The organism is Chryseobacterium sp. Mn2064, from assembly GCF_049319685.1.
Taxonomy (GTDB): Bacteria; Bacteroidota; Bacteroidia; order Flavobacteriales; family Weeksellaceae; genus Chryseobacterium.
Window position 1 is genome coordinate 173,014 of record NZ_JBMOUE010000005.1, and the last position, 115,343, is coordinate 288,356.

Below are 115,343 nucleotides of genomic sequence, written 5' to 3' on the forward strand. Positions count from 1 at the left end.
AGAGATTGATATTCTTAAACAAATCTTTATTATCCGGAAGCGGAAGTCCAAATCCGTTATGTACTGTAAAAAGTTTTGTAGACTGGTTATATTTTGCATTGGCTAACTCTAATAACCTTGTATTAAAAAACTCATCACTATTGGCTTCTCTGATAGATTCTATTGAAGTAGCAGTAGGCTGTTCGTTATTTTTGGTGTAGTTATACAGTGAACTTAATAAAATATCATCATTACTACGCAAATACATCACACTGAATGGTCGATGATTAAACTGTGTGGTAAATGCATACGAAGAACGTCCAAAAGAATCAGGTCTGGTTGCATACTTTGAACCTGATGGCTGCTGCGGAGTGGCAGGAGCTTCAATTCTTCGGCCGAACATCATCGTAGGAATAGAGATTCTTGAGCTATATCCTGCATAAATATTGCTGATACTTCTTGTTCCGAAAATACTGTATTTCTCCAAAACATCAGGGTCTTGTGGAACAACATAAGCATCTGTCAGACGAGAAGGTACATTCTGGAAAAGATACACTCTGTACCCAGGATAGAAATTCACTTCTTCTGTTCTCGGAACGTCAGGTTGAAGAGGATTGGTAGCACTGTGGGATTCATCCAAAGCATATACTCTTAAGTTACCCGTCCCGATATTATCAATACGGATTACTTTTAGGATTCTTTTCTCTGCTCCAGCCTGTCCTACAACCGATACACGCACGCTTCCTCTATACCATTGTACACTGTCTTTTCCAGGAACATCCGTAAATTGAGGGTGGTTGCCCAACGTATACCCTGGGAAATTAATTTCATACAAACCAGCGAAAGGAACTCCAGCCTCATTGACTCTCTCAATGGTAGCAGTCTTATTAATCCCTCTGTATTTTCTAAAATAGGTATTGTAGGTAATATCCGGAGCCTGTCCTGATTCTATAGTTATTTCTTCCGTACGAATTGGCCAGTTATTCCCAATCTGAACTTTAAACGAATGTGGATTTACAGATCCCCAGGAAACCGGGTTTTGTAAATTTTCACTTACCATGAAGGATCCATTCACAGCCGGTACTGAAAAATTCGCAGGATCAAAAGGAATCGGAGCATTTTGCCCAAAAGCATTTCCAATCTGCATTTTCATTACATGGAAAATTGGAAAGTTTGGATTGGATCCCTGAACAATATTATGGATAATATAGTCATCTGCTCCTACTGTAAAGACTCCTCCGATGTAATTAGGGAAAGATGCCGGTAAAATTGTTGGCGTCATATTCTGACTCGCTCCGTTACTGCTTAGTGGAAGGGCTTTGGTGGTAATTACAGAAACCAACGGATTTCCAGGTAAATCTGTGACGGTATCAACCATTCCAAAGACCTGTTTTATGGTTTCAGGGCGGTAAAATACTTCTATTTTATCGGCAAATAATTCTTCATTATCCGGTAAAGGTTTAAAAGTAGACAATTCTTGTCCATTGATTGCCTTTTGATAAGAAATCATATCCTGAGAAGCATCATACTCCATGGTAAGTCTTACCAACGTTTTATCTGCATTAGTATTATTCTCATACATTTGCTGTTCTTTGTCGGACGTCAGCAACAATGGTTTTTCTTTCTGAACTAAAAACGCACTGACACTTGATGGTGGCAACAGCGTATTGGCCGGCTTGATGGTTGATTCAATTTGCAGGGTAATAGGTGCAGAGGTTGCTCTTGAGAACCAGTTGACTCCATAAGAACCATATATATGAATTCCCGATCTTGTTTCTTTATGTACAAATGCAGGGTTTCCGTAATCAGGAATTGCAATGGCTACGGTTTCGTTGTGAGATTCACTACCGTCTGTATGTATATTTTGAAAACCAGGATCGTTAGGTAATTCCGGTAAGGTCCATTGGCTATCTTCTTTACTTCTATATTCGATACCTACAGAAACCGGATATGTAAATTTAGACATATCAAATTCCTGGCTTGTGTAATAGAATGGGCTATTGGCAGGTTCATCCGGCGTTATTTCCTCAGTCATTAAGCTTAAATATCTTCCTGTACCATCATGGGTATATCCCTCAGCATCGGTAAGGCCACTCATGGTAGTTTGTGCCGTTGGATCTGCTGAAACCATTCCAGGAACAATTTTTTTCAATTTTACCGGAAGAGATAGACGCTCATCTTCTAAGGAAGTTGGCAGAGATATAGAAAGGTGATCAATCTTGCTTCCGGGCTTTTGATCTTTTAGATCCACCAAAGTAACATAATGAGCAGCATACATATATTGGCTGCCATCATCAACCTCATCGGTCAAATCCAAATGTCCCAACCCAAGCATTCTTGCTACATGATAATCAATAGCAGCCATCTGAAGGTTGTTGAAGTGTGAGAACTCCAATGGATTGGAATCGTTGGTATCATCATTAAGATAATAATTCTCAATGGCCAGCGGGTTCGATGGATCACTACTTAATCCTAAATAAGACTTAACGGAATGCCTGATTGTATTTTCATCCTTCGGCATATCACCCCATTTTCTCATGTAGTTTTTGATGTTTACAAACTCATCATCATTATATCTTGCCCATCTTGCATTCACCGGCTTATCCGGTCTAGGCTCCAATCTGCGATACAGTACTTCATCATCATCTGTGGAAAGACCAAAATCTCCGATAAACTCCCAGTTTCTTTTGTAAGCAACATCTTCATAGAATTCAAACTCGATTTGACTAACCATCAATCCGTTAGGAATAAAACGAATACTTCTTCCGTTTTCAGCAAAGATTTTCTGTGAAAAATTTGAGAGCTGCTTTCTGAAAGTAACATTTTTAGGAAGTCCTGCCTGATTGGTTTCTACTGAAAGAACTTCTGTTTTTGCAGATCCGGTCCCTTTTACCAAAAGCTTTGCTGCAAAAAACAGTTTTTGGCTGGATTCTACCTCAATAAGGTTATTGCCATACATTTCGAAAAACTGCTTAGGATCCGCAGAACTGCCAATCTGCTTTACTATTTCATTATATTTATTTTTATTTCTGAAATATACACGGAACATTCCCTGTTCCCCATTTCCATACAACCATAATCCTTCTGAATCTACAACAGTAGTAGGCGGATCTATAAGATAAAGGCTTCGAACGATAGGTTCATATCGGGTTCTGTAGATGGAGATAAAGTCATTCTCTTTATTAAACCCTTTGGGCTGGCCATCATAGTTTTTTCCTTTTGGTAAATGTTCTGCAAGAGGTCCTTTTAAAGTCCATCTCAAATGAATACCTGAAGTACTTTCTTTTCCTTTAGATCCAGCCGCCTGTAGATACAGGCAGTTGGATTGTAATAGAGGATTAGTCACAGGAATAATTCCTGAAGATGCTTTCGCATTATTATTTATATTAAAAGACATTTCTATTAGTTTATTTTGATATTTTCTACTCTAACTCTATCTGACATTTTATAGTCAGCACCATTCCATGTTACGTAGGTAAACTGGAACTTCATATTCGCTTCTCCAATCATGAGATCTTTATTCATAATAAGGGCCTGCGAATAATCTTTTGAATACATCACTGAATAATCCAAATTCGGTGATGGTTTTAAGATTCCTCTATCTTTAAGAACTTCAATCATTCCATCCTGGCCGATAACTGTATTTCTGCTAACAGCTTCAATAGGAATTCTTGGATGGTTGAATGGTTCCGGGTTTCTCAGAAGGATTGCAACGACATTTCCTGTTGTGGTATCAATAATTTTATTGAATTCTGTAGTAGGCGCATCTTCCTGTGGAATAATTCCGAATAACCCATGAACAACTCTGTCAAAAGGATGTTGATATTGCATAGCAATAGCCTTACTTAAAGCATTATCACTCTCTTTTTTAGGATCTGTAGAGATCACCTTCCATGCTGCCTGAATAATCTCCGGCGTCAAGGCTTTTTGAATACTGTACACTGCCTGTTTGGTTTGAGCAGCACCATTTTCATCATTATAATTGATGAAACAGCTATTCACCTGTTCTGCAAAATCTGCATAACGCGAAGTCTGGAAGACGAACTTATGGACTTCTTTTGCATAATCGGTCTTTATTTGCTGTGTCATATTGGTAACATCAACATTGTTATTTTTCCCCCAATAGAAGTTCATTACCTGAGCCGTGTAAAGTTTTTGAGGTTTTAGGCCTTTAAACTTAATGGTACGGTAAACGGATTTTGGTTTTTCAAGGTTCACAATACCTGTACAGTTCTGCCCATTATTCAACATATTGAAATACTGCTGCATCACTGGTGGAATTGCCGGATTTGGATCTGTTGCCCATTCTTCAATTGTCTGAGCCATCTGTACAGGGCCTGTAACTACGGTTGTCTCATCAGAGAACAATCTTGGCGGATTGATAATAGTCACATCTTCTACAGGATCCTTGATAAGAATCTTCATAGAGCCTCCCAGTTTTTTCATTCCGTTATACTCATCCCATCCGTCCATTAGTTTGGAAACATAGCTCGATGTAAAGTACATGGATATTTCCGTTGTTTTATCATTGTAGAATAGCGGTTTGGCATTCACAATGTTTCCATCTGCATTTGGATACGAACGCTGATAATCGATGTATGCTCTCAATGAAGTATGGGGATATAAGTCCGGATGCGGAGTCATTTCCTGACCAGGTACTACAGGAAGAAGGTTTCCGTCTTTATCGCGGATTCTTCCGATCGTATCTTCTATGACATTCGTAGAGTCTTTAATGGCAATTTCTCCATAAGTGGAATCTTTATCCAGGTGGAAGAATCCTAAAGGTCCTGCTGTACGGAATTTATAAGCATAGCTATTGGTTCCTGAAGGGGCCTGACCATTGTCTACAGTATCCTTTAATGTAAATTTCACATAGTAAGCGGTATCCGGTCTCCAGATAGGCTGAATGGATCTTGTTATAGCGTTCACAGTAGCCATTGTTTCTGCATAAACAGCTGCCTGGTTAGGAATACTCACATTATAATAATGATCTTCTACTGATAGCCACTCTACTTCATGGAATAGTGTAAAGCATTTTTTCTGGCTTGAACAGTTTCCTAAGTTCTTTATAATCGAAATAATATCTTTACAAGCATTATTGAATTCTTCTCTGTACTTAACATACCCAGACCATCCCTTAAATATAATGGCTGAAATTGTATTGATCTGTCTGTCTAAAATTTCATTTAGATATTCATAAGACGGATTATTATTGATAAACTCATTATACGCATTGAATAAAGGAGTTTCACTACGAGGTGGTTTGTCGTTAAATGATCCAAAGTCCTGTAAAGCAAGATATGCACTCAGATCACATAATACAGGATCTTCACACATGTTCATTTGTAGCAACAGATCATTAATCTGCTTCAGTTTGTTTTTCAAAAGCTCGAAACGGGCAATAACTTCCTGCTGATTAGGATTATTGGCACCACTACTAGCAATAAGATCTTCTAACAAAGCTCCATATTGTTCAACATTCAGTTCGTACACAAGATTCGGAATCCAAGTTTCTCTTAATGTCTGCAATATTGACTGATAAATACCCAGCTCCAGATTTCTTCGGACAAAACCTAGGTCTATCGTTCCAAAACCTCCTCTTAAATCAAATAATGGGAAGAAGTGATTATTATATAAGCTAACCATTTGTGGATAAAGCTTACAAACAACTTCATATTTTTCTTTCACTCTTCCTTCACAACCTACAGATTGTAATCTTGCCAGCTGTTTTTCCAGTGCAGCATATAACTCAGGATTACTTGGTGTTACGGTTCCTACCGATCCTCCATGTTGTAAAGCTTCCTGATAGCCCTGATCCATAAGATCTGCCATTTGCTGCTGGATAATATTCGCTTCTGCGCTGTCTATCGTATCAGGAATAATGACAATCTTCGTAATTCCTCCTTTTGGTATATGGGTAGGAGAAATTGTGCTTTCAAGATCCTGTTTAGAATAATGCTCGTCCTGTACGTCATATTGTACAAATGTCTGCGTATTGGTAAGGTCAATGAGCGGACTAAAATAACGTACTGTAACTCCTGTACTGTATGTACTTAATTTCAGCTTAATATCGGCTGCCGGGTCAGGTAGCATGATTGTAAGCGGAGAATGGTTTTTAAATAGTAAAGATTTGGCAAAACCATGAGCATTAATTTCATCTGAAACCATCGCATAATCTCCTTGCATTACAGGATTTCCATTAGCATCTACAGTATATTGTACATCTCCTTCTACCTGATAGGAAGCTCCTTTACTCTGGAAGAAGTTAGAAGACGAAGCATAATACTGCGTATTCAATGGTTTATCCAGGAAGTCTGAAACAGAATTCTTGATTTTTTGTTCTTCACAGAATAATGTTGATGGCAATACTCCATACTGCTCAGGAATAAACCATCCCGGATTTCCTTGTTCTGTATAAGAGAATGGCGTCATTCCTAATAATCTGATCGCATTGTACTGATTATCTTTTTTCTGCCACTGCCCTACTTTCAGATTGTTTAAGGATTGGTTTCCAGGTTCCATAGCTTTGTATGGATCATATTTTTTCCAACCTGATACTCCATCATTAGCCATAATTTCAATGGACTCTAATGAGTACTGGTGTTTTACCTGTCTCAACTCCAGACCTTTCATTACTTTATCTGGCGGAATCATATCTGTAGAATTGGCAGCACCACTTGTATAACCACCGATTACAGAACTCACTCCTGATCCAGGCAGCAATCCTTTGGTTGTTTTGATATCAATATAGGTATCCAGAGGAACAACCTTATGGATGGAATCTATCGTTGGATATCCAGATGTTTCGGCTTTCTGAAGATCAAATGTTTCATTGGTCAACATACTGACTCCTTTTACAAGGCTGTCTTCCTGGCCTGGAATTTCTGTAAATGGATTGACAGGTTTTCGGTCTACTTCCTTATTAAATTCCCACTTCAGTTCCAGTTTTGCAGAGAAGCTGATCTTAAAGAATAAGATTTTCAACTTAAATGCTACTGTAAATGCTCCATAGATAAGGAACGGCTTCGGAGATTCTACTGCAAGAAGGATGGATACCGCAGCATAAATACGGAAGATCTTCACGTTAATATCAATCACTAATCCAGCTTCAAAGTAGGCTCCCATTTGAGGCTTCTGGAAACTGATTTTTCCACCTAATTCAAGGTATGCAAGCACAAAAATACTCACTGGTCCGAATTTTCGGTCAAATCTGAATTCTCCTCTTGCTCCGGCCTGAATTCCTTTTCCGGAAATCATCAGGAATGCTTTCAGCGTAAAGAGGTCTTTTAATAGTTTGGCCTGAATTGGTTTTTGCTGAGTTCCGAAATTAATATACCACGCTGATGGATTATTAAAGAAGAAACCTGCTTGGATCTCTGCATAGAGTTTGATAATATCTCCTGAACTTTCAGGGAATTTATAGTCTGCACCAAATCCAAATTCTAATGAGCTGTCTCCAAAAATAAAGAACGCGAAGAATGGTGGATCATCCTGGAAATTCACTCTTTTTGCCAGAAGTTTCATTCTAGCATCAACCATCACCATAGATGGAAGAGATAATAGCAACATGGCATTGGCAGAAATAATATTTCCGTTAGCCATTGTATCTCCAAGCAATGCTCCTACTCCTAAAGAGAATGGGAAATTGTACTTCTCCGTTTTATCCGGACCGCTAAACTTATCTACTCCTACCCCTCTGTCCGGAGCGGTATAATATTCGTACCAAGTATTTTGAGAGGTCATATTAATCGCCTCTTTCTCGGCAACGTAGCGATATCCTAATAGTCCTCGGAATCCATAAATAGATACCGGTCCTAAAGCAATTGGATTCGGAAGTTCAATATTGGCATCAATAAGGAATGCAGGGTACTTCGGAGCTAAACGCATATTCACACCTCCTGCAATTCTTGGGTTTTTAACTTTAAGGCTTACTCCTCCTTTATATTCTTGGAATGCTCCTGGTTCCGGAATGGATAACCATCCTTTAATGGATACATTCGGATCGCTTGAATTGGCTGGAATCACCATATCTATGTGGATAGTCTGGATATGAAGATATGAATCCGGATCTTTTTTAGGATCATTCTCATTATCATCAACAGAGTAATAATATTTAATTCCGTCTCCACGGGCATCAATTCCTGCCACTCCTATACTTACTCCACCGTCGAAACCGAAGTAATTGTACTTACGCATTACTCCTTTTCTTTCTCTTTCATGAGAACCGAAGTGGATTGCTGTAACTGAAATCTCAGTTGGCCCAAGTGGAATTTTAATGGGTTTCGGAAGAACCATGTTTCCTCCGTTGACACGGAAATCGATATGGCCGTCGCTATAGATTCTTAATGCAGAGATGCTTAGTTTCTGTCCTTTCAACAGTTCACCGAAAGTACCCAGGAATTCAATATCCGCAGCAGCACCAATGTAGAATTTATTGTCTTCTTTCCCAAGTTCAACAGAACTTAGATGCAACTTCATAATATTTCCTAATTGAATAGGGAAAGGCGGAGCTGCAGCAGCGGTTAGACGGAAATCTCCATTGGCTTCGAGATGACCTGCAACGTCAAGCTGAACGGGTTGTCCGCCAACAACAGGCATATCTGTTGGATAGGTGAATTTAGGGATAATCAACCCTCCTTTTATATTGGACGAAACAACTGAATTTTTGTTCAAGGTAACATCAAAAGACTTGAAGCCTACTTTGAAACCGTTATCACCTCCAAGTTTTTTCCACATCATGGCATTATTGCCATTCACTGTAGATAAATAGTTCTGGTAGTTGGCCGCTTTGTCAAAAACAATAGAATCTGTCTGCCCAACTGGAGTTAGAGAAAGCGGAAACTGGAATGCAAATGGAGCATCTGAAGCTGCTTTTAAACCTTGTAAAATGGTCTTCAATTCTGCATAATTATTAGCAGTTACGAGTCCTATTTCTCCTGTAGTTGGATTCTTTTTATATAATGACACCGGGTAATTGAAGGCAAATTTATCATTATAATACTCAAAACCGCTTCCCTGATTCGCTACAGGTACAGATTCCAGCATAATGGTTCCGGAAACGCCTCCGGTTCCTACCAGCATGTCATAACCTCCTAATCTCAGTGTTGTACTTGCACCACTTGGCGGGTTTGTTTCATCCTTAAACCATTTTGGTGGTAATGTTACGGAGATTGCTCTGGCATACACTCCAGTAAAATCTGGAGAATATCCGTAAGCATCTGCTTCAGGGATGTTTTTTGTCTTACTTAGATCCAGCTTCAATCTGTCGAGCTGAACCAGTAATCCTGTATTTCCAATTTCTGAATAGTTGCTTGGTCCTAAGGATCCTGCAATATCCAAATCATATCCAATCCCTGAAACCGTATCTGCGTACAGCACTGCTTTAGCAAAATCGAAATACGTTTTAGCGTCTGGGTTTGGATCTGGCATTAACTCCCCGCTTGAATTAGTAATCCAAGGTTTCAGAATATTTCTAGGAAACTCGATGGATGCGGAGGTTTCTAAGGTTATCTTGGCATTAGGAGTAATAATACTTTTAATATATTCATCAATATCCTGAGGTAAAATATTTTGGAAAAATAATTTTAGTTTTTCCTTTGGGTTGGAGGGATTTAGATTACTTGCAATATATGTTGCAAAAGCTGCTAAAACCGCACCTCGTCCGTATGCCGAACTAATGGAATCAATTAGTTCTCCAATTCTATTTCCAGAACTCGGATATGGAATTGGTGATGGAAATGAATACCCCAATTCAGCATTTATATCATCTACAAACTTATTAATTGGATCTCCTGTTGTAGTAACGAATACGTTAATAAACTCATTAATTATGGTAGTCTGACTAAGGTTTAAAGTAGCTAAAGCTACGTTAAAAATTTCTTCAACAGAGAATGAAAAATTATCTATGTTGAATTTAGAAATATATCCAATAATTGGCCAGTTATATTGAACTGTTATTGGGAAAGAAGAGATTTGCCCATTTTGAGCATCTCTATTAAGGACAAATTTAAGACCATAAACGAGGTCAAAATTTATCTTTTCTTTAGCTACAACGCTTAAACTATAGAACGCACTATCTCCTGAGGAGCTTACACTGGCCTGAAAGTCCTTATAGTAAACTCGACTAAAAACTTGCTGGGAAATATTCTTTACAAATCCTAGAGAAGATGGTATGTTGTTTAGAGTAATTAAGTTGGATAGCTTAGGATAATATGGTAATAATTGTGTATTTGGCATAATATCTTAAAAATTTGATGTGTTGATTTTATGATTAAATAATCATAAAATGATTATTTAAAATACCCTAATCATATCCTTGATAAGTCAACATCTAAAAGTTCTTTTTTTCATTTTGGGGATTTATTTCTATCTTCCAATTGGATATTGCAATGTCCATGATGATTTTATAGAGAGCTTATATCCCGTCCATATTTCTATAATCTTTATAGAGAAATTAGTTTTAAATAATTCAAAAGATTATTACTGAAAGGTTTATGAAGGTCTTTCTAAAAAAACTTTATCTGATAGAGTGAAATCTTTTTAAAATTGAAAATTTTGATGTTTTCATTTTGAGATATAACTTTTTATCAGTTAAATCTATTAAAGAATTGAAGGTATTTTGATTGAATTTTTCATATTGATATAAAAAAGAATACTGCTCTTTTCCAAAATAACAACTTTCAGAAGTTAAGATTTATAATATGTTTTATTATAAATATCATTAGGGATTTCCTGTAGTATTATCTTGTTCTTATAATGGATGAAATATTCTGTTTTTAAATCAATGTTATTGTTTGTAATATAAAATCCTTTATCCGCTTACTATAAATAGTATTATTTTTAATAATACCGGAGAAATATACTTTTTGATCTAAGTGCATAATAGTTTTCCTTTCCATTTTTACTCTATAATGAAAGTACTGACTATGTTTATTTACTTCTTAATAATAGTATTGCGTATGTTTTTTTATATTACATTTTTTTATGTATTCTTTTTGGAATATTTATTGGCAATAGCCCACTGCCAGAAGAATGAATTCTGTATAAATTTAAATGTTACAGAATCAGATTCATCATTATTATAATCCATTACGTTATTAGTAGTTCCTCCCGCAAACGTCAGTAAAGCATCAGGTGTTCCTGGCTCCAAACCGGAAAAAGAATGTGATACACCTTGACTATGCAGATATTCATGTGCTAATGCATAAAAATAACTTGTGGTATAAGATGATGTATATTTATTATTATTCTTATTATTAAACATACAAATTATTCCATTATCTACATATGTATGCCCCAATACTCCATTCTCGATTGCTTTAAGACTAAAATAAAATGCAACAACGTCATTTTCATATCCAGCAGGAACTTGGCTCTTTAAGAATTCAGAAAATGTTTGATTATCTTGTTTATTATTATAATCAATCATGGCTCCAGTTGAATCTTTGAACTTATTGAATGTAGAATTATTATAGAATTTCAATTCATCAGTATGAATAGTTGCATCAAGCAGAATATTGGATTGTAAGGCAAACTTTTTCATAATCTCTATTTCATTATTATCATAAGTCCCTTTAACAGTTTCACTAACATCTTTTACTTTTATAATAAGTACTTTCTTTTTAGTCAGGTTTTGATTAGGCACCACATACATTTTTCCAGCTAGTTTATCATTGGACCAAACACTTATGATGCTCAACTGTGTTATGGGAGCTATGTTTTCTAATTCGAGATCCATCCAGGTCATATTAGAAGGAGATGCTGTAGTTCCTGTAGGTAAATCATTAGGTTTAAATTTCACCACTCCTATTTCGTCATCCATAGATGTTCCCCGCCCCACATTTACCGAACTTAGTTTCTCTTTAGAAGTATTTGCAGCAAGCGCTGTTCCTGTTAAACTTCCTAAGGTTTTAATTTTAAAAAGTTTTTGATCAAAGCATAATTTTAAATCTGTTTTTGGACGAGAACTCTTTAATCTTACCTTGAGTCTAAGTGCTATACTTGGATTAGTACTTCCTTGTCTGGGTATGTTCAACCAGCTTGGTGCATAATCTTTATCATAATTATTACCAGGTTCTGTTTGAGTGGTATTAAAGCCAGAAAATAATGGTCCTTCTTTCAGTTTCCATTTTACCGGAATCACCCTATACATTCCTTTTACATTCACGTATAAATCTTTCTGCGGAACAGCGGTATAAGGTCCCTCTCCCGAAGCATTATAAGAAACAGTCTCAAAGAAATTATTAACTACCTGATTGTATATGGGAGATGGAGAAGCATCCACTTTAAATTCTTCTGCTACTCTATAACGTAAATTATTAGTTGCAGGATCCACCGTATCTCCTGGTTTTCCTCTTCTTTCGCTATCTCCTTTTCTCAGCCAATCTAAACCATAGAATACGGAAGGTAGCCCTAATACTGTTTTAGTAGACTGCAAGGGATAATTAAAGTATTGCATCCATCTGTTTTGTGGCCTGAAATCTACTGTCACATCAGCAAATTCACTGCAAAATTCATTTGGAAAATTAGTCGAATACAGCTTAGTAAAAAAAGTATGATTATCAACGGAGTAAAATACTACAGTTCCAGAATTATCTGTTCTGATTCCTGACGAATCATCATATGATAACACAGCATTATATTTAGCAAACTGTAAGCTTTCATTAGCTCCTGCCACATTTGGTCCTAGTTTTATAAAAACATTAGTAGCATCCGCTGGTAAAGAAACTTTTAAGGTGGCAAAATCCTGATCTGTTAATCCTAACATAAATACAGGGTGATTATCTATATTTTCCTCCTTTCTAAAAACCAGCGAGTCAATAGACGCAGCGGTTCCGTCTTTTATTTCTCCTCTCCATATTTCTCCATTCTCCTGTCCCAATACTTTTTTACAAAAATCTGAAGAACTTCCGACAGCCTCCTTTAGATATCCTGAGGTCATATATTTCGTATCTATTTTCTCAGTAAATGAAGCGTTGCTTTGAATAGAAGAATCAACAGGAGCCACAAGAAAAGTCCTTAATTTCTTATCAGCAGCTATACCGCTTGTAGAATCTAAAATAACTTTTGTATTATATACTGCTAGCTCGCTGCCTTTTCTTACCAGTAAGTTTCTAAGATGGTTTACCCATCCAAATTTATATTTACCACCACTAAAATCGGCTTCTTCAAATATTGTATCTAATGTTGCAGGTCCAAAAACACGGTCCAGATCATAATCATTACTATCCTGAGTTATATAAATCAGACTTGTGAAGATTTTGTTAGTAGTTGTATCTTTTTTGGGTAAAACCATATTATAAACCGATATCGAATCAGATATAATATTAGTATTAATTCTAGGAGTATCCGACTTAAATGTAAGATTGCTATAGATATTACTTTTGAGACCGTATCTTATTTGCAAAGTAATACTCATTTTATCTTCATAGATTATAATCGGCCATCCTTTTGATTTATTTTCTGAAGTAGGAGTTGTTAAACTTTCTGCTACCGCATTTATTCTAATTTCATTATTACCATTATAAAACTGAATATTTCTATTAAGGCTATTTTTTATATAAAAATATATTTTATCCTTATTTGTAAATTTGCTGATTATATTTGAATATATCTCGGTACTAAGGCTGAATTTATTTCCTGTACTCGTTCTAATCCCAGTTTCAACAGAAGAGCTATCATCATAATAAATATCTTTAGAATGTATTCCATAAAAAGCAGCAGGGTCAATAAATTTGTAAATATTTTCCTTAAAAACTTTAGCATTTATCCCCGTTGCATTCCCACCAAAGATATAATTCGAATTAGCTCCATTTACTTTTAAAATACATTCTTCTGCTTCAGCAAACTCCTTATCAAAAATAAGTCCAGCATCTGGAGTTGCCTGGATAAAATCTCCTTCATCCAAAACAATTTCGAAGCCGCCTGCACCTGTTAAAAATTTCCCGATCTGCTTTCCTCCATCAATGTATAATAAGTTATAACTATCTTTAGAGTAAAACATCTTTAGAATATCTTGTGTAGGAACCCCCGAAACATCGAGCCCTAGCTTACTTGCTTTAAAGTCATCTGAAGATCCATAAAACTCTACATAAGAGTCCCATGCTTTGCTAACAAACGGTAATGGGCTGGAAGGGTTTACAATATCTACTCCTCCTACTTTAGTAAAGAAGTCTCTTTTATCAATTCCTCTGTAAACAAAGTATTTGATTTTAAAGCCTAAACCTACATCCTTGGTTGGCTTTAGTAAAATATTAATCTTATTTGGGTCACTATCTCCACATTTAGCAAAAAACAAAAGACCATCGGTAACAGCATATGCCGGCAAAGCTCCTCCAAATTTTGTTGTAATTTGAAACTTATTGGCGTCTTGCGGCCCAAAAGCTTTATCGCTGGAATTTTGATTAAATAATGATAAGTCTGTAAAAAAATAAGAATATGGTTTCTTTGTATTTTCTGACATTTGTTCTAGACTTTTAAATTTAAAAAATTGTGTTTATTCAATAAATTCCTAGTTCTGAAATTCATTGAAGCGTGTTTTTGTAATAACTTCATTGTGTTATTATCAAAATTTACATGTAATCTCTGCAAGAAAGGCAGGTACATGGTAGGGTTAAAAATTGAGTGTTTGTGTGTTGTTTCATATTTTTTGATTGTTTTTGGTTATTTTAAATACACTGGTATTCATGTAGTGAAGAGAATCACTTTAGATCATGAACGTGATTTAAAAAAATGGTTAAAAATTAGTTTATGGATCTTTGTAAATAATGTTTTTTTCTTCTTAACGAAGCAATCGAGTGTTTGAAAAAATGTGATCATGATGTTTGTATTTTTATTACATCACAAAAGTATTTCTGGACAACGTCAAAACTCGTCGTATTATAAAATATGATTGAAAAATCAAGAATGACAAGGACAATACAGGTAAATAATCAACAGATAAATGGTTTTACCTTAAAAATATTTGAACACTTTTTATAAAAGATCTCCACATTTATCACAAAATTTCTCAGGCATTTATTTATAATATGGTATATTATTCTTAGCAAAGCTAATCCTACAAAGCGTCAAAACATGACACCATAAAAAAAGGGCCAGCTCCGAAGAGCCAACCCTCAAAACATTAACTGTTTATTGATTGAATTATGATATTTCTTTATTTCCAGCCGCCGCCTAAACTCTTATAGATATCGACTACTGTACTTAGCTGTTTCTGCTTTGCTTCTATCAGTTCCAGTTTAGCATCCAGGGCATCTCTCTGGTTCAAAAGAACTTCAAGATAATCGGCTCTGGAGTTTCGGAACAACTGATTGGCAATATCAATTGACTGATCCAGAGCTTTTGTTTCCTGAGATTTCAATTGATAATACTGATCTATGTTTTTAACTTTAGACATCAGATTCGCAACATCCAGATAGGCATTTAAAATGGTTTTATCATACTCGTACAAAGCCTGGATCTGCTTGGCATCTGCCGTTTGGAAATTAGCTTTTATAGCACTTTTATTAATCAGTGGTCCTGCCAACTCTCCTGCTAAATTATAAGCGATAGATTCAGGCATTTTTACCAGATAGGAAGGTTTAAAAGCTTCCAGTCCCAATGTTGCAGATATTTCAAGAGAAGGATAAAACTCTTTTCTTGCCGCTTCCACATCAAGCTTTGAGGATTTTAACTCCAGTTCTGCCTGCTTGATATCGGGACGGTTAGCCAGCAATTGTGAAGGAATTCCTGTATATACCGTTTGCGGAATTGTTGACATAAAGTTTTCCTTTGTTCTGACAATTGGCTGCGGATATCTTCCCAACAAAGCATTGATTTCGTTTTCCTTCTCAGTAATCTGCTGACGGATCGTGTATTCTGATGCTTTAGATTTTGCCAGTTCTGCTTCAAACTTCTTTACAGCTAATTCTGTGGCAGCAGCCGCTTCTTTCTGAATTTTGGAAATTTCCAGTGCTTTTTGCTGAAGCTTAATATATTGCTGTATAATATCTAGTTGATTATCAAGTGCCAGTAATTCATAATAATTATCTGCAACTTCTTCAATCAGGTTAGACAGTACAAAGTTTTTCCCTTCCACCGTTGATAAGTAATGAGCGACTGCCGATTCCTTTTCGGTTCTGAGCTTTTTCCAGATATCAATTTCCCAGCTGGCATTTAACCCTGCTTCAAAATTTCCAAGTGGATCAGGCATTGCTTTTCCTGGTTCTATATCTGTAGTGGCATCACCGGCACCTTCACTGGTATAACGGCCTGCTTTTCTAAGACCTGCTCCAACTCCTGCAGAAACGGTAGGTGTCAGTCTTCCTTTTTTAGCTAAGACACCACTTTTGGCAATTTCAATCTCCTGAAGAGTGATTAAAAGTTCCTGATTATTCTTTAAAGCTGTTTCAATCAGGCTTACCAGATTAGGATCAGTAAAAAACTGTCTCCAGGGAGTTGTTCCGCTATTATTGTTAGCGTCTTGTTGTTCTTCCTGATTGAAATTTTGAGGTATATTTTCTTTTACCTCGTCTTTTATGACGGTCGCCATTGGTGCCTTACAACTTGCGAGAACAAGTGATAAGGCAATGGCTACGATTATATTTTTAGTCTTCGAATTTTCCATCGTGTTCATAAGGTTCAGTTTGTTCTGTTAAAGGATTTTCTTCTTCATATTTTGCCAATTTAGATTTATCAGCAATGGTTCCGAAGATGTAATATAGTCCCGGAATAACCATCAATCCGAAGATTGTTCCTATCAGCATTCCCCCTGCTGCAGCTGTTCCGATAGTTCTGTTTCCTACGGCTCCCGGTCCTGTAGCTACAACTAAAGGAATCAACCCGGCGATGAATGCGAAAGAAGTCATCAAAATCGGTCGGAAACGGATTGCCGCTCCTTCAATGGCTGCCTGTCTAACAGGGATACCTTCTTCTGCTTTCTTCTGAACAGCAAATTCCACAATCAATACGGCATTTTTACCTAAAAGCCCGATAAGCATTACCATGGCAACCTGTGCGTAAATGTTATTTTCCAATCCTAAAAGTTTCAGGCATAAGAATGCTCCGAAAATACCTACCGGAAGTGATAAAATAACCGGAAGCGGAAGGATGAAACTTTCATACTGCGCGGAAAGAATCAGATATACAAATCCTAAACACACCAGGAAAATAAATACAGCTTCATTTCCACGGCTTACTTCGTCTTTGGAAATACCTGCCCAGTCGATACCGAATCCTCTTGGAAGGGTTTTATCTGCCACTTCCTGAATAGCTTTAATGGCCTGTCCGCTACTGTAACCCGGTGCCGGAGTTCCACTCACCTGGGCAGAGTTGTACATATTATGTCTCGTCATCTCTGATAAACCGTATACTTTTTCAAGTCTCATGAAGTCAGAATACGGAACCATCTGATCTTTGTCGTTTTTAACATATAGTTTCAACAGATCGCTTGGGAGTGCACGGTATTGTGGCCCCGCCTGAACGATTACTTTATAAGGTCTGTCGAAACGGATGAAACTCGTCTCATAGTTGGAACCAATTAATGTTGAAAGGTTATCCATCGCTTTTTCAATGGTTACTCCTTTCTGTTCAGCCAGATCGTTATCGATTCTAAGCATATATTGTGGGAAACTCGCAGAATAGAATGTAAATGCAGACCCAAGTTCCGGACGTTTTTTCAGTTCCTTCACGAAATCGTTACTTACTTTTTCCATTTTGTGATAATCACCAGTCCCTGCTTTATCCAGCAAACGAAGTTCGAAACCTCCGGCAGCTCCATATCCAGGAACGGAAGGTGGTTGGAAGAATTCAATATTAGCTCCTGGAATATTCTTGGCTTTTTCTTCCAGCTTTTCAATAATTTCTCCTGCAGATTCTTTACGTTCATCCCAGCTTTTAAGGTTGATCAGACAGGTTCCCGAGTTGGATCCTGTACCTTCTGTAAGAATTTCATATCCTGCCAGTGAAGAAACGGACTGTACTCCATCAATTCCTTCAGATTCTCTTAAAAGTTCTCTGGCAATCTGGTTGGTTCTTTCAAGGGTAGATCCCGGTGGAGTCTGAATGATCGCATAGATCATCCCCTGGTCTTCTGCAGGGATAAATCCTGATGGAAGAGAGTTACTCAAGAAGTAGGTACATGCACAGAAAGCTAATAGTAACGGTAATGTAATTGTCTTTTTAGTGACCGTCTTATTCAGCATTTTCTCATACTTCCCTGCCCCTTTTGTAAATACATTGTTGAATTTATCAAGGAAAATAGTAACCGGAGTTTTCTTTTTAGCTTTTCCGTGATTATTTTTTAGGATTAAAGCACATAATGCCGGCGTTAATGTAAGTGCTACAACCCCCGAAAGGATGATGGACGAAGCCATTGTAATAGAGAACTGACGGTAGAAAACCCCAACAGGACCTGACATAAAGGCAATCGGAATAAATACAGAAGCCATTACAAGGGTAATTGCGATAATCGCTCCACTGATCTCATGCATCGCTTCTTCCGTTGCTTTAAGTGGGGAAAGCTGTTTTTCTTCCATCTTAGCGTGAACGGCCTCAATTACTACAATCGCGTCATCTACTACCACCCCGATCGCCATTACGAGAGCAAAAAGTGAGATCATATTCAAGGTAATTCCAAATGCGGACATTACGGCAAAAGTACCTACTAATGATACTGGAACCGCTAATGCAGGAATTAAGGTAGAACGCCAGTCTCCAAGGAAAAGGAATACTACGATCGCTACCAATACAAATGCCTCAAATAAGGTATGTATTACTTTCTCCATAGATGCATCCAGGAATCGGGAAACGTCGTAACTGATCTCGTAATGCATTCCTTTAGGGAAGTTATTTTTTTCCAGAGTTGACATTAACTCTTTTACATTCTTAATAACATCGCTTGCATTGGATCCGTAAGATTGTTTTACAGTAATCGCCGCAGAAGGTTTTCCATTCAACGTAGAATAGATATCATACATTGAGCTTCCGAATTCTATATCTGCAACATCTTTCAATCTTACGGATTCTCCATTAGGCTTTGCTTTCAGGATAATGTTTCCGTAATCTTTTTCATTATTATAACGTCCCGGATATTTTAATACATATTCGAATGACTGTGCTCTTTTTCCGGAACTTTCTCCTGTTTTACCCGGAGAAGCTTCCAAACTCTGCTCGTTAAGAGCTTCCATTACTTCATCAGCTGAAATACTGTAAGCAGTAAGTCGGTCCGGTTTAAGCCAGATACGCATTGCATATTCTCTGGTTCCTAGGATATCGGCAAAACCTACTCCACTTACCCTTCTCAATTCAGACATTACGTTGATATCTGCATAGTTGAAAAGGAATTTCTGATCAGCTTTAGGATCGTCACTGTATAAGTTAATATACATCAACATGTTAGGCTCTTCACGGGTAATTTTCACCCCTTCACGTACAACCAGTGGCGGAAGTTTATTCACTACCGAAGATACACGGTTCTGAACGTTTACGGCTGCAACGTTAGGATCCGTACCAAGGTCGAATACTACCTGAATAGCGGCTTCCCCGTCGTTACCTGCGTTGGAGGTCATATATTTCATCCCTGGAACTCCATTAAGCCCTCTTTCTAATGGAATGACCACAGATTTGATTAACAGTTCGTTATTAGCTCCCGGATATTCTGCCGTAATGTTTACTTTAGGCGGAGAAATGGATGGGAATTGCGTCACCGGAAGTTTTACCAATGACAATACTCCCATAAATACAATAATCAATGAGATTACTATGGACAGAACTGGTCTGCGAATGAATTTTTTAAACATATTTCTTCACTTTAGAGGCCACTACTCTGCTTTTAATTTCAATGATTGAAGAACTTTTTTAGGGTCCTGGAATTTTGTTTTGATCGTCTGATCGTCTTTCACTTTCTGAACTCCTTCCAGAAGAATCTGATCTCCTTTCGTGATTCCTGATCCTACCACATATAGATCGGGAAGTTCGTAAGCTACTTTAATGTTTCTTGACTTAATTTTTCCGGATTTATCAACAACAAACACATATTTCTGATCCTGGATTTCATATGTCGCTTTTTGTGGAATAATCAATGCATTATGCACCGGTATTGCCATTTGTACTTTTCCTGTTTCTCCGTTTCTAAGAATTTTATCCGGATTGGGGAATTTAGCACGGAAAGCAATGTTTCCTGTTTCATTGTCAAATTCTCCTTCTATCGTCTGTACTTCACCTTTCTGATTATACATTTCAGCATTGGCAGTGATCAAAGAAACCTGATTGCTTCCTCTGTCGGCCACATGAGTCTGATAGCTTAGATATTCAGGTTCAGAAACATTAAAGTACGTATAGATACTTGTGTTATCCGACAATGAAGTCAATAGATCACCTTCGTCAATAAGACTTCCCAGTTTCAAAGGAATTCTATTGATAATTCCTGAGAAAGGGGCTTTAATATCTGTAAAAGATAAGTGAATCTGAGCCAGTTTCATTTCTGCATTGGCAGCATCCAGCTTAGCTTTTGCCATTGCTCGTTCATTTTTAGAAACAATATTGTTTCCTGCCAACGTACTGGCATTTTTAAGCTCAATAGAGGCCTGCTCTACTTCAGCTTTTGCTTTTAATAATTCTGCCTGATATAGTTTAGGCATAATTCTGAATAAGGTCTGACCTGCATGTACATACTGACCTTCATCTACAAAGATTTTTTCAAGGAACCCTTTTTCCTGGGCCCTTAGTTCAATGTTTTTTACAGATTGAATCTGAGCAACATATTCTTTGTTGATGACGGTATCCATCACCACAGGAGACGTCACCGGGTACACGGTAACTTCTTCTTTTTCTTCTTTTTTCTGGTTACAACTAACTGCCAATAAAAGGGCACTTAGTGCAATTCCCGAAGCAACTCTCTTTATCATAATTCTAGAGTTTTTATAAATCGTTAATGTTTTGAATAGGAATATTTGGTAATGAAGAGGTTTGTGATGTGACGATTACCAACATACACAACACAGGATATTTCTACCTGAAAAGATCAGACAGAAAATCAATCAAAAAGTAAATTCTTAAATTCTAATGGAACGGATCAGAATAAATCTTTTGGCTATATAGCCTAAAACAAAACCGCGGATATCGGGTCTGAAACGTTTATTATTTTTGAGCCCGAAGATATAGACCAGACTGAAAACACCAGCAAAAACGGCAATCGTCTGAATAATGTCAGACAACTGAAAATCATCTTCTGCAAGTTCTAAGGTGGAATTGTCTACGTTATCCGCCATTTGCTGAACCGAAAGCTTTTCAAAAGTCTGATTCAGGCGGTTGGCTCTTTTGGGCATATTGTGAGAAACACGACCGGTATAGTCATTACGAAGTGTTTTAACGTTGAGTCTGCTTTCTACTACAAACAGCAGAAAAAGACCAGTTAAAAAGTATACTATAAAGTTTCTCATTTTGAAGTCGCAAATGTACGCCCAGTTTATGATATTATCATAGTAGATTAACAAAATTTAACTATTCTTTAAATTACCTGAATAAAGAAACATTGCGGATATTGAAATTCCCCTGTATTAAAAGGACTTAAGAGAAATTCCGATAATGTAGAAATTTATTGATTATATAAAAAACAGACTCAAATTCGGAGATTGAGAGGCAAACTACTCTTCAGCGTGTTGCTTTTTTGGACATTCTTGATGCCTATTTTTGAAATTTTATTTGGAAATAATTCTTCTTTAGGAGAAAATTTAAATGATAAAAACTAAACTTTATCATGATTTCAAATTATTAACATAGGCGTATTGGTATTGTCCTATTTTAAAATTATTTTTGCAGGGAAATACACAACACATGAAAAAAGAAAAAAATTCTATTGATTCTATTGAGAATAAGAAGGTTAAAAAAACACTATTAGCGTTCTCTATCACAAATTCCTCACTTTAATTATACTTTTCGTTTCCGTGAAAAATGGTTTCTAAAAACGGCCTGCCATAGCCAGTTTTAGCACAAATACTATTATTTTATGTAAAATTAACATATATTTATTAAAAATATTCGTAAATTTATATAGTATTAACACCACATTTCATGAAACACTTTAAAATCACTTATCACTATGAAAAAATTATTAACACCAGTTCTTTTGGGGCTGACCATTCTTTCCTTAACAGCGTGTAAACATCCCGGAAAAGAAGCAGAAGTAATTACAGCAGCTGCTCCTGAAAACACTGATGATATTTCTAAAAACATCTATGTAGATAGCTATGGAGAAAAGATAGAAGTTATCATCAACAATACCAAAAACACGGCAACGGTACATTTAAACGGCAAAACTTATGACCTCAAAAAAAGCGATGCTTTACCTGAATATACAGCCTCTAATGAAGAGTATCAATACTCTGAAATTAAGGGAAATATCAGCTTCTTAAAGAAAAATGTAGACATGGTGCTCTTTCACCTTAAACAGGCGAAAAAAGAGTCTGGGCCTGCTAAAATGGCATCATATTAGCATATCGTACGCCAATATTCATTTTTTAAAATAACATGTATGAAAAGCTTTTATTATTATTTATCAGCACTTGTTCTCGCTACATTTCTTGTAGTTTCTTGTAAACCTCAAGCTACTGCACCAAAAGCAACAACAGATACAGATATTACAGGAAAAACCTGGAAACTCACTGAACTTTATGGAAAGCCTGTCCATGCAAAAAACCCTAAGGGCAATCCTTATTTTAAATTAGATATGAAAGAAATGAGATATCAGGGGAATGCAGGATGTAATGGCTTAGGAGGAACTTTTGAGATTAAACCTGAAGTGATGAGAATTAAATTCAATCAGGGAATGTCTACGATGATGGCTTGTGAGGATCTGGATATTGAAAACCAGTTTACCAAAGCAATTCTTGCTGCAGATAATTATTCTGTAAATGGGAATACATTAACTTTAAATAAAGCAAAAATGGCTCCTTTAGCTAAATTTGTTCTTGAATAATATTTATTGTCCTAAAATATAAAGACGCCTTATCAATAAGGCGTCTTTTTTTATCTGATGATGATCATTTTTTATGGTAAATCATATAGCACGTCAGCAAACTTAGATTGACAAGAACAGCAAATGCATTCGACAATATAATGGGAAGTTCGTCTTTTTCAAAGCCATACCATACCCAAAGCGATAATCCTGAAATAAGAACAAGAAGCATTAATAGTGAAATATCTTTCACATCTTTCTCTCTAATCACCTTTATCAGCTGCGGGATCATAGAAACAGAAGTAAGAATCCCGGCTATAATTCCCAAAATATTCACATCCATAGATTATTTGTTTTTCAAAATTGAATGTCTGAGTATACTATTACTGAAATCTACTCAATGAAACTTCTTCATGCAAAGGAAGCCCATCTTCTATAAATCGGTACAGATCTCGTGCAAAATAGCAGCCATTAAGGATTCCACGGGCACCCATTCCGTTAAAAACATATAGATTTTCAAATTCCTGATGTCTTCCCATAATCGGTCTTCTGTCTTTTACGGTAGGTCTGAAACCAAAATGCACTTCTTCTACCTCAAAGCCGTAAGGATAAAATTCGGAAAGTCCTTTGACCAATTGCGCTACTGCCGATTCATCAATATGATGATGAAGCTGCTCTCTATCATAGGTTCCACCATAGAAATAAAGTCCGTTTCCGGTCGGAAATAAGAAATGCTTCTTTTTAATGGTTATATTTTCAGGAATCGGTTCCGAAAGTCTTACTTTGATATGATGACCTTTGTTAGGATTTACCATCACTTCCGAAAAGTAAGGATTATCTTTCACAGCCATTCCCTCACAGAAAATAATATTTTTGAATACAAAATCTTTGTAAGATGATTCTGATGAGTTCAATTGTGTATAATCAAACTTTTCTTTTACCAAATGATCGTTTTTTTCAAAAAAACTAAATAGACCTGCAAAAAATCCATTAACATTAAGTCTGGCAGACTGATTCACCTTTCCTGTAAGATAATCGTTTTTTACTATATTCAAGCGATCAAAATTTTTATCGAGAAAGTTAGAAAGATCATCATTTCCTGATTTCTTCAACCAAAGATTCTGTTCATTCTCGTCGTGAAAAATTCTATGGATAGGTGCATTAATCAAATAATTTTCTCCTGTATAATATTCTATTTCCTTCAAACTGTCTTTCAGTAAATCAATTTGTTCCTGTGCTTTCCAAAATGTGGTAAATTTTTTAAGCACAACCGGATTGATGATTCCCGCAGAAATCTGTGAAGCACTTTTTCTTCCTTCGGAAAAAATCACAAACGATTTATTATTTTTAATGAGCTGGTGGGCTAGAAAAAGCCCTGCATATCCATCTCCTACAATTATATAATCTACATTTTTCATAATAAAAAAACCTGAGTAAAAATACTCAGGTTTTGTATAAATATCAAGTGAAATTTAGTAATTCCACATATCATTTTCCATATCAAGGATCAAACCTTTGATTCTGTTGCTTTCTTCTAACTGATCGTCAGCATCTTTAGGAACGTAATCTTTGATTGTACCGTCTCCTAAGCCGCTTGAAGATTTATAGATAACAGAAGAGAATCTTCTCGCATTGATAATATCATCAAAAGATAAGTCAGCAGAAGAATTTTTTCTATTGAAAACATAATTGTTTGCCAAAATATCTCTCGCATTCGGATAGAAAATCCAGAATAGATCGATCAATTCATCATTACTAGCGATAGGTTTCCCATCTGGACCGATAACACCTTGTACTGCAGGATCTGGTCCCATTGCAGCAAGACCAAGAGGTCTGTATTTCATCTGTCCATCTCTCTTATCAATGAACCACATACCCATTATTTTAAGAACTTTTACTTTATCAGTAGTCGTCTTAAATACATCGGTATATTGCTTTTTTTCTGCATCAGTAAGCTGTCTTCCTGAGTTTAAGATATCAATAGCAGCATCATTGATGATCACTTTTTCCAATCTCTTCTGAATTCCTTCAGGAGAAAGTTTTACAGTAAAGTTTTCATCATCATACACCTGCTCTATCTTACCCGTTAAAGCAGCATCTAATAATAATTGATATAGAGATCTTGTAGGACTAGAAAGAAGACCATCCGGGTTGTCATAATAGAATGGCTGGTTGATCTTATCATTCATATCAATGATTTCCCAAACAAACATACTCTTAAGGATGTCTTTATCTTCAACAAATCCGTATTCAAGAGGCTTTACTGTTTTATCTATAATAGTATCACCAACTTTTTGTTTGTTGTCCGCTCTCATCTGTCTAAACTCTTCCGGAGAAGAAGCGTTTAGAATAGTCTGGGAAAAGGCAAATCCCGAAACTAATACTAAAAGGGTGCTAATATATTTTTTCATAATAACTTACAATTTTTAGTCCTATTGAACATTAATAATTATAGGAGTAATGTTTTTCAGTGTTTGTCCTTCCAGACCCTGAGCTGTAGCTTTAATATCAAAGATAGAAACTACATCTCCTGTTCTAAGATTTTTCACTAATCCTGCTGCGTCATCCAGTGAACTACCGTGGATAAGCAATGCTGCTCTACCAGGTACTCTTACCATGAACTGAGTTACAGTAAATGATACCGGGAAGTCGAAATCAGGGATAGCTGCCTGTACAGTCTGATTAGGAATAGAAGTTGCCGGCATCGACAATACATTCTGTCCTCTCATCTGACCTTGTGGTGGCGGAACATTCTTGATTCTATATTCAAATACCTGAGATACTGATTTTCCATAAGGATCAATTCCAGATAATGTCAATTTAACTGTTGAACCTGTTGAAGGTTTTACACTCCATTTTCCTGCGCCAAGGCTCTTTACAGAAGCTCCAGGAGCGGATAGAGACAGCTTAGAGTTATCTGCACCCAGGATAGATCCTGATACAGGGTTCTCAAGTCCTCTATACATTACATTCATCTTATCAGCAGAAAGCAATAATCCTTTTTCAAGTTTTACTTCTCTAGGTCCTGCAATTACATTGTAAGTATGCGTCCAAGGGAAAGGTTGAGATTTACCTGTAGCATCTGTTAATGTAATAGTACCTCCCAGCTTATGTTCTCCGATACCAGCACCAGAAATTGCAATGATACCTTTACCATTTTCCTGCTTGCTTACTCCAGAAATATTAATTTTATTACTGTTAGAGTAAGTACCCAGCATTACTTTTATTTCAGCCTGCTTACCAACTTGAATATCTGTAGGTCCAGAAACAATTGGCTCGTAGCTTGTAAATTTGATACTTGCATCCACTTTTTCCTGAAGTAATAATGCCAATGCATCAGATTGTACATTTCTGGCATCATTTTGGATGATCTCTAAATTAGAGATCGCAGCAATAAGTGGCTGGTGATAAAATTTATTTTGGAACCAAGTCTTTTCGTTTGGAGATTTTCCTTTAGGATATTCTGCAATTAGAGACTTATTAGCTCTTTCAACTAAATCTTTAAGTTGGTCGTTTGAACCAAAAGTAGCATTGATATAGTTTCTAACATCATCAATTTTAGCTTTTAGATCAAGCGCATTTTTCGAAGGGGTGTTTTCATCTCCTTCTTTAAAGAAATACTCAGTGGTAGCTTCGTTATTGTTAAGTGCAGCAAAATTCTCACTTACGTCAATATCTTTACCATCTTTGTCTTTGTCATGAAACTCAGATTGTTTCTTTAACAAATCTTTGATGTCCTGAGCAGATTTCACCAATGCATCAATTTTGGTTTTTAGTACTTTATACTGTTCCCAAGGTTGAGCATAGGTATCCGGAACCTGTTGAGCTTTCGCTTCCAGTGTTCTTTCAAAAATCTTTTCGTTCTTTTTTTCTGTTAAAGTTCTTGTTTCATTTAACGCTCTTGTAGAATCATAATATGATCTGATGATCTCTGCATCAATATTTAGGGCCATCATCGCGATGAACACCAAATACATTAGGTTGATCATCTTCTGACGAGGGGTCTGTTTTCCTTGTGCCATTCTCTTTTCTTTGTTTTTTGATTAAGTAGTTAAATTTAGAAATGGTTAGGAATTAAGACTTCATAGCAGTTAGCATACCACCATAAACTCTATTTAAGTTATTCAGATTAGATGTTAAACCTTGTAGTTCTTGGTTGAATTTTTCAGACTGTTCTGCAGATTTCTGCATATCAGCTACATACTTATTAGCAAATTCAGATTGTTTTTTACCATTTTCAAGTTGCATTGCATATAAAGCATTCATACTTTCCATATGCTGAGCAGCTTTGTTTAGCTGATCGTTATATTTGTGTGTAGAAGCAGAAACGTCAACAGTTTGGTTGATTTGGTCTACAGAATTTGAGAATTTATCAATTCCTGTTCTTAATCTGTCGAATAGTTGAACGTCTAATTTAGCATCCTGAAGCATTTTGTCCAATTTGTTAGAAAGAGAGTTTTCTAATTCAGCAAACTGAGCATTTGTATTTTTAGTTGTTACATTAGAATGTAATGGATTTGGGTGAGCGTGTTTATCCAACAATTCAGGATACACATTTTCCCAAGCATAAGACTCTTCAGTTTTTGGAGGGTCAAATGCGAAAATGATAAAGATAATCGCCTCAGTAATAAGTCCTACGGTAAGAGCAATGTTACCGTTAATAGGTCCCAAGGTAATGTGAGTAATTTTAAGCCAAGCTCCAAGAATTACAATTGCAGCCCCGAATGAATAGAAGAAATTCATCCAAGCATCTTTAGTCTTAAACATATTGAGTTAGTTTTTTTAATGTTAAATAAAATTGTATTGAAAAATAATTGTCCTAGATTATCTGTTAACTCTTCTTGGCTTAACTGCTGCTTCAGGAATATCCTGTACAGTTCTGAATCCGATATAGCTTCTTGCTGAATCTTTTCTTTCCCAGTCTCTAGCACCTGTCATTAGGGCATATCCTATATCTTTCCAAGATCCACCTCTCACAGATTTCTTCGTATCCTTTTTATCTTTAGTAGAAGGATTTAATGTAGAAGAGAATCCGTATGAAGAGTTGTTATATGAAGATAATGTCCATTCAGAAACGTTTCCAGCCATATCAAATAACCCATACCCATTTTTCTTAAATTTCTTAACTGGAGCTGTATATGTATAAGTACCTTTTTTCTCGTCTTCCATATAGTTACCTCTCTTAGGCTTGAAATTCGCTAAGTAGCAACCTCTGTCATCCATTAAATATGGACCACCCCAAGGGTAAGTAGCATTTTGCATACCTCCTCTTGCAGCATATTCCCATTCAGTTTCTGTTGGAAGACGGAACACTAATGGTTTTTGTTTTTTTCTTTTTAAACTTTCGTTGTAATCTGTTTTCAATTTAGATCTGAAGTTACAATAAGCCCTTGCCTGATCCCAGGTAACACCTACTACAGGATAGTTTTTGTAAGCTTTGTGCCAGAAATACTGTTCAAACAATGGCTCATTGTAAGCAAAGTGGAAATCTTTTACCCAAACAGTTGTATCAGGATAAATCGCGATACTTTCGCTTTTCAGGTAGTTAGCTCCTCTTTCGTTATCTGCTACAGCAGCATCCATATCTCCCCAACGGTATGTATATTTCAGCTTACTTACATCTAAAATTCTTTCGTTTCCGATTCTTGAAGAAGAAGGCAGATACATAGATTCTAAAACTTCTGCGTATTCTACATCTGGATATTTCGTCGTACTCCAGTGTAAAGGAATTTTCCAATCTAATCTTTTGCTTGCATCATATCCTCCGTCTTCTCGGCCCCCCTGGCCTTCCATATATTCTTGATAAGGTGTTAAATTTTCTTCTTTTTTAGCAAGGTATGCATAGTCACCTATAGCTGCTCCTTTACGTCCGCCTTCGTCACCACCTTCTCCGGCAGCTTCAGCAAGTAAAGTTCTAGCGATAGAATCTCTTACATAGTTGATAAATAATCTGTATTCTGCATTGGTAGTTTCTGCTTCATCCATGAAGAAAGAAGAAACAGTTACGGTCTTCAATGATGCTTTTTCAGGAGTATTTGTAGGATCCTGGTCTGCTAAACCAGCTACAAATGAACCTGCAGGAATTGCGACCATTCCGTATGGTCTTTCCGCAACAAATGATTTCGTTTTTTCTCTTGGTATCAATTCTCCTTTTGTTCCAGGCTTCCCTACAGAAGAGCTGCCACCACCTGAACAAGATACCGATGCTACTGACGCAGACAATAATAAAAGAAATATCCTTTTCATGTTAATTTTTATAATTAAGCCGTAAATATATAATTTTTTTAAGAAACTTTTAAGATTTTTTTTGAAATAACGGAAGAAATCTAAATTTATTTTATTTACAACACTTTTTTATTCCACAGTAACAGATTTTGCAAGGTTTCTCGGCTGATCTACGTTGGCTCCTCTATATACTGCAATGTAGTAAGCAAGCAGTTGTAGAGGTACGGAAGCAACGATTGGAGAGAAACATTCTGACGTTTCAGGAATTTCAATAACATAATCTGCCATTTCACTTACCTGACGGTCACCTTTATTAACAACAGCGATAATTTTACCTTTTCTTGCTTTAATTTCCTGAACGTTACTCACAATTTTATCATAGTGTCCTTTTTTCGGAGCTATAATTACAATTGGCATATTTTCATCAATCAAAGCAATAGGACCATGTTTCATTTCTGCTGCCGGATATCCTTCTGCGTGGATATAGGAAATTTCTTTTAATTTAAGAGCTCCTTCAAGAGCTGCAGGATAGTTGTATCCTCTTCCTAAATAAAGGAAATTGGTTGCTTTTACAAAGTCTTTAGCAATATTCTGAGTAAGCTCATGCGTTGAATTAAGAACTTCTTCAATCTTTTTAGGGATTGCATCAAGCTCAGAAATTAAGCTCATAAATTCAGCATTACCCAAGTTACCGTTATGTTTTCCTAGTTTGAAAGCGATCAAAGTAAGAATCGTAAGCTGAGCTGTAAATGCTTTTGTAGAAGCTACTCCAATCTCAGGACCAGCGTGAGTATATGAACCTGCATCTGTAATTCTGGCAATTGAAGAATCTACTACATTACATATACCATATATAAATGCACCTTTTTCTTTCGCCAACTTTAAGGCAGCCATTGTATCTGCTGTTTCTCCTGACTGAGAAATTGCAATAACAACATCTTTATCCGTGATAATTGGGTTTCTGTATCTGAATTCGGAGGCATATTCTACTTCCACAGGAATTCTCGCATACTCTTCAATCAGATACTCTCCGATAAGACCTGCGTGCCATGATGTACCACAAGCAATAATGATAATCCTGTTAGCATTTTTGAACTTTTCAACATGATCCCAGATTCCAGCCATCTTAATGACACCTTCATCTACAAGAAGTCTACCTCTCATAGTATCGTGTACTGATTTAGGCTGTTCGAAAATTTCTTTAAGCATGAAATGTTCAAAACCTCCTTTTTCGATTTGCTCTAAGCTAAGTTTAAGCTGTTGAATTTCCGGCTCAATCTTAGAGTTTTCATTGATGGTTCTGATATCTACTCCATTTTCAAGAGAGATGGTTGCCATATGACCTTCTTCAAGATAGATGGCTTCTTTTGTAAATTCTACGAAAGGAGAAGCATCAGAAGCGATAAAGTATTCTTTATCACCAATTCCAATTGCTAAAGGAGATCCCAATCTTCCTACCACCAATACTCCAGGATAATCTTCATGAAGTACTGTAATAGCGTACGCTCCGTATACTTCATTCAAAGCGTATCTTACTGCTGTAGGGAAATCAATCTCAGGATTAAGATCCATAAAATATTGAATAAGGTTTACCAGTACTTCAGTATCAGTTTCTGATTTGAAGGTAAATCCTTTTTCTGTAAGCATGGTCTTAATGGTATCATAGTTTTCGATGATACCATTATGAACGATTGCTATTTTTCCATTGTTTGACAAATGCGGGTGTGAATTTCTGTCACTCGGAACTCCATGGGTAGCCCAACGTGTGTGCCCCATCCCAATTTTGGAAGTTCCTTTTAAGTTTTTAGAGATATTCACCAAATCCTCTACTTTCCCTTTTGTTTTTTCTACTTCAAATGTATTTTCTGAACCTTCTAAAACAATTCCGGCACTGTCATATCCTCTATATTCCAGTCTTCTAAGACCATTGATTACTATTTCGTAAGCGTCTTGAAAACCTGTATATCCTACTATTCCGCACATATTGTATTTTGTCTTGTGTTTATTGTGTTTTATTATTTTGTAGCGTAAGTTACTTTCAACTGAACACTATTAGCATTCGAGCTCTCTGTTCCGATAAGAACAACTCTGTTCATATCAAACGCTCTTGTATTTCTAAGAGCTCCAAGTGGAGTTCCTGCTGCATTTCCGATGAAAGATCCTAAACTGATATAGAAAGGTCTGTTCGGAATTGGCACATCATTATTATTAGCGTCTTTTTCTGATTTGCTCTCAACAAGATCCTTAAGTGTTTTGGTTACTACAAAATCGTAGTACTCAGGAGTCTTATTATAATAATATAAAGAAAGGCCAACTTTTGTATCGCTTGAGAAAGAAGAGAAGTCAAGTATTGATGGGTTATCCACTTTCTGTTTAATCGGTATAATGGTAAATCTGCGATCCTCTGTTGAGTTTTTATTTACCCAGCTTAAAGAAGGATCTACATAGAACCTGATCGTAGCAGAAAGAATACCTATTTTCTTATCCTGGAATGTAGTTTTAAGACTTTGAATAAGTGGATCTGGAATTTTCACTCCTACAGAAGGTCCACCCATCCCTTGAACAAAAATTCTAGCATCACCATCAGTCTTATTACTCATTGAAAGCGCTTTTTCCGCAGGGCTTCCTGATCTGTTATATTCATATTGTCCAATATGAGCATTAGCAGAACCTAAGTTGAACTTAAGTGTTGTTTGTGGTCTTGTTACCGTACCATTATCATTTTTATCATATTTATAATACATGATCAGCTCCAAATCATTAGGAGAGAACTGGAAAAGGTAACGGTCTGTTTCGTCCACGGAAATTTTGATTCCTTTGAAATATCTGATAAAGTTGGAAGCATCCTGAAGTTCAGGTTTTCCTTTTTTATCTAAAATATGAGTCTGGAAGAAATCCTTATTGCTTAATGGTATTCTAAATCCAAGATTTCCTGTGAATACGCTTGATCCGTCTGATTTTTTTGTAATATTTAAAGCACTAACGTCTCCGTTGAATACTCCTGACCCTAGTAATTCACCAGTACTTACATTTACGTTAGAACGGTTGAATACATCATTGGTTGGATCTATGAAGGTCGTCACTTCCTGAACGTTGATCTTCATGGCTTTGGAGATTCCTCCAATTTTACCATACTTACGAACCGGATACGTTTTCTTCTCAATAGAAACAGCAATATTTTCACCATTTACAGGAAAATCACTTTTCTCATATGTAGTTGTTTTTAATGAATCCTGTTCAAAAAAGTAAGTATTCGTAGTAGTATTCGCAGGTGGTCTTAGGACCAAAACAACAGAGTCTACTTTTGGATTCGCTCCGTTAAAATCGTAATTGTCTACCGGCATTCTTAACTGGGTAACGTAAGAAGCTCTCTGCATTCCAAATTGGGTTTCAGTGAAAGCACCCAGAACACCTGTTGATAAAATTCCTCCACTAGCATCATATCCGCTAATAAGTCTTGATGCATCACTTCTGATAGAGTCATTATTATTGTAGTTATACGCAACAATAGGATAAGAAACCATAGTTCCTTGCGCAGCATCATTATCAAATAGCTGCTGTCCTAGAGAATCTGCATCAGGTTCACAGTTATAAAGGATTGTACTTCCGAAAATCGCCAATAAAAGCATGGCGAATGTCCTTTTAAGAGTATGAGTCATTAAAAATGTGTTTTTTAATAAAGTTGATTTATAGAATCTATGTCCAGATATTCTGATTTCTGGGTAGCTGTTTCGTTGAAAGCTTTATCAAGATCTTCATCCAGAAATTCGTCTCCTTTTACTACCATATCTACATAGTTCATACTTTCGATAACAAAACTTTTGATTGTCGGGTTATCTAACGCTTTTAATCCTGAAATATTATCAAACTGCAGCTTTTCATCAATCTTTTTATCCAGATCAGCATCTTTCTCGTTGTATAGAGAAAGTACAATTTTAGCGTCTTTGAAATAAGTATCTGATTCGTAATACGTTTTAAGGTAAATTGGAACGAAAGAAGCCATCCATCCGTTCAAGTGGATCACATCCGGAACCCAATTCAGCTTCTTAATAGTCTCTATTACTCCTCTTGCAAAGAAAATCGCTCTTTCGTCGTTGTCATCGAAAGGTGTTCCTTCATCATCGAAATAATATTGTTTTCTTTTGAAGTATTCTTCGTTGTCTATAAAGTAAACCTGAAGTCTTTCCCCCGGAAGCGACGCTACTTTAATGATTAGAGGCTGATCCAGATCATTGATGATAATATTCATTCCTGAAAGGCGAATAACCTCATGAAGCTGGAACTTTCTCTCACTTATTTGTCCAAATCTTGGCATAAAAACTCTTACATCATTGCCTTCATTGTGCATCTTAAGTGCCATTTTGTTTACCACTGCAGCCATATTTGTATCTTCCTGATATGGATACATCTCTGTAGTAATGTACAGTATTTTTTGATTCGGCATAAACTTTCTATCTAATTTTTGTAAAAATGCTTTAATGTGCAAAATTACAAAAAAACATCCAACATTATTTTAATTAACATTTTTTTACGAAAATTCCCTTTTCCAAATTATTAAAAACACATATTATTATGTGATATTTTTAGTATTTTTGAATTAGTATTAAAATAAACTATGGAAGTTATAAGAAACAGGAAAGTCCTTCAGGATTTCATTGAAAGACAGAAAGAAATGGGGAAAAGAATTGGTTTCGCCCCTACCATGGGTGCTTTACACAAAGGCCATCTTTCTCTGTATGAAGAAGCAAAAAAGGAGAATGACCTTGTTATTTCTTCAATTTTTGTAAATCCCACTCAGTTCAATAATGCTGAAGATCTCGAAAAATATCCAAGAGACATCAACAGGGATATTATGATCTTAGAAAACTCAGGATTGGTAGACGCTGTTTATATTCCTGAGGTCGCAGACATTTATCCTGAAAAAGCGGAAAGCAAAGCCTATGATTTTGAAGGGTTAGAAAATGAAATGGAGGGAAAATCAAGACCGGGGCATTTTGATGGAGTTGGAACTGTGGTAGAGGAGCTTTTCAGGCAAGTACAGCCCGACCATGCTTATTTTGGTGAAAAAGATTTCCAACAACTTGCCATTATCAGAAAAATGGTTGATAAAAAACATCTTCCTGTAAAAGTAATAGGAGTTCCTATTTACAGAGCTGAAAACGGACTTGCATTAAGTTCGAGAAATCAAAGACTTCATGAAGACCGAAAAGAAGCTTCTAAAATTATTTTTGAAACATTACAGAAAGTAAACGATTGGTTCCGCACCGTTACCATCCCGGAAATTAAAGATAGAGTGACTGATATTTTTGACGATCAGCCAGGAATGCAGCTTGAATATTTCTTAATTGCTGACGAAAACACATTACAGGAAACAGATTTCTTCTACAAAGACAGAAATTTCAGAGCCTTTATTGTCGTTGTTGTAGATGGTGTGAGATTAATTGACAATATGCATTTAGATTAAAAATTAAAATATATCCTTATACAAACTCTGATGGCAACGTCAGAGTTTTTTTTTAAAATCTCTTATACAAGTCAGATAATTTTCAATAATATAAAAAATCAAAGGCCTCCTGAAGGAAGCCTTTGAAACACCAAATCACAAAATATTAATATGAAAAAAATTTACTTTTCAGTAAACTTGTGACCCGGCTGGGATTCGAACCCAGGACCCATACATTAAAAGTGTATTGCTCTACCAGCTGAGCTACCGAGTCGGCCACAATTAAAATGAAATAAATTCCAATATTAATTATAAAATTTTTCTTTGCAGTGCCTGCGACTGGACTCGAACCAGCACATCCTTAGGAAACCACCCCCTCAAGATGGCGTGTCTACCAATTTCACCACGCAGGCAATAAAACTACATTATCGTAATTTTTATTGCTAGTGACCCGGCTGGGATTCGAACCCAGGACCCATACATTAAAAGTGTATTGCTCTACCAGCTGAGCTACCGAGTCGGCCACTTACACAACAAGTTTTCATTTAAGTAATGTCCCTTGTTTTAAGTGGTGCAAAGATATGACTTTTTTCTTTATCTCAAAACTTTTTCGCAAATTTGTTTAAAAAAAATTCATGGTAATTTCATTGATCGGATACATGGGAAGTGGCAAATCTCACATTTCCAAAATATTAAGCGAAAAAATCAATTTCAGACTCATAGATCTTGATAAAGAGATTTCCAGACGAAATAAATTAACCATTCCTGAAATTTTCGAAAAAAAGGGAGAAATTTACTTTAGAAAGCTGGAAAGAGAAGCATTGGAAGAAATATTGGCTTCCGAAGAGAACGTTGTTTTAAGTCTTGGTGGCGGTACTCCTGTTTATTATAATAATATGGAGATCATCAATCATAGTTCAAGAAGTATTTTTCTTAGAGCTTCTGTAGGTACTTTAGCGGAAAGACTTTCTAAACAGAAAGAAAAAAGACCGTTGATTGCCAATATATCGGAGGAAGATCTTCCGGAATTTATTGCGAAACATCTGTTTGAAAGAAATCAGTTTTACAGCAAAGCACAGTTCAGTGTGGGGACAGATTCCAGAGAACCGGAAGACATTGTGAACGAAATAATAGAAAAGCTCTATCTCTAGAGCTTTTCTACTTTCTTTTTAATCTTCGTTTTCCTCTTCACCTTCTGTTTCTCCAAAGAAATCATCCCAATCTGTAAAATCGGCATCTACATCATTTCCGACATATTCGTCCATTTCTCGTCTGTCTTTTTTGGTTGGTCTTCCCTCTCCTTTATTTCTATAATAATCTTGTGACATTTTGCGAAGTTTCAGCAATTCGTACTGCTCTTTATCTGTCACATCCTGTATATGAAGAGAGACCAATTTGGCTCCTATTCTACTTTTTGGGATCTGAATGACTTTTATTTTATAATCAATCTGATTCTTTCGAATTTTAATAACATCCCCTTCTTTTACCTCCTTAGACGACTTTACGGCAGACGTTCCTATAGAAACTCTATTCTTTTTAATTTCCTCTGCTGCAATATTTCTTGTCTTATAAAAACGAATGCTCCATAAAAATTTATCTATTCTCATATTTTTTTATACTTTTGCCGTTATATTATTTGTAAAGTAATTAAAGTTTTTTGAAATGAAAAAAATATTTTTATATATCCTTGTAGGATCTTTGTCGTTTTCTGCATGTAAAAAAGATGATGATACACAAACGTACAAGGAGCCTGACGATATTGCAACGCAGAATTCCTATGATGATCAGGCTATTAAGAAGTATATGGATGAGAATTATCTGGATGCACAGGGGAATATAAAAGCTTTCAGCTCTACAGATACTTCTGATGATAATGAGAAAAAATTATCTCAACTGGATTATAAAACATTGCCTTCCGGTACGATTTATATCATCAGAGACGGAGCACAGCCAACGACTAATCCTCAAACTATCGGTCCATCGGATGTTATTAAAATTATGGGAAGAAGCTATGCTTGCCTTGCCGGTGATAATAATGGAACGATATCATTCATTGATACCTTTACTTTTTTAAATACAATTAGCGGAAATGGAGTTCCACTTAATGATCCTACCTATTATTACGTAAAACAGCCTATCCTAACTGCTGCTACAACAGACGCTGCTAAACAACCAAGTTATTATCAAATACCTGGTTTTAGAGAAGCTCTTCAAAAATTCCAGGCTTTTGATAACATTGACAATTCAACACCTTATAATCTTCAAGGGGTAATTATTGTTCCTTCAAGAGCTGCTTTTGCAAGAAATGCATTTTATCCTTACTTTAATGCTTCTTACAGAAACAGAACATTTATCTTCAACTTCCAGATTTATGGAAGATCAGACAGACCTGCTGGAGAAGTACAACAATAAGAAAAATACCATAAAATAATAAAACCGCCTTATAAAAGGCGGTTTTATTATTTTCAAACGACTGTATTAAGATTTTAAGATCTTGCTTTCTGTTTTACATTTCCTAAAATATCCGGGAAATAAAGGTCTGCAAGATGATCAAATTCATCTCCTCTCATAAACATGGTAGCGTCCACTTCTTCATAAGAACTTCTTCCCGCAGCTGCAATAAGCTCATTACAGGTATGAAGTGTATTTTTATGGAAGTGATATACTCTTTCTGCCTTATCAGTTACATCAAGTCCTTTAATGAGCATTTTATCCTGTGTAGCTACTCCTGTAGGGCAATTGTTGGTATTACATCTCAATGCCTGAATACATCCTAAAGAGAACATAAATCCTCGTGCATTGTTACACATATCAGCTCCCATTGAAATTGCTCTGAGAATATCAAGACTGGTAAGAACTTTTCCACTCGCAATTACTCTTAATTTGTTTCTTACATTATAATTGTTCAGGGTTCTGTTTACGAATATCAAAGCGGGCTCTAGTGGCATCCCTACTCCATCTGAGAATTCTGGTGGTGCTGCTCCTGTTCCTCCTTCTGCTCCATCAATGGTAATAAAATCCGGGTAGATTTTCAATACATTCATCTGTACGCAGATATCTTCAAATTCTTTGGTATCCCCTATACAAAGCTTAAATCCTATGGGCTTCCCTCCTGAAAGTTCTCTTAACTGTTGTACGAACCTCAGCAAACCTGCTGCATCAGAGAAAGACGTATGTGATGGCGGAGAAATAACCGTCATTCCTGGGGTGACGTGACGAATAGCCGCAATTTCCGGAGTATTTTTCACTCCCGGTAATACTCCTCCGTGGCCAGGTTTTGCTCCTTGAGATAACTTGATCTCTATCATCTTCACATTAGGAAGATTTGAATATTTTGTAAATAATTCAGGGTTGAATTTTCCTTCTTCATCACGGCATCCGAAATAACCTGTACCAATCTGCCAGCAAAGGTCTCCACCTTCCATATGGTGAGGTGAAATTCCCCCTTCTCCGGTATTATGATAAAAGTTTCCTTTTTTGGCTCCTCTGTTCAATGAGATCTGAGCACGGTCACTTAATGCTCCAAAACTCATTGCTGAGATATTAAATAATGAAGCATGATAAGGCTGAGTACACTGTTCTCCTCCTACCCATACTCTCGGAAGTTCTTCTGAAGGTGATTTTGCATAAATGGAATGCTTTATTCCTTCATATTTTCTATGATTCACTTCAAGCTGTGTTCCAAATGCTACCGTATCGCTTAGATTTTTGGCTCTTCTATATACTGCAGAACGTTGATTTCTGGGAAATGGTTTCCCATCAGTCTCCCTTTCGATGAAATATTGCTGCATTTCCGGTGAAATACTTTCGAAAAAGTATCTGAAGTAACCCAATACCGGGAAATTCCTCAAAATAGCATGTTTCGATTGGTAAGCATTGTACACACCCAATGCATAAATTGCGGATAACAGTGTAGGTATCCAGTAATGCGCTCTGATCAGCAGTGCTACAATCCACGTAGCAGCTACTAATACAATTCCCCAAGATAAAAACTTATCTCTCATGAATGTAGTATTTAAAAGTTTAAAAATAAAATTAGTGGAAATTTTGCAAAGAGCCTATGCTTTTGCTAAAAAATTTTGGTAAGAAGATTGCACTGAAACCGTGCCATCTGACAGGATTTTTTCTAAATTTAGAAATTCTATCTGGTTAACGGATGCCGCGTCAAAGTCTTTTTGAACTCTCACATAGTTTTCTGTGAAGCCGAACATTTTTCCGTCTTTATTTTCGTGCTCCCAAAGAACAGGAAGCGTTTTCCCAAGCTGGGTCTGATAAAATGCCATTTTCTTCTTTTCAGAAAGAATTCTCAGCATTTTATTTCTTTTCTTTCTTTCCGCTACAGGAACAACTCCTTCCATACCCACAGCTTCTGTATTTTCTCTTTCAGAATAAGTAAATACGTGAAGATAAGTGATAGGAAGCTCATTAAGGAAATTATAAGTTTCCATGAACTTTTCTTCTGTTTCTCCCGGAAATCCTACAATAACGTCTACACCAATAGCCGCATCAGGCATAACCTCACGGATCTTGTTCACTCTGTCATTGTACAGTTTTGTCAGATAACGACGTTTCATTTTTTTCAACAAATCATCGCATCCGGATTGTAAAGGGATATGGAAATGCGGAACAAAGCTTCTGCTTTTAGAAACCAGTTCAATACTTTCGTCTTTAAGAAGGTTGGGCTCAATAGAAGAGATACGGATTCTTTCGATACCCTCTACTTTATCAAGTTCTGAGATCAGATCCAGAAAAGTATGTTCGTGTCTTTTATTTCCGAATTCTCCTTTTCCATAGTCTCCGATATTAACCCCGGTAAGGACAATTTCTTTGATATCTCTAGCTGCAATTTCGGTGGCATTTCTAAGAACATTTTCAATGGTATCTGAACGAGAGATTCCTCTTGCCAATGGGATGGTACAGTAAGTACATTTATAATCACAACCATCCTGTACTTTCAGGAAAGCTCGGGTTCTGTCTCCGATGGAATAACTTCCGATAAAGAAATCCGTTTCTTCAATTTCACAAGAATGAACAATTCCTTCACTCTCGGATTTTTCCAAATCGTCCAGGTAGCTTAGAATATTGAATTTTTCTTTAGCTCCCAAAACAAGATCTACTCCGTCAATCTGTGAAATTTCTTCAGGTTTAAGCTGAGCATAGCATCCTACGATAACTACCAGTCCTTCCGGATTGGCTTTCATTGCTCTTTTCACGTGAAGTTTACATTCACGGTCAGCGTTTTCAGTAACTGAACATGTATTAATGACATACACATTCGCCTTCTCATCAAAGCTTACCTTATCATAACCTGCATCTGTCAATTGACGGGCAATAGTAGATGTTTCCGCAAAATTTAATTTGCAGCCAAGGGTATGAAACGCGGCAGTTCTATGAAAAGTAGACATGTTGTTACTCCTGAATTTTATGGGTGCAAAGATAGTAATTTTAATAAGAACTCAATATTGATTCAATCTATTGTTTATATTCATCCTTAATTTCAGGGCTATTTTGAAAGCAAACCGGTGATGAAGGCTCTTCGGATTCTTCTAAACTCGGGAATTTATTTTTCATTTCATTATTGAATTCCTGAGACTTATTTCTGGCAATAGAAAGAGTGTTCCAATCTTCATTTTTCATCATCTTAGCGATATAAATAATTTGACCAACGTGATATGGATAATGAGCCAGTTGTCTGAAAACGGCATCAATCACAGAATGCGCTTCTCCCCTAATATAAATGGTAGCATACAAATTTTCATCAGTGATCTGATCAAGAGCTTCGAAAAGACACTTCCAGCCTTTCTCCCAATAATCAACAACTTCTTCTTTCGTACTGAATGTATTTACAAATTCCTCATCGCGATTACGCCACGATTTTTCTCCGTCTTCTGTCAGAAAATTCGTCCATCTTGAAAGCATATTTCCCGCGACATGCTTTACAATAATGGCAATGGAGTTACTTTCTTCATTGTACTGCCAAAAGATTTGCTCATTTGTCAGCTGACCAAAAGTCTTATCTCCTAGAGATTTATAATATTCAAAACGTTTCACAAAGAGGTCTTTCATTTTTTTCTATTTTGCTAACTAATGTAAAAAAATTTCAAAACAAAACCACTTCGTTTGAAGTGGTTTTATCTATCCATTATATTTAGATATTATTCTCTGTTTTTCACTAGTACCCAACCTGTAAATTTGATTGGAGTATTCTTTTTATCGTTTTCATTCCATGTTACAGAATACCAATAGGTTCCGGTAGGCACTCTTCTTCCTGCCTGAGTTCCGTCCCATTTGTACCCATTAAGTTTATCGGCCTGGAAAATTTTGCTCCCGTATCTGTCGTAGATATTCATGATCAGATTTTGTTTGTTCCCTAATGCGGAATAATCAATCACATCATTGATGCCGTCTGCATTTGGAGTAATAACATTCACCAGATTAGGAACCACAACTACCACTTCAATAGGATCGCAATCATAAGCATCTTTTACCATTACTTTATGATCTCCTCTTGCAAGATTCTTGAAAACATTGGAATCCTGCCAAATAATATTATCCATTGAGTATTTATAAGGTGGCGTTCCTCCTATTACTGATACTGTAATCGTATTGCTGGCAATATCTATTCCTGAAACAACCGGCTGTTCAGAAGGAAGAACTTTTACAGCCTGGGTTGTAATACAATCTCCGGTTTTCAGTTTTACCCAGTACACACCGATGCCTGCTTTGATGGTTTGGGTCGTTGCCCCTGTACTCCATTCATAGCTTTTAAATCCTGGACCTGCATCTAATATCGTTTGATCTTCAGCACAGATGGTCTGATCTTTAAGAATACTTGAATATACTGGCTGAATCACGATTAAAGTAATTTTAGCGATACTGTAACATCCCTGAGCATTGGAAACTCTTACATATACGACTCCATTAGGAGCGATATAGTTGCTTGCATTTAAAATTTCATTGGTCTGACTAATTGCATCTGCTACAGAAGGATAGTATTTTTTTATCGGAAGTGGCGTCTGCTGTGTAGTAACAGCAGCATTTGTCAGATTAAATAATGCTGTAGATGGATTGGTTTCAATAAAGCATGATCTTAAAGTCACTTCGTTTACCGGAACTACAGGATAGAATTTTAAAGTAATCTGAGCTATTGCACTACATCCGAATTCAGAAATAACTTTTACATAAATAACTCCTTCTGCAGATACAAATGAAAGCGGATTTGTAATTTCATTAATACCGGCGTTCAGGTCAGACATGGTATGGTAATACTTCTTCGTTACTACATTTGTCCCGCCAAATACATCTGCTGTAGTAAGGTCAAACAATGCTGTACCAGCATTATTATTGTTGCATTGCGTTAATGTTGCATTCTTTACGGTAATAGTACCATCTTTAAATTTGAATTTCCCCACCTGCTTACATTTATTGAGAGGATTGGTTGGGCTGGTCGGATCCGTATAATTGATACTGTAATAGTAAGTTGTAGTAGTGTTTACCGTTCTAGGAGCTGTAATAGGGTTAATTCCTGCCAGCGCATCATTTTGACTAAGGTGATAGCTTACACTGAAATTTTGGTTTCCATTTACAATTCCTCCTGATAGAATAGAGAAATCAAATAATGCTGTAGGAGAACATATTACCACTTCTCTTGGATCTGCTGGATTTGCAGCGGCTACTCCCGGCGGAATGAAAGGATAAATCTGAATAGTAGGATCTGTAAATGGAGAAGCCAATGTTGCGGTTCCTCCCCAAGTCAGTGAAAATGGAGCTGTTGTACTGCTTGTACTGCTTACCCAGTTGTCTATGAATAAATAATAACTCTGTCCCGGTAATACATCCAGATATCGGCAATAAGGAGTGCTTGAACCTCCCGCAGCACTTAAAAGCGTACTCGTCATATTCAGTCCGGTTGCTGGCCCTGGACCAATAACCGTTGCTGCATTACAGCGAATTGGAGCGCCTAAGCTTCCACAATTAACATTTGGACCGAAAATAGCCCAGTCGTAATCGGCATCTGGATTGGTTGGGAGAAGATCGAAGGTAAGGGTTCCACCTGTAGCAATCGTAATTTTATACCAAATTGAATTATGCTCACCACTCGAATCTATACAGCTTCCCGAGTTAACCATTTCTTTAACATCTCCATATCCGATAGGATTATAGGTAATATTTGAATTTCCACATACTGCAAGAGCCGTAGCACAATCTGCCTGAGAATAATAAGTATGAAATATGCACAGAAGAAATAATAGTAAAAGTTTTCTCATAGATCATATGTTTTTATGGTTATATCAGTTATAAATATGTTGATAATCAACATACATCAAATATACCTATATTTTAATTACAAACAACAAAATCTATATAATTTTAAATTATTTCAAATTAAATAACAAAATGATTCAAAATATAACAACAATTAACACTATTTTATACTTGTGATGTTCCCGCAGAGATTTTCGAGGTGAAATATTTTATGAAAAGGACTTTTTACTTCCTTCAGATGTTCTTTATCCTGAATAAATGTATATCTGGAAGCGATAGAATTCATGTCTGAAACGATTACCAGCCAGCATTCATCAACAGAAGTATCATAATAGGGAAATTTCTCGTTTTTCTTTTCAATAAGCTCCAGAATTTTCTCAGAGCAAAGTTCATCAAAGAGATTCATACTGTATTCATGAGTGATAAAAACATTTCTTCGATGGAAAGATTTCCTTACACTCTTTACACATCCTACCGCTTTATTTTTTTTGATGCTTTTATAAATACTGATAATATTCTCCTGCTGTACTTCTAGGTTATCGAACTTGGTGTCCGGATAGAATTCTAAAAAATAAACACCACGATATTTCGTAGTGTCTTCCTGTTCTAATAATATTTCTGCCTGACGGAACATTTTATTCAAAGTACTTTCTACTTTTTTCATTTCCAGATGGTTGATCACCTCGGTAAGTTCTATTCCGATTTTTTTGTCGTTAAGCTTTGCGATGAAGTCCGGACTTTCGCAGGTAAGATTTTCGAATTTCACTTCGGGGAAGTGATGCATAAAAGAGTTGAGAAGCAGGATCTCCGATTTCTTTCTGTACTTTTCACGGTCATGAAGAGGAGATTCGTCTATGGTACGGTGATATTTTTCTATAGGCTTTTTTTTCAAATGCCTGTTGAGGTAGTATAAACTCAGATTTTTAATCAGATCTTCATCGGAAAACGTCTTTTTCATGTGTGATTTTTTTATGAGATTAAAGAACACATGTAGCCATTGGCTTTCATCGTTAAAAGTTTTTGATTATCAAAAATTTACATACTTAAAGATAAGTAAAAAAACTATTCAATACCTACTTTTAAAATTAATTTATTGATTAATTAATGTAGAGTTTATTTTCATTATTAATACCTTTGCTTCTTCTAACACAAATTAGCATCTATGGATTTTAGGAATTTCAAAATACCCTACAACATCAATCCCCAATATTCTAAAAAAACTGCCTATTTTTCGATGGAATTCGCCCTTGAGCAGGTACTTAAAATATACTCCGGCGGACTAGGCTTCCTGGCAGGCTCTCATATGAGAAGTGCTTACAATCTGAAGCAGGATCTTATCGGAATTGGTATTTTATGGAAGTTCGGTTACTATGACCAGGCAAGAAATCACGACCAGACCTTACAACCGGTATGGACCAGAAAATTATACAGCTTTCTTGAAGATACTGGAATAAAATTTCAGATCGAAATCCACAGTGCTCCGGTATGGGTAAAAGTATGGTATCTTGATCCTGAGATTTTCAATACAGCCCCAATGTTCTTTCTTTCTACAGACGTTCCTGAAAATGACCATGTCTCAAAAACCATCTGCCACAAGCTATATGATGCCAATGAGTCAACCAAACTTGCCCAATATATTTTATTAGGAAAAGGAGGCGCAAAATTATTAGATGAAATGAATATTGAGAGAGATGTTTATCATCTTAACGAAGCTCACGGACTTCCAGCAGCATTTTATCTGCTGAAAAAATACAATGGTGACCTGAATAAAGTAAGAGAAAAACTGGTCTTCACTACCCATACCCCGGAAGAAGCAGGAAATGAAAAACATAGTTTCAGATTATGCTATGATATGTCGTACTTCTCCGGCTATAACATGGAAGAAGTAAAAAGCATTGAAGGAACAAACGACGACCGCTTCAACCATTCACTCTGCGCTTTGAAAATGGCAAGAATAGCCAACGGAGTTTCTCAGCTGCACGGTGTCGTTTCCAGAACGATGTGGAACAAATATCCGGGAATCTGCGAAATCACTTCTATTACCAACGCTCAGGAATTTAAATATTGGGCAGACAAACCTTTATACAATGCAAAAGACGAGAATAATGAAACGGTTTTCGACTATCGTAAGAAGCATTTAAAGAAAAAACTGTTCAGTATTGTAGCAGACCAGACAGGAAATCTTTTCAACCCTAATGTTTTCACCATTGTATGGGCCAGAAGATTCGCCGGTTACAAACGTGCAGACCTTCTTCTCCATGACAAAGAAAGATTCTACAGACTTTTGAACAATCCAAAATATCCGGTACAGATCATCTGGGCAGGAAAGCCCTATCCAATGGACTATTCTGCTATTTCCACGTTCAATACTCTGGTTGAAGAAAGCAAGAATAATAAAAATATGGCGGTTCTTACAGGCTATGAACTTTCATTAAGTAAATCATTAAAACAAGGCTCAGATGTATGGCTGAACAATCCGAGAGTTCCAAGAGAAGCTTCCGGAACTTCCGGAATGACTGCAGCTATGAACGGTTCTGTAAACCTATCTACAGATGATGGATGGATTCCTGAGTTTGCCAAATCCGGAGAAAACTCTTTCGTGGTTCCCAAGGCAGATTATCTGAATATGAGCATCTACGAACAGGATAATTATGACCTGAATAAGCTATACGAGCTTCTTGAAAATGAAATTCTTCCAATGTATTATGATCACCCGGATCAATGGAGAAAAATTCAATATACGGCTATGGATGATGTGAAACATCAGTTCAACAGCGACAGAATGGCGGATGAGTACTACAAAGTTCTTTACAATGAGAAAAATTAAAAAGTAAAATAGATTTGTAAATAATCATGAAGGAATATTAAAATTCATTACCATTATTTGCCTTTTCTTTCAACATACGAATGCCCGGAAATTTCCGGGCATTCGTATGTTGATTTATTTACTTTTTTTCTTTGGCGGTACCTTCAAGCCTTCTTCTCTTGCTTCAGAAATTCCGATAGCAATAGCTTGTTTTCTGCTTGTCACTTTCTGTCCGGAAGAAGATTTCAGTTTTCCTTCCTTGAATTCATGCATCACTTTTCCTACTTTGTCCTGAGCTTTTTCTGAATATTTAGTTTTGCTCATGATAAATTTTTTTAAGATTTTGGCAGGGATACCCCTAGTTCATATACGCAGGCATGCTTCAAATATTTTGAACGCTCTCTTGAAGTTACCGATTCCAGATGATCATTTTTAATCACTATAATCGGGTCTTCAATATTTTCAATCTCGAAATTGGCAAAATATCTTTCATCCGGACTGGTTTTATCATTTCTTGCTTTTATTTTCTGCAATTCTTCGGCATATTTTCTAAACCCGGGATCGGAAGAATGGATAAATTTATATTCATCACCCGCAGATACATAGTAATGAAGTTTTTTCTCTATTAAGCCAGCCTCGTCAGTAATTTCGGGATTATCGTTTCCATCCTTAAACCCCACTTCTACCAATGTGCCACCTTTTTTATGAGCACATTCATCCGCATCTTTAAAACTGGAAAAACCTGTATAAACAATCTTATCGTTCATTACATAACGGTTCAGTTTCTGGTTGAATGCATTCGTTTCCATAATTATTATTTGGTTTGATTATACTTTATGTTATTCAATTTTTTTGCCAAAAATCGTATTTGAAAAGCTTTTTAATACATTTTAATAAAATTATTATCTTTGAATTCCATTAAAGTTAGAAATGAAAAAACTACTCTTAACTCTTACTGTAGCCGCAGTATTCCAAAATCTGTCAGCACAGGAAATCACTTTAGATAAAATATATTCAGGATATTACCGTGGAAAGGGCATCGCAGGAATCTCTTCTATGAAAAACGGAGAAAACTATCTTGTAATAGAACCCACAGGAATTGCAAAATATTCTTATAAAACCTCCCAAAAAGAAGGAAACCTTGTAGACGGAAGATTTGAAAGCTATATATTTTCCGATGACGAATCCAAAATTCTTTTACAAACGGGAAGCCAGCCTATTTACAGACATTCTTTCCTGGGTAAATTTGATGTAAAGGATTTAAAATCCGGAAAGACGATCAGCCTTAATGAAGGAAAAACAGTTCAGGAACCTTCTTTCTCCCCTGATGCTACCAAAGTAGCCTTCATTTCAGACAATAATTTATTCTACCAGGATCTTACCTCTGGAAAAATTACGCAGATTACCAATGACGGGAAAAAGAATTCCATCCTGAATGGCTTGGCAGATTGGGTATATGAAGAAGAATTTGGACATGCCAAACAGTATGAATGGACTAAGAATTCCGACGCTCTTGTATTTGTAAAATCAGATGAAAGCCAGGTTCCGGAAATCTACATTCCGATCTATGGAAAAAATCTTTATCCGGCAGAGATGCGTTACAAATATCCGAAAGCTGGTGAGAAAAACTCGATAGTTTCTGCACAGTTATATCGTCTTGATACAGGAAAAACAATACAGCTGAATCTGGGTTCTTTCAAGAATTATTACATTCCAAATGTATTTCAGACTGCAAAAGCGGACGAAATTGTCCTGATTACTTCTGAAAGAGTACAAAATGCTTCAGATATTTTAAAAGTAAACACCAAAACCGGTGCTGTTCAGAAATTATTCACAGAAACTGATGACAAGTGGATTGATACAGACAGTCCGACTTTAGAATTCCTTGAGGATGATTCTTTCCTTTGGGCTTCTGAAAGAGACGGAAACCGTCACCTTTACTGGTATGATAAAGATGGTAAACTGAAAAAACAGATCACAAAAGGAAATTGGGAAGTAACCGATTATTATGGTTTCAATCCAAAATCTAAAGAAATCTATGTTCAGACTACTGAAAAAGGAAGCATTAATAAGGTTGTTTCCAAAGTGAATATCGAAAACGGAAAATCTCAGCTAATCTCAAATGCGGAAGGAAACAATTCTGCTAACTTCAGCAAAAACTATAATTATTTCATTGAAACCTCTTCATCTGCCGTAAAACCGTATACTTATGTATTGAAAGACGGAAACGGAAAGACAGTTAAAGAACTTCAGAACAATAATGAGCAGCTACAAAAATTAAAGGCGGATAATTTTGCGGAAAAAGAATTCATTACCATTCCGAATGCGGTAGGTGATCAGATGAATGCATGGATCATGAAGCCCAAAAATTTTGATCCTAATAAAAAATATCCATTATTCATGTTCCAATATTCCGGGCCGGGATCTCAACAGGTTGCCAATTCATGGGATAACGGAAATGCCATGTGGTTCAACCACCTTGTACAGAAAGGATATATCGTTGCTTGCGTAGATGGTCGTGGTACCGGTTATAAAGGAGCGAAATACAAAAAAGTGACCTATATGAATTTAGGAAAATATGAGATTGAAGATCAGATCACTGCAGCAAAGTGGTTAGGAAACCAATCTTATATTGATAAAAGTAGAATCGGAATGTTCGGTTGGAGCTTCGGTGGTTATATGACCAGCCTTGCAATGACAAAAGGAGCAGATGTTTTCAAAGTGGGAATTGCTGTAGCACCAGTAACCAACTGGAGATATTATGATTCTGTATACACAGAAAGATTTATGAGAACTCCACAGGAAAATCCTGATGGATACGACAAAAATTCTCCTACAGAATATGCGAACTTGTTGAAAGGAAAGTTCTTATTAATCCACGGAACGGCTGATGACAATGTTCATTTCCAAAACTCTATGGAATTCTCTGAAGCTTTGATTCAAAACAAAAAACAGTTTGATTTCATGGCTTATCCGGACAAAAACCACGGAATTTATGGTGGACAAACAAGACCGCAGCTTTACCAGAAAATGACGGACTTCATTCTGAATAATTTATAATATTTACAATGAAAAAAATCATTTTATCCGCTTTCATACTTTTTTCACTTTCTGTTCAGTCTCAAATAAAAGCCATAACAGAAGACGGAAAAGAAGTGGTTCTTTTAGATGATAAAACCTGGAAATTTGTTAACGAAAGTGATGAAAAAACACTGGAAACAATTACCTCCAATGAACAATTATTTGAGAAAACAAAAGAATCCACATTTTTGGTAAGAAGTAAAAATATGGATTGCGGTTTCTATTACAATCCGAAAAACTGGAAAATTGTAAAGGCTCCTATCAGTACAACCTTTGTAGAATATGCATTCACTAACAATTCTAATTCAAATGTATATGCAATATTTGGTAGTGAAATAATGCCGGTTCAAAGCCTGAAGAATTTGAAGGATATTCTGCTTCCCATGATCCAAAGAAATTCTGATTATTTTAAATTAAAAAAATCAGAATACAGGACAATTAATGGTATTAAAGTTCTTCATATAGAATACAGCGCCAATACAAAAGGTATTGACTTTGAATATATGAGCAATCTTTACCTTACTAACGGAGGGTATTGTAGTATATCCTGCTATACGTATGCCAATCAATTTGAAGCCCTGAAGAGCGAAATGGAAAATTTTATCAATGGTATTGTAAAAACCGAAAAAGGAGGAACTTCAACTGTTGAAGTTTTTACAAATCCTCCCCCGCCAATGGCTCCTAAGAAATCAAAATAATAAAAAATACCTTTCAATATTTGAAAGGTATTTTTTATTTCCAATAGCCTATTTTAAGGATACCTGACCGCTTTATCAATTTCTATAGGATTATTTAAGGCTTTTAATTTTTTTCTTTCGTTAGCTTCCGCAGGTTTCAGTTCTTCTTTGGTAAGAATAGTCCCATCATCAAGCTGCAACTTTTTTCCTTCGGGTAAGTTGAGTCTTCCATTCATGATATATTTGAAAGGATTATCATACAATTCTAATCTCAATTTATTCAATTTGGTATAGTCTACAGAAATTGCTCTGGAGATAGAATTTTCTAATGAAACCCTTTTATATTCCTCAGTAATTTTCTCACTTTTGATCACTTTAAAATAATAATCTTTTTTTGTATCATAAAGCTCCATGATCAATCCAGGCAATCCATTAAATTTATAGGGTCCATAAGGAATCGGGATGTCTTTGGAAAACCATGCTACCCAGCTTCTTCCTCCAAACTCTGTTACAGCTTTTTGAACCGAATAACCTCCCAATACTTTGGTACTGTCTGAAATTTTCCAGTTCTGCTCTGCTTTTTCGTTAATTTTATAAAAATTCACATCTCCAATATATTCATAGCTCTGATAATCATTACTATTCTTTTTTTTAATCAGAAATGAGGTCAGTTTATAACCTTTATATCCGTACTGATTTTGAGTTGAAAATATTGAATCATTCACATAATAAAGTCTATTGTAATAGGCGATATCATTAGATGTGATATCAAGATTAAAATTTTCTTTTATTGTATTTCCAGAGGTAGAATCCTTTTTAGAAACTACTTCATATACAAATCTGTTACTTTGTGAAAAACAAATAAATGTTCCTAGTAATAAAAATAATAGCTTTTTCATAATTCAATTCTGTTAATTTAAAAAACTTATGGTACTAGTCAAAATGATTTCCTATTTATTTCATTAATCAATTACCGCGGTATTATTTATTTTATCAATTGAAATTAAAAACTTATTTTTGGGAAATTTGAAAATTGAATATATGAAGACTAAACATCCTAAAGGGCTACCTTTTCTCTTTTTTACAGAAATGTGGGAGCGTTTCGGGTACTACCTGATTCTCGGAATCTTTGTTCTATATGTTATTGAGCCTACGGGTATGAAAGGCGGACTTGGACTTCCTGATAAAACTGCTGATGATATTTTCGGAACCTACATAGCATTAACCTATCTAACTCCTTTCATTGGCGGATTTTTAGCAGACAGAGTTTTAGGATATATCAGATCTATTTATATCGGAGGTTTTCTGATGGCTGCAGGATACATAGGAATGGGTGTTTTCAAAGACTTGCCTTTATTCTATGCTTCCCTGGCATTAATTATTATCGGAAACGGTTTCTTCAAGCCAACTATATCAACATTGCTGGGAAACCTTTATTCTGAAGAACCTTATAAAGCCAATAAGGATTCCGGATATAATATTTTTTATATGGGAATCAATATCGGAGCATTTATCTGCAACATTATCGCAGCCTTTATGCGTAATAAATTCGGTTGGGGTGAAGCCTTCATCACTGCCGGTGTCGGGATGCTGATCGGGATGGTTATCTTTACTATCGGAAGAAAACATTACATCCATGCAGCACAAATGAAACCTGTACAGGAAGGCGATACCAAACTTTCTGAGATTATGCTTAAAGTATTCCTTCCAGCGATAGGTGCTGGTGCCATTGGTTGGTTTATGGGTGATATTTTTGGAAGCAGTCTTTTTGGAAGTGCAAGTACAGACGCCTTTATCTTCGCCTGTATTCCTGTTATTTATTTCTATGCCTCACTTTACTTTAAAGCAAAACCGGAAGAGAAAGCTTCCATCGGAGCATTACTTTCTGTGTTTTTAATCAGTATGTTTTTCTGGGCGGTATTTAAACAGAATGGAACTGCATTGACAAGATGGGCCAATTACTACACAGACCGAAGTGTTCCTGCTTCTTTAGAGAAACCTTTAGAAGGAATCTATATGGTAGACGGAAAGAGCTATGAGGATAAAGAAGTTCCTGTTTACGACAACCAGTTCAGATCTCAAAAGGATGCCAAAGGAGACACTCAAAAAGAAACCGGTAAAGACGTTTATTTTAAAAATATTTCTCCTGAACAACGTGCTGCTTTAGAAAAGAATCCAGAAAATAAAGTTTACCTATATAATACTGAACTGTTCCAGTCTATTAATCCATTCTGGGTAATTGCTTTAACGCCTGTTGTCGTAGGATTCTGGGCTTTATTAAGAAGAAAAGGGAAAGAGCCTTTAACTCCTACAAAAATTGTATTGGGATTATTCATTTCAGGTTTATCATGTCTGGTGATGGTTTTGGCTGTGATGGCCGGAGACAACGGAGCGGTAAAAGTTTCTCCTTTATGGCTAGTAGCCAGTTATGGAGTTATTACTGTTGGTGAACTCTGTTTATCTCCCATGGGACTTTCTTTCGTTTCCAAGCTTTCTCCTGCAAGAATTACGGCATTGATGATGGGAGGTTTCTTCCTTGCCAACTCTGTAGGAAACAAACTTTCCGGGATCCTGGCAAGTACATGGTATAGCTATGAAAACAAAACCAACTACTTCTTAGTGAACTTTGCTTTGTTAATATTTGCGACACTTTTGGGCCTTTCTATGTTGAAAAGACTGAACAAAATCATGAAAGAAAAAGGGCATTAAGCCTTGATATTATAACGATTAGCAAGCTGTGGAACTACTCCACAGCTTTTTTATTTAAAAATAAAATTAAAACCTTGCCAAAAACCTAAAATAAACTATATTTGTCAGTCTTAACAAAAATTAACAATAGAATGGATAATATTGAAGCATTAAGTCCGAAGCCGGATGAATTTGTAGAGAATAAGGGTTCCAGACATCCAAAGGGATTATGGGTTCTATTCGGAACTGAAATGTGGGAACGTTTCAACTTTTATGGGATGAGAGCATTGCTTACCTTATTTATGGTAAACTCGCTCTTGATGAAGGAGGCAGATGCGTCAATTATTTATGGAGGTTTCCTTGCTCTTTGTTATCTTACTCCGATGTTAGGAGGTTTTATTGCTGACAGATTCTTAGGAAACAGATATTGTATCCTTGTTGGAGGTACTTTAATGGCTATTGGTCAGTTCTTACTTTTCATCAGTGCCAGTACTTTTGGTGCCAGCTTAGGAAGTGCAACCATGATTATGTGGGTGGCATTAGGAGTGATCATTTTCGGTAATGGTTTCTTCAAACCCAACATTTCTTCAATGGTGGGAAGTCTTTATCCAAAACAGGAAAAATCAAAATTAGACTCTGCATTTACGATTTTCTATATGGGGATCAACCTTGGAGCATTCTTAGGACAGCTGATCTGCCCAATCATCGGAGATGTAAAATCTGTTGATGGGATCAGAGATATCCATGCATTCAAATGGGGATTCTTAGCAGCTTCTATTGCTATGATGGTAGGAACACTTACGTTCTTATTCCTTAAAAATAAATATGTAGTAACACCTAGCGGAAGACCTATTGGAGGGCTTCCAAAGAACAATACCGCTGAAGATTTTGAAGAAGGTGAAGCACAATCTGCTAAATTCTCAGGGGCATCAGTAGGGATTTCTGTTGTTATCTTCGCAGTATTAGGAGCCCTTTTCCACTTTGCTGCAGGACAGAACATCATCTACTCTCTGGTATACGCAAGTGGTATTGCATTAGCATTCCTAATCATGTCCGATACTTCTCTTACTAAAATTGAAAGAGACAGAATTTGGGTCATTTATATCGTTTCATTCTTCGTAATTTTCTTCTGGGCTGCATTTGAGCAGGCAGGTTCATCATTAACGTTCATTGCAGATAACCAGACAGACAGACATTTCTTCGGATGGAATATGCCTCCATCCATGGTACAGATCTTCAACGGAATCTTCGTAGTTGCATTAGCAGTACCATTCAGTATCCTTTGGGATAAATTGAGAAGCAGAGGAAAAGAGCCTGTATCTCCATTCAAACAAGCGATGGGATTAGCTTTAATTGCTCTTTCTTATTTCATTATTGCACACAACGTAAAAGATCTTGGCAGCCATGGGCTTTTAGCTGTTAAATGGTTAATTTTACTATATTTCATCCAAACTTGTGGTGAGCTTTGTCTTTCTCCAATCGGACTTTCTCTGGTAGGTAAACTAGCTCCAAAAAGATTTGCTTCATTATTATATGGAGTATTCTTTATCGCAAACGCTGCTGGTTATGCATTAGCAGGAACGTTGGGATCTATCTTACCGGCAACCGGTGATAAATTTGAAGCAGCACAAAAAATAGGTGTAAGTCTTCAGGATGTTTTAGATAAAAAAGTAACGCTGACAGCAGATCAGGTTGCGGCTTTTGAAAAAGCTCAGCTACCGTTACACAATCCTACTTTTGCAGGATTTGAAATCCATAACCTATTCGAATTCTTCATGGTATTCGTTGTACTTTGTGGAATTGCTTCTGTAATTTTAGCTTTAATCTCTCCAATCTTAAAGAAGATGATGCACGGTGTAAACTAATTGTATCAACAAAATATAATAAAACCTCTGCCAAGTCAGAGGTTTTTTTTATTTTCGTACGATGGAAATCTCTGAAGATTCTTTGTTCCAGTCCATAAAGGAAATCATTAGGCAGTCGCACGAAAAAGTTTTTCGAATGGCGAATTCTACCGATCAACTATCTCCCAAAAGAAGAAGAATTAAAACAAATCATTGATCAGGACAGAATGCGTTTTGAACTGGATCAGGAAAATAAAACCCCTTAATTAAAATTTAATCATATATCATTATGAGCTTAACTTTAGATGAAATACAAGATTTCAAAGGAAAATACCCGAGGCAGATCTGGAGCCTTTTTTTCTCTGAAATGTGGGAACGTTTCTGTTTCTACGGAATGCGTGGAATGCTGGTTTTCTTTATGATCTCACAGCTTAATTTCCATGAAAAAGAAGCTAACCTTCAGTACGGAGCTACTCAAGCTTTTGTATATGCATTCACCTTTATAGGTGGCCTTTTTGCTGACAAAATCTTAGGATTCAGAAAATCTCTTTTTTGGGGAGGTCTTCTAATGATCGTAGGAAGTTTAATTCTTGCGACAGACCCTCACAAGTTCTTTTTTTTAGGAATAGCTTTCACTGTAGTGGGTACAGGTTTCTTCAAACCTAATATTTCGTCAATGGTAGGTCAGCTTTACAAACCTAATGATTCCAGAGCTGATGCTGGGTTTTCACTTTTCTACGCGGGAATTAACCTGGGAGCTTTATTAGGTGGTTACCTTTGTATTGCAATTGGTAAGGGTGAATTTTTGGGCAACATCATTGCAGAAGAAATGAGATGGCATATTGCCTTTGGACTTGCAGCGATTGTAATGGTAGTAAGTTTAATCAATTTTGTATTTACCCAAAGAACTCTCGGAACTATTGGTTTGCAGCCGGGGCATCCTTTAGCAGAAGTAAAAACAGCTCCCATTCCAAAATGGAAAGAATACGGAGTATATGTTTTGTCATTGGTGTTCGTCCCAATCATTATGACGATGGTTGCGAAGACAGAATATACAGATTATTTTATGTGGACCATCGGGCCATTGACCTTAATCTATTTATTCTATGAAATGTCTAAAGTAACAGCTTCAGAACGTAAAAAACTTTGGGCGGCTTTAGTTTTCATTATATTTTCAATCATATTCTGGGGAATCTACGAACAAAGCGGAGGCTCTTTGAGTATTTTTGCAGCTAAGAATCTCAACAAAGATCTTTTGGGGTTAGACCCGAATGGTGTGAATAACTCAGGAGGAGCTTTCTTCATTATTTTCCTTGCTCCATTGATTGGACTTCTTTGGATCTGGTTGAATAAAAGAAAAATTGAACCCAATACAATTATCAAGTTCGGATTAGGATTTATTTTCCTAGGACTGGGATATTATGTTTTATTTGCTACCCGTTTGTTTGCAGATCTTCAGGGAATTACTTCACTGAACTTTTTCACTCTTGCACTCTTGATCATTACTCTAGGTGAGCTATGCCTCTCTCCTATCGGATTATCAATCATGACTAAGCTTTCTACTAAAAACCTTCAGGGAATGATGATGGGGATGTGGTTCCTTGCTTCAGCCTACGGACAATATGTTGCCGGAATTATTGGAGCCAGTCTTGCCACCTCAAAAGAAGGTTCTACCAACTATGATGCTTTGATCACTTACACCGATGGATATAAACAATTAGGTTTATATGCGGTAATTGCCGGAGTTGTATTAATTTTGATATCTCCTTTCGTGAAAAAATTAATGCAGGATGTAAAATAGAAATAAGTAATAATAATGCTTATTTTTACATAAATATCACAATATGAAAAAAATTTTAAGCATAGTATTCTTATTATCCCTATTCAATTTCAGTTTTGCTCAGGTAAAATGGATGACTATTGAAGAAGCTTTAAAAGCGCAGAAAGAAAATCCAAAAAAGATTCTTATCGATTTTTATGCTGATTGGTGTGGACCCTGTAAGATCATGGAGAAAAAAACCTACGGACATGCTGTAATAGCACAGATTTTAAATGAGAATTACTATCCTGTAAAATTTAATGCTGAAGAAAAAAAAGATATTGAAATTTTTGGAAGAACATTTTCCAATCCTAATACAGAACATAAAAAAGGAAGAAACTCATTACATGAATTCACTCAATACATGAATGTAGGTGCAGTACCCAGTACTGTTTTTCTGGATGAAAATGGAGGTCCAATCACCATTTTACAAGGGGAACTTTCCGCAAAAGAACTGGAACCTTATCTGGAACTGATCTCAAAAGATTTGTTTAAAAAGATTAAGTCCAGAGAGCAATGGGAAGATTATCAGAAAAAATTCAAATCTAAAATTAAAGAGTAATTAAATTTCAAAATCCCGGTTTCCGGATAGAATTCTGAAATTTTACCATACAGACTTCCAATTTTTTTGGAAGTCTTTTTTATTTTACCGAAATTCGAACCTTTGTTTTTTCATTCAAAACCCGGATTTGCAAAACTCGGGAGATTACACCAAAAATGACTTTAGAAACCTCCATAGAATACGTAAAAGGAATAGGCCCGGAAAGAGCCAAACTCATTAAAAGTGTGTTGGGTTTATCCACTGTAGAAGATATGCTGAACTTCTACCCTCTCCGCTATCTGGATAAGAGTAAAATTTATACTGTTTCTCAGCTTAAAGAAGAAAGTAACCAAGAAATACAGCTAAAAGGGAGAATTACCCAGGTACAGGAAATCCAGACTGGAAAAACCAAGAGATTATCAGCCAAATTCCATGACGAAACCGGAAGCATGGAGCTTGTATGGTTTCAATATTCTAAATGGCTGAAAGAGCAGCTTCCTATCAATAAAGACGTTTATATTTTTGGTAAAATCAATGTTTTCAACCAGAAGTTTTCGATGCCTCATCCTGAAATTGAAGCAGAGGAAAAAAAAGAAGGGGATACCCGCCTGAAACCTATCTATCCAAGTTCTGAAAAGCTTACTAAAAGAGGTCTTGGGCAACGGTTTTTTCAAAATGCATTACGAAATATCTGCAAGGAGATTCCTAATCTTATAGAAGAAAATTTTCCAGAGTATCTGATGAAGACATTCAAGTTTATGTCCAGACAACATGCCTTCCTGAATGTACACTTTCCAAAAGATACGGAACATTTTGATAAAGCTGATTTCCGTTTAAAATTTGAAGAATCTTTCTTTTTTCAATTGGGATTTGGCTTAAAAAAACTTCATCATAAAACGCAGTCTTACGGCAATCCTTTTCCTATTATCGGGGATCATTTCAATGATTTTTATGAAAATCACCTTCCCTTTGATCTTACCAATGCTCAGAAAAGAGTTTTAAAGGAAATCCGGATGGATATGAAAAGGCCAATCCAGATGAACAGACTTCTGCAGGGAGATGTAGGTTCCGGAAAAACAATGGTTGCCTTGCTTACCATGCTTATTGCAATGGACAACGATTTCCAAAGCTGCCTGATGGCTCCTACAGAAATTCTTGCTCAGCAACATTATAATGGAATTAAAGAGTTGCTGGAAAAAACAGGAATCAATATCCGTCTGCTGACAGGTTCTACAAAAGCTGCAGAAAGAAGGATCATTCACGAAGAACTCGAAAACGGTACCTTATCATTTTTGGTAGGAACGCATGCCGTACTGGAAGATAAAGTAAAGTTTAAAAACCTTGGTCTGGCCATTATTGATGAGCAACATCGTTTTGGGGTAGCACAACGGGCCAAACTTTGGGCTAAGAATAAAATACCTCCTCATATTCTTGTTATGACGGCAACTCCTATCCCAAGAACACTGGCGATGAGTTTTTATTCAGATCTTGATGTTTCTGTGATCGATGAAATGCCTGTAGGAAGAAAACCTATCATTACTGCTCACAGACGTGAAAAAGACAGAGTAGATGTTTACAATTTCTGTCGGGACGAAATAAAAAAAGGAAGGCAGATTTATTTCGTATACCCTCTTATTGAAGAGTCCGAAACATTAGATTACAAAAATCTTGTGGAAGGCCTGGAACACGTGATGGATTATTTTTCAGATTATAACGTAACAATGCTCCACGGAAAAATGAAGCCGGATGAAAAAGATGCTGCAATGGCCTATTTCGCTTCAGGAAAAGCAGAAATTATGGTTGCCACAACGGTGATTGAAGTGGGGGTAAATGTTCCCAATGCTTCTGTAATGGTGATTGAAAGTTCTGAAAGATTTGGTCTTTCACAGCTTCACCAGCTTAGAGGACGTGTTGGAAGAGGGGCTGAACAAAGCTACTGTATCCTGATGACTTCAGACAAGCTATCCAAAGAAAGCAGAACCCGTATCAAAACAATGACGGAAACCAATGACGGTTTTAAAATTTCTGAAGTTGATATGCAGCTCCGTGGTCCCGGTGATATTCTGGGAACGCAGCAAAGTGGTGTTGTAGATTTCAAAAGGTTGGATCTCGTAAACGATTCGGCGATCATTAAAACGACCAAAAATACCGTTGAAAAAATTCTGGAAGCCGATCCTATGTTATCAAGACCGGATAATATGATCATCAAAAATTACTATATACGATACTATAAAGGAAAAAATAAGTGGAGTAAAATTTCATAAAAAAACCGCAGAAAAAAAAATTTCCTGCGGCCCCCTTATAAAACTGTTATTTAGAAGAAATTACTTTTGGTCTGTTTAAAAAATTTATTTTAATAGTTCAGGCTTAATATTTTGTGATGTGGTGTGAAAATATTTATCTATTATTTGAATAAGCTAAACCCTAACTATTAAAATAAATTATAAAAAACAAAATGAATTATTTTTCCAACTTGCTTATTATAAAAACTAACTGTGGTCAGGTGGAGATGAGGGAATGAAACGAATAAAAATACCTCCAACTGCTTTGAGTTTTCATGATTGTACCGTTTTGTTTAAAGATCTTCTATGCTTTATAATTGGAAATAGTATAATTCATTTTGTTAACTAACATCGTGATTTATATAATATTTTATTTTCTAGAAATAATACCTTTCATTCATCTGTATCTTTTCTATATAGTCAAATTTGTGTCACTGATTTTACTTTTACAAATGTCAGAATATTAATTGAAACCTATTTTATATTATTTTAATTATTAGTTATAAAATTTTCACCCATTTGTGAATAGTATGTTACAAATAGAACTTTTCTTTTGTTCCTTACAAACAAAAGAAGTCTTTATTCATCATACTTTCAGGATAAAATTCTCTTTATTCAATCCTGAGGTATAATACTGCCAGTTTATTGTAATAATTTCCGAAAGCACTTTTTTTAAGGTCTCAAAAGACTCAGGTTTTCTCATGTAGATATTGGCACCTCTCACAAAAATATCTTCAATCTCACTTTCAGGAATAGGGTCGGAAAAAATGGCCGTTACCATCTTGCTGAATTTTAAATTGGACTGTATTTCGTCCAGGCACTCCATGCTATCTTTCCCAGGAATGGTATATCGAATAAAAACAAGTTCTGGAACTACTGCATCATCATTATTCAGATATTCCATAAGACCTTTTCCGTTACTGAAACATTGAACTTTGATAGAGATTTTAAGCTCTTTTAGTATATTTTTAAAAAAAATCAAGGTGTTCTCATCGTTATCTGCTACTATTACGTTCAAAAATTCTTTATTCATACTGCATTTTAGGGTTTATAGCCGTGCTTTGGGCTTTTCGTCTTCTTCCTATGATTTTTTGGAACTGAGAGGGAGTAATACCTGTTGTATTTTTAAATTGTGTACTCAGATGGGCTACACTGGAATAGTTTAGTTTATGGGCAATTTCAGTAAGGCTCTGCTTGTTTCTTATAATTAATGCTTTCGCATGTTCTATTTTCTGAAGAATGATAAAATTCTCAATAGAGGTATAAGCAACTTCTGAAAACAGATTGGAAAGGTATCCATAGCTGTGATTCAGTTTTTCAGAAATATAAATAGACGCTTTCACAGGAATAATCTCATCGGAAAAGACGAGCTCTACAATGGCATCTTTTATTTTCTGTACCAAAGCGGTTTTTTGGCTTTCTATGATTTCGATCCCATAATCTTCAAGATTTTTCTTGAAAAGTTTATGTTGTTCCTGGGTAAAAGGTTCATAGAATTCCACTTCGCCAAAATTGAGCAACCGGTACTTTAACCCGTGCTCTTTAAGCTTTTCGTCCAATACTTTTTTACAAAGAGCATTGAAATCAAATTTAACATACATTTTCATCCTAGTATAAATAAGCCAAATTATTTAGTAAATATAATGATTTATTTCATTTAAAAGTGAAATAGGATTATTTTTTTTAACATTTCTTTAATACAAAAAAACTCCTGTATTGAAGAATACAGGAATTTAAACACTAAGGATGAAAAAAATATACTGATAAAAAGCTGAATCAGCTCAAAACCAAGCATATGAATGTATTATTATAAGTGATTTGGTTCTGAAGCAAAGATGGATCAAAAAAAGAAATCACTTGTTATAGAATTACAGGATAAAGTTACAAAATTTTAAGTCAATTATATGTGAATTAGAAATTCCATTAGGTAATCATCCATCACATAACCTCCTCCAATATCAAAGACTCCTTCGTCATAAACCTTGTAACCTTGGGACTCGTAGAAGTTTCTGGCTGCATTATATTTATTCACATTCAGAATAATTCTTCTGTTTCCATTTTCAGAGACGAAAGTATCCAAAAACTGAAGAGCACTTTTTCCAAATCCTTTTCCTTTGCTTTCCGGTACAAGATAGATACGATGCAGCTTGGTCGTTTTTTCTTCATAATTAAGTTCAAAACCCATAAACCCTTCGTAAGAATTATTATTTTCATCCTGAACTAAGTAATAATGATAATCCGGATTTTGAAAATGAGTCATAATTTCTTTTTCAGAATACATTTCTGAAAGCATATACTCCATCTGTTCTACAGAAAGTATTTCTGCGTATGCTTTTTCCCAGGATCTTCTTGCCAGATTCTGAATTAAAGGAATATCCTTTTCTGTCGCTTTTACTAATTTCATTTTTGTATGTGATTATGATTAAAAAAAGTGAAAAGCCTAAGCTTTTCACTCTCAATATTTTAAATAAATGTCAATGTATTTGACCTTCTATTATTAGATGTTAACCATTTCAGCCTTAATTTTAGCATACAGACCTTCTGAAGCTTTTACTAAAGGAAGTCTCAAATAGTTTTTAACAATCCCTTTTTCAGCCAAAATGACTTTGATCCCACAAGGGTTACCTTCTGCAAAAATCAGACGGGTAATTTCAACCAGTTTGTTGTGGATCTCATAAGCTTCTTTCACTTTCCCTTCAAAAGCAAGCTGTACCATGGTAGAGAATTCTTTTGGGTAAGCCTGTCCTATTACGGAAATTACTCCGTTTCCACCTGCTAATGTTACTGGAAGTGTATACTCATCATCTCCAGAAACTAAAGAAAATCCTTCCGGTTTTTTTCTAAGAATATCAAAGTACTGTAAAATACTTGGCGCTGCTTCTTTAATCATGAAAAGGTTCGGAAATTCTTTAGCAAGACGAATGGTTGTATCTGCCTCAATATTCTGACCCGTTCTTGAAGGAACATTATAAATAATAATATTCTTACCTGTAGAAGCTAATGCTTTATAATGTTGGTAAAGCCCTTCCTGGTTAGGTTTGTTGTAATATGGAGAAACGGAAAGTACTGCTTCAAACGCCGAAAGATCTTCTTCTTCAATCTGTTTCTTTACTTCAAGAGTATTGTTGCCGCCAATTCCTAATACTAAAGGAAGACGTTTATTATTCACCTTAATGATATGCTCAATTACCTGTTTCTTCTCCTCAGCAGAAAGCGTAGCGGCTTCTGCCGTAGTTCCCAACACTACCAAATAATTGGTTCCGTTTTCAATATTATACTCCACCAGTTTTGTTAAACTTTCGAAGTCAACGGATAAATCTTCATTAAAGGGCGTTACCAATGCAACACCTACTCCTTTTAAAATGCTCATCTGTTCGAATTATTTTTGCCAAATTTAGTCATTTACAGTAAGAATTTGTAATAAATAATAATGTTTTATTATACATATAGTTATATTTGCATATACTAAAAGATATTATGAAAAATAAATTCTTGTTAATAGGAATTGCTCTGGCATCTCTTACAGCTTGCAAAACGGCTTCCACGCCGCAAATTGTGAATGTAAGGACCCAGAAAAATATCTCTATTAATAATGAGCTAAAGAATGATGAGGAGTTTGTAAAATTTATTGAACCTTATAAGCAGAAACTGGATAAAGAAATGAACCAGAAGATCTCTCACACCAGTGTAGATCTTACCAAGCAGGGTGATAACAGCAATCTGGGAAATCTTTTAGCCGATTACACCTTTGAAGGAGGAGACCAATGGATCAAGACTCATCTTAAACAAAACGTGGATGCAGCTCTTATCAACATAGGAGGAATTCGTACTACGATCGGAAAAGGCGATATTATGCTGAAAAATGTATTTGAGGTAATGCCTTTCGAAAATGAACTGATCATTGTGAAAATGAAAGGGACAGATCTACCGGCTCTTTTTGACTATTATGCGAAAAAAGAAGTTAATAACCCGGTTTCTCATTTATACATTGAAACAAAGAACGGACAACTATCAAAATCTTTAATTAACGGAAAAACAATAGATCCTAACAAAGACTATTATATTGCCACTTCAGACTATCTTGCTCTTGGAGGTGATGATATGAAATTCTTTTCCAAAGGAGAATCTATTCCTACAGGAGTAAAACTGAGAGATTTATATATTGAAATTTTCAAAAAAAATCCTGAAATAGTTCCCCCAACAGATGTTCGTTTAAATTTTATCGGTAAGAAGTAATGGATAGAAAAAGTTTTTTAAAAGCAATAGGTGGCGGAACTTTAGCAGCAGCTTTAGCTCCCAATATGATGATGGCGGAAGAGTTAAAAATCTTTAATTCAAAATCTGCAAACAAACTGACTATTCTTCATACCAATGATCAGCATAGCAGAATTGAGCCTTTTGATGCCAGCTACACAAAAAATCCTAATCAGGGAGGTTTTGCTAGAAGAGCAAGCTTAATACAACAAATCCGAACTCAGGAAAGCAATGTACTGCTTCTTGATTCAGGAGATATTTTCCAGGGAACTCCGTATTTTAATTTCTTCGGAGGGGAACTGGAGTTCAAACTAATGTCCATGATGAAGTATGATGCTTCTACTATGGGAAATCATGATTTTGATAACGGATTGGAAGGTTTTCTAAAGGTACTTCCCAATGCAAAATTTCCGTTCATCTGTTCCAATTATGATTTTAAAAACACCATTCTGGATGGGAATACTTCTCCTTATAAAATCTTCGAAAAGAATGGTATAAAAGTGGGAATTTTCGGTGTCGGAATTCAGTTGGATGGTCTTGTCGGTAAAAAGCAATATGCAGAAACCGTTTATTCCAATCCTATTGATGTAGCACAGCATTATTCAAACTTTTTGAAAAAAGATGAGAAATGTGATCTTGTAATTTGTCTTTCACACATAGGTTATGATTATAAAGATGAACCTACTAAAATAAGTGACAAAATTTTGGCTGCCAATACAGAGAATATTGATATTATCTTAGGCGGTCATACTCATACATTTCTTCCGGAACCTCAATCTTTCACCAACAGACAGGGCAAAAACGTTCTTGTGAACCAGGTGGGATGGGCAGGATTGCTTTTAGGAAGAATAGATTTTTATTTTGATATCAACAAAAACGTACAGCATATATCCTGGAACAATCAGGTAATAGACAGCGGCATAACAGCATAATATGAAAAAACTCTCTTTAATTTCTCTTGGTATTTTAGCATCTCTGCAGTTTACTAAAGCACAGGTCATTTCATCAAAAAAATGGGCGGATCTTTTTTCCTACAACAACGTCATCGCAATGAAAGAAGACAATGGAAAAATAATCGCTGCCACCGAAAACGGGATATTCTACTATACAATATCAACTGGAGAAATTACGAAGTTGTCTAAAGCCAACGGTTTACATAACATCGGAATTACCGCTTTCGACTACAACCCACAGACCAAAACTGGGCTTATTGGCTATAGCAATGGTTCTATGGATATTATTACGCCACAGGAAATAAAATATGTTGTTGATATTCCTATAGCAGCAGGCTATAACGGAGATAAAAAGATCAATCATATCTCTATTAATGGAGACAAGGCGGTTATTTCTGTCGGCTACGGACTTTCCATATTTGATTTAAAAAAGAAAGAATTTGGAGATTCTTCATTCTTTATCACAGGCGGTGTTTACCAGCCAAGTAATGAAGCCACTATCTTCGGTAATAAAGTCTATTCTGTCACCAACAATGGTTTGAAAAGTCATGAAATGAATACGACCTTCCCGGTATATTCAACATGGACTACAGAAATGCCAGGAGCATTCAAACATATTGATTCAAAATCTGAATTGATTTTCTCCACTGCTACGGCTGCATATGTTTATAATAACGGTACCCCGATACAGCTTCCTACTGCCTTCGGAAATATCCGAGATATTATGGTATCATCCAATAATATTGTCGTAACGGACAGTAAGGTATATACTTATAGTATAAATGGAATATCACAAAACCAGGTAGATCTTGGTGAAGAATGCAATACTGCGATCACTGCTGGCGGAAAAATATTAGGAGGAACTGTTTTATCAGGAATAAAAGATGAAAGCAGTAATAGTTATAAACCTTCAGGCCCACAGTTCAATTTTGCTTATAATGTAAACCTTTTCGATAATAATCAGCTCCTTGTTTCCAGTGGAGGAAGAATAGATAACTATAATGGTGCTATTGTAAATCCTCAAAAACCCGGCTTTTATTATTTTAACGGTAATGAATGGATTTACCCTTCGTTTTTTAAGAACAATGTAAGGTCTATTAACGTATTGGATGCCATCCTCAACCCTCTTGACAACAACGAGGTTCTTTTTACCAATTATGCAATGCATGATCAGGGAATTTACAGGATGAAATATAATGCGACCAATAAAGATTTTGATCTGGTAAAATATTATGACCTGCAGGCACAGCCTTATTTGAGACGTCCCGTAGGTTTTGCAACAGATCCTCAAAACAATATTTTTGTTTCCTTCGGATTTATTGAAGGAGGAAACCCATCCATAGCAATCTATGATAAACCTTCTGATAATTTCATTATAAAAAAGCTGGTTCTTTCCAGTGAAACAACACAGAAACCAGTCTTCTATGAAAACATGTTATGGATTCCATTACCACGTTCCAATAACTTCTGGACGTATGACTACAAAAACGCCACCAATCTTTCTGATGATGCAGATTACATCATGGGAGATTCCAACGGTTTTGTAGACGGAACTTTATCGGTAGCATTTGACAAATCGGGAGACGCATGGATCGGGTCATATGCAGGATTAAAAGTGTTATCGAATGCTGCAAGTGAAATAAAAACCGCTCATCCTAAGCCGGAACCTATTATTATTGAACAAAATGGTTTGGGAGAAGAGCTTTTCAGAGATGCTTCTATACTTTCTATTGCTGTAGATCAGGGAGATCATAAATGGGTCTCAGTAGATGGTGGTGGTGTATATTATCTATCTTCTGACGGCCAGAAAACCATCAGACATTTTACAAAAGAAAACTCTCCGCTTCCAACCAATACGGTTACAGATATCAAAATAGATAAAAAAACAGGAAAAGTATACTTTGTAAGTTACAATGGTATTGTAACTTACCAGGGAGATGTTGCCGATGTAACGTCTAACTTTGGAGATGTTTTGGTGTATCCTAACCCGGTTGTTTATTCTAATTTTAAAGGAAAAGTAACCATTAAAGGGCTGGCGGAAAAAACCAATATCAGAATTGTGGATGCTGCAGGAAACGTTGTACATTCTGCGGTAGCAAGAGGAGGATATTATGAATGGGATCTAAACAATCAGAAAGGGACACGAGTAGCTTCAGGAATTTACTTTGTACTAATGACCAATGAAGATGGTTCTGATAAAGCTACCGCCAAAATAGGAGTCGTTAATTAATGAATTCACAAAACGGTTTTTTACTTTCATTTATCAAATACGGAGAAAATGATGCAGTTTTGCATTGTTTTACGGAAGAAGAGGGTTTTCAGAGCTATTTTTTAAAAGGAATTTATTCTAAAAAGAATAAAAAGAAAGCCCTGCTACAACCGCTGAATAAACTTAATTTTTCCATCAGTCCTCTTAGAGGAAATGGAATTGCTTCTGTTTCCAAATTTGAGCTGGTAAAAAATACCGACATCTATACGGATATAAAAATTAATACCGTCATATTTTTTATCTCAGATTTTCTAAGTCAGATTTTAAAATATGAAAATAAAAACATCCAGATTTATTATAGCATTGATGAATTGATCAACGAATTGATCAATAGAAATTATCAGGCACATCTTCTTTTTTTACTCGCTGTTTTAAAAATCCAGGGTGTTGCTCCACTACTGGGAAACGGTAATTTTCTAGATCCGGAAACTGGAACTTTTTCTTATCAATCTAGCCATCAGCTGTTCAGTGAAGAGATCTCGGTTTTATGGAAGAATGCTCTTTGCGCAGAAAATTTGTATACGACCAAAATTCATAGCTCTTTAAGAAAAAATTTCCTGGACAGTATTCTGGTTTATTATCATTATCATATTACAGACTTCAAAACACCGACTTCATTGGAGATCATCCAACAGATATTTGAATAAGAAATAAAGAAACCCTTTTACCTTCTCTTTTTATTTTCTTTTGTGTCAGCATCTTCCGGCATTTCGGTTTCAGATTCTGCGATTTCTTTTTTGGAAAACCTTGGCTGTAAAATTTTTGCAATAAGCCCCGTCCATCCTGTCTGATGTGAAGCTCCTACTCCACGGCCATTATCTCCGTGAAAATATTCATAAAAGAGGATATAATCTTTAAAATCCGGATCAGTTTGAAATCTTTCATATTGACCATTCACTGGACGTTTTCCGGTTTCATCTTTCAGAAATATTTTCGTTAACCTTTTATTCAAAGAATCAGCAATCTGATCCAGGTTGGAGTAATTTCCACTTCCGGTAGGATATTCAACTAAAAAATCGGGGCTGTAATAAAAGAAAAACCGTTGAAGACTATCAACAATCAAGAAATTAATCGGAAACCATATAGGTCCTCTCCAATTGCTATTACCCCCAAAAAGGCCACTGTCACTTTCTGCAGGGGTATATTTTACACAATAATCTGTTTCATTAAGGTTTAGGGTATATATGTTCTTTTCATACTCTTTAGAAAGCGCCCTTACTCCGTATTCACTTAGGAATTCTTCTGGATTCAGCATTCTTTTCAATAATCTTTTTAAACGATGCCCTCGAAGCAATGATAAAAGGTGCTTGGAGTCCTGTCCTTTATCTTCCCATCTTGACACAAGTGAAGCCAATTCAGGTTTGTTATCCAATACCCATTTCATTCTTTTCTTAAAATTGGGAAGGTTTTCAATCATTTCGTCATCAATTACCTCAACAGCAAACATGGGAATCAAACCTACAATTGTTCTTAATTTCAGATACATGTGAGTGCCGTCGCTGGAAGCAATCGCATCATAGAAAAACTCATCTTCTTCATCCCAAAGGCTGAAGTTTTCATCTCCCATATTATCCAACGAATGGGCAATAGCTAGGAAATGCTCAAAAAACTTCATCGCCATTTCTTCGTAAACATTGTTATAAAGAGCCAGTTCTAATGCAATTCTCATCATATTCAGGGCAAACATGGCCATCCAGCTTGTCCCATCTGCCTGTTCCAGATGTTCACCATTCGGAAGAGAGGTATTTCGGTCGAATACTCCAATATTATCAAGTCCTAAAAAACCGCCTTCAAAGATATTATTTCCATTAAGGTCTTTTTTGTTGACCCACCAGGTAAAATTCATCAACAGCTTTTGAAAAGCACTTTCAAGGAATTCCAGGTCGGGTTTATCCTTCAGATATTCATCAATTTTGAAAACTCTGAAAACGGCCCAAGCATGAACGGGAGGATTTACATCACTTAAATTCCATTCATAAGCTGGGAGCTGTCCGTTAGGATGCATATACCATTCGAAGAGGAAAAGTTTCAATTGATGTTTGGCAAAATCCGGATCGATGAGGGAAAAACTGATGGTATGGAATGCCAGGTCCCAGGTAGCATACCAAGGATATTCCCACTTATCGGGCATGGAAATAATATGCTCATTGTTGAGGTGCTTCCAGTCGTAATTTCTGATTTTCTCTCGGGACTTTGGAGGGCGCAGCTCTGCAGGATCTCCTTTGAGCCATTTCTCAACATTGTAGTGGTAATACATTTTATTCCACAGCATACCCGCAAATGCCTGTCTTTGTATCAGCTTTTCATCTTCGGAGGGAATTCCTTTCTGAACTTCAGCATAAAATTCATCGGCTTCATGATGTCTGCTTTTAAAAATTTCATCAAAATCAGCAAAGGGTTCCTTTAAATCCTGGTCTGAAATTCTAAATTCAAATATTTTAGATTCTTTTCCTTTAAAATTTTCTTCAATCAAAAAAGAAGCTTTTGTGCCTTTGTTTTCAGGATTTACTGATTGAGAATTACCTGTTATCACGAATTGGTTTATTCCATCCTTACAATATACGGATGAATTGGAAGACTGATAAAGCCTTTCGTTATTGGTTTCATTGTCGCAGAACAGAACTTTCGAAGATTGTTTTGCATAGATATTTTTTGTTTCCAGATCTTTATGATCGATCGTGATCTGGTCTTTTTTTTCAGCGGAAAGTTTAGGTTTATAATCATCGTAACCCCAGTTCCAGGTATTTCGGAACCAAATTGTAGGCAAAATAACAAGAGAAGCTTCCTGCTCGGATTTATTGACAATGGTTAACCGGACAAGCAGATCATTTTGGGCTGCTTTGGCATATTCAATAAAAATATCAAAGTATTCATTCTGATCAAAAATTCCGGTATCGATCAGTTCATATTCCGGTTCGGTTTTATTTCTTTCCGCATTTACTTTTATCAGATCTTTATAAGGAAAATAGTTTTGAGGATATTTGTACAGCATCTTCATATAAGAATGCGTAGGTGTGGAATCCAGATAATAGAAATATTCCTTTACATCCTCACCGTGATTTCCCTGTCCGTTGGTAAGGCCAAAGAAACGTTCTTTTACCATTTTATCTTTTTTGTTCCAAAATCCTAAGGAAAACACAAGCTTCTGAAGATCGTCACAAATTCCTGCAATTCCTTCTTCGCCCCAGCGATAGGTTTTGGCTTCTGCTGTATCATGGTTGGTGTAGTTCCACGCGTCTCCATTTTCACTGTAGTCTTCGCGCACAAGTCCCCATTCCCGATTGCTTACATAAGGGCCCCATTTCTTCCATGAAATATCTGAAATTCTTTCTTTTTCCGACATAAGCAGATCATATTACGTGGTTTATATTACGGTAAAATATACTGATGGCTAAAAGCTTTACATCTTTAGGTTTTCCAACAACTCTATCCTCCTGTAGAAAAGCTTTCAAATGTTGTCATTCCTCCATCAACGAAAATACTTGTACCACTGATATAGTCGGCTAAATCACTGGCCAGAAATGCGGCCATATTTCCGATATCCTGAGGTTGTCCTATTCTGTTGTAAGGGATCAGATTAAGGAGAGAGTTGAGTGCTTGCGAAGTACTCCAAGCATCTTTGTTAATGGGTGTCTGAATGGCTCCCGGACAAATAGAATTAACCCGGATTTTATCTGCTCCATATTCCTGAGCAAGCGTTTGCATCAGCATTCTTACAGCACCTTTGCTGGCGGCATAATTAGCATGCCCTGCCCAAGGGATTATTTCGTGAACTGAACTGATATGAATAATTTTTCCACAAGCTACAGAGCGTGAAGGATCTATACCCCGGCGAAGAAATTCTTTAATAGCTTCTCTGGCACATAAAAACTGTCCTGTGAGATTGACTCCAATCACAGCATTCCACTGATCGAGTGTCATATCGGTAAATTTAGCGTCTTTTTGAATTCCTGCATTGTTGATCAGAATATCTACTGTTTGAAATTCGGATACAACGTCCTGAAACATTTTGATGACCTGATCTTCTTTAGAAACATCGCACTGATAGGTTATTCCGCTGCCGCCTGCATCTGTAATTTCCTTCAGCACCGCTTTTGCTTCTTCTGTTGATCGTTCTGAAGAGTGATTAACAACTACTGTTGCTCCTGCTGCGGCCAAGGATTTAGCGATCCCCGAGCCTATTCCACTGGAAGCTCCTGTAACGACTGCAACCTGATTATGAAGTGATATTTCCATATTTTGAATTTGATGTTACTCAAAGTTATGGAAAGAAATCAGCAGAGAAAAGATTATACTTTTAAAATTTTATTAAAGTTTTTTGTACATCAGATATTGAGGCCCACTTCTTCCGATTCTGGTTTTCCCATCGTAAATATACCCTGCTTCAAGATAAATATGATAGGCTGAGTTATTTTTTTGATTGACTGCCAATACAATTTCAGTACAGTTTTTGAAATTTTCTTTTACGAAAACATCTACTTTCAGCATTGCTTTTTTTCCAATTCCTTTGCCCTGCATTTGAGGATTTACAGAAAGAGATCGTAGCAAAACTGCATTTTTATTGTCAGTAAGTTCAAATTTATCATGTCCGAAATCGAGTAAGAAAAACCCCGCGGGGGAATCATTTTCAAAAATAGTTATAGGAAAAGCATCCGAATCTTCTCTCTTCTCAATATTGTACAGAGCCTGTACTGCACTGGCTGTAAACCTCAGCTGGCTTTCGTCCAAAGTATAGCTTACCGCAACAAGATCTTCTGGGTTAAAAAATGCTAAGGTGACCATTATTAATGATGATAAATATCTTCATACATCACACCAGCACGAATTTCCACAGGAAGTTTATTTTCCTCCGGAACCACTGGACAATTGTAATCGTAGGCGTTATAAGCACAGAAAGGATGATAGGATTTATTAAAATCCAGTACAATAGTATTTCCTTTTGGAATTTTCAGATCCATGTATTTTCCTCCTCCGTACGTTTCTTTTTCATTGGTAGCATCACGGAAAGGAAGAAAAAGATAGTCTTTATATTTTTCCTGCTTAATTAATGCTAAACTTTGGTATAAAGTAACGGTATAAGGTTTTCCATCTAACGTAAAAGTAGCTTTACCGTATTCCTGATAGGTTTTTGTTTTTCCTGAAGAGGTAGGAAGCTCAAATGGTTTTGTATCAGTAGATTTCACAAAATCAGCCGTTACACGATATTTCATATCTATAGGAAAGAAAGGATGTTTTTTAAAGTTTTTAAAATTGTCTCCTCTCAGCGGTGTTTCCTTTGGATTCAGATATTCAGCATTGAGTTCTTTTTGAAATTTCTGAACTTCTTTTTCTTCTTTTGAAATTCCTTTTTGTGAAAATACAAACAAAGGAAGCATTAAAAACAACACAATATATCTTTTCATGAATCTAAAATTATAAGTAAAGCTAAGAATTTTCATAACAACAAAGGTGAAAATTTCTATAAAACATATGATCTGTTTCTCATTAGTAAATAACAGTATATATCTTTTCTTCTTTACTATCTTTAATAAGATTCTGATATTTTCACACGATAAACATCGGAAGAATTTCTTTTGATAGATTCTACAAAAAAACCTCCTTCCTCCGGGATCACTTCTTTCAGATCGAAACTTTTACAATCTTTTGGCAATCCTGAAAATATAAGAGTAAACCAAAAATCTTTCATAAAAGGAACTGGCGTCCAGTAAGGTGAAATTGAAATATTCTCAGCATGAATCATTTTACTTCGATGCTCAGACTGATTATCAAACAAATACGTTGAATGCCAGATTCTGATGAGGTTTCCTAAAAATGGGGATGCGGGAAAGCAACAGTGTACAATGACCTGTTTCTCTTCATCTATTTTAGTCTGCAGAGATTCCAGGAGTTCTTTTGCAATAACTGGTTTTACAACTACTTCTTCCACGTTCTATAAGTAATAAGAATGAGCAATGGACATTGCTTTTATACTATTATCCATTGCTCATGATTGGTTTTAATATTCTAATTCTAATTTTTCTTTGGTATAATTTCTTACTTCTTTAGTAAGTTCCGGATGTTCTGCAAGTTTCTTTCCGTAAGAAGGAACCATTTCAAGAAGTTTCTCTTTCCATTCTCCTTCCAGTTTTTCAGGGAAACATTTTTCAAGAACATTCAACATTGCGTATACAGCGGTAGATGCACCAGGGGATGCTCCTAATAATGAAGCAATTGTACCTGCTTTATTAACAACCACTTCGGTTCCAAATTCCAGCTTACCTCCCTCTTTTTCATCTTTTTTAATAATTTGAACCCTCTGTCCTGCGACTTTAAGTTCCCAGTCTTCTTCTTTGGCATCTTTGATGAATTCTCTCAAATGCTGCATTCTCTGAGATTTAGTCATTGCAACCTGCTGGATAAGGTATTTCGTTAACGGAAGATTGTGCCACCATGCACCGAATAATGATTTCAGGTTTTTCGTATTAACACTTTCAGGAAGATCAAGATAGCTTCCTTCTTTTAAGAATTTTGTTGAGAATCCTGCAAAAGGGCCAAAAAGAAGTGCTTTTTCTCCGTCAATAATTCTAAGATCAAGGTGAGGAACAGACATAGGCGGTGCATCTACAGTAGCCTGGGTATATACTTTAGCCTGATGTTTTTCTACCAATTCCTGATTATGGGTTACCAACCACTGTCCGGAAACAGGGAAACCTCCATATCCTGCACTTTCTTTGATATCTGAGCTGTCTAATAACGGAAGCGCATATCCTCCTGCTCCAATGAATACAAAATCGGCAACCACTTGTTGTTTGTGACTGTGGATTCTGTCTTTCACCTTCATTTCCCACTTTCCGTTGCTTCTTGGGTTGATATCTTTTACTTCGTGATACAAAAACACATCTACATTAGAATCTTCAAGCAGGTGTCTTCCCATTTTTCTGGTTAATGTTCCGAAGTTTACATCTGTTCCCATATCCATCTTCGTTGCCGCCATTACTTCGGTTTTATTTCTCTTGCTCATCACCAATGGAATCCATTCTTTCAGCTTCTCGTGGTCTGTAGAAAACTCCATTCCCTGGAAAAGAGAAGATTCTGTCATTTTATCATGACGCTTTCTAAGATATTCGGCATCTTTTTCTCCGAATACAAGACTCATATGCGGGCATGAGTTGATAAAATCTTTAGGATCCTGAATATATCCTTTAGAAACAAGATAAGCCCAGAACTGTTTTGAGATCTCAAACTGCTCTGCAATGCTTTCTGCTTTTTTGATATCGATAGTTCCGTCTGACTTTTCAGGCGTATAGTTTAGCTCACAAAAAGCGGAGTGGCCGGTTCCGGCATTGTTCCATGCTGCTGTACTTTCTTTGGCAAATCTTCCAAGTCTTTCGAAGATAGCGATTTCTAGATTGGGATCAAATTCATGGAGCAATGTTGCTAAAGTAGCGCTCATGATTCCGCCTCCTATCAGTACAACGTCATATTTAGGTTTCGGTGTTCTGCTTGTAAGCGATTGTGACATAATTTTAAAATTTTACCTCAAATTTCGGGAAAAGTTTTAAAAATAAGAGTGCGTTTGAGGATTTTAACACGTTAATTTTTGATGAAAAAGCACTTCTTTAGCTGACAACAAAAAGCAATGGAAAATATCAATGGTTTTTCATTGAAATGATTGATAATTGAAGGAATATTAACCAAAAAAACTCAACAAAATATTAAAATCACCTTAAATTTTAATTCACCAAAAGGGAAGTAATCATAGTGTTTTAGAGACTCTTTATTTTATGGCTTTTTAAGTTAATTTAAGTTTATTACTCAAATTACTTTAGTAATAAGTATTTACGACCCTATCATTAATCAACGAAAAGTGAAAAATGGTTAAATGATACCTATATAAATTCACTTTTTATTGACAAATCCTCAATTTTATAGAATTATTTCTATAAATAAATCACAAAATAAATGTTTTTTTTACGTAACTTTCAATTAAAATAATACAATAGATATAGAAATTTAACAAAATTATTTCGTAAACATAGTACAGATGAAAATTATTAATTTCGTTAGTACACTTTTCGCAACATTGGCATTTGCCCAAAGCGGAAGTGTAGGAATCAACACGTCCACACCGGACCAGAGTGCAATTCTGCACATTGAAAACTTCAATGGAGTTCCTGCTACTGCTACAGCCACCATATCGGGAGGTTCTGTAACGGGAATTACCATTAATAATGGAGGAAGTGGCTATACAACTGTTCCCACAATCAATTTCTACGGAGGCGGATCCATTGTGAATGGAGGGATAAAAGCCCGTGCCACTGCAACGCTTACCAATGGCGCGGTAACCGGAATTGCCATTAATAATGGAGGAAGCGGTTATACCACCGCTCCTACTGTAACCATTTCCGGAGGTAATAAGGGGCTTCTATTTCCCAATCTTAATATTACCAATCTAAGCAGTACAACTACACCGGTAGCTTCACCTGCTAATGGTTTAATTGCTTTTAATGGAGGCACCAACAGTAATAATAAAACCCTACATTCTTTTAATTCCGCTACAAGCAAATGGCAAAGTTCTATTGATGCTGAAAATACACCTAAAGTAGCTTATCTGGATTTCACTGGATCTTTATCCGCACTGGACAATGCGGTGGCAGGAGCGAATACTCTTCTAATCGTTAATCCCCCGGCGATTTCCGGTGTATCCAATATTAATGGATTCAAAGTAGTTCAGAATACTACCTTAGGAGGGTATTCTTTAGTTTTGCCACAGGGAAATTATCTGGTGGAAGTGAATCTTAATTTAAATTCACCACCTGAAAACCCTTCAGGACAGGGAGGTACAACACCACTTACAGGAAGTACTTATTATTTAATGGGTTATTTCATAGATTTCACGAACGATATTTACAATAACTCTACCAATACATTTACAGCAGGCACCAATACCAGAAAAGAGGTTCCTATTGTTTCTAAGGTAAATACCAATCACCTGGCAACATGGTCTTATTACTATAGTGTTCCGACAAATGCCAATGCTAATATTATTGGTGGATTAAGATTACGATTAGGCAGAATGCAGAACAGTACTTTCTATGATCTTGTGAATGTAATCCCAACCGGATCTTATATCAAAATATCCCAACTTTAAAAACAACAACATATGAAAAGAAGTTATATCCTGCTATTATTAATTATAGCTCAGATAACATATGCCCAAGTAGCGATTGGAAAAACAACAGTAGCTCCATCTGCCGTTTTGGAAGTATCTGAATCTACCAATAAAGGAGTTCTTCTTCCTAGAGTAGATATTGTAGATATACTCAACAATACTTCACCGGTAAATAATCCTGTAGAAGGGCTTGTAGTATATAACAAAGGAAATTCAATCAGTCCCGGTGTTTATATTTGGAAAAACAACCGATGGACACAAATGGCTGATACTTATAATTTAGTAAGCTACATGATCCTACAAAGAACAACGGATTATGCTATTCTTGGTAATTTAGCAAACGGAACTTATAAAAACTTTACAGACGCTGCATTTACTGTTCTTTCAAATGATATTGGAGCTTCTTACAACAGTGGTACTGGAGGTATTACTCTTCCTGGAAACAGCGGTTATCTGGTAAATGTATGTCTGAATATCAAAACAAATCTTGAAAGTACATCTTTAGGAATTGGCGGAACTCCTCTTCACCTTCACCAATATTTGGTAAGACTCGTAGATCCTGTAAGCGGAACACAATATGGTAAAACCATCAGTATCAATGCACAGTCTATAGCCAGTAACAAGACTCATACATTAAACCTGAGTTTTTCTTTTGTAGCAACTTCTACTACTCCTATTACTTTAGTTCCGTCTATTGCGCACGATGCTGGAGGAACATATCAGTTAAATTCCGGAGGTACGAGTCCTAATAATGGAGAAATAATTGTTACCAACGCAAAAGTAGACATCCAAAGATCAGCTCTTAACCAATAATCTGTAATACAATGAAAACATATATTTATATTGTTTGTATGGCGATCTTCCTGTTTGGCTCTAATACTAAAGCACAGGTGGGCATTAATACAAACACCCCCAACACAAGCAGTGTTCTTGACATTAACTCTTCTAATAAAGGAGTCCTTTTCCCTCAGTATGACCTTACTGTACTGAACAGCACTTCTACTCCTATCGCCAATCCCGCAGATGGATTAATGATCTACAACAAAGGAGGAGCTTCTACTTTCCCTAAGGGATATTATGTATGGATACGCAATCAGTGGCAGCGTGCTATTCTTTCCGGAGATGAGCCTCAAACAATGTCCCTTATTATCAATCCTAGTGTTTTAATTCCCACGGGTAGTACCAATAATACTTTAACGAGCTTTACATTAGCTTCCAATAAAATCACAGGAGCATCTTTGGGAGCAGATACTTCTACAATCACCTTACCTGCAGGCACATATATTGTAAGATATTCGGTGGACAGCAGTAATGCCAATAACAATACCGGCACGGCTAACACACAATATCTTTCTCAAAATTTCACATGTACCAGGTCATACCTGATCAATGCGTCAACCAGTGCAACTATAAGTGAAACCAACCGAATGTGTCAGCTATCAAGTTCTTTTACTTTTTTCCAGGGAACTTACTTTCTTACACTGACGGCACCTACAACCATTCGTCAGAAATTTGAATTTGACACAGGAAACGGATTTACTGCCAGCAACCTGAATGTAAGATCGTCATTGGCACTTGTGATCACTAAAATGGGACAATAAATATTGAACCGGAAATATAAAAATGAAGGCTATCTCATCATCGAGATAGCCTTATTTATACTAGCATCAATTAATAAATAATTGATATTTTACTTTCTAATTCAGTTTTGCAGTCAGTTTTTTAAACTGTTTTTCAGCATTTTTTCCTTCATAAAGAATCGCATATACGGTATCAATAATTGGAAGTTTAAGATTTTTCTGTTTGGCTGTCTTATAGATAGAATCTGCCGCATAATATCCTTCAGCCACCATATTCATAGACTGGATTGCTGATTTTACAGTATATCCTTTTCCAATAAGATTTCCCAGATTTCTGTTTCTGGAGAAAAGTGAATAAGCCGTTACCAGAAGATCTCCCAGATAAGCACTTTCATTTACATCTCTTGGGGCTTCATAAATAGCTTCCAGGAAAGTCTCCATTTCTCGGATGGCATTGGAAACAAAAACGGCGGTAAAGTTATCACCATATCCTAATCCGCTTGCAATTCCTGCTCCAATGGCAAAGATATTTTTAAGGATTGCACTGTACTCATTTCCCAGAATATCTTTACTCGTCTGAACCTTAATAAAATCTGAGCTGAAGATCTCTTCCAGTTTCCCTGCTATTTCATCTTCTACTGTTGCAATGGTAAGGTAAGACAGTCTTTCCATCGCTACTTCTTCAGCATGACAAGGACCAGCTATGACAGCCTGATTTCTGAAACCGATTTTAAATTCGTCGCGCAGATAATGAGCCACAACATCATTTACTCTAGGAATAATTCCTTTAATTGCAGAAACAAAAATCTTATCTGAATAATCGCAGGTCATTTTATCCAACGTATCAGAAAGGTAAATGGATGGAGTTGCCAAAACAATTACGTCACAGGCAGTAACCAGTTCATTAATATCTGTAGTAAGCTTTAAACTTTTAAGATTAAAATGAGCGGCTGTAAGATAATTGGGATTATGTCCACGAAGCTCAATAGCTCCTTTTACAAACTCACTTCTTACGCACCAGTGTACTACTTTACAGTTTTCAACAAGCATTTTTACGATAGCGGTTGCAAAACTTCCGCTTCCTACTACCCCTACAGAAACATCCTTTTTAGTCTTTTTCGGATTCGAAGATTCTGAAATTGTTTTCTTTTTAGCCATAATTGGAATGTGAACTGCAAAGATATTAAACAAAGATTTAACAGAAGAGTTGAAAGCATGATAAAAACCATATTCTGAGAAAATTAACACATCAACACAATTAAATACTTAATTCCACGTTAGATACAGAAAAAACTGAACTTTTATTAAGAATAACTCCGATTATTTATTTTTAATTAAATTTGCAGTCCAAAACCGTTTTAAAACTTACTAAGAGAGGAAATATGAAAAAATTTCTAAACAGCAAGAAGAACGTAAACATTCTCCTCGGAGGGCTTTTACTAGTAGTTTTTGCACAGGGTGTATTGATTGCCAAACTCTTTTCTGAAAGAGATGACAAAACATATGAAGTAAACCTTGTAAAAATAAACACTGAAAAAGACAGTGTAGATTATTTAAAAATGAAAACAGACCTCACATTGGTAGATCAGACCGTAGGTCAGCTGAATTCTTTCCTTAAATCTAAGGATATTACCAATGAAAAACTGATGATGCTTGATCAGGACAGCATTTCCAATTCTATTTATCTTTCCAAACAAGCCAACCGATACAGCCAATACCTGATGGATCTTCAGAAAAAACTGATGCAGGTTCCCTTGGGAATGCCTACCGACGGTTATATTTCTTCCAATTTTGGAATCAGAAAAAATCCTATACCATTTAAAACAGTGTATGCTTCGGTAAAAACCAATATAGCAACAGAATCCAAATCTGTGGCTGCAGCAGCTCCAAAGCCAGAAGTAAAAGCAGAACCTGTTGAAAAAATAATTGAACTTACCGACAGCTACGGAAATAAAAGAGAAGTAAAAGTAATGGTAACTCCAAAAGCAACGCCAGTAGCTTCAGCACCGGCAGCCACTACTACTTCTTCTAAAGCGGTTGCAGCAAATAGTACAGCCAAAGCAGCTCCGGTTGAGAAAAACAATCCCCCTGCAGAGGCAGATCAGATGCAGTTTCATAAAGGACTGGATATCGCCGTTGCTTTCGGGTCTGATGTAAGAGCGGCAGCAGCAGGAACGGTGATCTTTTCAGGACAGAAAGGCGGATATGGAAACTGTGTAATTGTTTCTCACGGAAACGGCCTAGCTACTCTTTACGGACATTTATCTCAGCTTGTTTCGAAAATGAATGATAAAGTAAAGGTAGGACAGGTTATTGCAAAATCCGGAAACTCTGGACGTTCTACAGGACCTCACCTTCATTATGAAGTACATAAAAACAATACACCGGTAAATCCGAGATTGTTTATGAATCTATAAAAGAAAAGCCACCTCAATCGGGTGGCTTTTTATTTTTGAAAAAGAAATTCTATTTTACAATGGTAAGAGTCCCTTTTCGGTGGGTGAATGTTCCTTTTGCATCTGCAATATTAGAATACACTATATTTTTGTTGTAATCCTGGATTTGAGAGACATTGAAACCCAGATGAGGTTCATGCCAATATACCATAAAAACATTTTTAGCCACTTCTACAGCTGTATATTCTACTGTATCTGTTGTATTCTTAGAACTTCCGGCCGTTCCAATGAAAGTCATTGTTTTGTTATCTTTAAAATCTAAAATAAATTTTACCGAACCAAACTCAACCTCCACTTTTCTGCCAATTGCAGGATAAGGTGATTTTAAATCCCAATCCATTTCTCCAAGAAATACTTTCACTCCCATTTCAAGTTCTTCTTTTCCGGGAAGGTCAGGATATTTCTTAACTATAGATTCTACTATAGAAGAAGTTGTTTTGTTTTCTGTCACTGCCTTTTTATAATCTTCAAGATAATTTTTAACAAAATCCAGAGATTGAGGAGACAGCGACTGCTTTGCAAAATGGGAAGGAATCACCTGTTGCGGGTTTAAAGACTTCATACTATCAATCTGCCCTATCCATTGATCAATTGCTTTCAAATTCTGAGTGTCGGCCATCCAAAGATGTGAATCTGTAGACACTGAAATTCCTCCTACAATGGTTTTAATGGAAGGAATCCAAAGAAAACTATGAGCCGGATCATCCCTATTCTGTTTTATTTCTATGGAATTTCCTTCAAGATTAGGAACTGTAGCTACAGCTTCCGGGATAATGACTTCCGAAGGAGCATCATCTTTCAGCTGAGGTTTCCAGACTCCTAATTTATCATCTTTCGATGCAGCGATAAGATAGGCCGTCTGAGCCGTTGAAATAATTCTGGCCTTGGGAAACGCTTTTTTGATGACATCCAGTCCAAAATAAAAATCAGGATCACTATGGGAAATAAAAACTGTTGTAAGGTTTTTACCTGTCGCTTTTATCTCTTTAACCAACTGCTCTGCATATTGTTTCTGAAATTGGGCGTCGACAAGTATAGCATCTTTATCTCCATAAATAATGGTTGACGTCACTGAAAAGATAGCTTTCGAGCCAGGATTATAAACTTTTACTTTTAGGTTTCCCGCCCATAAAAGACTCATGAACCCCAACAGGGAAGCCAATGATAATAATTTCTTTTTTAACATCTTTGTTCTTTTAAATTAGTAAGCTGCTGTAAAACGTTCGCGGATGTGGTTGTTTTGTTCCAATTCGTCCACTAAAGCTACTGCTACATCTTCTACAGACAGACGGCTTCTTCCGTTTTCGTCAAATACAGGAGTTTCTAATGATGTTCTGTATTTTCCTGTTCTTTCTCCTACATTAGCCTGGTTCATTTCAATAGCAGGGCTGAAGAAAGTCCAATCCAATGTATTATTTTCTTTGATTTTGTTCAGATAATCTCTTGCTGCTGTTGCACCTGGTTTGTAAGCTTCAGGGAAATCCGGTGTATCTACGATTTGTACGTTGTCCGGTGTATAAAGGCTTCCTGCCCCACCTACTACAATCAGTCTTTTTACGCCTGCTTCTTCTGTTGCTTTCTCGATGTTTTCAGATCCATTAAGGAAATCATTGTAAAGATTTGGGTTCGTCCATCCAGCGTTGAATGCACTGATAACCGCATCACTTCCTTTTAATGCTTCTGCCAATTCATTCACATTATTTACGTCAACACTTTTTGCCGTTACGTTGTCCTGTGTTTCTACCTTTGAAGCATCTCTTACCAAAGCTTCTACTGCATATCCCCTTTCTTTTAATTCGTTTACGATGTGTACTCCTACAAATCCTGTTGCGCCAATTACTGTTACTTTTTTCATAATGTTTTATTTTAAAAATTAAATTGTAATAAATTTTGTTACATTTATAGCTAAAAAATTTTACTCGAACTGATCGACGAATTCTTTCAACGACTTATCTCCTAAAAAGTTAACTACCAATTGATCTGTTTCTTCAAATAATGTATTTAAATGAATATTGATTTCTTTACCAACGCTACAGGCAGGATTAGGATTTTGGTTCTTTTTGCCTAATACTTCCGTATTTTTCACTGCTTTATAGATCTCAGATATTGTGATCGTTTCAGCATCTTTTGCAAGGTGACTTCCTCCTTCTTTCCCCTGTCTGCTGATAATAAGGCCTGCTTCTCTCAACACGCTGATCTCCTTTCGTACAATCACCGGGTTTACATTGATACTACCAGCTACCCACTCTGAAGTGAGCCACTCCTGTGGACTTTTCGCCAATAATGTCATTATATGTACTGCCGTAGCAAATCTTGTATTATTCATTGTAATTACATTGCAAAGGTAAACTTTTTTTTAAATGTAACAAATTTTATTACAGTTAATTTTTTCTTAAAGAATCAATTTGTCCAGATCTAACAATAAATAATTGATATTCTGATTGATGGTTCTTGTAGCAGACTGCATCTGATTGAGCATTGCAGCGCGGTTATGAAGATCATCGGCCCGATAAAATCCGCCATCACTGAAAATGACAGACTGATCTGCAGCAGTCTTATTATCATCAAACTGATAGTGAAGCCATCGTGTTTTCATATTTCCAATGATGGAATGCTCTTCTCTATTGGAAAATTTTTTCTCAGTATACATATACCAGATAAAAGGTGGAAAGTTGGGGGATTCCAGTTTTTCTTTCCAGATATCTCTCAAGAGATTCCTCTGATGGATAAATTCAACCTTTTTACCTTTTGGATTAAGGGTTGCCAATCCGAACCCTGCTCCTAAAATACCTCCTCCAATACCGATTGCATTATCCCAGCCGTCACTTTTTACAATTCCTCCGGCAATAGAGGATGCTGCCCCTGCAATAATGGAATACAGAATCAGTTTATTATTTCTGGATGAGTTGAGATTATCTACGTAATTTCCGATCTGAGCTACTCTTTCTCCTTCACAATCGAATTCTGCAGCTACGGCGTCAAGCTCCGTTAAGGCGATAGTAACCCGGCTGTTGATTTTCGTTTTAAGCTGTAAGATCTTAACCTGAGAAGCCAATGATGAATCTTTCTTAAGTTCCATAATATCATGTACTTCATCCAGGTTTTCTAATGCGTTCAGAATTAAAATACTTTGATCAGAGAATATACCCTTCAGATCTTTATTAGCTGTAAGGATAGAATCCGAGTTATGAGAAGGGAGCTTATTGTTATAATTGTACTGAAAAGGAGCTTTACAGTAGCTGTCTTTAAGGGTAAGTATATTTTGCTGAATAGCCTGATTCTTCTTGGAAACACAAGAAATCAACAAGCTGACAAAAGCTAAAAGGTAAAAAAGTTTTTTCATTCAGTCAAAGTTTGTGTTAAATGGAATCTATTATGATATTCCTACTTCCTTCATCAAAACTGATGGCTCAGTTTTACAATTCATCTACACGAATATAAAACAAATAAAAAAAATTTACCTGAATTCAGGTAAATTTTTAATCTATTTTTAAGGCAGTTTATTTAATACCCAACAATTCTACTTCGAAAACCAATGTACTGTTTGGCCCGATTTCTTTGCTAATTTCCTGATCTCCATAAGCTAAGTGCGGAGGAATAATCAGTCTCCATTTACTTCCTACAGGCATTAACTGAAGAGCTTCTGTCCATCCTGAAATTACTCTGTTCAATGGAAAAGATGCAGGCGTTCCTCTTTTTACGGAGCTGTCAAAAACTTTACCGGAAATGGTAGTTCCGTGATAGTGGCATTTTACGGTAGACTTAGGTCCTGGTTTTGCCCCATCCCCTTCTGTGATGATCTCATACTGTAAGCCGCTTGGTAACTGCACTACGCTTTCTCTTTTACCATACTCTTCCATATATTCTTTACCATCTTTCAGGTTCTTTTCTGCCAATTCTTTTTTACGCTTAAATAACAAATCTGCTACTCCCATATTATAATTTTTGACAAAGATAAGGCTTTTTAGGGTTGAAAGATAAAACGCAAAAACCGGAATCTTAAAATTGGCTCCTTCAAATCTCCAAAAATCCGTCTATCAAAAGCGTTACGTTCTATTTTAACAAAGCTGCAAATCAACACTACAAATCAACATGTTACATTCTAAATTAGCTACCTACCCATCCTTTAAGCCTTTGTCTTACTCAAAATTCAAATAATTGTAATACTCGCTTAACACAAATTCCGAAACTTGGCGTTATAATTGGATTTAAAAACTAAATGCCAGATCCATTAAAATATAATAAGAAGTTTGATGAACTGAATGAAGAGGAAAAAAAACTTCTGCAAATCAATAAAAAGACCATTGCAGATTTTGTAGAGCAATCTTCTTCCATCAGCGATGTCAACTATGCAACCCGGAATGCTCATGCCAAAACCTATGCGGTGGCCAAAGGCACTTTCTGGATTGATCCCAATATCCCTGAATCTTTACATCCTTTTTTTGATAAAGAAAAATTTGATCTTACCATACGATTTTCCAATGCACAGTTGAAAATAAAGAATTCTAAAAAAGATATTCCAGCATATGGATTCGCGGTACAGATCAAAGATGATAACGGAGGGTTGCTTGCCAATTATCCATTGGTAAATTTCCCATTGTTTCCAGTGAATTCGGTTTCTACTTTCTTGAAACTGTTTACGGCGGTGAATAAGTTTTATATCAAAAAATGGAGTAGCTTAATGCCTATGATAATTCAGTTCGTTAAGATGATTCCTTCTGTTCTCACTGGTGATATGATCCGGAATGTGGTAAAATTGATGGGCAAAAGAAATGACTTCATTCTCTCTTTTGACTATTACTCGATAGGCGCTTATCGCCTTGGAGATCAAATGATCAAAATAAAACTTCGTCCCCAATCTGTGGATAAAAGTATTGGTAGAAAACAAAAGATTAAAGATTCTTTAAAAAGTTACTTCAAGTCTAATGATTTTACAGCGGACGTTTTGATCCAGATTTGTTATGACCTCAAAAATCAGCCTATCAATACACTGAATGTAGAGTGGAAAAACTCTCCTTTCCTTAAAATCGGTGAAGTAAAAATAGATAAAGATTCCCTGCTCGACTCCCGGAATTGCAATACTGAACTGCTGTCCTTCAATCCGTTTGAAAGTAAAATATTTTTCCAGCCTGTCGGAAAGATTCAGAAGCTACGTGATGAAACGTATAAGGTTTCTATACAGACCAGGAGGAAAATTAATAAACTGCTGCATGGAAAGGGAGCTTAATGGAACTTTTGAGACATTTCCATGTTCGCATTGAGTCTGAAAAAAGATTAGTTTGCTTCAATAAAAAGTAAAAGACTGCTAATATAACAGTCTTTTTTAAATTTATCTGAATTTACGATCTTCTTCTTTTATGGCTAAATCGTTGATGCTTGCATACCTTTTGGCCATCAATCCGTTTTCATCAAACTCCCAGTTTTCATTTCCGTAGGCTCTGAACCAGTTGCCCTCTTTTGTCTGGTATTCGTATTCAAAACGAACCGCAATTCGGTTGTCTGTGTGAGCCCAATATTCTTTTTTGAGTTTATAATTGAATTCTTTTTCCCATTTCTTCTGTAGAAAAGCGACAATATCTTCTCTTCCATTCACGAAGGTATCTCTATTCCTCCATTCGCTATCGAGGGTATATGCTTTGGAAACCTTTTCAGGATTCTGACTGTTCCATGCATCTTCTGCTAATTGGATTTTTTCTTTTGCCGTTTCAAGGGTGAAAGGCGGAAGCGGATGTTTCTGTTCCATAAGTTATTGTATTAAATTGGCGACTATTTTTTTTGATTTTTCAATCAGTTCGTTCGATTTAAAAACCTGACTTTCAATGATACTGCTTTCAAAAAGCATATAAATATGATCCGAAAGGATATCTTCTTTAATCAGTTCTGAAAAAAAAGTTCTGAGATCTGCTTTATGTGATTGAATAACACTTAATATTTTGATATTATCCAGTTGGATTTCCGATAGAATATTCAGGAAACTACAGCCTCGGAAATTTTCTTTTTCGTTCATATAGATCAAAAAATCGAAAGCGTTGATAATCTTGGATTTTGAATCTTTTTCTTTGGACAAAAAGCTGTTGAGCTCACCAAACCAATACTCATGTCTTACGTTCAGAAATTCTACACACAGATCTTCTTTCGACTTGAAATATTGATAAAAGCTTGCTCTGGCAACATTGGATTCGGAAATAATCTGGTTGATTCCGGTAGAATTGTATCCTTGCTGTGCAAATAATTCAAAAGTGGTTTCTATAATTCTGTCTCTTGGAGATTTCATATTCTTTTTTTGATGAAACAAATGTAAGAAAAAAGCAAATGAACAGACCGATCTGTCTGTTAGATTTTATAAATAACTTTTATAGGATTATAAAAAAACCTCCAGAAACGACTCCAGAGGTTTGATATTTAATTTTAAATGTAATTATTTATCTTCTAATTCTTTCTTTTCTTCCTCTTTGTCCGGGAAAATGATAGATAGAATTACCGAGATCACCAATACACCGCCTACAATTCCTAATGAAACCGGAGACGAAATATGATACCAAGGGGCAATTAACATTTTAACTCCGATAAATGAAAGGATAATAGCCAATCCATATGGAAGTTTGCTGAACATATGAATAAAATTTGCTAATAGGAAATACAATGATCTTAATCCTAAAATCGCAAATATATTGGAGGTATAAAGGATAAACGGATCATCTGAAATAGCAAAAATTGCCGGAATAGAATCTACAGCGAAAAGAACGTCTGTGAATTCGATAACTCCTACTACCACTAAAAGCGGCGTAGCCATTTTGATCCCGTTCTGAATGGTAAAGAACTTATCACCATCATAATTATCGGAAACTTTCCAGAAACTTTTGATTAGCTTTGCTCCTGCCGTATTGCTATAATCTTCGTCATCGTCATCATCTCCGTCACCCCATGATTTAATCCCCGCATATACCAGGAATAAACCGAACAACGTCATTACAATATTGATTTTCACTGCTTCTCCGAAAATATTCATTTCAGGTAAGTAAGTAAGATTAATTAAGCCTACACCGGCAAAGATAAATATCGCCCTGAAGATCAAAGCTCCTATAATCCCCCAGAAAAGAACCTTATGATGAAGGAATTTCGGGACCTTAAAGAATCCGAAAACAAGAATGAATACGAATAAATTATCTACAGAAAGCGCTTTTTCAATCCAATAAGCTGCCTGATATTGTGTGAATTTTTCAACGGCTAGTGCATGACTTTCAGGGGATCCGTCTGTATTGAAAACCCAATATACCACTCCCGAGAAGATCATGGAAAGTGAAATCCACACCACTGTCCAGATGGTAGCTTCTTTGGAAGATACTTCATGACTTTTCTTATTGAAAACTCCTAAATCGAGGAGCAGCATGATAACGACTGTTACCGCAAATCCCCACACCAGGCCCGGGTGAAGATCTAAAATACTTTGATGTTTTTCCACTTGAGTAAAGTTATTATATGATAAAAGCAATATGTGCACAAAGTACAAATATTGCTATTTTATTGATCGTTTGATTTACAATAGATTATAAGTAATTCATCTGAACCGTCTGAATCGTCTGCTCCAGCTTTTTATCTGCAGTAGGATCTCCGATTGCATTGAATTTCCACTCTCCGTTTCTCTTATAGAAAACTCCCATTACCATGGCAACGTGCCCTTTGAAAGAAGCATCATTGGCAATATCATATTTAGCGAAAACCTCTCTAACGTTAGTAGGTGATCCTTCATAGATACGGATAGAAGCAAAAGGAATCGTTCCGAAATCCTGTCCTCTGTAGCTGTTCAGCACCATTGCAACGTGCTCCACATTAGGCTCCAGCTTGCTGAAATCTACTGTAATTACTTCGTTATCCAATCCGTCATCTCCATCTACGTCTCCTGTAAGGTCGTCACCGCTGTGTCTTACAGAACCATTGTTAGATTTAAGGTTTCCAAAATAGATCACTTCAGTAACATTTTTGTTTGAATCATATAAAATACAGCTTCCATCTAAGTCTACTGCTTCTTTTTTAGTTCCGAAAAATCCTTTTTTTTCAATTGCTCCCCAGTTGATTCCTACACACGCTTGGGAAAGCTCAGCTCCGTTTTCTTTTTTAAGGTTAATTCTCTGACCTTTTTGTAAGTTGATAGCCATCTTTTTATGTTTAGTTGTTATTTACTATTTTGCAAAAAAGTGAATCTTCTTTGCTTTTCAAATTTCGTTTTAGTTATTATTCAAATTCAAATTAAGCATTGCACGCAGAATATTCGTTTCTTCATCAAAGTCAAATATTTTGCTCATAATATCTATATTTTCCAGGTTTCTGATATAATCTTTCAGAACGCCTTCCACTTCTACAGGAAGGGTACGTTTTCTTTCGTTCATACTGTTTTCAAGCTGTTCATTCTTTCTTTTCAGCTGATCGATGATCGTTCCCTGGTTAGACTGATTTTCTGATATATCAAGCTTATCCAATTCTTTGTCAAAAAGATACAGCTTTTTATCATCTACGCTGAAGATAAAGTGATCATCAGACTGAAAGATCTTGAAAAGCTCATATTCATGAGTGCCAAGAAGGTAACCGCAGACAAAGCGAACTTTAAATCCCTGTATATTCAATCTTCCCAAAAGTTTCCTTTCTATGGAATACTCTCTATACTGATAGGCTGGAAACGTTCCGGATTTCAGCAAAGCTTCGTCTGCTTCTGTCCTGTAAAATTCCTGAGCATATTTTTTATGAAAATAAAGAACATTGTCCCAGTTGGCGGTAAAAATATCTTCTGTAAGATCTTTATACAGTGTTTTCAGATGTTGGGAAAATACACCGCTGTACATTTTCCTGTCTGTCTGAAAGCTGTCTACCCGTCTTTCTTCAAAGCCTGAAATATATTTACTGTTGATGTCAATTTCATTGATAACAGCCAGCATATCATTTTCTTTCTGCCTTTTAATCTTAGTCAGAAGTTCAATGAGACTGTCGGTATACTGCAGATGGAAAAGTTCCAGTTTATTGTAATCTAAAGCCGTATTTTCCTGGAACAGATTGTGGATAATATCAGTTTTGATGTAAATTGATATTATGTCAATATGTTCAAAAAAATTCGCAAGAAGTTTAAGCTTGGTTAATCTTCTTTTGCTCTGCGACAATATGGTTGCTGCATCATCCCCCACCTTGATATCCTAAAAATTAACCTCTGACATTTGCTTTAAGCTCATGCTCCAATGTCTGAAGATCCTGATCCAGCTTTCTTCTATTATCTGCTCCCTGTTTCTGGATTTGTTTCACTTCATTCAATGTATTGATAAGCATGGATGTTGTTTCTCTTAACGTTTCTACAGATACGATAGTCTGCTCGTTCGCTCTGGCAACATTCACTGAATTCTGACCAAGACGTTCTGCATTCTTTCTTAAGATTTCTTCTGTAGTAGCCGATACTTTCTGCTGAATTTCAATATTCTGCTGTTGTCTGTACATCGCTACAGCCAGTGAAAGCTGGTTCTTCCAAACAGGAAGTGTAGTGGTAAGAATAGTCTGTGCTTTTTCCGCAATGGAAACGTTGTTATTCTGTACCAGTCTGATCTGTGGAAGCGACTGCATCATGATGACACGTACTACTTTAAGATCGGCCATTCTTCGGTCTAGCCTTGCAATGAAGTCTCTTTTATCTGCAATCTGATAATCCTGGAAATTCTGAGGAGCTGTTTCCATCTGAGCAAGTTCAACAGCCGCTCTTTCCATTCTGATATTTCCTGCGATCACAAGATCTTCAATCTGCTTAATGGAGTTTACATTACTTTCAAAAATTGTCTGAAGTACCGCATTATCTTTTGTGGAAGTGATGATTCCAGCATTTACTTTGTAAGAGATCTGCTCAATATTATTGATAATTTTATCGTATTTTGCAAACAAGTTTTCTACCTGAGTCATTACCTTTTTCATAAATGGTAATTTACTCAGGAAACTTTTCACTTTATTTCCGTTCAGCTCTTCTACATCAACATAGTTGAGTTCTACCAACAGATCATTGATCAACCCTCCTACTTCTCCTGAGTTTGATCTTCTTACATTTCCTAAGAAACTATCACTCTGATTGGTTAATGTTTTTTGAAGTTCTGCTCCAAAATTCACGATAGAACCAGGATTGGCTTCATCAATTGAATTGGCAAGTACTTCATATTTCTGACGTTCTTCTGACTGCAGCTGAGTCAGATTTACGTTTCCTTCTCTATCAACCAAAACGGCAGGAGCTGCATTCTGTACAGGCTGAGCTGGTGTTGGCGGAACCATTGGAGTAGGTTCAAATGTTTTTAAAGGTTCTATTGATCCAAGCGGATCTAATGATTGATTTTCCTGATTGTCCATGATTACTTCTGATAAATTGATACAAATTTCTCAAGGCCCTCTCTTTGTCCTGCACCTACAGCCTCAAATTTCCATTCTCCGTTTCTGTTGTAGATTCTTCCGAATTCTACAGCGGTTTCGATTGAGAAATCTTCGTCTAATTCATATTTTAAGATTTCTTCATTCGTATCTGTATTGAAAATTCTAATGAAAGAATTTCTTACCTGTCCAAAATTCTGTTTTCTTGAATCTGCTTCGTGAATGGTTACAACCACCGTGATTTCTTTGATTGCACTGTCAATTCTAGTAAGATCAATTTTGATCTGCTCATCATCACCTGCGCCTTCTCCTGTAAGGTTATCTCCTGTGTGGATTACAGATTTGTCTGGAGACTCAAGATTGTTATAGAAAATAAAGTGATTATCTGAAACCAATTTTTTGTCGTCCCCAAGCAAAAATAAAGAGGCATCAAGGTCGAATCCTGTTCCTGTAGAAGTATTATTGATATCCCATCCTAAACCTACAGTAAATTTAGGTGCGTTAATGTTTTCTCTTTGTCCTTTTTGTAAGTTAATAGCCATAATATAATTCCGTTTGTGTTAAAGTATTGATGTTGTTTTCGTATTCTTTTATTAAATGATAATTGTTACTGATGGCCAGCTCCAAAAGCAAATCCATCTGTTCTCTTTTTACTTTAGACGTAAGATAATCAAAATTACTTGAATCCAGACCTAAAATATACTTTACAATCCTTGTATTGAACTGAAAACTTTCTTTATTCATCACTTCTGCAACATCATTTACCTTTTTTACTGCATAATAGTTGAAAAAGTTTTCAATCTTCGGATCAAGGTTAAAGTTCATCAGTTCTGCATAGTACAGGAACATAAAATCGGCTTCTACGCTATGTTCATCCAGGATTCTGTTGACGGTATATTCATGACTTCCGGTAATTTTAATATCGTCTATAAAAATACAAAGTTTTCCTCTTAAAAAATCCTTATCGATATAATAAGTATCATTCGCAATCAGATTTTTACGATCTTCAAAATTGAGATTTCCATAATCTGTAATGTAGGTATGATTTCTATTGATCTTAGACAAAATACTGGATTTTTTCCCTTTTTGAAACAAATAAAAATCCAAATGCTTTTTAAAGTAAAAACATAAAAAGTTGGATGCTGTAGGAATCGCCATATAAGGGCTTGGTAATACTACAATTTCTTTATCAGTATCTAAAAGGGTTTCATTTTCGGACAGAAATCCGTCGAATAATTCTTTTGCAAATTTCTCAGCATACGACTTATCGCCATACTTGAAATAGCTATACTCCGCAGGTGAGAAGCTGAACTCATCCGCCGAATGAATGTGGTGTAAGCTGTATCTTTTATTCATGTTTATTTAGTGTTTAAGTAAGTGTGCATTGAAACCGAAATCTTTAGCTCCCTGATAATCTGCTACCGGATTGTCTCCAATATGCAGAATCTTATACAGCGGTAAAGCCTGATCCTGAATCTTATTCTTCACTTCCTGAAAAATAAGCGGGTTCGGTTTGGAACAGTTTATTTCATCAGAATAGATATGAAAATCAATATACTGATCCAGATTTTCCTGAATCAGAAACTTTCTCATCGTAGTTCCCTTTATAAATCCTGTATTACTCAGAATATTGATTGTTTTTCCTTGATTTTTAATTTCTTCAAAAAAACCATGAATATTTTCAAAAATCACAACCGGCTTATATTCTAAAAACAGTTCTTCACTCTTTATATAAAATTGATTGAGTTTTTCTCTATTCAAAAGCTTAACATCAACATCCAATGAACCCAAAATCATCAAATAGATCTCAAAAGTATCGATATTCCCCCCTGTAACTTCATTGATCGTATTGCAAAGATCATCATAATATTTTACAGTTTTCACAACTTCCTCTATCGGTTTTTCTACCTTGAAAAATGAGGAGAACAGCTCAACTCTTTTTCTTTTAAATTCAGGATGAGATTTGATTAAAGTAAGCCACAGGTCAAAAGAAAAATGACAGTGGTTGTGAATGTCGATATCTGTTTTCAATAGGTTTTAAGTTAAAAGTTTTATTCAGCTTCTTGAAAAAGATTTACAATTTTCATTCATCAAAAAGTGTTTATAAGACTATTCTTCCCAAAGATAAAATTTTTATCATAAAAGCATCACTATACTACTCTGTTTTAAGATATTTTTATGAATTTACAGAAATATAGCCCTCTTATAAATCTGATTAAAAATTGTTTTTGAAAAATATGATTTTGAAAAAAAATTAAAAAATTCTTTGAAAATGAAAAAAAAATGATAATTTCGCAACCGATTAACAATCAACAATGTCAACAAAAATGATAAATATTATAACTTTAAGTAACCCTGTCAGAGCTGTGTTCTTTGGCAGTACTCAATATTTATCTGAATAGTTCTATAGATCTTTTTCCAAAAAATATATAAAAGACCTGTCTATTCGGATAGGTCTTTTTTGCTGCCCTACTTTCAGACTTTAACAATTCGAAGAATTCTGTTCTCTGTTAGGATCTGCTCTGAAAATTTCATTACCGCAAAACATTAGCATTTCTGCTGGCTTTACATCATAAGCCGGGGTATTCTCTGCGTCTGTTATTTTCAGAATCTTTTCAAGACAGAATCGTAAAAATCAACAATTTAAATCAAACAAAATGAAAAACAACACACGAAATATAGGGATCATAGCACACGTAGATGCAGGAAAAACAACTTTATCAGAAAGACTTCTGTATTATACGGGACTTATTCATAAAATTGGAAATGTAGATGACGGAAATACCACGATGGATAAAGATATTCAGGAAAGAAACAGAGGAATTACCATTTCGTCGGCAGCCGTTTCTACACAATGGAAAAAAGATCATGAAGTCTATAATATCAACATTATTGATACTCCCGGCCATATTGATTTTGCAGTGGAAGTGGAACGTTCTCTTAGGGTTTTAGACAGTGTTGTTGCTGTTTTCTGTGCTTCATCAGGAGTACAGCCCCAAACGGAAAATGTATGGTTCCAGGCAGAAAAACACGGAGCGTCCAAGATTTGTTTCATCAATAAAATGGATAGAATCGGGGCCGACTTTTTTGCAGTTCTGAACGAGATAAAAACGAAATTGAATGCAGTTCCTCTTGCCTTACAGATTCCGATAGGAGCAGAAGCGAGCTTTGAAGGAGTCATTGATCTGATCAAAATGAAAGCAATATACTGGACGGATGAAAATGGAGAAACGATGATCGAGAAGGAAATCCCTACAGATTATCATACTGAAGCTAATGAATACAGAGTACAGCTTCTGGAAACCTTAGCTGAAAATGATGAGATTTTCTTTGATATGTTTATGAACAACGAGCACAGCATCACTCATGAAATGATCATTGAAGCAATACAAAGAGTTTGCTTATCACGCGCTGCGGTTCCTGTTCTATGTGGTTCTGCCTTCAAAAATAAAGGGATACAGCCTTTACTGAATGCAATTGTTACCTATCTTCCTGCTCCGGATCAGATTTCTGATATTCTTGGAAAAGATCCTCAAACGGAAGAAAATGTACAATTAAAGAGAGATGAAGCAGAATCTTTTTCGGGACTTATCTTTAAAGTAGCGATTGATAAACATATGGGTAAACTTGCCATGCTCCGAATTTATTCAGGAAAGATAAAATCGGGTGACACTGTTTTGAATGTCAGAACGGGTGAAAGTTTCAGGATTTCCAGGATCTTACAAATGCAGTCAGACAAAACGTTATCTGTAGAAGAAGGAAAAGCGGGTGATATTGTAGCTTTAACAGGAATAAAAGATGCTAAAACCGGAGATTCTTTATCTTCTGTGGAACATCCTGTATTACTGGAAGCCATTACAATCCCTGCTCCTGTTATCAGAGTTTCCATTGAGCCGAAAACGAACGGTGATGAAAAGTTTTTCGGGTTGGTTTTAGCTAAAATTCAGGAAGAAGACCCTTCTTTAGTAGTGGAAAAAGACCGTCAGACCGGAGAAACTCTATTAAGTGGGTTGGGAGAGCTTCATCTTGAGGTAACGTTAGAAAAAATCCGTCTGAATCATGGTATTGAGATCAACCAGGGGAAACCTAAAGTTTCTTACCGTGAGATTTTAACCGGAACTAAAGTTCACAGAGAAAAACTTTCCAAACAAAATGGAGGAAGCGGCCAATTCGCTGATATCAGTTTTGAAATGGGACCTAGAAATGATCATGAACACGGGCTGGAATTTGTCAATATGATTAAAGGAGGTGTTATTCCCACCGAGTTTATTCCTTCTGTGGAAAAAGGATTCAGGGAAGCTATGGAAAACGGACCTTTGAAAGGTTATCCTCTGGAAAGTATGAAAGTTACTCTCTTGGATGGTTCTTTCCATGCTCAGGATTCTGCGGCTTTTGATTTTGAAATTGCAGCAAGAGAAGGGTTCAAAGCGGCCTCGAAAGCATGCAGCCCTAAACTGATGGAACCCATTATGCAGGTGGAAATTCAAAGTATTGAGGAGTACACTGGCTCTGTAACTGCGGATATCAACAGAAGAAGAGGGATCATCACTTCTATTGATGAAAAATCTGGAAGAAAGATTTTTGCAGCGGAAATTCCGTTAGCCTCAACTTTCGGATATATTTCGGATTTGAGAACTCTTACCAGTGGTAGAGCTTCCATCAGCATGAAATTATCACACTATGCTTTAGTACCTGATTTCATCGCTAATACATTAATGACTTAAACAAGCAAGGACTGTAGATTTTTCTTACAGTCCTTGTGTTGTTTATGGGAGTTGAATTGTGAAAAGTCAAGCGTCAAAAGTCAATTCGCTGCGCTTGTCAATTTTTCTATATTATAAAATTCACTATTCACTTGTGAAGCAAAATTCACTTATTGATAGAAAAATTGTGAAAAGTTAATCGTCAATTCGCTATGCTTGTCAATTTTTCTATATTATAAAATTCACTATTCACTTGCAAAGCAAAATTCACTTATTCACCGCCCACTATTTTTCCTGCATCACCTTATAAGTAGGGTCTTCCTGAATATTAACCTCTACAACAGCTTCAGCATTTTTCAGCATTTTGCGGCAGTCTTCACTCAGATGTCGGAGATATACTGTTTTCCCTTGTTGTTTATAACGTTTTGAAAGTTTATCTAAAGCGTCTATTGCACTCATATCGACAATCCTGCTATCTTTAAAGTCTATAATAACCTCATCAGGATCATTCATTGGATCAAATTTATCTGAAAACGAAGTGGCCGAACCAAAGAATAAGGGTCCTTCTATTTCATAATGCTGTATTCCGCTTTTTATATATTTCTTTGCCCGAATCCTTTTCGCATTATCCCAAGCAAAAACCAAGGCAGAAATAATCACTCCTACCAGAACAGCTAAGGCCAGATTATGCAAAACAATCGTGATCAAAGCAACAGTAATCCCTACGAATATATCAGACTTAGGCATTTTGTTGACAATTCTGATAGAAACCCACTGGAAAGTACTTATTGCGACCATCATCATAACACCTACCAATGCAGCCATCGGAATTTTCTCAATAACCGGAGCTCCGAAGAGGATAATCAGTAAAATCATGATGGAAGCTATTATTCCTGAAAGTCTTGCTCTTGAACCGGCATTTAGGTTTACTAAAGTCTGTGCTACCATGGCACATCCTCCCATTCCTCCAAAAAAACCATTGGTGATATTAGCCAGTCCTTGTGCCACGGACTCTTTATTGGCACTTCCTTTGGAATTGGTGATCTCGTCCACCATAGATAAGGTAAGTAGAGACTCAATCAAACCTACCCCAGCCATAATCATGGCATAAGGAAAGATAATCTGTAATGTTTCAAGGGAAAAGGGAATTTGAGGAATATGAAAACTGGGAAGACTTCCACTAATATGAGCAATATCTGCTACTGTTTTCGTAGGAATATTAAGACCCAAAACAACTGCAAATACAACGATAATAGCCGCCAGTGAAGCAGGAACAGCTTTTGTTATCTTTGGAAAAAAATAGACTACAGCAATGGTAAGAGCTGTTAATCCCGCCATTATATATAAAGGAACTCCCTGGAGCCAGCTTACTGAGCCATTCTCTGTAATTTTAAACTGTTCGATTTGCGCCATAAAAATAATGACCGCCAAACCGTTTAGAAAACCATACATAACGGGCTGTGGAATAAGTCGTACAAATTTTCCTAATTTAAAAACTCCAACAAGCATCTGAAGAATTCCTGCCAAAACTACTGTCGCAAACAGGTATTCTACCCCATGCGATTGTATGAGAGCAATCAGAACAACAATAGTAGCTCCTGCCCCACCGGAAACCATTCCCGGGCGACCTCCCAAAATTGCGGTTACAAGCCCCATCATGAAAGCTGCATACAAACCTGTAAGTGGTGAAAGACCTGCCAGAATAGCAAAGGAAAGCGACTCCGGAATCATAGTCATGGCTACGGTAAAACCTGCCAGCAGTTCGTTTTTATAATTTATTTTCTTCGAAAAATCGAATAAGCTAATAGTATTTTTCATTGAATGGCAAAGGTATGGAGTTGTATGTTGTTATACAATTTTTCTTTTTTAGGCTTTTTAATATTAATGCAATTTTATTTAAGATAATTCACACATCCGTTTACATATTATGTTAATTTTAATTAAAATCTGATCATAAATAGACTTTTCTATATTTCCCCCTGTTTTTGTTTTTAATTTTGTTTAAATTTGGAAACAGATAAGCAATTATCAGGTACTAATCAAAACATTCAAAACTTAAGCAGTTGTATACCAGTATATAGCTGAGAATAAATAGCGTTGTATGGAGAAACTTTAATAGGCTATATATTATTTACACAAATGGCAAAAAAAAGAAGTTTGAAAAAAGAAGAGGAGAAATAAACCCATTGAAAATAAGGAATATATCCCAAAGGTGCATTAAAGTGACAATCAATATACCCTTTTATTATATCAGATCTGTTCTGAACTCATTTTCGACGTTTTTACCTTTATAAGGAGCATTTTTAGGCTTATGACTATTGGCTTCAATTTTTTCCGATTTCTATTTTAAGTGAATTATATTCTGCATTACATAATAATATATATCGTCTATTTCCGTTTTTTGATGCATAATTTTTAAAACAAAAGATAATATTTAATAAAATGTTATATAAAGAGATCCATATTGGAAAATTTATCAAGGAAAGAGTAGATGAAAGTGAAATAACCTTGGAGCGAATCTGCAAATTCCTGGGCAAAGACGAAGAGTCTGTTGAAAAGATGTACCACAGCAAATCTATAGATGCTGAACTTCTTCTAAGATGGAGCAAATTATTGGAATATGATTTTTTCAGACTTTACAGTTCTCACCTGATTTTATATGCTCCGCCGTCCGCCGTTAATAAAAATCAGCAGAAATCTGATAAAATTCCTTATTTCAGAAAAAATATTTATACCCAGGAGATCAAAGATTTCATCATGAAAAGGATTCTATCCGGAGAAATGACACAAAGTGATGTGATTAAAGAATATTCGATCCCCAAAAGTACACTCCACAGATGGCTTCAAAAGAGTGATACGATTAACGGATAAACAGAAATAAGATGCGTCCTAACTACAAAAAAATTTATCAGGATATGCTCCGTCTGGAATATCCTGAGAAGCTGAAAGAACCAAAAATCCAGGAACTTATTGAAAAGCTCCATACCACAGAAGATGTTCTTAAGTTCAATGACAGGCTTTTTAAACAATCCAGAGAAAATCAAAAGCTCAAGACTTACGATAAAAAAACCATGCTCAAGCTTCTCCAGTATCAGAAGAAGCATGGTCATTCTACCAGCTATATGTCCAGAAAATACAAAATAAGCAGAACCACTTTATCAAAATGGAAACAGATGTTTGAGGAAGAGCTTGATCATACAACAAAAAATGCCGGTAAATAAGCGACCAGCATTTGTTTGTTATGAAAAAGTAGATAAATTTTTCTTTAGCTACCCTTCATAACAGTATAAAGAAGCAAAAAGTGAGAAGAAGGAAGACATTAAAGTCCGAAAAAATCTGACTTTATAGAAAATTATGATACAAAGAGATCTTCCAGCGCCCCACCTTTTGCTTCTTATTTGATACAACAAGGCAAAAAGCGAAAAGTGATGTCGTGCTCTAACCAACTGAGCTACTCTTCCTATATCGACTGTGTTTTTTTGTTTGTGGAAGAGACGGGGCTCGAACCCGTGACCCCGTCGTGATGAGCGAAGTAGCACTGTTTCTACGGCACTTGTTGGTTTTATTTTTCTTCTTCAGCTATATATGTTTTGACAATAGGATGAATTCTGGCATTCTTCGAATAATAATTTAAACCAAATCCTTTCCATCCGGAAGACCAATAAAGAATCATTTCTTTCAGATATGGAATATCTTTGGTTTCATCATACATAAAGTTCTCATCATTAATTTTTTGCACTTCATCAATAAGTTCAGCGTAAAACCTTTGGTCTTCTTCATCATATACATCTGTATAGATATCGAGATGCTCTCTTAATGCATATAACAAATAAGTTCTAAAATCCCAACCCAGGATAACAAAATCTGAACCACTAGCGCCTACTACAGGATTCCATTTTAAATTTGTGTTATCTACAACATATGATGAATCTCTAACAGGTAATAATTGGGGAAGCTTTGAAAACCACTCGTCAAAAATTTCTTTTTTTCTTTCCAAAGATTTAGGTTTTATTCCCCAAGATTTCAACCAAACATGGTTGACACTAGTAATATCATTCCACATCCCTTTATAAAAATATTTTATTTGGCTTGTAATCTCTTCTTCATTCTCAAGCCAGTTATAAAAAAAGGTACACTCTTCTGCAATCAGTTCTCCCTCATCTTCGTATTCAACAATTTCTTTTTTGTCAATTGCGTGAAGGATTTTTAGAAATTCTTTATGTTCGGATGTAAAACTGACTTTGTATTTTCTCTCAATCTGGTCAATCTGGTCCTCAGATAGCCCTTGCCATTTGGCACCATAAAATCCTTTAGGACAGTTTTCATTATTTACAGACCATAATTTTTCTGTGCGTTCTTTGGCCCAATATAAAAATTCAGTCAGATTACTTGGTATATTCATGGTTATTCATTTTAAAATAAAAAGAGGCTAAGTTCAAAAAGACTTTTACAAGATCGTTTTCACGATCTGTTATGGAGTCGAACCAATATTATACCGAAGTAAGCCTTCTTTACGGCACTCTTTTTATGTAAATCAAGGTAATATTTTTCAGAATCTTCCGTGCATTTGCTCTACCTGCTGAGCTACTTCTCCTTTTCTAGGGAAAAGGCAGGATTCGAACCTGCGACCCAATGTTTATTCAATCTCGAAGTATGATTCTAAGACGACACTTGATTTTAATTATTCATGGTTATTAGTTTTCTTTTTACAAATTTATATCCTTACTGCGCATTCCATCTACGCAGTTGTTTTTTTATTAAAAACCAAGCAATAAATCATAAGAGTAATTGATGCTCAATTGGAAGTTGACGATGAAACTCTTATTAACGGCATTGGTTTGCTATCGGGCAATCTGTTGAAAGACTCTTTCAGTTTGGAATCGAAGTAGGTCTTTCCAACGGCACCAATAATATTAACACTGCAAAATTATATTGTGAATACGCAATCTTTTTACGTAGTTTGATTTTATTAGGATAATAATGATGAAATCATTTCAAAAAGTTTAAAAATTCCCAATAAAGGAAGCGATATAATAAATCCTACAATTAAACAAATTCCGATTTTACTTAAAAAATCTGTTTTGTTTTCTGAGTAGTTTCCTTTTTCTCTTATTTTGGTTTTAAAGACAGGAATATGTTTTGTAGCTGCAAGACTACTCTTTTCAAGTTCAGTGATTATTTTCATTGCATATTCATCAAGCAGATTTTTATTTCCTCTGAAAATAATGTCTTTTAAAATAGCATTTCCTGAATTGCTTAAAGAGTTTCTGTAAATCTCTACTGCATTTTCCATTTCATTATTCTCCGGTGTAGACAGGATCCAGAACTTACCTACTTCATCAAGAAATCCTGCTTCAAAATAAATCTGTCCTAACTTTTTTCTCAGGGAAAGATCGTTAGGAAACTGATTGATCATATTTCTTAATCTGTCGCATGCTTTTTTCTTTCTACCTGTTTTAAGATCATGTTCAATCCTGCAAAATAAATTCCCCATTGTTTTTAAACAGTTTTATTTAAATATTTGTTTACTTTACTTTGAAGCAAAAGAACCAAAAGTTCAAGACTTGGAAACTCCGGTTAAAAATAACCTACACTCTCTAAAAATTCTAAAACTTGCGCAAATTTGCTATTACTTCATCGTTTCGCTTTCTGTGTCACGCTTCAAACAATAAAGTTTTCTTAATGTTCACATAGCTTATTTTATTAACGCCTCCATTTCCTATGTCATATTTCTACAGTTGTCATCACTGGAAATTTTGATCTTTTTATTACTATTTTTTCATTGAGATGATTTAAAATAAAAGAGGCTATACTCGAAAACACTTTTACAAGATCACTTTCATGATCTGTTCTGGAGTTGAACCAAATTATACCGAAGTAAGTCTTCTCTACGGCACTCTTTTAGAGATCAGGGTAAAAGCGGCGGAATCTTTCTATGCCATCTATTCTTTCTTTTGAACTACATTCCGTTTACAACAGGAACGACAGGAATTGAACCTGCATCTGATGGGGGACTCGAAGTATGATTCCAAAACGACACCTGATTTTAATTTTTCCATTGGGTTTTTCTGTACTTTTTCCAGCATCGCTGAAATTTATAGTATGTTGCGTTCTCCACTTCAATTCCGTGAGGAAAGCAGAAGGAACATCCCAATTCATTTCCGTACTTGGGCCTTGAAATTCTTGTTCCGGAAATTTTCTTTGGAAAATCAATAAGATTGTGTTCATTGATTCCAAAGGTTTGTTTTAGTTTTTTGGATTTTTTCATGAGTATTGAGAATTAAACTCAATACACAGCTTCTTTAAGATCAGGTTTATTATTATTCATGGTTATTAGTTATTTTCTTCTGCAAATTTATTTACATACTGCGCATTCTTTTTACGCAGATTTATTTTTTATTAAAAAACCAAGCAATGAGTAATAAGAGTAAATGATATTCAATTGGAAGTTGACGATGTAACTCTTAAAAGACGGCATTGGTTTATTCAAATCAGGCAATTTTATGAAAGGCTCTGGTCAATTGAAAGTCGAAGAAATCCTTTCTTACGGCACTGATTTTTATTAACACTGCAAAATTATAAGGTAAGTACGCATTGTTTTTACGCAGCTTATTTATTTTTACATTCCTGATAACATTTTGGAAATGTTTTCTGCATTTTCGATCCTCATTCCCGTTAGCATCATTAATAATCTGTTTTTAAAATCGAACTGTCGCTGAATTGCAGTATCCAATTGGGTCCTTAATTCAGTTTCTTCAATTTCAACAGTGATTTTTATATCTTTAAGATCCTCGGCATTTGACTCTGTATACTCAGAAAAACTGATGATCCCGTTTTCTCTTTTATATAAAACCCAGGGATGTCCAATCCACAATAAGGCCCACTCAGAAGTTTTATTTTCAAAGATATTTTTCCAGTTTTGAATATCAGACATATCTCCGCAGCAATTGGGATGAATATGTACTTGATTATCCTGTTTTAATACGAGCCCTCCATCGAAGGCAAGCATAAATTCTCCACCATCCGGATCATCCGGATCTCTATCAGCCAGTCTGCCTTCTATGATCATCTGTAAATTTCCGTCATCAATGTTTTCAATATCGACCAGCGGTGATCCTTTTTCAATTGGTTTAAAGTTAAAATTCAGCTTAGAAGCAGACTCTTCCCATTTTTCATGCCATTCTTCAGGATCAGGATACTCTTCAGCTGAAGGAAGTTCATAGTCTTCTGGAGGATATTTAGCATAAGCCAGCGGACTGACTTCAATCGCATTAATAAGTGTGATCATAAGTTATATCGTTTTTTACATTTTAATTTCCTCGCTGACGTGATATTTTTTTGAAAAGGAGTGCCTTTTACAGCACTACTTTTTTTATCATTTCAACAGCAGATTTCTGGTCTTCCATTGCATTCAGCACATCAAAAATCTTGTCGGACCATCCTGCAATAAGGTATACATCATTTTTTCTGATATCTAATGGTTGTTTTCCGTAGCCTGCGAGATCAAAAATATACAATTTTGCATTGGGAGCCAACTGCTTATATCTGTTCCATAAGCTTTCAAAAGTAGCCGTTGTTCCCTGACTGTTCCACATTTGGGTATCGGTGAACAACATTACTTTATCCACACATTCTCTTCTATTCAACAAATCCTCGATAACAAGGTAACCGTTGGTAGAATATCCTACTTTTCCTTCGCTTTTATAGAGTTCATTCACATTTCTCAAAATACCGCTTTTAGGCATTGCGAAACGCATCCAACGATCTCCAAACATCCCTGTGACAACATTTTTACATTGCGATTGTAAAATCATAGACATCAGCAAACCGATATCATAAAGTAATACTTTACTTTTTGGAGAGACAGGCTGTTGCATGGAGCCTGAAACATCGGAAGCAATCACTACTGAAGTTTCAAAACCGAATCCTTTAATATTTTTAGCACTTACCACCACTCCAGCTTCCAATGCTTCCAAAACAGAGGACACGTAAGGAGAGTCAACTGTACTAAGTTCCCTATAAGCCGACAAAAACCTGAATGGCAACTGCTTTGAATTTACCACTGCTCTTTCGTCTGACAGATAACGGCATACTTTACCCATTGCTTCCGGAGATACTCCTATCAACAAAATGTTTCTGAGGTTTCTTAAAGTAGCCATATATCCTAATTTGTTGCTGAAGATCAATTCTTCCCATTTTCTTTTGAAGGCTAGCTGCTTTTCAGTATCATCTGTAAATTTTTCCTGTCCCAGAACGGAAAGTTCAACTTCCCATGTATAAGGTGCTTCCAATTTATCATTTACAATTTTGTTGAAGACCTCCTGCTGATTCTCATCTTTTGCTTTTGGATGAACCAAAAACAGAGCGTCTTTCAACGTTACCTCTCCTTTTCTGTTGTATTTGGCAAACTGGTATTCATCAAATTTGTTGAAGGATTTCATCAAACCTTTCTGAATCTGTTTTGATAATCTGTTCAGTTTTTTTGTCTCCGTTCTTTTATTCGAAATCTGGTAATATGCGAGTATTTCTGTAATTTCATCTGCTCTCTGAACAACTCCCTCTACCGCACGGCTCACAAGATCTGTACCGGAGGTCTGCTTGGCCAATTCTGCCGTCAAAACCAATGGAATGGATCGTAAGTACATCTCTTTTCTTGCGTATACGGCAAGTTTTGCAACAAACTCAGGGTCATTTTTTTTAATCAAAGACTGAATTCTTTTTAATCTGTCATTCTCTTTTTCATAGTTCATATTAGACAGCCCTGTTGTAACAACAGCACTATATAATTCTTCTGCAGGTGTCATCTCATAGGATTTTGCACCTTCGTAGTTGTAGACTACTTTATTTTCTTTTCTTAAAAAATTAAATTTCATGGTTACTGTTTTTTGTTAAACATGGAAGAATATATATTTCCTCTCTGATTTCTGATGCAAAGTAAAAACAGAATTACGCAGTCATTTTGCGCAGATATTTTTATTTAAAAAATTTTCCTTATCAAACATTATAAAAATCTTCTATCATTCATTTTAAATAAAGAAATCATGATTTAATCGTATTTCTCAGGCTATTTTTTAGCTTTGGGGTATTAAAATTAGAACTATGATTAAAGGATTATATGAAACCCACGTACAGGTGAGTGATTTGGAAAAAGGCATTCAATTTTATACAGAAGTATTGGGACTGCGATTAGCTCATAGGGATGAAACCCGCCCTATTGCCTTTTTATGGGTTGGTGAAGGAAAGGAATTTATGTTGGGGCTTTGGGAGCAGAAGGAAAATTTGCAGACCAGACATTTTGCTTTTTCGAGCAGTAAAGAAGATATTCTCAACTATTCTATAGAGTTTTTACAAAAAAAAGATTTGAAACCGTATAATTTTCTGAAAAACGGAAGCCTTGAACCGATGGTTTTTGCATGGATGCCAGCTTTGGCAATTTATTTTAATGATCCTGATGGAAACCAACTTGAGTTTATTTCAGTTCTTGAAGGCGAAGCAAAACCGGAATTGGGAGTTCTGTCCTATGAAGAATGGACAGAGCAATCAAAGAATTAATAATATCCTATTATTTTGAGAGCAAATTGTGTTCAGCCACGAATGTATCATTAGCCTATGATAACATTCGTGGTCGGAATACAATATGTGAGTATCCTAAGTAAATTTTTTACTCATTACTGATCACTTTTTTTACAGCCAGCATATGCTTACAAGGACCTCTTTCACCTTGGTATTTGCTGAACCATTCGCAGGTACAACGTTCCTTTCCATCTTCAATAATGATGGTATGGTGAACTCCAGTTCCGGCGACTCTGGCTTCTATTCTTTCTTTACTATTGTTGAGGATCTCTACTTTCCTTTCATTAATAAGCTTTTCAGCATTTTTCATTCTGGGATTAAGTTCCAGAATACGGCTAATTTTAAATGGTAATCTACGGTAGAAAAATTCATTTTCATCGAGATCATATCCCAGCAATCCCATCGCTGCAAGTCTTCCGGTAAGATTTTCTACTTTTTGAAGACCTATATTTTCTTCCAAAGCCAGTATCGTCCTATTAAAAGACTGGTTAGCGTATGCATACTTATCTAAAGCATCGATCCACTCATCAGAAACATCAGAAATCAGACTGTCCAATAGGGCTCCTTCTCCTGAAAAACCTCTCCAACATTCTCTGGATAAAGAAAAGATAAATCTTATATTTCCCATATGCAGCTGCCATGTGGTAGACTGCATGTTAGACTGTGAGAAAATCTGCATAGAATCTATATATGGAAGTAATGGTTCAAGCAATCTCAGTCTGTGCAGACCGCCTATACAGACCGCATCTGCCGATTTCACCGGTGAGAACATCGGTTTATTTCCTCTTACAATCAGGTAGTAATCTGACTTTACTATTCCTTTCGGTATCCCTCTGAACAGCTGTTGGGTTTGAATTTTATTAAAGGTATACTGCTTTTCAGATTCTGATAAAAAGACTTGTACAGTTCCCAGTCCTTTAATCCATTTTATAGGTAAAGGGACTTTTCTTTCCACGATCTTTTTTTCTTCCTGATACAATCCGACCTCCTTTTCCCCTACAGAAAGCATGATTTTTTCATTGGGACGAATACTTCCCAAAGCAGCCAACATCGGCTGATTAAAGTCTACATTGGTTGTCCCGTTTTCTAAAAATTCTCCATCCAACCCGTCAGGCAATACATCCACTCTGGCGTATACTCCTGCACAGTGAGAAAATCCTTCAAAACGGAGTTTCTCGTTCCCGGCTGTTACAATTGGATCTTTGAGAAGAGCCATCTGAAACGGAGACAGATTAAAACTTGATTTTACAATATTGGAAAGTGCAATCAGGCATCTTGCCAGTATAAAAGGTTGTCCTACATTTCCCCAGAAAAAACAGGGAACGTCGGTATTTTTTTGTATCTCGCTGTATTTGGCGAGAAACAGCTCTTCAAGGCCGTCCTTTTTTGCTAAGGATGATGACCTTGAATAGTTGTAAATAAGCGTATCTTCCATAAATTATTTTTTAAGAAGAAGATTGCAGATTTTTTTCAGGCTCGAGTTTTCTTTCCAGTCGTTCAATTTTATGATTAATTCCGCATTTGCTTCAGACTGGTTTAAAGCTAATACTTCATGATATACTTCCAGTAATTTCTTAAGGTTTGTAACAGGTTCTCCCATCTGCAGCAATATGCTGGAAATAAGCTCCTCCAATGCGATATTATGATTTTTACTCACATTCAGCATATGATTCTGCATAAGATCTGTTAATCTTTTTACAGGCGCCCATTCCAGTTTTTCGTGAAGTCCTATTACTCTTCCCAGTTCCACATTATCCATCATTTGGCAGGAAACATGTTCCAGCCATATTTCGGCAGCGGTTCCACGAATTGTTTTATCACTATCAAGGAAAATTGTTCCTAAAAACAGATTTCCCATCTTATCTAAAGGTTTTTTGATTTGATAGAGAGCTTGTGACGTATTCAAAACAAGATTTCTTTCGTAAACTTCGGCAATTCCAGAATAGAAAAGACAATGCTTGATTACTTTTGCTAACGCATTGGCAGGCGTATTCGGGAAGCACCACATCAATGCAGGAATTTCAGAAAGTTCTTTCTGCCCAGCAACAAAATATTCCACAAATAAAGGTTCCTTTCTTTTTTCAAGATGATATTTCGGAATCACAATATTGAGTTCTACAGGATAGTATGAATTTTTCTTGTTATCAATTGTTTTCCACTTATAGTCTCCGGACAAAAATTCTTCAGGAATACTGTCATATCCAAATCCACCGAAGTCTTTAAATACAGTTTCTGATGAGCGTGTAATTCCCGCAGTCATCCACCATGACGGGTGGTCAAATTTTCCTTTTGGATTGGTATTTTTACCAAAAAAGAAAAGCAGTAAGTCTTTGTATTCTCCTTTTAATTTTTCCTGAGCAAGTTTTAGAGCCTCCGAAGTCTTATCTAAAGCACAGCGCTGCAATGCCAGCTGCAAATCCAAGTGATGAGGTTCTATATTTTTGTTTTGATAAATCTCCAGTTTTTCAACCAAAGTCACAGGAGAGATCCAACAAGGGGAATGCGTAATAGTAAACAACAATGGGATACTATCCCCTAATTTTATTTTCTGATCAATAAATATCGCAATTTCCTTGAAAGCCTTCATTGCAGGAGAATCTGCCCCTACTTGATCCATAGGTCCCAGTTTCTTCTGGTAAGTGGAATAGGCTTCTCTTGCCTCTTCTTCTTCTCGTGTTTTCTGATAAATTTTCTCAAGATTTTTAAGTTGAACTGGATACTTTTCCAGTAGACTCAATCCGTAATTAATGATTAGATTACACAGTAAAACATTCAGATAAGGAACTTCCCATTTTGCAATCGTTTTACAGGCTTTCAGGAATACAGGCTCTATCAGTTTTACAGATTCTGCATCTACTTCATTAGCAAAACGGATAAATCCATCTAAAGCAATATCACAATTGTGGCTGTAAGGATCATCCATTGCTAAAGGCAGAAAGAACATCAAATCTTCAAAACTATCTAATACTTTTACTTTATTTTCTTCTGTTGTCAGAAATAGTTTTTCGGAAGAAATTGCTTCCAGTTCATGTTGTTTTTCTACGATATATTTTTCAAGAAGAGGACGTACATTGGTCAGAATATTGTCTGAATAATGAGACAGAGCTTCTTTTATATTTTCGGAAGGTGGAATATATTTTAGAATAATTTTTGCAGCTTTTGTCTGGATGCCGTCATCTTTGCTTACAAATGCTGTACTCAATGCCATTCCCAGCATTTCAGGATCAAGTCTTTTTCTCTGAAAGATCTTTTCCGTTAATGACAGGCCAGAAATAACCACCGTTTTAACTTCCGAGCTCAGTAAGTTAGGAAGATAGTGGGAAAGTTCCTCTGTCTTAATATTTCCTCCTGCAATTTTCTTTAGATGGGTCAGAATGGTATTCACAGCTTTTGACTGTACCGAAGCGAGCCCGGCAAGTAATTCATCCTGCAGTTCAAGCAATTCAGATTCTGTGGGTTTCAATGCAGTAAATGCGTCCATGAACCAACCTGTAACGTTTTTATTGAAATTTCTATTGGAGGCAAGCAGACATTCTCTTAAAAATCTTTTTCTTTCTATTTTACCTTCAGCTACCAGTTTTTGCACCAAAGGAAACCACTCTTTACGGAAGGGTAAAGATTTGGAAGGAAACTCACATAAATACCAGAAATGGGTGGTAAGTGTTTCCGGATATTCATCCAGATCCGACGGATAATTGCTCAGATGATGCCCAAGCAGCTCCGGTCTGGGTTCAATATATCCTTTCTCAGTCCATCCTAAGATATCTTGATAATTGAATGCCGTAAATTCAGCTTCTACAGATTCATTGATAAAGTCCGAAAACCAATCTGGGCACCCCCACTCCAAAATTTGTTCTGTTTGTTCCGCATTACGGAAAAGGCTCCAGTAATTTTTTCCGAAATTCTTTTTATCCATGCAGACAAATGAAGCAATATCAATAATAGAGTGCTGACTGGCAGATCCTACCGTGTGATAGGAGTTTTTGGTCATAACAATTTTACTGATCTCGCGATCCATTTTCTTTATGGAAGGTACCAGTGTTTTTCTTTCTTCTGCACTAAGCTCTTTCAGAAAAGGGATGATCTCATGTACTTTTTCCTCATTAAGGATCTCATAAAGTCTTTCTTTCATGTGCTTTTAATTTGATGTATAATTTTTTTCAGGTTATTCTCTTTTTCCCATTCTTTAAGCAGTCCGTGAACTGTTTTATCTGATACTGTCCGATTCTGCCTAAGCACCTCATAATAAAGCTCCAAGAGCTTTTTCAGATTAAAAACCGGTTTTTCCACCGCTGAAAGAATGGCTATCAGCAGTTTTTCTAGGGCGATATTATGTCTGGTACTCAAATTGATAAGACCCGACAGACCATCTGCCAATCTTTTGACAGGGGCCCACTCGAAGCTGATCATTTTCCCTAATATCAGTCCCAGTTTCTGAAGCTCAAAATCCTCCGAAACCGCCTTGTTTACTAGGACTTCAAAAGCTATACCATAAAATGTTTTATCTTTATTAAATAGCCCTGCAGACAGAAATAAATAATGTCCCGTCTGAAAAGGTAGATCCAGTTTCATCCAGGCATTAAAAAATTCTATGTTTCCTTTAATATCATACTGGTAAACGGCATTTGATAGGGTTTCATTGTATTTTCGTGCAAAAATACATCCCGAAAAATACGGAGCTGTGTATAAAATGTGTATCAGGTCATGATTGTAAACTCTACGACAAGAGCTGAATAAGTAATCTAAAAAGGTAGCATTTACCGGGATTTCACTCTTATTTTCAAGGGAGATAAGCAACTGTGGAATTTCTTCTGATCCGTTCCATCTATATATTTTCCTATCACTGAATTCCCATTTAAAATTGCCTTCCAAATAGACATTTTCATACCTTTCCCTGAAATAATCCTGATCAAAAACAGGGTTTAATAACTCAAAATATTTTTTATTCAGTTTTTCTTTTGCATATTTTTCGGCTTCGTCTAGTTTTTCTTTTTTTACGCGGAGCACTGCGATTTGCCAATCCATAGAGATTGGATCTTCATTCTGCTGCTGATAGATTCTCAACTTATCAACAAGATGATGAACAGTGATCCAGCAAGGAGTACAATCGGGAACGCAAAGAAGCGGAAGGTTTTTATTTTGTTTTAATAATTCTAAAATATCTAAAAGCAGCTGATGATATGCTTTTAAAATAAATGGAGTCTTTTCTTCGCTCCAATTTTCAAGAAGAGGAAATTCCGATCCTGCTGTAAGCAAAACCTGAGATTTCTTCTCCTGTTTCAATAATCCATAATGAATGAAGAATGTGGCTAACAGATGATGAAGTCCTTTGGTTTCTTTCAGTTTAAGCGCAGCGTTGAAAGCCGGCTCCAACTGATTGAAATGTTCTTTTTTCAATTCACTATTGAATCGTATGATGGCCTCAAGAAACTGATCAAAATGATAGGTCTTATTATTATTGAATATCTGTGAAGCCAAAAAGATAAAGTCATCAATTGTCTCAACAGATGCAATAGATTCTGATATATACCATGAAGTCTTCTGATAAACGTCTTCTTCTATAATTTCGCTCTCATTTTTTTCAATAAAAAATTTTTCCAAAAGCAACTTTGTATCAGAAAGCAATGATTCTCTATAAAGAAATAAATGCTGTTGTATTTTTTCTGATTCCGGATTGCCATATCGGGCTATAATTTTAGCTCCTTTTATTTGCAGTGCTTTATCTTTATTCAAGAAAACGGGCAACACAAGAAGACATATTTCTTCCTGATATTGGGGATTATTTTTAGCCATCTTCTCTACCGTAACAAGGAGCGCATTCACGATATTTTTTGTTGGGAGTGTTATCAAAGATGTTGCAGCATATAAAAAGTCTTCTGTTTTGAATGCACTATCTGTGATAATCTGGTTGATCATTTTTAAAATTCCCAAAAAGAGCGAATGCTGTGTGGAGTGAAAGATCATCAACAATTCATCCTGCAGTTCCACAATTTCTTTGTCGGTAGGTTCCAGATAAGCAAAAAGCTCTAAAAACCATGCATTATGTTCTTTTGATACATTAAGGTTTACTGCTTTGAGGCTTTCCTGGAGTAATCTTGAACGATCTATGGCTTTACTTTCTACAAGACCTTTCAATACTTTTTTCCAGTCCCTTTCACCATAATGGGCGGTAATATCAGATTCATATTGGAATAAAAACCAGATATGTGATGTTAAAGTAACAGGAAAAGTAAATACAATTTCGTCTGAATTGTCGTTGGAAAATATAGAAGTTGCCAGTAATAAAGCAATACTTTCATCATTTAACTGAAGAAAGCCCTTCTGCTCCCATTCCAAGACCTTTAAATAGTTAAATTCTCTTAAAAAAGGATAGCTTTCTCCCAACCAATCTGGCTGGTAAGATTCAAAAAGATCTTCGACTGCTTCTACGGGTATTGAAAAATATCCTGGAGCCAGTCTTTCGAACTCATTCTTGGTTTTACAACAGGCTAAAGCAGCCAACAAAGAGATCGTATTGTGCCCCCATTCTTTATGAATATGTTTTTTTAAAAGAGCAACAACTTCTTTTTTATCTTTCGGCTTTAGTTTTTTAAGAAAAGGAACAATTTCCTTGATTCTATAGTTCAGATATAGGGTCTTAAACTCGTCCTCAATTAGCATAGATTCATTCTTGTTGGCTAAAATAACAAAAAATGGTCTACAGGAAATAAATTATCCCTTGAAAGTGAATTTTTTAACAAAATTTTATGCTTTTAACAGGAGGTCTATCAGCAGTTCTGAATAAAAGGTTACGAAAATTTTCTGTTCGCCAACATAAAAAAAGTAGACATTCGTAGCTTCATTTGAATATTCTTTTCTAAAAGTTATATTCTTCTCTACCGATTTTATAATTTGACACGCTATAGTTCTGGAATTCAGATCAATTGAAAAATGGGCATGAATGTCCATTCCGAAGAAATCGGTTTCAATGGTATTTCCCGTATTTTCAATATGGTAAAAGTAAAGATCGGATGTGGGAATCATTTTCATATAATCCTCCAGAACAGTTTTGGAATCCAGGAAATGTATTGCTATATATTCCTCAGCGGCTATTTTAATTTTAGAATCTACCATCAATCCTGTGATTTCGCTTTCTTGTCCGGATTCAATGGCATAAAAGATTGTATGGTTTTTAAAATCTGCAAAAGGGAAGGCAGGATTATTCGGAACAATACTTTTTATATCCTTATAATATTCTTGAGACACAGGTCTTTTTTCTTCATTTTTATTTTCGAAATTTTCTTTGGTATAATACTCAGGAAAAGTAAAGCGGTTATCAATATAGCTTTCCACTTCTCCTGTACTGTTGAAATTAACCGTTATGTATTTCTGCCCCAGAAGAGGAGTTACATTCATATAAAATTTCTTTATTCCTGAAATCAATTCTTTGGATTGAGCATTGTATATTATTTTAGAGACTACCCTGTAAAAATTGTCGTAGACCACTGTCCCTGAAAATTCAGCTTTTTTTCCGTCCCAATAATTTCTGGTTATAAAATCATACAGAATATAATTGTTCGCAGTTCTTTTGTTGTAATAAATTTCATCAGAATTATCTTCAAAATTCTCCAGGTCCGGTACGTTTTCAAGGTCATCGTAATAAGCAGCTTTTTTTATATGATAGTCATCATTCTTTAAATTTTTATAGGAATGTGCTTTATAAGAAATTCTTTTTAACAGATTACCGTTTTGATAGGTTTCTTCCGAGTATTCATACTGTTCTTTTGCCTCGTTTTCAGGAATAATTTCATCCAGATGATTTTTGTAAACAGTTTTATTTATCGGCATCCCTTCCGGAATTTCGGGGTAAGCAAAGAGGAAGTATTTTCCATATTCCGAGTCAAAAAAACCATCCTGATGCATATCTTCTTTACTGTAGAACTCACTATCCCAATAGTCATATAAAGTAACGCCTTCAGTGATGAGTGTCCCTTCCGAGTTGTATTCTAAATGGGTTAAAGAAGAACCGCCCAATGTTGAAAAATCTGCAAATTTATACGTCACAAGAACCTTTTTGCTGAAGGGATCAATTTCCTGATAGAAGACACGTTCCCCTTCTGCATTGGTAACCAATATTTCTTGGGTATGTAATGTATTGTCTTTAAATATTTTGATCTCCCACTTTTTGAAACCGTTTTTCTCTTCTACCAGATTGTGTATTTCTACGGGAATACTCAGGTTTTCATCAGGCACAAATAAAGAGTTATTGTTGATAAAATAGGTTCTTTTGATTATTTCAAGACGTTTAAAATGATCTGTTCTCCGAAGCTGATGTTCAGTATAAATATTCTTATCAAACTCTCTTTCAAAAAATGCCTGCTGTAGGGTGATTTCTTTATTTTCGTAAAAGGAAACGTAACGTACCGTTTCAAATTCAGGATCTTCTCCGGAAGGAAAAAATGGTGAAAACTTCAAATAATACGCCGAGTTGAGACAGCTTTTATTGTCTGTTAAAACCTGATTGAGATAGCTGATAAATTTCTCTTTTTCAAGGTAAGGATTTCTGGATCTAGAGTAATCTATTTCACGATAGTCTCCGTCTTTCAGATACAGATATTTTGTAAGCTGTACTCCGTTAAGCTGATCAGCTTTATATGATGCTATTTTCCTGCTGTTAAAATCATTGATATACATTTCCTCTTTTGTAAGAAGAAGATTAGTATATTTTTTATCATGAACCCATTGATATTCGTCTACATTCTTAATTCGAATGATCTGAACACTTCTGAGAAAAATATTCTCAAATAGAATTTCTTCATCTGAAGTTTTTTCGCCTTCGGAGGGATATAGAGTGATGGAATCTACTTTATTCCTGTTCCAGACTTCTGTTTTTTTTAATACCTCATTTTCGTAAATATGCTTAAGATAGACTTTCTGTTCATTAAGATTGCTCTCTTCCAGTACAGTTTTCTTATCTCTTTTGGTGTATATAATACTTGTTTTCATGATGTTTTAAAAGTAGTGAAGAAAATTCATATTTTCAAATGGTATAAAAAAATCATTTACGTTTATTTCTGATTAAATTCTCTTTCAACATTCCAACTTAATTCATTAAAATGTATATATTTGCAAAATAAAAATACTTGATAACTCAAATATTAATCAATGATAAGTTCTGAATTATTACTTTTAATGAATATCAATAAGCTTCAATCTGTCATCTCAAGAAAGTTTGATGCTTTGAGTGTGCATGGGCTTGGACTCAATGATTTTATCATTCTTTACATTCTGAATACGTCTTCTGAGGGCAAGATTCGCAGAATAGACCTTGCGGAAAAGATAGGAATTACGGCTTCCGGGGTAACCCGATTATTGAATCCACTGGAAAAAATAGGAATGGTAGGAAGAGAAACCAATGAAAGGGATGCAAGAGTAAGCTACGTGGTCATTACTCCCAATGGAAGAAAGATTTTTGAAGAAGCTATGATCAGTGCGGAAAATATTACGAAAGACATTTTAGCCCCAAAAAAGAATAAATCTCTCCGTACTGTAAGTGATTTCTTATTTGAGTTAGGGGGGAATATACGATGATTATGATATGAAAAATGCATTAAAACAACAGTTAAGAGAGAAAGCAAAAAACCATACCGTTACCATGGGCGTTCTGTCTTTAAAGAATAACAGCAACGGAAAACAATACATCCAAAGTTCATTGAACCTGGAAGCTCTTGTGAACAGGATACAATTTGAATTAAACAGCGGACTGTGCAACAATACAGCCCTGCAAAAAGACTGGGCAGAATCCGGAAGTGAAGCTTTTACTTTTGAATTTGTAATGATTATACCCAAGCAGGAAAATTCGTTTATCAATTATCGTAAAGAAATACAAAAGGCCGAGAAGACCTATATTTCTGAGATAAATACTGAGTTATACTAAACACTATGTCAGCACATTATCTCTCTCCTACTTTTGAAGCAGGAAAACATCTTTTTTTGAAAGATATACAAGGTCCTATCATCAACATGAACCTTATCAAGCTCAAGAAAGAGGCAGATTATTCTCAATATCCAGATCTTCAACCATCGGAAAAAACCAGTGGTTGGGATGCTTATTTTACATACATCAGAGAAACTGAACCCTTTTTAAAAGAAAGCGGCGGCGAAATTATATTCATAGGAAAAGGAGATCAGTTTTTAATTGGCCCTGAGAATGAATATTGGGATATCTGTATGCTCATTAAACAGAAAAGTGTCAACGATTTTTTCAGTTTTGAAAAGAATGAAGCGTACATGAAAATTGTAGGCCACAGAATTGCAGCGATTGAAGACTCCAGGCTTTTGCCATTGGAAGAAATACTGTCATACAAAAAATAAAAGCAGATGAAAACAGTAAAAATTGGAGAAGTAGAAATCTGTTACGAAATATTTGGAGAAGAGAATACAGAGACCATTGTTTTGATTTCCGGATTGGGAAGCCATATGATTCGTTGGGAAAATACATTCTGCCAATTGCTTGTGGATAAAGGCTTCAGAGTAATCCGTTTTGACAACAGAGATTCCGGGTCATCAGTCTATATTCCTGGAAAAGAAATTCATCTTAATGGAAATATTCCGGAATATTTTTCTACGCTAAAACCGGAAGATCTCCCCTATTCTCTAATGGATATGGCAAAAGACGTCATAGGACTTCTCAATCATCTACGGATTGAAAAAGCCCATTTTGCAGGACGTTCTATGGGAGGAATTATAGCCCAATTGTTAGGTTCTTACTTCCCGGAAAGGGTTTTATCACTAACGATCATCATGTCAACATCTTTACATCCTGCTTTACCATCGGCCAACCCGGAAGTTATGGAAATGATGATGAAACCTTCTGCCAATCCTATAACAGAAAGAGAAATGTATTTTGCTGAAAAAATTTCTTTCGCCCAAAGAATATCGGGCAGTGGGTATCCATTTGATCAAAACCTGGAAATTGCTCTTATAGAAAAAGAACTTAATCGTTCCAAGACTAAAAACGGCATTATCAGACAGCTTTTGGCAATAGGTTCTTATTCATATACTCCAGAAGTTTTGAAAAAAATACAGGCACCGGTTCTGGTGATTCATGGAACGGATGATCCTATTTTTCACCCGGAATGTGGAAAAGATATTGCCGATACGATTCCGAATGCTGAATTTGTTTTGCTTGAAGGAATGGGACATACTGTTCCTAAGGAACTGTTCGGTGAGATCAGTGAACTTATTCTCAGTCAAAAAGAATATAATGAACGAAACCATTAATTCTGAACCATTTCAATTCTAAATATAAAGGAGACTATTTCAATACTGAAACAGTCTCCTTTTCGTTGATCTGACTGGAGAATATTAATAATTATTCAGACACCAATGCAGAATCTTGGCTATGTTTTTGGCATCATCTACTCCTCTGTGATGCGTGCCTTCCAATGTAAATCCCAGTT

General features: G+C 35.9%; 91 protein-coding genes and 3 tRNA genes (2 of these 94 only partly in view). 30 read left to right on the forward strand and 64 right to left on the reverse strand.

Features of this window, described 5'->3' with window-relative positions; translation table 11 throughout:
* The 7 genes from ACL9RH_RS18385 to ACL9RH_RS18415 form a co-directional block, all read right to left on the reverse strand.
* A protein-coding gene (locus ACL9RH_RS18385) for a hypothetical protein (protein WP_422694807.1) crosses the window boundary here: on the reverse strand, window positions 1–3,376 show its 5' portion. Its footprint begins 1,247 nt before the window's first position; only the first 3,376 of its 4,623 coding nucleotides appear in the window; its start codon is at window positions 3,374–3,376; the stop codon falls past the left edge of the window.
* Window positions 3,377–3,381: 5 nt separating this feature from the next.
* Complete coding sequence (locus tag ACL9RH_RS18390; protein WP_422694808.1) at window positions 3,382–10,215, reverse strand: hypothetical protein; 6,834 nt, start codon at window positions 10,213–10,215, stop codon at window positions 3,382–3,384.
* Window positions 10,216–10,960: 745 nt separating this feature from the next.
* Window positions 10,961–14,440, reverse strand: a complete 3,480-nt coding sequence (locus ACL9RH_RS18395; protein ID WP_422694809.1) for a hypothetical protein — start codon at window positions 14,438–14,440, stop codon at window positions 10,961–10,963.
* Window positions 14,441–15,133: 693 nt separating this feature from the next.
* Window positions 15,134–16,591, reverse strand: a complete 1,458-nt coding sequence (locus ACL9RH_RS18400; RefSeq protein ID WP_422694810.1) for a TolC family protein — start codon at window positions 16,589–16,591, stop codon at window positions 15,134–15,136.
* Window positions 16,563–19,754 (reverse strand): efflux RND transporter permease subunit, encoded by a 3,192-nt coding sequence (locus tag ACL9RH_RS18405; protein ID WP_422694811.1) that lies wholly within the window; start codon window positions 19,752–19,754, stop codon window positions 16,563–16,565. The genes ACL9RH_RS18400 and ACL9RH_RS18405 overlap by 29 nt, the downstream gene beginning before the upstream one ends.
* A gap of 21 nt (window positions 19,755–19,775) precedes the next feature.
* Complete coding sequence (locus ACL9RH_RS18410; protein ID WP_422695026.1) at window positions 19,776–20,858, reverse strand: efflux RND transporter periplasmic adaptor subunit; 1,083 nt, start codon at window positions 20,856–20,858, stop codon at window positions 19,776–19,778.
* 150 nt (window positions 20,859–21,008) lie between these two features.
* Window positions 21,009–21,395 carry a hypothetical protein gene (locus ACL9RH_RS18415; protein ID WP_422694812.1) on the reverse strand — a complete coding sequence of 129 codons (387 nt, stop codon included), beginning with the start codon at window positions 21,393–21,395 and terminating at the stop codon, window positions 21,009–21,011.
* 659 nt (window positions 21,396–22,054) lie between these two features.
* Here ACL9RH_RS18415 and ACL9RH_RS18420 point away from each other — a divergent pair.
* Together ACL9RH_RS18420 and ACL9RH_RS18425 are read left to right on the forward strand one after the other, a co-directional pair.
* Window positions 22,055–22,447: a hypothetical protein gene (locus ACL9RH_RS18420; RefSeq protein ID WP_422694813.1), complete on the forward strand. Its 393-nt coding sequence runs from the start codon at window positions 22,055–22,057 to the stop codon at window positions 22,445–22,447.
* Window positions 22,448–22,486: 39 nt separating this feature from the next.
* Window positions 22,487–22,930, forward strand: coding sequence for an META domain-containing protein (locus ACL9RH_RS18425; protein WP_422694814.1), 444 nt, complete (start codon window positions 22,487–22,489; stop codon window positions 22,928–22,930).
* Window positions 22,931–22,994: 64 nt separating this feature from the next.
* On the opposite strand, the gene ACL9RH_RS18430 is transcribed toward ACL9RH_RS18425, so the two are convergent.
* From ACL9RH_RS18430 to ACL9RH_RS18470, 9 genes are all read right to left on the reverse strand, one after another.
* A complete protein-coding gene (locus tag ACL9RH_RS18430; protein ID WP_422694815.1) occupies window positions 22,995–23,252 on the reverse strand; it encodes a SemiSWEET transporter in 258 nt (85 codons plus the stop codon).
* A 40-nt stretch (window positions 23,253–23,292) separates the two neighbouring features.
* The gene (locus tag ACL9RH_RS18435) at window positions 23,293–24,327 is read right to left on the reverse strand and encodes an NAD(P)/FAD-dependent oxidoreductase (protein WP_422694816.1); all 1,035 of its coding nucleotides are present in this window, start codon (window positions 24,325–24,327) and stop codon (window positions 23,293–23,295) included.
* A gap of 54 nt (window positions 24,328–24,381) precedes the next feature.
* A complete protein-coding gene (gene gldN / locus ACL9RH_RS18440; RefSeq protein WP_422694817.1) occupies window positions 24,382–25,320 on the reverse strand; it encodes a gliding motility protein GldN in 939 nt (312 codons plus the stop codon).
* Between the two features lie 21 nt (window positions 25,321–25,341).
* Entirely contained in the window at window positions 25,342–26,931 is a 1,590-nt protein-coding gene (locus tag ACL9RH_RS18445; protein WP_422694818.1) for a GldM family protein, read from the reverse strand.
* 52 nt (window positions 26,932–26,983) lie between these two features.
* Window positions 26,984–27,676, reverse strand: a complete 693-nt coding sequence (gene gldL, locus ACL9RH_RS18450; RefSeq protein ID WP_422694819.1) for a gliding motility protein GldL — start codon at window positions 27,674–27,676, stop codon at window positions 26,984–26,986.
* Window positions 27,677–27,733: 57 nt separating this feature from the next.
* Window positions 27,734–29,155 carry a gliding motility lipoprotein GldK gene (gene gldK / locus ACL9RH_RS18455; RefSeq protein ID WP_422694820.1) on the reverse strand — a complete coding sequence of 474 codons (1,422 nt, stop codon included), beginning with the start codon at window positions 29,153–29,155 and terminating at the stop codon, window positions 27,734–27,736.
* Window positions 29,156–29,263: 108 nt separating this feature from the next.
* Window positions 29,264–31,117: a glutamine--fructose-6-phosphate transaminase (isomerizing) gene (glmS, locus tag ACL9RH_RS18460; protein WP_422694821.1), complete on the reverse strand. Its 1,854-nt coding sequence runs from the start codon at window positions 31,115–31,117 to the stop codon at window positions 29,264–29,266.
* A gap of 32 nt (window positions 31,118–31,149) precedes the next feature.
* A complete protein-coding gene (locus ACL9RH_RS18465) occupies window positions 31,150–32,793 on the reverse strand; it encodes a DUF4270 family protein (protein WP_422694822.1) in 1,644 nt (547 codons plus the stop codon).
* A gap of 14 nt (window positions 32,794–32,807) precedes the next feature.
* On the reverse strand, window positions 32,808–33,578 hold the full coding sequence (locus tag ACL9RH_RS18470; RefSeq protein ID WP_422694823.1) for a glycogen/starch synthase: 771 nt from the start codon (window positions 33,576–33,578) through the stop codon (window positions 32,808–32,810).
* A 171-nt stretch (window positions 33,579–33,749) separates the two neighbouring features.
* Here ACL9RH_RS18470 and panC point away from each other — a divergent pair, with 171 nt between their 5' ends.
* A complete protein-coding gene (gene panC, locus ACL9RH_RS18475) occupies window positions 33,750–34,598 on the forward strand; it encodes a pantoate--beta-alanine ligase (protein WP_422694824.1) in 849 nt (282 codons plus the stop codon).
* A 180-nt stretch (window positions 34,599–34,778) separates the two neighbouring features.
* Here panC and ACL9RH_RS18480 read toward each other — a convergent pair.
* From ACL9RH_RS18480 to ACL9RH_RS18490, 3 genes are all read right to left on the reverse strand, one after another.
* Window positions 34,779–34,851: transfer RNA gene (locus tag ACL9RH_RS18480), tRNA-Lys, on the reverse strand.
* Between the two features lie 56 nt (window positions 34,852–34,907).
* Window positions 34,908–34,990, reverse strand: a tRNA-Leu gene (locus ACL9RH_RS18485).
* 34 nt (window positions 34,991–35,024) lie between these two features.
* Window positions 35,025–35,097 (reverse strand) — tRNA-Lys (locus ACL9RH_RS18490).
* A 115-nt stretch (window positions 35,098–35,212) separates the two neighbouring features.
* Between ACL9RH_RS18490 and ACL9RH_RS18495 the strand changes: the two genes are divergently transcribed.
* Complete coding sequence (locus tag ACL9RH_RS18495; RefSeq protein ID WP_422694825.1) at window positions 35,213–35,728, forward strand: shikimate kinase; 516 nt, start codon at window positions 35,213–35,215, stop codon at window positions 35,726–35,728.
* An 18-nt stretch (window positions 35,729–35,746) separates the two neighbouring features.
* Here the strand turns inward: ACL9RH_RS18495 and ACL9RH_RS18500 are convergent, their stop codons facing one another.
* Window positions 35,747–36,184, reverse strand: a complete 438-nt coding sequence (locus ACL9RH_RS18500; RefSeq protein WP_422694826.1) for an RNA-binding S4 domain-containing protein — start codon at window positions 36,182–36,184, stop codon at window positions 35,747–35,749.
* Window positions 36,185–36,239: 55 nt separating this feature from the next.
* Between ACL9RH_RS18500 and ACL9RH_RS18505 the strand changes: the two genes are divergently transcribed.
* Entirely contained in the window at window positions 36,240–36,989 is a 750-nt protein-coding gene (locus ACL9RH_RS18505; protein ID WP_422694827.1) for a hypothetical protein, read from the forward strand.
* A gap of 74 nt (window positions 36,990–37,063) precedes the next feature.
* Here the strand turns inward: ACL9RH_RS18505 and ACL9RH_RS18510 are convergent, their stop codons facing one another.
* The 5 genes from ACL9RH_RS18510 to ACL9RH_RS18530 all read right to left on the reverse strand — a co-directional run bounded on the left by ACL9RH_RS18510 (window position 37,064) and on the right by ACL9RH_RS18530 (window position 43,800).
* Entirely contained in the window at window positions 37,064–38,581 is a 1,518-nt protein-coding gene (locus ACL9RH_RS18510) for an FMN-binding glutamate synthase family protein (protein ID WP_422694828.1), read from the reverse strand.
* A gap of 54 nt (window positions 38,582–38,635) precedes the next feature.
* Entirely contained in the window at window positions 38,636–39,982 is a 1,347-nt protein-coding gene (mtaB, locus tag ACL9RH_RS18515; RefSeq protein WP_422694829.1) for a tRNA (N(6)-L-threonylcarbamoyladenosine(37)-C(2))-methylthiotransferase MtaB, read from the reverse strand.
* 67 nt (window positions 39,983–40,049) lie between these two features.
* A complete protein-coding gene (locus ACL9RH_RS18520; RefSeq protein WP_422694830.1) occupies window positions 40,050–40,643 on the reverse strand; it encodes a DUF1572 family protein in 594 nt (197 codons plus the stop codon).
* An 89-nt stretch (window positions 40,644–40,732) separates the two neighbouring features.
* Window positions 40,733–42,844: a T9SS type B sorting domain-containing protein gene (locus ACL9RH_RS18525; RefSeq protein ID WP_422694831.1), complete on the reverse strand. Its 2,112-nt coding sequence runs from the start codon at window positions 42,842–42,844 to the stop codon at window positions 40,733–40,735.
* Window positions 42,845–43,002: 158 nt separating this feature from the next.
* Window positions 43,003–43,800, reverse strand: a complete 798-nt coding sequence (locus ACL9RH_RS18530; RefSeq protein ID WP_422694832.1) for a hypothetical protein — start codon at window positions 43,798–43,800, stop codon at window positions 43,003–43,005.
* A 204-nt stretch (window positions 43,801–44,004) separates the two neighbouring features.
* Here ACL9RH_RS18530 and glgP point away from each other — a divergent pair, with 204 nt between their 5' ends.
* Window positions 44,005–45,669, forward strand: coding sequence for an alpha-glucan family phosphorylase (gene glgP, locus ACL9RH_RS18535; RefSeq protein ID WP_422694833.1), 1,665 nt, complete (start codon window positions 44,005–44,007; stop codon window positions 45,667–45,669).
* Window positions 45,670–45,783: 114 nt separating this feature from the next.
* On the opposite strand, the gene ACL9RH_RS18540 is transcribed toward glgP, so the two are convergent.
* Entirely contained in the window at window positions 45,784–45,972 is a 189-nt protein-coding gene (locus ACL9RH_RS18540; protein ID WP_422694834.1) for a DUF6496 domain-containing protein, read from the reverse strand.
* A gap of 11 nt (window positions 45,973–45,983) precedes the next feature.
* Entirely contained in the window at window positions 45,984–46,457 is a 474-nt protein-coding gene (locus ACL9RH_RS18545; RefSeq protein WP_422694835.1) for a hypothetical protein, read from the reverse strand.
* 121 nt (window positions 46,458–46,578) lie between these two features.
* On the opposite strand from ACL9RH_RS18545, the gene ACL9RH_RS18550 reads away from it, so the two are divergent.
* Window positions 46,579–48,708, forward strand: coding sequence for a S9 family peptidase (locus tag ACL9RH_RS18550; RefSeq protein WP_422694836.1), 2,130 nt, complete (start codon window positions 46,579–46,581; stop codon window positions 48,706–48,708).
* Between the two features lie 8 nt (window positions 48,709–48,716).
* On the forward strand, window positions 48,717–49,427 hold the full coding sequence (locus ACL9RH_RS18555) for a DUF3157 family protein (RefSeq protein ID WP_422694837.1): 711 nt from the start codon (window positions 48,717–48,719) through the stop codon (window positions 49,425–49,427).
* A 53-nt stretch (window positions 49,428–49,480) separates the two neighbouring features.
* Here ACL9RH_RS18555 and ACL9RH_RS18560 read toward each other — a convergent pair whose 3' ends face one another.
* Window positions 49,481–50,305: a GLPGLI family protein gene (locus ACL9RH_RS18560; protein WP_422694838.1), complete on the reverse strand. Its 825-nt coding sequence runs from the start codon at window positions 50,303–50,305 to the stop codon at window positions 49,481–49,483.
* Between the two features lie 142 nt (window positions 50,306–50,447).
* On the opposite strand from ACL9RH_RS18560, the gene ACL9RH_RS18565 reads away from it, so the two are divergent.
* The 5 genes from ACL9RH_RS18565 to recG all read left to right on the forward strand — a co-directional run bounded on the left by ACL9RH_RS18565 (window position 50,448) and on the right by recG (window position 58,562).
* Window positions 50,448–52,115, forward strand: a complete 1,668-nt coding sequence (locus ACL9RH_RS18565; RefSeq protein WP_422694839.1) for a peptide MFS transporter — start codon at window positions 50,448–50,450, stop codon at window positions 52,113–52,115.
* A 131-nt stretch (window positions 52,116–52,246) separates the two neighbouring features.
* Window positions 52,247–53,959 carry a peptide MFS transporter gene (locus ACL9RH_RS18570; RefSeq protein WP_422694840.1) on the forward strand — a complete coding sequence of 571 codons (1,713 nt, stop codon included), beginning with the start codon at window positions 52,247–52,249 and terminating at the stop codon, window positions 53,957–53,959.
* Between the two features lie 268 nt (window positions 53,960–54,227).
* The gene (locus ACL9RH_RS18575) at window positions 54,228–55,739 is read left to right on the forward strand and encodes a peptide MFS transporter (protein WP_422694841.1); all 1,512 of its coding nucleotides are present in this window, start codon (window positions 54,228–54,230) and stop codon (window positions 55,737–55,739) included.
* Window positions 55,740–55,782: 43 nt separating this feature from the next.
* On the forward strand, window positions 55,783–56,319 hold the full coding sequence (locus ACL9RH_RS18580) for a thioredoxin family protein (protein WP_422694842.1): 537 nt from the start codon (window positions 55,783–55,785) through the stop codon (window positions 56,317–56,319).
* A 155-nt stretch (window positions 56,320–56,474) separates the two neighbouring features.
* On the forward strand, window positions 56,475–58,562 hold the full coding sequence (recG, locus tag ACL9RH_RS18585) for an ATP-dependent DNA helicase RecG (protein ID WP_422694843.1): 2,088 nt from the start codon (window positions 56,475–56,477) through the stop codon (window positions 58,560–58,562).
* 604 nt (window positions 58,563–59,166) lie between these two features.
* On the opposite strand, the gene ACL9RH_RS18590 is transcribed toward recG, so the two are convergent.
* The 4 genes from ACL9RH_RS18590 to dapA form a co-directional block, all read right to left on the reverse strand.
* Window positions 59,167–59,613: a response regulator gene (locus tag ACL9RH_RS18590; RefSeq protein WP_422694844.1), complete on the reverse strand. Its 447-nt coding sequence runs from the start codon at window positions 59,611–59,613 to the stop codon at window positions 59,167–59,169.
* A complete protein-coding gene (locus tag ACL9RH_RS18595) occupies window positions 59,606–60,187 on the reverse strand; it encodes a helix-turn-helix domain-containing protein (RefSeq protein WP_422694845.1) in 582 nt (193 codons plus the stop codon). The genes ACL9RH_RS18590 and ACL9RH_RS18595 overlap by 8 nt, the downstream gene beginning before the upstream one ends.
* A gap of 293 nt (window positions 60,188–60,480) precedes the next feature.
* A complete protein-coding gene (locus tag ACL9RH_RS18600; RefSeq protein WP_422694846.1) occupies window positions 60,481–60,984 on the reverse strand; it encodes a GNAT family N-acetyltransferase in 504 nt (167 codons plus the stop codon).
* A 93-nt stretch (window positions 60,985–61,077) separates the two neighbouring features.
* A complete protein-coding gene (gene dapA, locus ACL9RH_RS18605) occupies window positions 61,078–61,950 on the reverse strand; it encodes a 4-hydroxy-tetrahydrodipicolinate synthase (protein ID WP_422694847.1) in 873 nt (290 codons plus the stop codon).
* Between the two features lie 107 nt (window positions 61,951–62,057).
* Between dapA and ACL9RH_RS18610 the strand changes: the two genes are divergently transcribed.
* From ACL9RH_RS18610 to recO, 4 genes are read left to right on the forward strand one after another with little or no spacing between them, the layout of a single operon-like run.
* A complete protein-coding gene (locus ACL9RH_RS18610; RefSeq protein WP_422694848.1) occupies window positions 62,058–62,816 on the forward strand; it encodes a 5'-nucleotidase C-terminal domain-containing protein in 759 nt (252 codons plus the stop codon).
* Window positions 62,816–63,766, forward strand: coding sequence for a bifunctional metallophosphatase/5'-nucleotidase (locus ACL9RH_RS18615; protein ID WP_422694849.1), 951 nt, complete (start codon window positions 62,816–62,818; stop codon window positions 63,764–63,766). The genes ACL9RH_RS18610 and ACL9RH_RS18615 overlap by 1 nt, the downstream gene beginning before the upstream one ends.
* Before the next feature lies 1 nt (window position 63,767).
* The gene (locus tag ACL9RH_RS18620) at window positions 63,768–66,017 is read left to right on the forward strand and encodes a T9SS type A sorting domain-containing protein (protein ID WP_422694850.1); all 2,250 of its coding nucleotides are present in this window, start codon (window positions 63,768–63,770) and stop codon (window positions 66,015–66,017) included.
* The gene (recO, locus tag ACL9RH_RS18625; protein ID WP_422694851.1) at window positions 66,017–66,703 is read left to right on the forward strand and encodes a DNA repair protein RecO; all 687 of its coding nucleotides are present in this window, start codon (window positions 66,017–66,019) and stop codon (window positions 66,701–66,703) included. Before ACL9RH_RS18620 ends, recO begins: the two co-directional genes overlap by 1 nt.
* Window positions 66,704–66,720: 17 nt before the next feature.
* On the opposite strand, the gene ACL9RH_RS18630 is transcribed toward recO, so the two are convergent.
* The 6 genes from ACL9RH_RS18630 to mqo form a co-directional block, all read right to left on the reverse strand.
* Window positions 66,721–69,399, reverse strand: coding sequence for an MGH1-like glycoside hydrolase domain-containing protein (locus ACL9RH_RS18630; protein WP_422694852.1), 2,679 nt, complete (start codon window positions 69,397–69,399; stop codon window positions 66,721–66,723).
* Window positions 69,400–69,482: 83 nt separating this feature from the next.
* On the reverse strand, window positions 69,483–70,292 hold the full coding sequence (locus tag ACL9RH_RS18635) for a glucose 1-dehydrogenase (RefSeq protein ID WP_422694853.1): 810 nt from the start codon (window positions 70,290–70,292) through the stop codon (window positions 69,483–69,485).
* A 72-nt stretch (window positions 70,293–70,364) separates the two neighbouring features.
* Complete coding sequence (locus ACL9RH_RS18640; RefSeq protein ID WP_422694854.1) at window positions 70,365–70,838, reverse strand: GNAT family N-acetyltransferase; 474 nt, start codon at window positions 70,836–70,838, stop codon at window positions 70,365–70,367.
* A gap of 2 nt (window positions 70,839–70,840) precedes the next feature.
* Window positions 70,841–71,458 (reverse strand): DUF1684 domain-containing protein, encoded by a 618-nt coding sequence (locus tag ACL9RH_RS18645; protein WP_422694855.1) that lies wholly within the window; start codon window positions 71,456–71,458, stop codon window positions 70,841–70,843.
* 122 nt (window positions 71,459–71,580) lie between these two features.
* Entirely contained in the window at window positions 71,581–71,982 is a 402-nt protein-coding gene (locus ACL9RH_RS18650; RefSeq protein WP_422694856.1) for a hypothetical protein, read from the reverse strand.
* A 69-nt stretch (window positions 71,983–72,051) separates the two neighbouring features.
* Window positions 72,052–73,557: a malate dehydrogenase (quinone) gene (gene mqo / locus ACL9RH_RS18655; RefSeq protein ID WP_422694857.1), complete on the reverse strand. Its 1,506-nt coding sequence runs from the start codon at window positions 73,555–73,557 to the stop codon at window positions 72,052–72,054.
* 522 nt (window positions 73,558–74,079) lie between these two features.
* On the opposite strand from mqo, the gene ACL9RH_RS18660 reads away from it, so the two are divergent.
* Genes ACL9RH_RS18660 through ACL9RH_RS18670 form a run of 3 tightly spaced genes read left to right on the forward strand, consistent with a single transcriptional unit; the run spans window position 74,080 to window position 76,808 of the window.
* Window positions 74,080–75,186 (forward strand): hypothetical protein, encoded by a 1,107-nt coding sequence (locus ACL9RH_RS18660; protein WP_422694858.1) that lies wholly within the window; start codon window positions 74,080–74,082, stop codon window positions 75,184–75,186.
* Window positions 75,187–75,198: 12 nt separating this feature from the next.
* Window positions 75,199–76,020, forward strand: coding sequence for a hypothetical protein (locus tag ACL9RH_RS18665; protein ID WP_422694859.1), 822 nt, complete (start codon window positions 75,199–75,201; stop codon window positions 76,018–76,020).
* Window positions 76,021–76,031: 11 nt separating this feature from the next.
* The gene (locus tag ACL9RH_RS18670; protein WP_422694860.1) at window positions 76,032–76,808 is read left to right on the forward strand and encodes a hypothetical protein; all 777 of its coding nucleotides are present in this window, start codon (window positions 76,032–76,034) and stop codon (window positions 76,806–76,808) included.
* Window positions 76,809–76,904: 96 nt separating this feature from the next.
* Here ACL9RH_RS18670 and ACL9RH_RS18675 read toward each other — a convergent pair whose 3' ends face one another.
* Window positions 76,905–77,945, reverse strand: coding sequence for an NAD(P)H-dependent glycerol-3-phosphate dehydrogenase (locus tag ACL9RH_RS18675; protein WP_422694861.1), 1,041 nt, complete (start codon window positions 77,943–77,945; stop codon window positions 76,905–76,907).
* A 224-nt stretch (window positions 77,946–78,169) separates the two neighbouring features.
* Between ACL9RH_RS18675 and ACL9RH_RS18680 the strand changes: the two genes are divergently transcribed.
* Window positions 78,170–79,204, forward strand: a complete 1,035-nt coding sequence (locus tag ACL9RH_RS18680) for a peptidoglycan DD-metalloendopeptidase family protein (RefSeq protein WP_422694862.1) — start codon at window positions 78,170–78,172, stop codon at window positions 79,202–79,204.
* Window positions 79,205–79,253: 49 nt separating this feature from the next.
* Here ACL9RH_RS18680 and ACL9RH_RS18685 read toward each other — a convergent pair whose 3' ends face one another.
* The 5 genes from ACL9RH_RS18685 to ACL9RH_RS18705 form a co-directional block, all read right to left on the reverse strand.
* Window positions 79,254–80,429 (reverse strand): MoaF-related domain-containing protein, encoded by a 1,176-nt coding sequence (locus tag ACL9RH_RS18685; RefSeq protein ID WP_422694863.1) that lies wholly within the window; start codon window positions 80,427–80,429, stop codon window positions 79,254–79,256.
* Between the two features lie 15 nt (window positions 80,430–80,444).
* Window positions 80,445–81,098, reverse strand: coding sequence for an NAD(P)-dependent oxidoreductase (locus ACL9RH_RS18690; protein ID WP_422694864.1), 654 nt, complete (start codon window positions 81,096–81,098; stop codon window positions 80,445–80,447).
* A gap of 60 nt (window positions 81,099–81,158) precedes the next feature.
* Complete coding sequence (locus ACL9RH_RS18695) at window positions 81,159–81,569, reverse strand: Rrf2 family transcriptional regulator (protein WP_422694865.1); 411 nt, start codon at window positions 81,567–81,569, stop codon at window positions 81,159–81,161.
* Window positions 81,570–81,635: 66 nt separating this feature from the next.
* The gene (locus ACL9RH_RS18700; RefSeq protein ID WP_422694866.1) at window positions 81,636–82,586 is read right to left on the reverse strand and encodes a hypothetical protein; all 951 of its coding nucleotides are present in this window, start codon (window positions 82,584–82,586) and stop codon (window positions 81,636–81,638) included.
* 157 nt (window positions 82,587–82,743) lie between these two features.
* Window positions 82,744–83,178 carry an FKBP-type peptidyl-prolyl cis-trans isomerase gene (locus tag ACL9RH_RS18705; RefSeq protein WP_073300468.1) on the reverse strand — a complete coding sequence of 145 codons (435 nt, stop codon included), beginning with the start codon at window positions 83,176–83,178 and terminating at the stop codon, window positions 82,744–82,746.
* 284 nt (window positions 83,179–83,462) lie between these two features.
* Here ACL9RH_RS18705 and ACL9RH_RS18710 point away from each other — a divergent pair, with 284 nt between their 5' ends.
* Entirely contained in the window at window positions 83,463–84,470 is a 1,008-nt protein-coding gene (locus ACL9RH_RS18710; protein ID WP_422694867.1) for a catalase, read from the forward strand.
* A 102-nt stretch (window positions 84,471–84,572) separates the two neighbouring features.
* Here ACL9RH_RS18710 and ACL9RH_RS18715 read toward each other — a convergent pair whose 3' ends face one another.
* The 9 genes from ACL9RH_RS18715 to ACL9RH_RS18755 form a co-directional block, all read right to left on the reverse strand.
* Window positions 84,573–84,986, reverse strand: coding sequence for a DUF1348 family protein (locus ACL9RH_RS18715; protein WP_422694868.1), 414 nt, complete (start codon window positions 84,984–84,986; stop codon window positions 84,573–84,575).
* A 3-nt stretch (window positions 84,987–84,989) separates the two neighbouring features.
* Window positions 84,990–85,517 carry a TetR/AcrR family transcriptional regulator gene (locus ACL9RH_RS18720; RefSeq protein WP_422694869.1) on the reverse strand — a complete coding sequence of 176 codons (528 nt, stop codon included), beginning with the start codon at window positions 85,515–85,517 and terminating at the stop codon, window positions 84,990–84,992.
* Between the two features lie 144 nt (window positions 85,518–85,661).
* On the reverse strand, window positions 85,662–86,705 hold the full coding sequence (locus ACL9RH_RS18725; protein ID WP_422694870.1) for a TerC/Alx family metal homeostasis membrane protein: 1,044 nt from the start codon (window positions 86,703–86,705) through the stop codon (window positions 85,662–85,664).
* Between the two features lie 85 nt (window positions 86,706–86,790).
* Complete coding sequence (locus ACL9RH_RS18730) at window positions 86,791–87,399, reverse strand: TerD family protein (protein ID WP_422694871.1); 609 nt, start codon at window positions 87,397–87,399, stop codon at window positions 86,791–86,793.
* Window positions 87,400–87,468: 69 nt separating this feature from the next.
* Window positions 87,469–88,392, reverse strand: a complete 924-nt coding sequence (locus tag ACL9RH_RS18735; protein WP_422694872.1) for a hypothetical protein — start codon at window positions 88,390–88,392, stop codon at window positions 87,469–87,471.
* Window positions 88,393–88,432: 40 nt separating this feature from the next.
* Window positions 88,433–89,608 (reverse strand): toxic anion resistance protein, encoded by a 1,176-nt coding sequence (locus ACL9RH_RS18740; protein WP_422694873.1) that lies wholly within the window; start codon window positions 89,606–89,608, stop codon window positions 88,433–88,435.
* A gap of 2 nt (window positions 89,609–89,610) precedes the next feature.
* Window positions 89,611–90,168 carry a TerD family protein gene (locus tag ACL9RH_RS18745; RefSeq protein WP_422694874.1) on the reverse strand — a complete coding sequence of 186 codons (558 nt, stop codon included), beginning with the start codon at window positions 90,166–90,168 and terminating at the stop codon, window positions 89,611–89,613.
* Window positions 90,158–90,982 (reverse strand): phosphoribosyltransferase family protein, encoded by an 825-nt coding sequence (locus ACL9RH_RS18750; protein ID WP_422694875.1) that lies wholly within the window; start codon window positions 90,980–90,982, stop codon window positions 90,158–90,160. Before ACL9RH_RS18750 ends, ACL9RH_RS18745 begins: the two co-directional genes overlap by 11 nt.
* Window positions 90,983–90,988: 6 nt before the next feature.
* Window positions 90,989–91,657, reverse strand: coding sequence for an HAD family hydrolase (locus ACL9RH_RS18755; RefSeq protein WP_422694876.1), 669 nt, complete (start codon window positions 91,655–91,657; stop codon window positions 90,989–90,991).
* Between the two features lie 626 nt (window positions 91,658–92,283).
* Between ACL9RH_RS18755 and fusA the strand changes: the two genes are divergently transcribed.
* Window positions 92,284–94,350 (forward strand): elongation factor G, encoded by a 2,067-nt coding sequence (gene fusA, locus ACL9RH_RS18760; protein WP_422694877.1) that lies wholly within the window; start codon window positions 92,284–92,286, stop codon window positions 94,348–94,350.
* A 264-nt stretch (window positions 94,351–94,614) separates the two neighbouring features.
* On the opposite strand, the gene ACL9RH_RS18765 is transcribed toward fusA, so the two are convergent.
* Complete coding sequence (locus ACL9RH_RS18765) at window positions 94,615–96,147, reverse strand: SulP family inorganic anion transporter (protein ID WP_422694878.1); 1,533 nt, start codon at window positions 96,145–96,147, stop codon at window positions 94,615–94,617.
* A 624-nt stretch (window positions 96,148–96,771) separates the two neighbouring features.
* On the opposite strand from ACL9RH_RS18765, the gene ACL9RH_RS18770 reads away from it, so the two are divergent.
* The gene (locus ACL9RH_RS18770; RefSeq protein WP_422694879.1) at window positions 96,772–97,200 is read left to right on the forward strand and encodes a transposase; all 429 of its coding nucleotides are present in this window, start codon (window positions 96,772–96,774) and stop codon (window positions 97,198–97,200) included.
* Window positions 97,201–97,211: 11 nt separating this feature from the next.
* Window positions 97,212–97,550: a helix-turn-helix domain-containing protein gene (locus tag ACL9RH_RS18775; protein WP_422694880.1), complete on the forward strand. Its 339-nt coding sequence runs from the start codon at window positions 97,212–97,214 to the stop codon at window positions 97,548–97,550.
* Window positions 97,551–97,891: 341 nt separating this feature from the next.
* On the opposite strand, the gene ACL9RH_RS18780 is transcribed toward ACL9RH_RS18775, so the two are convergent.
* From ACL9RH_RS18780 to ACL9RH_RS18800, 5 genes are all read right to left on the reverse strand, one after another.
* Window positions 97,892–98,731: a hypothetical protein gene (locus tag ACL9RH_RS18780; RefSeq protein ID WP_422694881.1), complete on the reverse strand. Its 840-nt coding sequence runs from the start codon at window positions 98,729–98,731 to the stop codon at window positions 97,892–97,894.
* A 567-nt stretch (window positions 98,732–99,298) separates the two neighbouring features.
* Window positions 99,299–99,823: a DUF6584 family protein gene (locus tag ACL9RH_RS18785; RefSeq protein ID WP_422694882.1), complete on the reverse strand. Its 525-nt coding sequence runs from the start codon at window positions 99,821–99,823 to the stop codon at window positions 99,299–99,301.
* A 552-nt stretch (window positions 99,824–100,375) separates the two neighbouring features.
* The gene (locus ACL9RH_RS18790; RefSeq protein ID WP_422694883.1) at window positions 100,376–100,597 is read right to left on the reverse strand and encodes a phosphate ABC transporter substrate-binding protein; all 222 of its coding nucleotides are present in this window, start codon (window positions 100,595–100,597) and stop codon (window positions 100,376–100,378) included.
* A 351-nt stretch (window positions 100,598–100,948) separates the two neighbouring features.
* Window positions 100,949–101,617, reverse strand: a complete 669-nt coding sequence (locus tag ACL9RH_RS18795; protein ID WP_422694884.1) for a hypothetical protein — start codon at window positions 101,615–101,617, stop codon at window positions 100,949–100,951.
* Window positions 101,618–101,684: 67 nt separating this feature from the next.
* Window positions 101,685–103,202, reverse strand: coding sequence for a TROVE domain-containing protein (locus tag ACL9RH_RS18800; RefSeq protein WP_422694885.1), 1,518 nt, complete (start codon window positions 103,200–103,202; stop codon window positions 101,685–101,687).
* Between the two features lie 226 nt (window positions 103,203–103,428).
* Between ACL9RH_RS18800 and ACL9RH_RS18805 the strand changes: the two genes are divergently transcribed.
* Window positions 103,429–103,881: a VOC family protein gene (locus tag ACL9RH_RS18805; RefSeq protein ID WP_422694886.1), complete on the forward strand. Its 453-nt coding sequence runs from the start codon at window positions 103,429–103,431 to the stop codon at window positions 103,879–103,881.
* Window positions 103,882–103,990: 109 nt separating this feature from the next.
* Here ACL9RH_RS18805 and ACL9RH_RS18810 read toward each other — a convergent pair whose 3' ends face one another.
* The 4 genes from ACL9RH_RS18810 to ACL9RH_RS18825 form a co-directional block, all read right to left on the reverse strand.
* Complete coding sequence (locus tag ACL9RH_RS18810; protein WP_422694887.1) at window positions 103,991–105,337, reverse strand: SWIM zinc finger family protein; 1,347 nt, start codon at window positions 105,335–105,337, stop codon at window positions 103,991–103,993.
* A gap of 3 nt (window positions 105,338–105,340) precedes the next feature.
* Window positions 105,341–108,034 (reverse strand): DUF6493 family protein, encoded by a 2,694-nt coding sequence (locus ACL9RH_RS18815; protein ID WP_422694888.1) that lies wholly within the window; start codon window positions 108,032–108,034, stop codon window positions 105,341–105,343.
* On the reverse strand, window positions 108,031–110,562 hold the full coding sequence (locus ACL9RH_RS18820) for a DUF6493 family protein (protein ID WP_422694889.1): 2,532 nt from the start codon (window positions 110,560–110,562) through the stop codon (window positions 108,031–108,033). Before ACL9RH_RS18820 ends, ACL9RH_RS18815 begins: the two co-directional genes overlap by 4 nt.
* Before the next feature lie 84 nt (window positions 110,563–110,646).
* Window positions 110,647–112,887 carry a hypothetical protein gene (locus ACL9RH_RS18825; protein WP_422694890.1) on the reverse strand — a complete coding sequence of 747 codons (2,241 nt, stop codon included), beginning with the start codon at window positions 112,885–112,887 and terminating at the stop codon, window positions 110,647–110,649.
* A 159-nt stretch (window positions 112,888–113,046) separates the two neighbouring features.
* Here ACL9RH_RS18825 and ACL9RH_RS18830 point away from each other — a divergent pair, with 159 nt between their 5' ends.
* Genes ACL9RH_RS18830 through ACL9RH_RS18845 form a run of 4 tightly spaced genes read left to right on the forward strand, consistent with a single transcriptional unit; the run spans window position 113,047 to window position 115,164 of the window.
* Window positions 113,047–113,472 carry a MarR family winged helix-turn-helix transcriptional regulator gene (locus ACL9RH_RS18830; RefSeq protein WP_422694891.1) on the forward strand — a complete coding sequence of 142 codons (426 nt, stop codon included), beginning with the start codon at window positions 113,047–113,049 and terminating at the stop codon, window positions 113,470–113,472.
* A gap of 7 nt (window positions 113,473–113,479) precedes the next feature.
* Window positions 113,480–113,818 carry a GIY-YIG nuclease family protein gene (locus ACL9RH_RS18835; RefSeq protein WP_422694892.1) on the forward strand — a complete coding sequence of 113 codons (339 nt, stop codon included), beginning with the start codon at window positions 113,480–113,482 and terminating at the stop codon, window positions 113,816–113,818.
* A gap of 5 nt (window positions 113,819–113,823) precedes the next feature.
* On the forward strand, window positions 113,824–114,255 hold the full coding sequence (locus ACL9RH_RS18840; protein WP_422694893.1) for a DUF1330 domain-containing protein: 432 nt from the start codon (window positions 113,824–113,826) through the stop codon (window positions 114,253–114,255).
* A gap of 6 nt (window positions 114,256–114,261) precedes the next feature.
* Window positions 114,262–115,164: an alpha/beta fold hydrolase gene (locus ACL9RH_RS18845; protein WP_422694894.1), complete on the forward strand. Its 903-nt coding sequence runs from the start codon at window positions 114,262–114,264 to the stop codon at window positions 115,162–115,164.
* Window positions 115,165–115,248: 84 nt separating this feature from the next.
* Here ACL9RH_RS18845 and ACL9RH_RS18850 read toward each other — a convergent pair whose 3' ends face one another.
* Window positions 115,249–115,343, reverse strand: the end of a protein-coding gene (locus ACL9RH_RS18850) for an exonuclease domain-containing protein (RefSeq protein WP_422694895.1). It continues 457 nt past the right edge of the window; 95 of the gene's 552 nt are visible here — the last part of the coding sequence; its start codon lies beyond the right edge, outside the window; it ends in the stop codon at window positions 115,249–115,251.

Bases quoted from the DNA above. Each gene is read 5' to 3' on its own strand.
- ACL9RH_RS18390 (WP_422694808.1), bottom strand. From the start codon at position 10,215: ATGCCAAATACACAATTATTACCATATTATCCTAAGCTATCCAACTTA.
- ACL9RH_RS18395 (WP_422694809.1), bottom strand. From the start codon at position 14,440: ATGTCAGAAAATACAAAGAAACCATATTCTTATTTTTTTACAGACTTA.
- ACL9RH_RS18400 (WP_422694810.1), bottom strand. From the start codon at position 16,591: ATGAACACGATGGAAAATTCGAAGACTAAAAATATAATCGTAGCCATT.
- ACL9RH_RS18405 (WP_422694811.1), bottom strand. From the start codon at position 19,754: ATGTTTAAAAAATTCATTCGCAGACCAGTTCTGTCCATAGTAATCTCA.
- ACL9RH_RS18415 (WP_422694812.1), bottom strand. From the start codon at position 21,395: ATGAGAAACTTTATAGTATACTTTTTAACTGGTCTTTTTCTGCTGTTT.
- ACL9RH_RS18420 (WP_422694813.1), top strand. From the start codon at position 22,055: ATGAAAAAATTATTAACACCAGTTCTTTTGGGGCTGACCATTCTTTCC.
- ACL9RH_RS18425 (WP_422694814.1), top strand. From the start codon at position 22,487: ATGAAAAGCTTTTATTATTATTTATCAGCACTTGTTCTCGCTACATTT.
- ACL9RH_RS18430 (WP_422694815.1), bottom strand. From the start codon at position 23,252: ATGGATGTGAATATTTTGGGAATTATAGCCGGGATTCTTACTTCTGTT.
- ACL9RH_RS18435 (WP_422694816.1), bottom strand. From the start codon at position 24,327: ATGAAAAATGTAGATTATATAATTGTAGGAGATGGATATGCAGGGCTT.
- gldN (WP_422694817.1), bottom strand. From the start codon at position 25,320: ATGAAAAAATATATTAGCACCCTTTTAGTATTAGTTTCGGGATTTGCC.
- ACL9RH_RS18445 (WP_422694818.1), bottom strand. From the start codon at position 26,931: ATGGCACAAGGAAAACAGACCCCTCGTCAGAAGATGATCAACCTAATG.
- gldL (WP_422694819.1), bottom strand. From the start codon at position 27,676: ATGTTTAAGACTAAAGATGCTTGGATGAATTTCTTCTATTCATTCGGG.
- gldK (WP_422694820.1), bottom strand. From the start codon at position 29,155: ATGAAAAGGATATTTCTTTTATTATTGTCTGCGTCAGTAGCATCGGTA.
- glmS (WP_422694821.1), bottom strand. From the start codon at position 31,117: ATGTGCGGAATAGTAGGATATACAGGTTTTCAAGACGCTTACGAAATA.
- ACL9RH_RS18465 (WP_422694822.1), bottom strand. From the start codon at position 32,793: ATGACTCATACTCTTAAAAGGACATTCGCCATGCTTTTATTGGCGATT.
- ACL9RH_RS18470 (WP_422694823.1), bottom strand. From the start codon at position 33,578: ATGCCGAATCAAAAAATACTGTACATTACTACAGAGATGTATCCATAT.
- panC (WP_422694824.1), top strand. From the start codon at position 33,750: ATGGAAGTTATAAGAAACAGGAAAGTCCTTCAGGATTTCATTGAAAGA.
- ACL9RH_RS18495 (WP_422694825.1), top strand. From the start codon at position 35,213: ATGGTAATTTCATTGATCGGATACATGGGAAGTGGCAAATCTCACATT.
- ACL9RH_RS18500 (WP_422694826.1), bottom strand. From the start codon at position 36,184: ATGAGAATAGATAAATTTTTATGGAGCATTCGTTTTTATAAGACAAGA.
- ACL9RH_RS18505 (WP_422694827.1), top strand. From the start codon at position 36,240: ATGAAAAAAATATTTTTATATATCCTTGTAGGATCTTTGTCGTTTTCT.
- ACL9RH_RS18510 (WP_422694828.1), bottom strand. From the start codon at position 38,581: ATGAGAGATAAGTTTTTATCTTGGGGAATTGTATTAGTAGCTGCTACG.
- mtaB (WP_422694829.1), bottom strand. From the start codon at position 39,982: ATGTCTACTTTTCATAGAACTGCCGCGTTTCATACCCTTGGCTGCAAA.
- ACL9RH_RS18520 (WP_422694830.1), bottom strand. From the start codon at position 40,643: ATGAAAGACCTCTTTGTGAAACGTTTTGAATATTATAAATCTCTAGGA.
- ACL9RH_RS18525 (WP_422694831.1), bottom strand. From the start codon at position 42,844: ATGAGAAAACTTTTACTATTATTTCTTCTGTGCATATTTCATACTTAT.
- ACL9RH_RS18530 (WP_422694832.1), bottom strand. From the start codon at position 43,800: ATGAAAAAGACGTTTTCCGATGAAGATCTGATTAAAAATCTGAGTTTA.
- glgP (WP_422694833.1), top strand. From the start codon at position 44,005: ATGGATTTTAGGAATTTCAAAATACCCTACAACATCAATCCCCAATAT.
- ACL9RH_RS18540 (WP_422694834.1), bottom strand. From the start codon at position 45,972: ATGAGCAAAACTAAATATTCAGAAAAAGCTCAGGACAAAGTAGGAAAA.
- ACL9RH_RS18545 (WP_422694835.1), bottom strand. From the start codon at position 46,457: ATGGAAACGAATGCATTCAACCAGAAACTGAACCGTTATGTAATGAAC.
- ACL9RH_RS18550 (WP_422694836.1), top strand. From the start codon at position 46,579: ATGAAAAAACTACTCTTAACTCTTACTGTAGCCGCAGTATTCCAAAAT.
- ACL9RH_RS18555 (WP_422694837.1), top strand. From the start codon at position 48,717: ATGAAAAAAATCATTTTATCCGCTTTCATACTTTTTTCACTTTCTGTT.
- ACL9RH_RS18560 (WP_422694838.1), bottom strand. From the start codon at position 50,305: ATGAAAAAGCTATTATTTTTATTACTAGGAACATTTATTTGTTTTTCA.
- ACL9RH_RS18565 (WP_422694839.1), top strand. From the start codon at position 50,448: ATGAAGACTAAACATCCTAAAGGGCTACCTTTTCTCTTTTTTACAGAA.
- ACL9RH_RS18570 (WP_422694840.1), top strand. From the start codon at position 52,247: ATGGATAATATTGAAGCATTAAGTCCGAAGCCGGATGAATTTGTAGAG.
- ACL9RH_RS18575 (WP_422694841.1), top strand. From the start codon at position 54,228: ATGAGCTTAACTTTAGATGAAATACAAGATTTCAAAGGAAAATACCCG.
- ACL9RH_RS18580 (WP_422694842.1), top strand. From the start codon at position 55,783: ATGAAAAAAATTTTAAGCATAGTATTCTTATTATCCCTATTCAATTTC.
- recG (WP_422694843.1), top strand. From the start codon at position 56,475: ATGACTTTAGAAACCTCCATAGAATACGTAAAAGGAATAGGCCCGGAA.
- ACL9RH_RS18590 (WP_422694844.1), bottom strand. From the start codon at position 59,613: ATGAATAAAGAATTTTTGAACGTAATAGTAGCAGATAACGATGAGAAC.
- ACL9RH_RS18595 (WP_422694845.1), bottom strand. From the start codon at position 60,187: ATGAAAATGTATGTTAAATTTGATTTCAATGCTCTTTGTAAAAAAGTA.
- ACL9RH_RS18600 (WP_422694846.1), bottom strand. From the start codon at position 60,984: ATGAAATTAGTAAAAGCGACAGAAAAGGATATTCCTTTAATTCAGAAT.
- dapA (WP_422694847.1), bottom strand. From the start codon at position 61,950: ATGAGCATTTTAAAAGGAGTAGGTGTTGCATTGGTAACGCCCTTTAAT.
- ACL9RH_RS18610 (WP_422694848.1), top strand. From the start codon at position 62,058: ATGAAAAATAAATTCTTGTTAATAGGAATTGCTCTGGCATCTCTTACA.
- ACL9RH_RS18615 (WP_422694849.1), top strand. From the start codon at position 62,816: ATGGATAGAAAAAGTTTTTTAAAAGCAATAGGTGGCGGAACTTTAGCA.
- ACL9RH_RS18620 (WP_422694850.1), top strand. From the start codon at position 63,768: ATGAAAAAACTCTCTTTAATTTCTCTTGGTATTTTAGCATCTCTGCAG.
- recO (WP_422694851.1), top strand. From the start codon at position 66,017: ATGAATTCACAAAACGGTTTTTTACTTTCATTTATCAAATACGGAGAA.
- ACL9RH_RS18630 (WP_422694852.1), bottom strand. From the start codon at position 69,399: ATGTCGGAAAAAGAAAGAATTTCAGATATTTCATGGAAGAAATGGGGC.
- ACL9RH_RS18635 (WP_422694853.1), bottom strand. From the start codon at position 70,292: ATGGAAATATCACTTCATAATCAGGTTGCAGTCGTTACAGGAGCTTCC.
- ACL9RH_RS18640 (WP_422694854.1), bottom strand. From the start codon at position 70,838: ATGGTCACCTTAGCATTTTTTAACCCAGAAGATCTTGTTGCGGTAAGC.
- ACL9RH_RS18645 (WP_422694855.1), bottom strand. From the start codon at position 71,458: ATGAAAAGATATATTGTGTTGTTTTTAATGCTTCCTTTGTTTGTATTT.
- mqo (WP_422694857.1), bottom strand. From the start codon at position 73,557: ATGTCACAATCGCTTACAAGCAGAACACCGAAACCTAAATATGACGTT.
- ACL9RH_RS18660 (WP_422694858.1), top strand. From the start codon at position 74,080: ATGAAAATTATTAATTTCGTTAGTACACTTTTCGCAACATTGGCATTT.
- ACL9RH_RS18665 (WP_422694859.1), top strand. From the start codon at position 75,199: ATGAAAAGAAGTTATATCCTGCTATTATTAATTATAGCTCAGATAACA.
- ACL9RH_RS18670 (WP_422694860.1), top strand. From the start codon at position 76,032: ATGAAAACATATATTTATATTGTTTGTATGGCGATCTTCCTGTTTGGC.
- ACL9RH_RS18675 (WP_422694861.1), bottom strand. From the start codon at position 77,945: ATGGCTAAAAAGAAAACAATTTCAGAATCTTCGAATCCGAAAAAGACT.
- ACL9RH_RS18680 (WP_422694862.1), top strand. From the start codon at position 78,170: ATGAAAAAATTTCTAAACAGCAAGAAGAACGTAAACATTCTCCTCGGA.
- ACL9RH_RS18685 (WP_422694863.1), bottom strand. From the start codon at position 80,429: ATGTTAAAAAAGAAATTATTATCATTGGCTTCCCTGTTGGGGTTCATG.
- ACL9RH_RS18690 (WP_422694864.1), bottom strand. From the start codon at position 81,098: ATGAAAAAAGTAACAGTAATTGGCGCAACAGGATTTGTAGGAGTACAC.
- ACL9RH_RS18695 (WP_422694865.1), bottom strand. From the start codon at position 81,569: ATGAATAATACAAGATTTGCTACGGCAGTACATATAATGACATTATTG.
- ACL9RH_RS18700 (WP_422694866.1), bottom strand. From the start codon at position 82,586: ATGAAAAAACTTTTTTACCTTTTAGCTTTTGTCAGCTTGTTGATTTCT.
- ACL9RH_RS18705 (WP_073300468.1), bottom strand. From the start codon at position 83,178: ATGGGAGTAGCAGATTTGTTATTTAAGCGTAAAAAAGAATTGGCAGAA.
- ACL9RH_RS18710 (WP_422694867.1), top strand. From the start codon at position 83,463: ATGCCAGATCCATTAAAATATAATAAGAAGTTTGATGAACTGAATGAA.
- ACL9RH_RS18715 (WP_422694868.1), bottom strand. From the start codon at position 84,986: ATGGAACAGAAACATCCGCTTCCGCCTTTCACCCTTGAAACGGCAAAA.
- ACL9RH_RS18720 (WP_422694869.1), bottom strand. From the start codon at position 85,517: ATGAAATCTCCAAGAGACAGAATTATAGAAACCACTTTTGAATTATTT.
- ACL9RH_RS18730 (WP_422694871.1), bottom strand. From the start codon at position 87,399: ATGGCTATCAACTTACAAAAAGGTCAGAGAATTAACCTTAAAAAAGAA.
- ACL9RH_RS18740 (WP_422694873.1), bottom strand. From the start codon at position 89,608: ATGGACAATCAGGAAAATCAATCATTAGATCCGCTTGGATCAATAGAA.
- ACL9RH_RS18745 (WP_422694874.1), bottom strand. From the start codon at position 90,168: ATGGCTATTAACTTACAAAAAGGACAAAGAGAAAACATTAACGCACCT.
- ACL9RH_RS18750 (WP_422694875.1), bottom strand. From the start codon at position 90,982: ATGAATAAAAGATACAGCTTACACCACATTCATTCGGCGGATGAGTTC.
- fusA (WP_422694877.1), top strand. From the start codon at position 92,284: ATGAAAAACAACACACGAAATATAGGGATCATAGCACACGTAGATGCA.
- ACL9RH_RS18765 (WP_422694878.1), bottom strand. From the start codon at position 96,147: ATGAAAAATACTATTAGCTTATTCGATTTTTCGAAGAAAATAAATTAT.
- ACL9RH_RS18770 (WP_422694879.1), top strand. From the start codon at position 96,772: ATGTTATATAAAGAGATCCATATTGGAAAATTTATCAAGGAAAGAGTA.
- ACL9RH_RS18775 (WP_422694880.1), top strand. From the start codon at position 97,212: ATGCGTCCTAACTACAAAAAAATTTATCAGGATATGCTCCGTCTGGAA.
- ACL9RH_RS18780 (WP_422694881.1), bottom strand. From the start codon at position 98,731: ATGAATATACCAAGTAATCTGACTGAATTTTTATATTGGGCCAAAGAA.
- ACL9RH_RS18785 (WP_422694882.1), bottom strand. From the start codon at position 99,823: ATGGGGAATTTATTTTGCAGGATTGAACATGATCTTAAAACAGGTAGA.
- ACL9RH_RS18790 (WP_422694883.1), bottom strand. From the start codon at position 100,597: ATGAAAAAATCCAAAAAACTAAAACAAACCTTTGGAATCAATGAACAC.
- ACL9RH_RS18795 (WP_422694884.1), bottom strand. From the start codon at position 101,617: ATGATCACACTTATTAATGCGATTGAAGTCAGTCCGCTGGCTTATGCT.
- ACL9RH_RS18800 (WP_422694885.1), bottom strand. From the start codon at position 103,202: ATGAAATTTAATTTTTTAAGAAAAGAAAATAAAGTAGTCTACAACTAC.
- ACL9RH_RS18805 (WP_422694886.1), top strand. From the start codon at position 103,429: ATGATTAAAGGATTATATGAAACCCACGTACAGGTGAGTGATTTGGAA.
- ACL9RH_RS18810 (WP_422694887.1), bottom strand. From the start codon at position 105,337: ATGGAAGATACGCTTATTTACAACTATTCAAGGTCATCATCCTTAGCA.
- ACL9RH_RS18815 (WP_422694888.1), bottom strand. From the start codon at position 108,034: ATGAAAGAAAGACTTTATGAGATCCTTAATGAGGAAAAAGTACATGAG.
- ACL9RH_RS18820 (WP_422694889.1), bottom strand. From the start codon at position 110,562: ATGCTAATTGAGGACGAGTTTAAGACCCTATATCTGAACTATAGAATC.
- ACL9RH_RS18825 (WP_422694890.1), bottom strand. From the start codon at position 112,887: ATGAAAACAAGTATTATATACACCAAAAGAGATAAGAAAACTGTACTG.
- ACL9RH_RS18830 (WP_422694891.1), top strand. From the start codon at position 113,047: ATGATAAGTTCTGAATTATTACTTTTAATGAATATCAATAAGCTTCAA.
- ACL9RH_RS18835 (WP_422694892.1), top strand. From the start codon at position 113,480: ATGAAAAATGCATTAAAACAACAGTTAAGAGAGAAAGCAAAAAACCAT.
- ACL9RH_RS18840 (WP_422694893.1), top strand. From the start codon at position 113,824: ATGTCAGCACATTATCTCTCTCCTACTTTTGAAGCAGGAAAACATCTT.
- ACL9RH_RS18845 (WP_422694894.1), top strand. From the start codon at position 114,262: ATGAAAACAGTAAAAATTGGAGAAGTAGAAATCTGTTACGAAATATTT.